This is a genomic window from Bacillus sp. Nf3 (assembly GCF_003028545.1).
Lineage (GTDB): Bacteria > Bacillota > Bacilli > Bacillales > Bacillaceae > Bacillus > Bacillus safensis.
Genome location: NZ_PYUA01000001.1, coordinates 1 through 115,343, shown reverse-complemented (window position 1 = coordinate 115,343; position 115,343 = coordinate 1). Strand labels below are relative to the sequence as shown.

103 protein-coding genes, 3 tRNA genes, 2 pseudogenes, 2 riboswitches and 1 other annotated feature (1 of these 111 running past the window's edge) are annotated in these 115,343 nt (G+C 40.8%); of the genes and pseudogenes, 32 read left to right on the top strand and 76 right to left on the bottom strand.

The features are described 5' to 3' along the window. From C9414_RS00545 to C9414_RS00525, 5 genes are all read right to left on the bottom strand, one after another. Nucleotides 1-1,254 carry the 5' portion of an ABC transporter ATP-binding protein gene (locus C9414_RS00545; protein ID WP_107162837.1) on the bottom strand. It extends 345 nt beyond the left edge of the window, so the window shows 1,254 of its 1,599 coding nt (coding positions 1-1,254); it begins with the start codon at nt 1,252-1,254; its stop codon lies off the left edge, out of view. Next, on the bottom strand, nt 1,229-1,828 hold the full coding sequence (locus C9414_RS00540) for an ECF transporter S component (RefSeq protein ID WP_025093768.1): 600 nt from the start codon (nt 1,826-1,828) through the stop codon (nt 1,229-1,231). The genes C9414_RS00545 and C9414_RS00540 overlap by 26 nt, the downstream gene beginning before the upstream one ends. Beyond that, nucleotides 1,825-2,511, bottom strand: a complete 687-nt coding sequence (gene tenA / locus C9414_RS00535) for a thiaminase II (protein WP_047202913.1) — start codon at nt 2,509-2,511, stop codon at nt 1,825-1,827. The genes C9414_RS00540 and tenA overlap by 4 nt, the downstream gene beginning before the upstream one ends. An 87-nt stretch (nt 2,512-2,598) precedes the next feature. Next, nucleotides 2,599-2,702: riboswitch (TPP riboswitch) on the bottom strand. 55 nt (nt 2,703-2,757) lie between these two features. Further along, the gene (locus tag C9414_RS00530; protein WP_107162836.1) at nt 2,758-3,885 is read right to left on the bottom strand and encodes a hypothetical protein; all 1,128 of its coding nucleotides are present in this window, start codon (nt 3,883-3,885) and stop codon (nt 2,758-2,760) included. Nucleotides 3,886-4,025: 140 nt separating this feature from the next. Then, nucleotides 4,026-4,682 (bottom strand): type 1 glutamine amidotransferase domain-containing protein, encoded by a 657-nt coding sequence (locus C9414_RS00525; protein ID WP_047203550.1) that lies wholly within the window; start codon nt 4,680-4,682, stop codon nt 4,026-4,028. A 258-nt stretch (nt 4,683-4,940) separates the two neighbouring features. On the opposite strand from C9414_RS00525, the gene C9414_RS20080 reads away from it, so the two are divergent. Next, complete coding sequence (locus C9414_RS20080; RefSeq protein ID WP_003214630.1) at nt 4,941-5,105, top strand: hypothetical protein; 165 nt, start codon at nt 4,941-4,943, stop codon at nt 5,103-5,105. Nucleotides 5,106-5,140: 35 nt separating this feature from the next. On the opposite strand, the gene C9414_RS00520 is transcribed toward C9414_RS20080, so the two are convergent. The 11 genes from C9414_RS00520 to C9414_RS00470 all read right to left on the bottom strand — a co-directional run bounded on the left by C9414_RS00520 (nt 5,141) and on the right by C9414_RS00470 (nt 15,456). Further along, entirely contained in the window at nt 5,141-5,512 is a 372-nt protein-coding gene (locus C9414_RS00520; protein ID WP_034281380.1) for a DUF1304 domain-containing protein, read from the bottom strand. Between the two features lie 5 nt (nt 5,513-5,517). Then, entirely contained in the window at nt 5,518-5,772 is a 255-nt protein-coding gene (locus C9414_RS00515; RefSeq protein WP_047203551.1) for an ORF6C domain-containing protein, read from the bottom strand. Nucleotides 5,773-5,977: 205 nt separating this feature from the next. Beyond that, on the bottom strand, nt 5,978-8,359 hold the full coding sequence (locus tag C9414_RS00510; protein ID WP_107162835.1) for an immune inhibitor A domain-containing protein: 2,382 nt from the start codon (nt 8,357-8,359) through the stop codon (nt 5,978-5,980). Nucleotides 8,360-8,548: 189 nt separating this feature from the next. Further along, nucleotides 8,549-8,842 (bottom strand): putative quinol monooxygenase, encoded by a 294-nt coding sequence (locus C9414_RS00505; protein ID WP_039182626.1) that lies wholly within the window; start codon nt 8,840-8,842, stop codon nt 8,549-8,551. Nucleotides 8,843-8,867: 25 nt separating this feature from the next. Continuing rightward, nucleotides 8,868-9,506: a nitroreductase family protein gene (locus C9414_RS00500; RefSeq protein ID WP_039182629.1), complete on the bottom strand. Its 639-nt coding sequence runs from the start codon at nt 9,504-9,506 to the stop codon at nt 8,868-8,870. A gap of 13 nt (nt 9,507-9,519) precedes the next feature. After that, complete coding sequence (locus C9414_RS00495; RefSeq protein WP_080772274.1) at nt 9,520-9,963, bottom strand: MarR family winged helix-turn-helix transcriptional regulator; 444 nt, start codon at nt 9,961-9,963, stop codon at nt 9,520-9,522. 181 nt (nt 9,964-10,144) lie between these two features. Next, complete coding sequence (locus C9414_RS00490; protein WP_039182634.1) at nt 10,145-11,446, bottom strand: pyrimidine-nucleoside phosphorylase; 1,302 nt, start codon at nt 11,444-11,446, stop codon at nt 10,145-10,147. A 25-nt stretch (nt 11,447-11,471) separates the two neighbouring features. Next, the gene (locus tag C9414_RS00485) at nt 11,472-12,653 is read right to left on the bottom strand and encodes a NupC/NupG family nucleoside CNT transporter (RefSeq protein ID WP_034281385.1); all 1,182 of its coding nucleotides are present in this window, start codon (nt 12,651-12,653) and stop codon (nt 11,472-11,474) included. A 166-nt stretch (nt 12,654-12,819) separates the two neighbouring features. After that, nucleotides 12,820-13,491, bottom strand: a complete 672-nt coding sequence (gene deoC / locus C9414_RS00480) for a deoxyribose-phosphate aldolase (protein ID WP_039182640.1) — start codon at nt 13,489-13,491, stop codon at nt 12,820-12,822. An 84-nt stretch (nt 13,492-13,575) separates the two neighbouring features. Further along, a complete protein-coding gene (locus tag C9414_RS00475; RefSeq protein ID WP_107162834.1) occupies nt 13,576-14,520 on the bottom strand; it encodes a DNA-binding transcriptional repressor DeoR in 945 nt (314 codons plus the stop codon). Between the two features lie 60 nt (nt 14,521-14,580). After that, a complete protein-coding gene (locus C9414_RS00470; protein WP_107162833.1) occupies nt 14,581-15,456 on the bottom strand; it encodes an aldose 1-epimerase family protein in 876 nt (291 codons plus the stop codon). A gap of 239 nt (nt 15,457-15,695) precedes the next feature. On the opposite strand from C9414_RS00470, the gene C9414_RS00465 reads away from it, so the two are divergent. Continuing rightward, a complete protein-coding gene (locus C9414_RS00465; protein ID WP_107163153.1) occupies nt 15,696-17,519 on the top strand; it encodes an acyltransferase family protein in 1,824 nt (607 codons plus the stop codon). 148 nt (nt 17,520-17,667) lie between these two features. Here the strand turns inward: C9414_RS00465 and C9414_RS00460 are convergent, their stop codons facing one another. The 3 genes from C9414_RS00460 to C9414_RS00450 all read right to left on the bottom strand — a co-directional run bounded on the left by C9414_RS00460 (nt 17,668) and on the right by C9414_RS00450 (nt 20,805). Then, nucleotides 17,668-18,930: an MFS transporter gene (locus C9414_RS00460; protein WP_107162832.1), complete on the bottom strand. Its 1,263-nt coding sequence runs from the start codon at nt 18,928-18,930 to the stop codon at nt 17,668-17,670. Nucleotides 18,931-19,003: 73 nt separating this feature from the next. Then, nucleotides 19,004-20,101, bottom strand: a complete 1,098-nt coding sequence (locus C9414_RS00455) for a saccharopine dehydrogenase family protein (RefSeq protein ID WP_047203562.1) — start codon at nt 20,099-20,101, stop codon at nt 19,004-19,006. Continuing rightward, complete coding sequence (locus tag C9414_RS00450) at nt 20,098-20,805, bottom strand: class I SAM-dependent methyltransferase (RefSeq protein ID WP_107162831.1); 708 nt, start codon at nt 20,803-20,805, stop codon at nt 20,098-20,100. The genes C9414_RS00455 and C9414_RS00450 overlap by 4 nt, the downstream gene beginning before the upstream one ends. 129 nt (nt 20,806-20,934) lie before the next feature. Between C9414_RS00450 and C9414_RS00445 the strand changes: the two genes are divergently transcribed. Beyond that, entirely contained in the window at nt 20,935-21,942 is a 1,008-nt protein-coding gene (locus C9414_RS00445) for a helix-turn-helix transcriptional regulator (RefSeq protein ID WP_107162830.1), read from the top strand. 37 nt (nt 21,943-21,979) lie between these two features. Here C9414_RS00445 and yidA read toward each other — a convergent pair whose 3' ends face one another. Next, nucleotides 21,980-22,792, bottom strand: a complete 813-nt coding sequence (gene yidA, locus C9414_RS00440; protein ID WP_107162829.1) for a sugar-phosphatase — start codon at nt 22,790-22,792, stop codon at nt 21,980-21,982. Between the two features lie 301 nt (nt 22,793-23,093). Here yidA and C9414_RS00435 point away from each other — a divergent pair, with 301 nt between their 5' ends. Beyond that, nucleotides 23,094-23,453: a MerR family transcriptional regulator gene (locus tag C9414_RS00435; RefSeq protein ID WP_039182663.1), complete on the top strand. Its 360-nt coding sequence runs from the start codon at nt 23,094-23,096 to the stop codon at nt 23,451-23,453. Between the two features lie 129 nt (nt 23,454-23,582). Next, nucleotides 23,583-24,566, top strand: a complete 984-nt coding sequence (locus C9414_RS00430; RefSeq protein WP_047203567.1) for a Gfo/Idh/MocA family protein — start codon at nt 23,583-23,585, stop codon at nt 24,564-24,566. Nucleotides 24,567-24,605: 39 nt separating this feature from the next. Here C9414_RS00430 and C9414_RS00425 read toward each other — a convergent pair whose 3' ends face one another. Continuing rightward, nucleotides 24,606-26,120, bottom strand: a complete 1,515-nt coding sequence (locus C9414_RS00425; protein WP_107162828.1) for a methyl-accepting chemotaxis protein — start codon at nt 26,118-26,120, stop codon at nt 24,606-24,608. A 314-nt stretch (nt 26,121-26,434) separates the two neighbouring features. Between C9414_RS00425 and C9414_RS00420 the strand changes: the two genes are divergently transcribed. Further along, nucleotides 26,435-27,772 (top strand): amino acid permease, encoded by a 1,338-nt coding sequence (locus tag C9414_RS00420; protein WP_107162827.1) that lies wholly within the window; start codon nt 26,435-26,437, stop codon nt 27,770-27,772. 31 nt (nt 27,773-27,803) lie between these two features. Here C9414_RS00420 and C9414_RS00415 read toward each other — a convergent pair whose 3' ends face one another. The 6 genes from C9414_RS00415 to C9414_RS00390 all read right to left on the bottom strand — a co-directional run bounded on the left by C9414_RS00415 (nt 27,804) and on the right by C9414_RS00390 (nt 34,558). Then, nucleotides 27,804-28,892, bottom strand: coding sequence for a DNA alkylation repair protein (locus C9414_RS00415; protein ID WP_181286103.1), 1,089 nt, complete (start codon nt 28,890-28,892; stop codon nt 27,804-27,806). A 110-nt stretch (nt 28,893-29,002) separates the two neighbouring features. Next, nucleotides 29,003-30,331: a GntP family permease gene (locus tag C9414_RS00410; RefSeq protein ID WP_039182672.1), complete on the bottom strand. Its 1,329-nt coding sequence runs from the start codon at nt 30,329-30,331 to the stop codon at nt 29,003-29,005. 24 nt (nt 30,332-30,355) lie between these two features. Then, nucleotides 30,356-31,900 carry a gluconokinase gene (gene gntK / locus C9414_RS00405; protein WP_047203716.1) on the bottom strand — a complete coding sequence of 515 codons (1,545 nt, stop codon included), beginning with the start codon at nt 31,898-31,900 and terminating at the stop codon, nt 30,356-30,358. A gap of 184 nt (nt 31,901-32,084) precedes the next feature. Continuing rightward, the gene (locus C9414_RS00400) at nt 32,085-32,942 is read right to left on the bottom strand and encodes a MurR/RpiR family transcriptional regulator (RefSeq protein WP_107162825.1); all 858 of its coding nucleotides are present in this window, start codon (nt 32,940-32,942) and stop codon (nt 32,085-32,087) included. Between the two features lie 91 nt (nt 32,943-33,033). Next, on the bottom strand, nt 33,034-33,969 hold the full coding sequence (locus C9414_RS00395; protein ID WP_107162824.1) for a nucleoside hydrolase: 936 nt from the start codon (nt 33,967-33,969) through the stop codon (nt 33,034-33,036). A gap of 94 nt (nt 33,970-34,063) precedes the next feature. Continuing rightward, nucleotides 34,064-34,558, bottom strand: coding sequence for a DUF1433 domain-containing protein (locus C9414_RS00390; RefSeq protein WP_107162823.1), 495 nt, complete (start codon nt 34,556-34,558; stop codon nt 34,064-34,066). A gap of 101 nt (nt 34,559-34,659) precedes the next feature. Between C9414_RS00390 and C9414_RS00385 the strand changes: the two genes are divergently transcribed. The 3 genes from C9414_RS00385 to C9414_RS00375 all read left to right on the top strand — a co-directional run bounded on the left by C9414_RS00385 (nt 34,660) and on the right by C9414_RS00375 (nt 38,335). Continuing rightward, nucleotides 34,660-36,153 (top strand): lipase family protein, encoded by a 1,494-nt coding sequence (locus C9414_RS00385; protein ID WP_483295684.1) that lies wholly within the window; start codon nt 34,660-34,662, stop codon nt 36,151-36,153. Between the two features lie 12 nt (nt 36,154-36,165). Further along, nucleotides 36,166-36,576 (top strand): hypothetical protein, encoded by a 411-nt coding sequence (locus C9414_RS00380; protein WP_041087490.1) that lies wholly within the window; start codon nt 36,166-36,168, stop codon nt 36,574-36,576. Nucleotides 36,577-36,658: 82 nt separating this feature from the next. Next, nucleotides 36,659-38,335 (top strand): hypothetical protein, encoded by a 1,677-nt coding sequence (locus tag C9414_RS00375; protein WP_039182688.1) that lies wholly within the window; start codon nt 36,659-36,661, stop codon nt 38,333-38,335. A gap of 15 nt (nt 38,336-38,350) precedes the next feature. On the opposite strand, the gene C9414_RS00370 is transcribed toward C9414_RS00375, so the two are convergent. Then, nucleotides 38,351-39,250 carry a LysR family transcriptional regulator gene (locus C9414_RS00370; protein WP_106025414.1) on the bottom strand — a complete coding sequence of 300 codons (900 nt, stop codon included), beginning with the start codon at nt 39,248-39,250 and terminating at the stop codon, nt 38,351-38,353. 172 nt (nt 39,251-39,422) lie between these two features. Between C9414_RS00370 and C9414_RS00365 the strand changes: the two genes are divergently transcribed. The 7 genes from C9414_RS00365 (at nt 39,423) to C9414_RS00335 (ending at nt 49,008) form a co-directional block, all read left to right on the top strand. Then, complete coding sequence (locus C9414_RS00365) at nt 39,423-40,418, top strand: LacI family DNA-binding transcriptional regulator (RefSeq protein ID WP_107162821.1); 996 nt, start codon at nt 39,423-39,425, stop codon at nt 40,416-40,418. Between the two features lie 172 nt (nt 40,419-40,590). Next, on the top strand, nt 40,591-41,856 hold the full coding sequence (ganS, locus tag C9414_RS00360; protein ID WP_047203724.1) for a galactooligosaccharide ABC transporter substrate-binding protein GanS: 1,266 nt from the start codon (nt 40,591-40,593) through the stop codon (nt 41,854-41,856). A gap of 146 nt (nt 41,857-42,002) precedes the next feature. Next, nucleotides 42,003-43,241, top strand: coding sequence for a carbohydrate ABC transporter permease (locus C9414_RS00355; RefSeq protein WP_047203725.1), 1,239 nt, complete (start codon nt 42,003-42,005; stop codon nt 43,239-43,241). A 1-nt stretch (nt 43,242) separates the two neighbouring features. Then, nucleotides 43,243-44,085, top strand: coding sequence for a sugar ABC transporter permease (locus tag C9414_RS00350; protein ID WP_041087477.1), 843 nt, complete (start codon nt 43,243-43,245; stop codon nt 44,083-44,085). Between the two features lie 11 nt (nt 44,086-44,096). Beyond that, a complete protein-coding gene (locus C9414_RS00345) occupies nt 44,097-45,305 on the top strand; it encodes a glycoside hydrolase family 53 protein (protein ID WP_107162820.1) in 1,209 nt (402 codons plus the stop codon). Between the two features lie 23 nt (nt 45,306-45,328). Then, nucleotides 45,329-47,395, top strand: coding sequence for a beta-galactosidase (locus C9414_RS00340; RefSeq protein ID WP_047203727.1), 2,067 nt, complete (start codon nt 45,329-45,331; stop codon nt 47,393-47,395). 284 nt (nt 47,396-47,679) lie between these two features. Continuing rightward, the gene (locus C9414_RS00335; RefSeq protein ID WP_064498906.1) at nt 47,680-49,008 is read left to right on the top strand and encodes a CitMHS family transporter; all 1,329 of its coding nucleotides are present in this window, start codon (nt 47,680-47,682) and stop codon (nt 49,006-49,008) included. A 41-nt stretch (nt 49,009-49,049) separates the two neighbouring features. Here the strand turns inward: C9414_RS00335 and C9414_RS00330 are convergent, their stop codons facing one another. The 8 genes from C9414_RS00330 to C9414_RS00295 form a co-directional block, all read right to left on the bottom strand. Further along, nucleotides 49,050-49,478 carry a DUF4064 domain-containing protein gene (locus C9414_RS00330; protein WP_107162819.1) on the bottom strand — a complete coding sequence of 143 codons (429 nt, stop codon included), beginning with the start codon at nt 49,476-49,478 and terminating at the stop codon, nt 49,050-49,052. Nucleotides 49,479-49,502: 24 nt separating this feature from the next. After that, complete coding sequence (locus C9414_RS00325; protein ID WP_107162818.1) at nt 49,503-50,453, bottom strand: ABC transporter permease; 951 nt, start codon at nt 50,451-50,453, stop codon at nt 49,503-49,505. Further along, a complete protein-coding gene (locus tag C9414_RS00320; protein ID WP_107162817.1) occupies nt 50,450-51,379 on the bottom strand; it encodes an ABC transporter ATP-binding protein in 930 nt (309 codons plus the stop codon). Before C9414_RS00320 ends, C9414_RS00325 begins: the two co-directional genes overlap by 4 nt. A gap of 239 nt (nt 51,380-51,618) precedes the next feature. Beyond that, complete coding sequence (locus C9414_RS00315; protein WP_107162816.1) at nt 51,619-52,140, bottom strand: tubby C-terminal domain-like protein; 522 nt, start codon at nt 52,138-52,140, stop codon at nt 51,619-51,621. Nucleotides 52,141-52,391: 251 nt separating this feature from the next. Continuing rightward, nucleotides 52,392-52,730, bottom strand: coding sequence for a zinc ribbon domain-containing protein YjdM (locus tag C9414_RS00310; RefSeq protein ID WP_024423969.1), 339 nt, complete (start codon nt 52,728-52,730; stop codon nt 52,392-52,394). 92 nt (nt 52,731-52,822) lie between these two features. After that, nucleotides 52,823-53,962: a glycerate kinase gene (locus C9414_RS00305; RefSeq protein WP_107162815.1), complete on the bottom strand. Its 1,140-nt coding sequence runs from the start codon at nt 53,960-53,962 to the stop codon at nt 52,823-52,825. 30 nt (nt 53,963-53,992) lie between these two features. Continuing rightward, nucleotides 53,993-55,264 carry a GntP family permease gene (locus C9414_RS00300; protein WP_107162814.1) on the bottom strand — a complete coding sequence of 424 codons (1,272 nt, stop codon included), beginning with the start codon at nt 55,262-55,264 and terminating at the stop codon, nt 53,993-53,995. A gap of 118 nt (nt 55,265-55,382) precedes the next feature. Then, entirely contained in the window at nt 55,383-56,495 is a 1,113-nt protein-coding gene (locus tag C9414_RS00295) for a CdaR family transcriptional regulator (protein WP_107162813.1), read from the bottom strand. A 160-nt stretch (nt 56,496-56,655) separates the two neighbouring features. On the opposite strand from C9414_RS00295, the gene C9414_RS00290 reads away from it, so the two are divergent. The 5 genes from C9414_RS00290 (at nt 56,656) to C9414_RS00265 (ending at nt 63,562) form a co-directional block, all read left to right on the top strand. Continuing rightward, nucleotides 56,656-57,306 (top strand): TetR/AcrR family transcriptional regulator, encoded by a 651-nt coding sequence (locus C9414_RS00290; protein ID WP_047203735.1) that lies wholly within the window; start codon nt 56,656-56,658, stop codon nt 57,304-57,306. 69 nt (nt 57,307-57,375) lie between these two features. Continuing rightward, nucleotides 57,376-58,629 (top strand): MFS transporter, encoded by a 1,254-nt coding sequence (locus tag C9414_RS00285; RefSeq protein ID WP_107162812.1) that lies wholly within the window; start codon nt 57,376-57,378, stop codon nt 58,627-58,629. Further along, entirely contained in the window at nt 58,626-60,950 is a 2,325-nt protein-coding gene (locus C9414_RS00280; RefSeq protein ID WP_107162811.1) for an FtsX-like permease family protein, read from the top strand. Before C9414_RS00285 ends, C9414_RS00280 begins: the two co-directional genes overlap by 4 nt. 16 nt (nt 60,951-60,966) lie before the next feature. Continuing rightward, nucleotides 60,967-61,728 carry an ABC transporter ATP-binding protein gene (locus C9414_RS00275; RefSeq protein WP_107162810.1) on the top strand — a complete coding sequence of 254 codons (762 nt, stop codon included), beginning with the start codon at nt 60,967-60,969 and terminating at the stop codon, nt 61,726-61,728. 655 nt (nt 61,729-62,383) lie between these two features. After that, complete coding sequence (locus tag C9414_RS00265) at nt 62,384-63,562, top strand: response regulator aspartate phosphatase (RefSeq protein WP_107162809.1); 1,179 nt, start codon at nt 62,384-62,386, stop codon at nt 63,560-63,562. 94 nt (nt 63,563-63,656) lie between these two features. Here the strand turns inward: C9414_RS00265 and C9414_RS00260 are convergent, their stop codons facing one another. The 5 genes from C9414_RS00260 to C9414_RS00240 all read right to left on the bottom strand — a co-directional run bounded on the left by C9414_RS00260 (nt 63,657) and on the right by C9414_RS00240 (nt 70,263). Beyond that, nucleotides 63,657-64,505: a PRD domain-containing protein gene (locus tag C9414_RS00260; protein WP_047203741.1), complete on the bottom strand. Its 849-nt coding sequence runs from the start codon at nt 64,503-64,505 to the stop codon at nt 63,657-63,659. A 30-nt stretch (nt 64,506-64,535) separates the two neighbouring features. Continuing rightward, nucleotides 64,536-66,002 (bottom strand): glycoside hydrolase family 1 protein, encoded by a 1,467-nt coding sequence (locus tag C9414_RS00255; protein ID WP_107162808.1) that lies wholly within the window; start codon nt 66,000-66,002, stop codon nt 64,536-64,538. Nucleotides 66,003-66,006: 4 nt separating this feature from the next. Continuing rightward, nucleotides 66,007-67,866 (bottom strand): beta-glucoside-specific PTS transporter subunit IIABC, encoded by a 1,860-nt coding sequence (locus tag C9414_RS00250; protein WP_107162807.1) that lies wholly within the window; start codon nt 67,864-67,866, stop codon nt 66,007-66,009. Nucleotides 67,867-68,207: 341 nt separating this feature from the next. Then, nucleotides 68,208-69,161: a hypothetical protein gene (locus C9414_RS00245; protein WP_107162806.1), complete on the bottom strand. Its 954-nt coding sequence runs from the start codon at nt 69,159-69,161 to the stop codon at nt 68,208-68,210. 208 nt (nt 69,162-69,369) lie between these two features. Continuing rightward, nucleotides 69,370-70,263, bottom strand: coding sequence for a hypothetical protein (locus C9414_RS00240; RefSeq protein WP_107162805.1), 894 nt, complete (start codon nt 70,261-70,263; stop codon nt 69,370-69,372). Nucleotides 70,264-70,417: 154 nt separating this feature from the next. Between C9414_RS00240 and C9414_RS00235 the strand changes: the two genes are divergently transcribed. Then, nucleotides 70,418-70,969: a PadR family transcriptional regulator gene (locus tag C9414_RS00235; RefSeq protein WP_047203745.1), complete on the top strand. Its 552-nt coding sequence runs from the start codon at nt 70,418-70,420 to the stop codon at nt 70,967-70,969. 4 nt (nt 70,970-70,973) lie between these two features. Beyond that, nucleotides 70,974-71,456: a DUF4188 domain-containing protein gene (locus C9414_RS00230; RefSeq protein WP_064498931.1), complete on the top strand. Its 483-nt coding sequence runs from the start codon at nt 70,974-70,976 to the stop codon at nt 71,454-71,456. An 11-nt stretch (nt 71,457-71,467) separates the two neighbouring features. Here C9414_RS00230 and C9414_RS00225 read toward each other — a convergent pair whose 3' ends face one another. After that, nucleotides 71,468-72,091 (bottom strand): NUDIX hydrolase, encoded by a 624-nt coding sequence (locus tag C9414_RS00225; RefSeq protein WP_047203752.1) that lies wholly within the window; start codon nt 72,089-72,091, stop codon nt 71,468-71,470. 171 nt (nt 72,092-72,262) lie between these two features. Between C9414_RS00225 and C9414_RS00220 the strand changes: the two genes are divergently transcribed. After that, nucleotides 72,263-72,469 (top strand): helix-turn-helix transcriptional regulator, encoded by a 207-nt coding sequence (locus tag C9414_RS00220; RefSeq protein ID WP_003215336.1) that lies wholly within the window; start codon nt 72,263-72,265, stop codon nt 72,467-72,469. Next, nucleotides 72,466-73,146 (top strand): DUF3169 family protein, encoded by a 681-nt coding sequence (locus tag C9414_RS00215; protein WP_107162804.1) that lies wholly within the window; start codon nt 72,466-72,468, stop codon nt 73,144-73,146. Before C9414_RS00220 ends, C9414_RS00215 begins: the two co-directional genes overlap by 4 nt. 46 nt (nt 73,147-73,192) lie before the next feature. On the opposite strand, the gene C9414_RS00210 is transcribed toward C9414_RS00215, so the two are convergent. Continuing rightward, a complete protein-coding gene (locus C9414_RS00210) occupies nt 73,193-74,539 on the bottom strand; it encodes an amino acid permease (protein ID WP_047203748.1) in 1,347 nt (448 codons plus the stop codon). Between the two features lie 163 nt (nt 74,540-74,702). Then, nucleotides 74,703-74,782, bottom strand: a riboswitch (glycine riboswitch). 264 nt (nt 74,783-75,046) lie between these two features. Here C9414_RS00210 and C9414_RS00205 point away from each other — a divergent pair. The 3 genes from C9414_RS00205 to C9414_RS00190 all read left to right on the top strand — a co-directional run bounded on the left by C9414_RS00205 (nt 75,047) and on the right by C9414_RS00190 (nt 78,613). Further along, complete coding sequence (locus C9414_RS00205; protein ID WP_047203749.1) at nt 75,047-76,063, top strand: LacI family DNA-binding transcriptional regulator; 1,017 nt, start codon at nt 75,047-75,049, stop codon at nt 76,061-76,063. 447 nt (nt 76,064-76,510) lie between these two features. Beyond that, nucleotides 76,511-77,692 carry an MFS transporter gene (locus tag C9414_RS00195; RefSeq protein WP_047203751.1) on the top strand — a complete coding sequence of 394 codons (1,182 nt, stop codon included), beginning with the start codon at nt 76,511-76,513 and terminating at the stop codon, nt 77,690-77,692. Between the two features lie 18 nt (nt 77,693-77,710). Further along, the gene (locus C9414_RS00190; protein WP_024423990.1) at nt 77,711-78,613 is read left to right on the top strand and encodes a shikimate dehydrogenase; all 903 of its coding nucleotides are present in this window, start codon (nt 77,711-77,713) and stop codon (nt 78,611-78,613) included. A 41-nt stretch (nt 78,614-78,654) separates the two neighbouring features. On the opposite strand, the gene C9414_RS00185 is transcribed toward C9414_RS00190, so the two are convergent. The 6 genes and pseudogenes from C9414_RS00185 to C9414_RS00160 form a co-directional block, all read right to left on the bottom strand. Continuing rightward, complete coding sequence (locus C9414_RS00185; RefSeq protein ID WP_064498928.1) at nt 78,655-79,848, bottom strand: MFS transporter; 1,194 nt, start codon at nt 79,846-79,848, stop codon at nt 78,655-78,657. A 340-nt stretch (nt 79,849-80,188) separates the two neighbouring features. Beyond that, nucleotides 80,189-80,803 carry a hypothetical protein gene (locus C9414_RS00180; RefSeq protein ID WP_039182765.1) on the bottom strand — a complete coding sequence of 205 codons (615 nt, stop codon included), beginning with the start codon at nt 80,801-80,803 and terminating at the stop codon, nt 80,189-80,191. A 322-nt stretch (nt 80,804-81,125) separates the two neighbouring features. Next, a pseudogene (locus C9414_RS21265) lies at nt 81,126-81,248 on the bottom strand (YxiF family protein); the annotation flags it as partial. A gap of 151 nt (nt 81,249-81,399) precedes the next feature. Continuing rightward, the gene (locus C9414_RS00170) at nt 81,400-82,638 is read right to left on the bottom strand and encodes a TerD family protein (protein ID WP_107162802.1); all 1,239 of its coding nucleotides are present in this window, start codon (nt 82,636-82,638) and stop codon (nt 81,400-81,402) included. A 374-nt stretch (nt 82,639-83,012) separates the two neighbouring features. Beyond that, the gene (gene bglA / locus C9414_RS00165; RefSeq protein ID WP_107162801.1) at nt 83,013-84,452 is read right to left on the bottom strand and encodes a 6-phospho-beta-glucosidase BglA; all 1,440 of its coding nucleotides are present in this window, start codon (nt 84,450-84,452) and stop codon (nt 83,013-83,015) included. Nucleotides 84,453-84,461: 9 nt separating this feature from the next. Beyond that, the gene (locus tag C9414_RS00160) at nt 84,462-86,360 is read right to left on the bottom strand and encodes a beta-glucoside-specific PTS transporter subunit IIABC (RefSeq protein ID WP_107162800.1); all 1,899 of its coding nucleotides are present in this window, start codon (nt 86,358-86,360) and stop codon (nt 84,462-84,464) included. Between the two features lie 155 nt (nt 86,361-86,515). On the opposite strand from C9414_RS00160, the gene C9414_RS00155 reads away from it, so the two are divergent. Beyond that, nucleotides 86,516-87,226, top strand: a complete 711-nt coding sequence (locus tag C9414_RS00155; protein WP_039182781.1) for a GntR family transcriptional regulator — start codon at nt 86,516-86,518, stop codon at nt 87,224-87,226. A 51-nt stretch (nt 87,227-87,277) separates the two neighbouring features. Here the strand turns inward: C9414_RS00155 and C9414_RS00150 are convergent, their stop codons facing one another. Together C9414_RS00150 and C9414_RS00145 are read right to left on the bottom strand one after the other, a co-directional pair. Then, entirely contained in the window at nt 87,278-88,261 is a 984-nt protein-coding gene (locus tag C9414_RS00150) for a hypothetical protein (RefSeq protein WP_404841328.1), read from the bottom strand. A 129-nt stretch (nt 88,262-88,390) separates the two neighbouring features. Beyond that, on the bottom strand, nt 88,391-90,574 hold the full coding sequence (locus C9414_RS00145; protein WP_107162799.1) for a hypothetical protein: 2,184 nt from the start codon (nt 90,572-90,574) through the stop codon (nt 88,391-88,393). A gap of 242 nt (nt 90,575-90,816) precedes the next feature. Here C9414_RS00145 and C9414_RS00140 point away from each other — a divergent pair, with 242 nt between their 5' ends. Next, nucleotides 90,817-91,713, top strand: coding sequence for a PhzF family phenazine biosynthesis protein (locus C9414_RS00140; RefSeq protein WP_107162798.1), 897 nt, complete (start codon nt 90,817-90,819; stop codon nt 91,711-91,713). Nucleotides 91,714-91,753: 40 nt separating this feature from the next. On the opposite strand, the gene C9414_RS00135 is transcribed toward C9414_RS00140, so the two are convergent. From C9414_RS00135 to C9414_RS00065, 15 genes and pseudogenes are all read right to left on the bottom strand, one after another. After that, complete coding sequence (locus tag C9414_RS00135) at nt 91,754-92,629, bottom strand: LysR family transcriptional regulator (protein WP_241768950.1); 876 nt, start codon at nt 92,627-92,629, stop codon at nt 91,754-91,756. A gap of 8 nt (nt 92,630-92,637) precedes the next feature. After that, a complete protein-coding gene (locus C9414_RS00130) occupies nt 92,638-93,144 on the bottom strand; it encodes an LURP-one-related/scramblase family protein (RefSeq protein ID WP_058838369.1) in 507 nt (168 codons plus the stop codon). Between the two features lie 105 nt (nt 93,145-93,249). After that, entirely contained in the window at nt 93,250-93,591 is a 342-nt protein-coding gene (locus C9414_RS00125; protein WP_107162797.1) for a darcynin family protein, read from the bottom strand. 70 nt (nt 93,592-93,661) lie between these two features. Next, nucleotides 93,662-94,253: pseudogene (locus tag C9414_RS00120) on the bottom strand (Crp/Fnr family transcriptional regulator). 150 nt (nt 94,254-94,403) lie between these two features. Then, entirely contained in the window at nt 94,404-95,252 is an 849-nt protein-coding gene (locus tag C9414_RS00115) for an MBL fold metallo-hydrolase (RefSeq protein ID WP_107162796.1), read from the bottom strand. Between the two features lie 148 nt (nt 95,253-95,400). Continuing rightward, nucleotides 95,401-96,831 carry an Eco57I restriction-modification methylase domain-containing protein gene (locus C9414_RS00110; RefSeq protein ID WP_197412155.1) on the bottom strand — a complete coding sequence of 477 codons (1,431 nt, stop codon included), beginning with the start codon at nt 96,829-96,831 and terminating at the stop codon, nt 95,401-95,403. A gap of 20 nt (nt 96,832-96,851) precedes the next feature. After that, nucleotides 96,852-97,499, bottom strand: a complete 648-nt coding sequence (locus C9414_RS00105; RefSeq protein WP_058838366.1) for an HNH endonuclease — start codon at nt 97,497-97,499, stop codon at nt 96,852-96,854. Continuing rightward, a complete protein-coding gene (locus tag C9414_RS00100) occupies nt 97,483-98,118 on the bottom strand; it encodes a hypothetical protein (RefSeq protein WP_058838365.1) in 636 nt (211 codons plus the stop codon). The genes C9414_RS00105 and C9414_RS00100 overlap by 17 nt, the downstream gene beginning before the upstream one ends. 6 nt (nt 98,119-98,124) lie before the next feature. Further along, nucleotides 98,125-100,251 (bottom strand): ATP-binding protein, encoded by a 2,127-nt coding sequence (locus C9414_RS00095; protein WP_058838364.1) that lies wholly within the window; start codon nt 100,249-100,251, stop codon nt 98,125-98,127. 44 nt (nt 100,252-100,295) lie between these two features. After that, nucleotides 100,296-100,775, bottom strand: a complete 480-nt coding sequence (gene rlmH / locus C9414_RS00090) for a 23S rRNA (pseudouridine(1915)-N(3))-methyltransferase RlmH (protein WP_107162795.1) — start codon at nt 100,773-100,775, stop codon at nt 100,296-100,298. Nucleotides 100,776-100,855: 80 nt separating this feature from the next. Continuing rightward, nucleotides 100,856-101,026 carry a CxxH/CxxC protein gene (locus tag C9414_RS00085; protein WP_008360116.1) on the bottom strand — a complete coding sequence of 57 codons (171 nt, stop codon included), beginning with the start codon at nt 101,024-101,026 and terminating at the stop codon, nt 100,856-100,858. A gap of 161 nt (nt 101,027-101,187) precedes the next feature. Then, the gene (locus C9414_RS00080; RefSeq protein ID WP_107162794.1) at nt 101,188-102,018 is read right to left on the bottom strand and encodes an energy-coupling factor transporter transmembrane component T family protein; all 831 of its coding nucleotides are present in this window, start codon (nt 102,016-102,018) and stop codon (nt 101,188-101,190) included. Further along, nucleotides 102,009-103,724, bottom strand: a complete 1,716-nt coding sequence (locus tag C9414_RS00075) for an ABC transporter ATP-binding protein (RefSeq protein ID WP_107162793.1) — start codon at nt 103,722-103,724, stop codon at nt 102,009-102,011. The genes C9414_RS00080 and C9414_RS00075 overlap by 10 nt, the downstream gene beginning before the upstream one ends. 19 nt (nt 103,725-103,743) lie before the next feature. Continuing rightward, a complete protein-coding gene (locus tag C9414_RS00070; protein WP_024424020.1) occupies nt 103,744-104,301 on the bottom strand; it encodes an ECF-type riboflavin transporter substrate-binding protein in 558 nt (185 codons plus the stop codon). Nucleotides 104,302-104,315: 14 nt separating this feature from the next. Next, entirely contained in the window at nt 104,316-105,176 is an 861-nt protein-coding gene (locus C9414_RS00065; RefSeq protein WP_041089455.1) for an SAM hydrolase/SAM-dependent halogenase family protein, read from the bottom strand. A gap of 111 nt (nt 105,177-105,287) precedes the next feature. Beyond that, nucleotides 105,288-105,558 (bottom strand) — a binding site (T-box leader). A 192-nt stretch (nt 105,559-105,750) separates the two neighbouring features. Between C9414_RS00065 and C9414_RS00060 the strand changes: the two genes are divergently transcribed. Both C9414_RS00060 and C9414_RS00055 read left to right on the top strand, forming a co-directional pair. Beyond that, complete coding sequence (locus tag C9414_RS00060; RefSeq protein ID WP_039182821.1) at nt 105,751-106,440, top strand: ABC transporter permease subunit; 690 nt, start codon at nt 105,751-105,753, stop codon at nt 106,438-106,440. Further along, complete coding sequence (locus tag C9414_RS00055; RefSeq protein WP_107162792.1) at nt 106,441-107,322, top strand: ABC transporter ATP-binding protein; 882 nt, start codon at nt 106,441-106,443, stop codon at nt 107,320-107,322. Nucleotides 107,323-107,361: 39 nt separating this feature from the next. On the opposite strand, the gene C9414_RS00050 is transcribed toward C9414_RS00055, so the two are convergent. The 10 genes from C9414_RS00050 to C9414_RS00005 all read right to left on the bottom strand — a co-directional run bounded on the left by C9414_RS00050 (nt 107,362) and on the right by C9414_RS00005 (nt 115,342). Continuing rightward, nucleotides 107,362-107,826 carry a GNAT family N-acetyltransferase gene (locus C9414_RS00050; protein WP_106025382.1) on the bottom strand — a complete coding sequence of 155 codons (465 nt, stop codon included), beginning with the start codon at nt 107,824-107,826 and terminating at the stop codon, nt 107,362-107,364. Nucleotides 107,827-107,894: 68 nt separating this feature from the next. Further along, a complete protein-coding gene (locus C9414_RS00045) occupies nt 107,895-109,085 on the bottom strand; it encodes a S1C family serine protease (RefSeq protein WP_371412197.1) in 1,191 nt (396 codons plus the stop codon). Nucleotides 109,086-109,163: 78 nt separating this feature from the next. After that, nucleotides 109,164-109,958, bottom strand: coding sequence for an MBL fold metallo-hydrolase (locus C9414_RS00040; RefSeq protein WP_107162791.1), 795 nt, complete (start codon nt 109,956-109,958; stop codon nt 109,164-109,166). Between the two features lie 6 nt (nt 109,959-109,964). Then, nucleotides 109,965-110,828: a two-component system regulatory protein YycI gene (locus tag C9414_RS00035; RefSeq protein WP_047203088.1), complete on the bottom strand. Its 864-nt coding sequence runs from the start codon at nt 110,826-110,828 to the stop codon at nt 109,965-109,967. Further along, complete coding sequence (yycH, locus tag C9414_RS00030) at nt 110,815-112,194, bottom strand: two-component system activity regulator YycH (RefSeq protein ID WP_047203089.1); 1,380 nt, start codon at nt 112,192-112,194, stop codon at nt 110,815-110,817. Before yycH ends, C9414_RS00035 begins: the two co-directional genes overlap by 14 nt. After that, entirely contained in the window at nt 112,184-114,022 is a 1,839-nt protein-coding gene (gene walK / locus C9414_RS00025) for a cell wall metabolism sensor histidine kinase WalK (RefSeq protein ID WP_107162790.1), read from the bottom strand. Before walK ends, yycH begins: the two co-directional genes overlap by 11 nt. A gap of 7 nt (nt 114,023-114,029) precedes the next feature. After that, nucleotides 114,030-114,737 carry a response regulator YycF gene (yycF, locus tag C9414_RS00020; protein WP_024424030.1) on the bottom strand — a complete coding sequence of 236 codons (708 nt, stop codon included), beginning with the start codon at nt 114,735-114,737 and terminating at the stop codon, nt 114,030-114,032. A 347-nt stretch (nt 114,738-115,084) separates the two neighbouring features. Further along, nucleotides 115,085-115,157 (bottom strand) — tRNA-Phe (locus tag C9414_RS00015). Between the two features lie 27 nt (nt 115,158-115,184). Next, nucleotides 115,185-115,261: transfer RNA gene (locus C9414_RS00010), tRNA-Asp, on the bottom strand. A gap of 4 nt (nt 115,262-115,265) precedes the next feature. Beyond that, nucleotides 115,266-115,342: transfer RNA gene (locus tag C9414_RS00005), tRNA-Met, on the bottom strand. Nucleotide 115,343 lies beyond the last annotated feature (1 nt).

Here is a 115,343-nt window from a genome sequence, read left to right as displayed (position 1 = left end):
TTGCCCTAAACTTAAGGTGAAGGGATGTGCTTTTGCATGCTTCTCTAAACCGAACTCTTTCAGCAGCTGGGCCGTTTTTTCTTGTACGACTGATTCTGGCCAGTTGCGCTGTCTGCCGCCAAAAGCAATTTCATCGAATACTGTGTCTTGTATAAATTGAAGCTCCGGATTTTGAAACACAAAGCCTGCTTTTTCATAGAGTAGTCGGTCAGACCATTTTTTAAGGTCTGTTTCTTTTAAGAAAATATGACCTTTTTTAGCTGGCTCTAAGCGGATCAAATGTTTGAGAAACGTACTTTTTCCGCTCCCATTTTCTCCAATAATCGCCACCCAATCTCCTGCTTTGATATCAAGCTGAAGGTTACTCATAATCCTTTTTTTCCCGTAGCTTAATTGAAGATTTTCTGTACGAATCATTGTCTCTCGTTCGATTGACGGCACTTTTTCATGCTGCGCTTTTCTTGCTTCATAGGTTTGCATAAAGGTTTGACTCAGTGGATGAAATGGATCTTGAATAATCGTGGACCATTTCTCGGGAAATAATTTTGGCCGCCAAATTCCTGCCTCTTTCATTTCTTCCTCATATGTCACGAGCACATCTTTTGGAGCTCCATCTGCTAAAATGCTGCCTTGATCATCTAATAAAATTACCCGATCCATCCATTCGATGACTCCGTCAAGCACATGCTCTACAAAAATCATGGTTTGCTGCTGATCGGCTGCAAGCTGCTGCAGCAGTTGAAATATGTCCATTCTACCTGCCGGGTCAAGCTGTGCGGTTGGTTCATCAAAGAATAGAACATCCGGCTGTAATGCTAGTAAACAAGCAAGTGCCAATCGCTGCTTCATGCCGCCAGATAAAGTGTGAATCTCTGTATGCGGATCGACATCCAGTTGGACTTTTTGCATGAGCTGCTGAATGATGTCATCCATCTCTTCACGTGGGACGGAACGATTCTCTAAGCTAAAGGCAATTTCTTCATTGACGCGGTGCATACAAAACTGAGAGTCTGGATCTTGAAACATGACGCCTGTATGTCTTTGTAACACCACTTCGCCCTGCATGTCAGCTTCCACATGCTCTGGAATGATTCCAGCCAGAACCGAAATGAGCGTGGATTTCCCGCTTCCGCTCGGTCCTAAAATAAGCACCTTTTCCCCTTTTTGAATCGTAAGAGAGATTTGATGCAAAACTGGCTTAGGCTGTTCATAAAAACGGACAGTCAGATCATTGCACGCGAGAAATGAATTCATGCTGTTCACCTTTATTTCGTTTTTCTTTCATGATGGCATATTGATTGAGTACACCAGTTTTGGATAGTGCGTCCACCACCACTTTCGCAAGGCATCCGCCAAGTATCATTCCACTAATGATTTGAGTCACAAGCGTCATAAGTAAAACTTGAGGCGTATAATATCCGAAGCCATTTGCCACGAGACTGTACGCCATCGCTCCGATAGCGGCAAAGGCACCAGACAGCATCAGTGTCCACATGCGGTATCGTTTATACCCAAAAAGAGCGAAGGCGATTTCTGCCCCAAGCCCTTGGCATACACCAATCAGCAGAGCTGAAAGTCCGAAGTGGCTGCCTGTCAATAATTCCACAGCCGCGGCAGCTGTTTCCGCAATCAGGGCAGCCCCCGGCTTTTGAATGATATACGCAACGATTGGACTGGCAATGACCCATATTCCAAACATGATATTGCCTCCTGCTGGGCCAACAAGTGCTGTAATCGGTAAGTAAAGTGTGGACCATCCTAAATAGATCACACCGCACGCAACGGATAAAATCACGGCAAGGACGACTTCTTTCATCTTCCATGTCATGATGTATGCACCTCCAGTTGAACTGGCCACTCTTCAACAGTAAAGGCCATTTCCCAAAACTTGTACTCGAGCTGGCAGCTTAAGATAAAATGCTGTTTCATTTTTTCCTTTTCCTTCTCACTTGCTGCTTCTGCCAATTGATCGAGCCGTTTGCAAAGCTCACCTGTGACAGAATCGGTTAACCCTCCATAAAACGTGATCCATTCATAAAACGGATGTGACAGGTCTGGCTGCACATCTGTGAGCATTCGTTTCCCTATTTCCCAATATGTCCAAGGACATGGAAGCAGGACAGCGATGATTTCACCAAGCGTACCTTCCTGTGCGACTTGCAGCATGTGATGAATATAGTGATGAGCACTCGGAGCCAAAGAAGCACCTTGGAGCTCATCATATGCTACTCCTGCCACTCGGCAAAGGTTTTGATGAGGGTGCGTTTCACTATCTAGTACAAACGCAATCTGCTGATGAAAAAACGCAATATCCTCTCTGTCTGTACATTTGCTGAGCGCTGCTGCATAAATTTTAATGAATGCTTGTAAGTATTCTGCATCCTGTTTGACATAATGAATGATCTGTTCCTTTTCCAGCTTTCCTGCTGCCAGGCCTCTAACGAACGGATGCTGATAAATGGCTTCAAATAACGGTTCTGCTTCTTTCCTTAATTGCGTAGAAAATGTCATAAAAAAAGCCTCCTCTTCTTCAGTTGAATAAATGAAAAAGCCACCCCAAATGGAGCGGCCTTCTTATCGATTCAATCATGAATAAGACAAGGTCCAGCTCCACTTCCCTCCGCTAGTACGAACTAGATCAGGTTCAAAGGGTCCAAGATTTTCTCTTGTCTCAGTCATACATGACTCCCCTAGTGGACTTTTGTCATTTAATTATCTTTACTCTACACATGTGGCGATTTGATGTCAACCGCCTTCTTAATTCAACGTTCTGATTGTTGGCAGTTTCTCGATTCCTGCAGCATAGTAGAAATTCAACACACTGAAGAAATCAATTGGCTTTCCTGTTTTTAAATCTACAGCTAAAATATGATCACCGTAATTTGTCATATCATCAATATCTAAGCGTCTTGGTGTTGTCTTCCCAAGTGTATCAACAAAGCTACTATGGTAGTACTGCCCGCTAGCAAACGATGATTCATGATACATAAATAAAGTCTCCACATCTAAGTAGACGAGAATGGCCTCTGAGGAACTTGCGTATGGAGCAGAGTACGACACTGGTGCCGAAATACTTTTCACCTTCACACTGTCAACAGAATGAGTTCTCTGTTCATATTTTCCATCATATGAGAAGTAAAATACACGCTCCCATTTATAATCGGCGGTCTTAGATTGTTTGTTATACACTTTTGTACCATTTGCGAAAACATCCCCATTGGCATACGTAGCGACAAAGTATTGCAATGTTGATGACAGGGATTCAGCACCTGTGAAATTTGGTGGGTTTTTGGCATTTACCTGTAATGTATATGAGTCTCCAAAGTCCCCACCACTGGTAATACCAAACGCATAATCACCCGCTGGTAAATTGCTTAACGCAAGCAGACTGCCTGCCGGTTGAATAAGATCCGTTGGGTAGGCTTGTCCTGTTTCATAATCAACAACAAACAATTGAACGAAATAATCAGGGTTTGAAGAAGTAATCCGGCTGATGAGTGCCTGAGGTGAAGATGTGCTTAAAAACCATAAATCAACTGGGTCTTCCTCTGTTAAGACAGCCGATTGATTTATGGCTAGTCCATCAATGGAGCGAACGGCAGACGTGCGCATTTTGCCATCTTTAGCAGCTTTTCGTTTGATACTGATTCCTTTCTTCTTATTCACTTTAAATGATTTTTTCACTTGCTTCTGTTGGATAGCGGTTCCTTCATCCTGCTTCAAAAACGACTCTTGCACTTGCTGAATCGCTTTTTCTGTCAGGAGTGATTGTTTCCCACTTGATTTTGGTGCTTCTTCTGCTTTTAATGCTGGTGAAAACAAACCTGTTGCGACGAGTAAAACAGACAGTAAAGCTGCAGTGATTTTGACATAAAATGCTCTCACAGGAACATCCCCTTTTCCTCATTTGGGTTTTTTACCCTGTGATAATTTTACCATTATTCCAATCATTGTTTTGGTCTTTTTTGGGACATTTTTATAACAAAAAAACCAGCCGCATCAGTAACGGCTGGTTTTTGATCGTTTTATGCAATAGTTTTAACAAACAAACGTGCTGTTTCTGCACTTGATCCTGGGTTTTGTCCAGTAATGATTTGTCCGTCAACGACAGCAAATGGCGCAAAGGCATCTCCTTTTTCAAACGCTGCCCCCTGCTCACGAAGTTTTGTTTCCAATAAAAATGGAACCTTTGATGTCAGCTGCACGGCTTCCTCTTCTTCGTTGGTGAAGCCTGTGATTTTTTTGCCTTCGATAAATGATTTGCCATTTTCGTCCTTCACATCAACGAATGCTGAAACACCATGACAAACGGCTCCGATCGAACCATTTTTATCTGAAACCGCTAAGATCGCATCCGCTACCAATTGATTAGACGCAAAGTCGATCATAGGGCCGTGTCCCCCAGCAAAGAAAATGCCGTCATAATCAGCTGGATTCACATCTGTAAGCGCCTTTGTGTCTTGAAGTAGTTCATACACATCTTGATATTGCGCTGGGACACCTTCAGGAATTGAATTTTTGTCAATTGGTACAGTGCCACCTTGAATAGAGACAATTTGTACTTCTAGTTCATTTTCTTTAAAAATATGAAATGGCTCTGCTAACTCTTCTAACCATAAGCCTGTTGGATGTCCATTCATTTCTGGGCTGCTTGTCGATACTAATAACACTTTCTTACTCATCTTGATCATCCTTTCGATTTATCCTGTGGTTATTTTATATTTTGCACAATTAAATATCAAGCAATATGACTTTGGGTCAGTTCTTTATGTTATACCCGATTTTCTAAAAAATATGGTATGACTCAAAATCTAATCAATATGTCACATTCTATTGGTAGGGAATTTCATGTAAAATTGTCATTGAGTGATATAATATGAGGAAAGATTGACAGATCTCTCGTGTCACATGAGGGGATTTTTAAAGGAGTGGAAAAAGAGATGAAAACCTATTCGATTGTGATGATCATCATCACGCTCTGTATTATATTGGCCGTCTTTTTGATGAACCTAACAGGGGTCATGTACGGAAAAATCATTTTGGCCGTTGCTGTTGCCCTTTGTCTGACATCCATTATTCGTTTGATGGGACTTCGAAAAAGATAAAAGCCGCCCTTTTCTAGGGGCGGCTTTATTTAAGATTAGATCGCCAGCATCAGTGCAATTAATGCAAGAAGCGCTGGTACTCCTTGTTTGATGATAATTGATTTATTGGATGTTACACCGCCAAATACTGCTGCGATGATCACACAAAGAATGAAAAATAGCTGAATCATATATCCAACGGTATTCGATCCAAGAATGAGTCCCCAAATGAGTCCTGCTGCTAAAAACCCGTTATAAAGCCCCTGATTAGCAAACATCACTTTGACATTTGGATCTTTTTGCAAGTGTTCTGGCAGCTTAAAAGATCTCTTCGCCATCTTTGATTCCATAAAAAACATTTCTAATAACATGATGACAATGTGTTCTAATGCGACAATTCCTACTAAAATCATTGCTAAAATATTCAATTTAGTTAATTCCTTTCTGATAGACGTTCACGAATTTCTATTTTATCCGTGTATAAATCAAAGTCTTGTATTAATTCTAGCGCTTCTGTAAAGCGACTTTGTGGAATGTCTTTCATTTTTCTCACGCCGAATTCCTTTTTAATAAAAGCCATGATGGTATTGATATGAAGCTTACCATGACCATCATACTCCAAATGGCTGCAAAAAGTCTGCATCGTCCCTCGAATCACCTTTAATTGCTTGGCAGTGACATAACTCATTGGTAACGCTCATCCTTTCCTTTGTTTTAACAGCTAAAAGAATCATGGTTGAAAGAAAAACCTTCCAGGCTCTATTATATAATGGTTTCAATCGGATATCAAAATAAAAAAGAACAGACATTCGATTAAAAACCAAATCGTGTCCTTATAATCCTTTTCTCACATATCAAAAAGCCGGATTCAATAGTAGAATCCGGCTTTCTATTTAGTTACTTTTCGAAATTAACACCTTTCCAACAGAACGATCCTTACTTTGTCCAACGACTTTAAAGGATAATCCATAGTTCGGTACATCGCGTCCTGCATCTGGGTTATTTGGATTCACATAGTTCTTTTTATCACTAAATGTACGAGCCGGGCGAATGTAGCGATCTTGCAAAGTTAAGCCCGTTGTTGCTGTATAATCGATATTCAGCTTCGTACTTGGATTCAAAGAGAATGCTGCATCATGTACTTGGAAGCCTGTGGCGGCAATGGAACCGTCACTCCATTTTAATACTTGCTGATCTGCATCTACTACGCCAAGGAAGCCGTTCCCCGGATGCTTTCCAACCCAGTTATCACTGTATGATTGATCGACTAACCACACGACCAAACCGTTATTATAGCTCATCAGACTTGCACCGCGTTTAATATGCTTTAAGCCTTTATCGACATCAGCATAAGAGCGCCACTCTAGTAAATAGTATTGTGCTGCATATTGTTTCCCATTAGATTTTGAGAATCCATTAAAGGTAAAAGTAGATGTATCCTCGGCATCATCTGACCATACGTTTGTTCCATCTGCTTTGACGTTCAGATCATCTACAAATAAACCTGGAAGTGAATAGCCTGCATCGGTTGTGTAACGGAATTGCAGGTCGATTTTCTTCCCTGCATAAGCAGACAGGTCAAAGGATGCATCTACCCAGCCGTCTGATTTTCCATCGATGCCATTGCCTTCGTTTGCACCTGCTTCATTTCGATCATTCGTGATGTTACCCGCGATGGTCTTCCATTGATCAGTCCCTGTTTCACGCACTTCGACATACGCATAATCATAATCTTCTTCAATATCGTACCACGCTTTAAATGTCAGCTCTGCTTTGCTTCCTTTTGATAAATCAATACCTGTTGTCGTCATGGTTGCATTCAAATTGTCACCCGTTCCGCTGAAGTACGAATATTTTCCTTGAGCAGGTGTCGTGACGACAATCTCTTTATCTGGTAAATCGACTCGAACGGCATCATGGTTCGTTCCTTTTGTTGCTGCTTCATCAATTAAGACGGTTTTGCTTTTCTTTAATGTTTTACCATCGATGGTTTGTCCAGAAAGCCAGTTGCCCCCATGCAGATTTTGAAGCATTTCTTTCGCATATGGGCTAAAGCCTGTTGGTTCCGTTCCAGGAACTTTACCTGCCCAGCTTCCGCTTGACATGATCGACCAATAAGAAACGGGCTCTCCGTTGCCTGTGTACTGTGTATCGTACTCGTCAGGAAGACCAAGATCATGTCCAAATTCATGTGTAAACACACCTGCTGCGCCATCTTCAGGCTCAATGGTGTAATCCAATGCGCCTAATTTCCCTCCTTGTCCGACTTCAGATTCAGTATCCGGAATTTCAAATACATCGCCAAGTGACCAGCGGTGTGACCAAATCGCATCAGCGCCAAGTTGTCCGCCGCCTGCTTCTTCACCTACACCCGCGTGAACGACCATCAGATGGTCAATGATGCCGTCTGGCTCGTTATAAACACCGTCGCCATCAATATCATAGCGGTCCCATTGATCATACTCGCCGAGATCAACATTCGGATCTTTGGCTGCTGCTTCGAGTGCTTCTTTTACCAATTCGCGCGGTCTGCCGTCACTGCCTGAATCGTCAGGTACGTTCCCGCCGTAATATGCTGCTTCATGCTTCGCTGTATACCATCCTGCAACTGTTCCACTGACTGTGTAACTGCCGCCGGATTGCTTTTCATAATATTGCTTCATGGATACTTTTCGTTTCCCATCTGGACCGATGTAGCCATTTTTTCCGAAAAGCATATCTTGATAATGCTGTTGATCAAACTTGTCATAATACATATCAGTCTCTTCTTTTTTGATACTATTATGCTTATAATCTTTAAAATCTACTAATAAAACCAATACCTTATCATTGCGGACGTCACCTTTATACTTTTCCTTTTTGACCGGTTTTACTTGATTGCCTTCTTTTCCTTTATGCTTCTTTAACTTTTTCTTTTTGGCAAGTTTGTTATGTACCTCTTGTTTGTATTCTTTGAGGAATTCAGGCTCTTCTGTTAAAGTGCTGGCACTTTGTTTCATTGCCGATTCTTCTTTTTTCTTTAGATAGTTCTTTAATGCTTTTTGGGTTTCTGCCTCATTGGCATTCTTTTTGATCTTTCCTTGTTTTTTCAAGGCTTTGACGAGACGGTCTTCATTTACGACGCTTGAGTCAAATGGAATACCTGAATAGTGACCGCCGTCAGAGGATGTTGATTTTTCTGTGGTGTGGGCAGATAGAGGGGTGCTGAAAGCTGTCAATGTGCCTAAACTTAGCACAGCGGTTAGTGCAATTTTCGTCCATTTCCCTTGTTTCATATTGGTTCCTCCCTATTTTGGTAATAAATAATATCTAATTCTAGCATATTCCAATATAGTTAAGTCGAAAAACATTTTATTTTCAGAAATTTTGTGGAAAATGCACAATACGTGAATGAAATGGGTGAAACCATATGTCGAAAATAAAAGAACCCTAGGCGATAATCGCCTAGGGTGTTTGTTGTTTTTCTATGAAAGCTGCTGGCCTTGAAAGGCAACCACGTCAAGTGGAGCGGCTAAGAATTCTTTTGCCTTCGCTACGAAAGCCTGGAAATGAGCACTTGCATTATGGCTTTGAACCGCAGCGTCATCTTTCCAGACTTCTACCATTAAAAAGGTATTTTCCTTATCTGTATCCTTGAACAGCTTGTAGGAAACATTGCCTTCTTCAGCCTGTGAAGCTTTCATTAATTCGTTGATTTCTTCTAAAAATACGTTTTCTTTTTCTGGATGAATGGTCATCCCTGCATGAATAATAATCATTTGATCGTCTCCTTTTGAAAAGATATTATTTCCACTCAGCAATACGATCAACCGGTAAACGGTAAGATGCATAGCCTTCGTCAGCTGCTTTCCCAATTGATAGCAGCATGACTGGTACATAACGTTCTTTATCCCAGCCAAATGTTTCAGCAATTACTTCTTTATCATATCCGCCAATTGGATTTGTATCATAACCGTGTGCACGTGCAGCAAGCATAAGCTGCATAGACACAATTCCACCGTCAATTAAAATTGTTTCGCGGTTCACTTGCTCTGGAAGAACCTCAAAGTGTGCAGTTAATGCAGCAATTTGTCTTTCTTTCACTTCTTGCGGCATGTAGCCATGCTCTACTGCTTTTGAATAAATTTCTTCTAAGTATTCATCGCTTTTCATATCTGCAAAAACTGCAATGACAGCTGCTGATGTTGACACTTGTGTTTGGTTGAATTTTGCAAGTGGTGCAAGCTTTTCTTTTCCTTCTGGGCTGTCAATCACCATGAAGCGCCAAGGCTGTGCATTCACTGATGATGGTGCAGTTGTTGCTTCTTCTAAAATCTCTGTCATTTCTTCTTTGCTGATTTTCACAGATGGATCATAGTTACGAATAGAGCGGCGCCCTTTCATAATTTCCATAAAATCGTTTGTTTTTAATGTTGTAGCCATGTGTAACACTCCTTTAGGTTGTTTGAATCTTTTCGATGTTTTGTTGTATACGGATGAGCACATCAGTGAGAAGCCTTCGTTCTTCTTCACTTACGTTTTCAAGCATTTCTGAGATAAATCGTTCTTTTTCTATTTTAGAAGCTTCGATTCTTGTTCTGCCTTCGTCTGTTAAGCGAACAAGTGTGACTCGATTATCTTCTGGTTTTCTTCTGCGTGTGACCATTCCTTTTGTTTCTAACTGTTTTAAGTGACGCGTCACAGCTGCACTATCAATATTTACTTTTTTCTGCAAATCTGATTGGCTGATTTCATCGGCTTGGAATAACAGCGATAGCAACTCAAGTCTTGATTGGCTGATGCCCGTGCATGCTTCGAACTTCACGCCCATCATACGGTTCACGCACTGCAAACGATATAATACCTCTGCCTCTTCAGAGCAAAATGCAGTCAATGCCATCCCCTCTTTTCTATTCGGAAATCAATTACTTGATATATCAATCATTGACTCGTCAATTAATATACACCCATTGTTTGATGATTGCAAGAGGTTTGTTTCATAAAGTGAATTTTTTTATTTCAATAGAAAATGACGAGCATAAAAAAAGACAAAAGCGACGAATCACTTTTGTCCTTTTTCTTTATTCAGTAATGACCGTGTGGATCAAAGTTGGTGCATCGGCATGATCAGCGATGCGGATGTTGTCATAAATTTTCTCCATGACATTTGCAACATCTTCTCGATTCGCATGCAGTGTCACAAGTGAATCTCCTTTTTCAACACGATCGCCCACTTTTTTGTTCAGCATGATGCCGACAGATAAGTCGATATCGTCCTCTTTTGTTGCGCGTCCTGCTCCAAGAATCATCGCTGCAACACCGATTTCGTCCGCGACGATTTCAGCTACGACACCTGATTCTTTTGCAGGTACTTCGATTTTGTAAGGTGCTTGCGGCAGTTTTTCAGGCTGATCCACAATTGAGCTGTCTCCACCTTGGTTTTCTAAGAATTCCTTGAATTTCTCAAGTGCTTTGCCGTTTTTCATCACTTCAATCAGCTTTTCTCTTGCTTCATCAAGTGTGTCTGCTTTTTTCGCAAGAACGACCATTTGACTTCCTAATGTGAGCACAAGCTCGTTTAAGTCTTCAGGACCTTCGCCTCGAAGCGTATCAATCGCTTCTTTCACTTCAAGGGAATTTCCAATCGCTAATCCTAGCGGCTGAGACATGTCAGAGATGACCGCCATCGTTTGTCTGCCAACGTTGTTTCCGATGCGCACCATGGCTTTTGCAAGCTTCTCAGAGTCTTCTGGTGTTTTCATGAAAGCACCTGCACCTGTTTTTACATCAAGTACGATTGCATCTGCACCAGCAGCGATTTTCTTACTCATAATGGAGCTTGCAATAAGCGGAATTGAGTTAACCGTTCCTGTCACATCACGAAGAGCATACAATTTTTTATCAGCTGGTGTCAGGTTGCCTGATTGGCCAATGACCGCTACTTTATGACGGTTCACGAGCTCGATGAATTCGTCTTTTGTAATTTCTACGTGGAAGCCTTTGACCGCTTCAAGCTTGTCCACTGTACCGCCTGTATGCCCAAGGCCGCGCCCAGACATTTTCGCAACAGGTACATCAAGTGCCGCAACAAGAGGAGCGAGTACAAGTGTTGTTGTATCGCCTACACCGCCTGTTGAGTGCTTGTCTACTTTAATACCCTCAATGGCAGACAGGTCAATTGTATCTCCTGAGTTCGCCATAGCGAGTGTTAAGTCAGCACGTTCTTGATCCGTCATATCTTGGAAGAAAATCGCCATAGCCAAGGCACTTGCTTGGTAGTCAGGAATTGTTCCATCCGTATAACCTTTGACAAAGAAAGAAATTTCCTCTGAAGATAATTCTTTTCCGTCACGTTTTTTCGCAATGATATCTACCATTCTCATTGTTTTCACCATTCCTTTTTTAAAATTAGAAAATTAAACCGACAACGCCTGCTGTTAAGAAGCTGACTAGAGTTGCGCCGAATAACAGCTTTAATCCAAAGCGTGCAACAACGTTTCCTTGCTTTTCGTTTAAGCCTTTGACTGCTCCAGCAATGATACCGATAGAAGAGAAGTTCGCAAATGATACAAGGAATACAGAAATGATCGCTTCTGTACGAGCAGTGAAATGCAGACCGTCTCCAGATAGTGCGAGCATCGCAACAAATTCATTGGATACCATTTTGGTTGCCATAATGCTTCCTGCTTGTACCGCTTCACTCCAAGGTACACCGACAAGGAACGCAAATGGAGCAAAGACATATCCAAGTACATCTTGGAAAGAAACACCAATGACTGCTGTAAAGATACCGTTAATCATCGCAATTAATGCAACGAATCCAATCAACATTGCAGCAACAACAATTGCTACTTTGAAACCATCCATAATGTATTCGCCAAGCATTTCGAAGAAGGATTGTCTTTCTTCCTCGACGACTTCAAGCATGTCTTCGTCCTTAGACACTTCATATGGATTGATGATCGATGCGATAATAAATCCACCAAATAGGTTCAGCACAAGTGCTGTAACCACGTACTCTGGTTTAATCATTTGCATGTACGCACCAACAATCGACATCGAAACCGTCGACATTGCAGATGCACATAATGTATAAAGACGCTGCTGTGGTAATAATCCAAGTTGTTTCTTAATAGAAATAAAGACTTCTGATTGACCTAAAATCGCAGACGCTACTGCGTTGTAAGATTCTAGTTTCCCCATACCGTTTACTTTACTAAGCAAATATCCGATTCCGCGTACGATAAGCGGAAGAATACGCCAATGCTGCAGGATACCGATTAACGCCGAGATAAAGACGATCGGCAGTAAGACGTTGATGAAGAAAGTTGACGCTTTATCATTCATTAACCCGCCAAATACAAAGTTGATTCCTTCGCCGGCATAGCCTAGAAGCATTTGGAATCCTTTTGCAAAGCCTCCGACTAGGAAGTTTCCAACACCTGTATTGAGCAGAATATAACCTAAAATAAATTGCAGTACAATCATGACAATTACTGGACGGAATTTCACTCGTTTTTTCCCATTACTAGCCAGCCATGCAATAGCGAGAATCACTAGCAAACCGATGATACCAATGACGTATTTCATGTTTTTCCTCCTTGAATGAATTCGTTTACATTAATGCGCTTGTATGGAACAAACCCTATTTCGTAAACAAAACGCGGAAGAAATTCCCAGAAGTGAGATCCTTCCGCATATGACTTTTTCATCATTTATGAGTCATGAATGTTATCCTACCATAGGATCGTATGAATTAATAGTCTTTCGAAGGAGATGATTGATCCCCTTTGATAATGGAAACGCCTGCACTCGCGCCAATACGGGTAGCACCTGCAGCTGTCATTGCCTCAACGTCTTCTTTTGTTCTCACGCCGCCTGATGCTTTCACACCGATGTCAGGTCCTACTGTTTTACGCATTAATGCGATGTCCTCAGCTGTTGCACCGCCTGTACTAAATCCAGTCGATGTTTTCACAAAATCAGCGCCCGCTTTCACTGAAAGCTCACAAGCTTTGACTTTTTCTTCATCAGTAAGTAAACATGTTTCAATGATGACTTTTACTAATGCTTTGCCTTTTGCTGCGTCTACAACTGCACGAATATCTTGTTCAACCACATCATATTCGCCGTCTTTCAATGCGGCAACATTGATGACCATGTCCACTTCTGTTGCACCGTTTTCAATCGCATCCTTTGTTTCGAATGCTTTCACCGCTGTTGTGTTTGCGCCTAACGGGAAACCGATGACTGTACATACATCAACACCTGTTCCTGCTAGTTCTTTCGACGCAAGAGATACCCAAGTTGGGTTCACGCAAACAGATGCAAATTGATGAGTCTTTGCTTCTTCAAGTAACTGCATAATTGCAGCTCTAGATGTATCTGGTTTTAGTGCTGTATGATCAATGAGCTTTGCTATCGTCATGCTTCACACTTCCTTTTAATTATGATACTTTCATCATATATGACGGATGAACAATTGTAAACATGGTTATGAAATTTTGTTCATCTATTTTGTGACATTTAAAAGAGCCCTCGCTGTGTGCTGATCGATGATCAATACATTCGCATATTTTCCTCTTAGTGCACCGTGTATAGAAGCCACCTTTCGATGACCGCCAGCGACAAGAATGGATCGTTCTTTTGTCCTTAAATCATCTAGCTCCACACCAATTGTGCGATTGTTAATGGCTTCACTGCAAATGCGTCCATCTTGATCATAAAAACGCGAGCAAATGTCTCCGACACTGGATGCCTTGAGGAGAGCTTTTTCTTCTTCACGGAAATAACCTAGTCTAAACAAAAGTGCCTCAGCTCTTACCGTTCCAACAGTAAACACAGCGATATTCGCCTGCTTGCCCATTTCAATAATTCGCTGAATGTGTCTGTCCTGCTCCACCATTTCCTTGACAGCAGCACTATCAAAGACAACAGGAAGCGGCAAATAGCGCGGTGCTGTTTGAAAGGCCTCAGCAAACAGCTGAATGGTTTCCGCAGAATATGTATTCACATGAGAATGGCTGATTCCACCCTTGAGCTGGACAACCTCTACACCTTTTACCTGTTTAGGTTGCATCTTTTGTGCAATTTGATACATAGTCGTTCCCCAGCTCACGCCAACGATATCACCGTCTTTCACCGTTTCTTGCAAGTAATCTGCACCAAATCGGCTCAAATAATCGGTGATGGTTGGATAGTCGTCCTTTGGCGAAAACACCACATGTGCTTCGAGAAGGTCATATTTTTCCTTGAGCAATGAAGAAAGCTCGTTTAAATCCTCAAACGGATCCATCACTGTAATCTGGACGTATCCCTTCTCTTTCGCATATTGAAGCAGCCGAGATACGGTCGGTCTCGACAAGTTGAGCTGCTTGGCAATTTCCTGCTGGCTGTAATCAGACAAATAGTAAAGCCTTGCCGCTTCAATACTCAGCTGTTGTTTCTCTCGATCCATTCATACGCCCCCTTTTTTCTTCTATCATAACAAATTGTTCACCTCTACATGCACAATTGTTCATTTGAAGAAAACGGTATAAGTTGCATGAAAGGTCTCATTCATTTCTAACGTTTGAATGCCAAACTTCTCTTTATACTCCCCATTCGTCCCTTCCATATCGGCGATGCCATACCACGGCTCAATACAAACAAAAGGAGCCATCGTTCCTTTTTCTTGATCATAAGGCGACCAAATGCCCACGAACGGAAAACCAGTGAGATCGACCTCAACTCCGTGACCTGCCCTAGAAGTCAAAGACACTCGATTGATATGGCTAAAGATCATCGCATCATGCTGAAAAAGCTCTGGCCGAAGCTGGATCGGCTCAATCTCAATGCCTTTTCCTTTCTCTCTGACAAGTGAATTCCGCAGTTCATATTGCACAGGGAGATGTTCAGTCGAAGGTGTCAATGTGAGTGAATAATCTGCTGCTTGCTCACCTTCAACAAGAGGAACACGAAATGCTGGGTGCCCTCCAATGGAGAAATACATCGTATCTTCTCCATCATGATCAATTTCCCAGGAAATCTTCAGTCCATTTTCCAATAGTTCATAACGAATACGTGCTGTAAATTCATACGGGTATTGCTTCACGTGCCGGCCTCTTGATTCATATTGAAAGGTCACCGTATGCTCCGTTTCTTCATATAAATCAAAATTGACATCACGCAAAAATCCATGCTGCGTGAGCTCGAAGGTTTGATCGCCAATCTTGTATTGATCATTCATTAATCGCCCAACAATCGGAAACAAGACAGGCGACACCCTGCCCCAATAAGCTGGATCACCAGACCACATATAGTGACGCCCGCTTTTCTTGTCAAGCACCTCCCTGACTTCCGCTCCCTTTTCATGAATCTGAACCAATAACTGATCATTTTCGATCGTTCTCATTCAACACATCCCCTTTCCTTCTTCTTTTATTATGACAGGGATTTTGGTTTTGAGTATCAAATTCGGCATCTCTTCACCCACCAATTCTTTTTTCGTATGAAAAAAATTTAAAAAAAGACAGAAATTCGCCAACAAAATGTAATGCTGATTCGTCTAATCTTATATAAAATAAAAGAATCGTTGCTCTTTTGAATGAACAACAAAAAGAAGCGTTTGACATTGATGGGGGATTCATTTTCATGAACAGCAAGGAAAATCGTTTTCGTTATATTTTAGGATTAGATGGACTAAGAGCCGTTGCTGTATTGGCAGTCATTGCTTATCACTTACATATCGGACCCGCAAGCGGCGGGTTTCTTGGCGTTGATTTATTTTTTGTCATTTCTGGTTACTTGATTACAACGATCTTGTTACATAAGCAGGATTTAGGCTATCAAGAGCTTTTGCCATTTTGGATGGGACGGATCAGGAGGCTTCTTCCAGCTGCTTACATCATGATTTTTATAACCGTCAGCTGGTGCGCGATTGCTGGTTCAAACGCATTATTGTCCATTCGTGGCGATGCCATATCGTCCTTTTTTTATGTCAGTAACTGGTGGTATATTTTTCACGAGCTTTCATATTTTGATAGCTTCAATGCCCTATCTCCACTGAAAAACTTGTGGTCTTTGGCAATTGAAGAGCAATTTTATATCATTTGGCCGGTACTGTTGATTGCAGGGCTGAAATGGGTAAAGAACAGGTCTCATCTGCCTATGATCACCTTTGGCCTAGCACTTGTCTCCGCCCTATGGATGGCGATTCTTTATTCACCAGATACCGATCCAAGCAGGGTTTATTATGGAACAGATACTCGTGCATTTGCGCTCCTGATTGGATGCAGTCTGGCATTTGTGTGGCCTATGCAAAGACTATCCAGCAAGAAATTGCTTCCTGTTGGCAGACGTATTTTACATATTGCCGGGTTCGGTTCGTTTGCGATTTTCCTACTTTGTGTTTATGCAGTGGACGATTTCGATGCCTTTCTCTATCAGGGCGGCATGCTTTTATTCTGTCTAAATGCGGCCATCTTAATTGCGTGCGTCTGTCACCCTGCAAGTCTTATCGGGAAATGGCTGTCCTTTCAGCCGCTCGTCTGGCTTGGTAAGCGGTCTTATGGTATTTATCTGTGGCATTATCCCATTATCGTACTGACCACACCGGTCATTGAAATTGGACAGCCTTCCCTCGCGCGTGTCACATTGCAGCTCATCACCATTTTACTAGTTGCTGAGGCTTCCTATCGCTTCATCGAACAGCCCATCCGCCAGCATGGCTTCAGACAATATTTTGCCTCTTGGTCTATTTGGAAAAAAGGAATCAAACAATGGTCTACATCTAATAAGGTGTTCCTTGGAATCACCGCAGCTCTTTTGATCTTATTTATCATTGGTATGTCTAACTCGTCCACTTCCTCCCCACATGTGAAGGAAGTGACGCAAATTAAGACAGCACCGAAAAAAACAGCCGAACCTTCGGAATCAAAAGCGAAGAAAAAGAAAGAAAAGCACGAGAAAAAAGCAGCTGATCAAAAACAATTTCACCAAATTCTTGCCATTGGTGATTCTGTCATGTTAGACATTGCGCCGAATCTTGAAAAAGCATATAAACAGATCACCATCGATGGGAAGGTTGGCAGACAGATGAATGAAGCCATCAGCATCGCCCCTCAATACAAATCATTTAATCAATCTGATGCCGCTGTTATCATTGAACTTGGCACAAATGGTTATTTTACTGAGGATACGCTGAAAGCATTCATTCAAAACTTTTCAAAGGCACATATTTTCCTAGTGAATACGAGGGTACCGAGGTCATGGGAAAATGATGTGAATGCTGTAATTCAGCGAGTGGCCGATCACGATCAAAATGTCACCTTGGTTGATTGGCATTCAGCCGCTAGTGGACAGCCATCCTATTTCCAGCCTGATGGTGTTCACCTTTCAAAAAAAGGTTCTGACACATTGACACAGCTCATCACAGCGAGCATCAAGAAAAAAGGGGATGTGTCGACATCATCATAAAAAGACTAGCATCCAGCTTGTCAATGTGAAGAAATTTGTGCAGATGCTCTACTATGAAGCAAAACGTATTTTTATGGAGGATGAAGAAAAGACATGCTCTCCCATGATGGGGGGCATGTCTTTTTTTGTGATGGAGCACGGAGCTGCATTATGTTTTACTTTTAAAGGACCAAACTATTACAGGTATGAGAAATAAAGATAAAATTCCTCCGCTTAAAGATAATGTAGCATAACTCGTATTCGCAGCTACCATTCCTGAAAGAGCACCGCCAGCAGCACCTGCTAACGCAATAAAAACATCGAGTGTTCCTTGGGTTTTAGCCCGGGTTGATGGTTCTGTAGAATCAACTATTTGAGCAGTACCACTAATTAAACCAAAGTTCCATCCCAATCCAAGTAAAGACAGAGCAATGATTAATAGAATCATTGAATCATTTGGTGCGAATGCTGCTATTAAACCAGCAAGTAACAATGTTATGCCCGACGCTATGCTCATAGTTGTTCGTCCTAATTTATCTACAAGTACACCCGTGATAAGTGAAGGAAGATACATTGCACCTATATGAAAACCAATAACAATTCCCACTTCGGCTAATCCATAACCATGATGCTGCATATGTACCGGTGTCATGGTCATGAGTGCAACCATGACAATTTGAGTTAAGATCATCACCGTGGCACCTACTGTAATCCCTTTTTTATCTATTTTTTTATCAACAGCATCTGGTTGATTTCCAGGCTCATGTTTTGCTTTGTAAGCTGCTATTCTTTGAGCAATAACTAACGGATCAGGACGCAGCAGAATAAAAAGGACAAGACCTGCTACAATAAATGCTGCGGCTGATAAAATAAAGGGACCCGCAAGTGATGGAACACCAATTGATACGGCGAATTTACCCATCATTTCAACTAAATTCGGACCTGCTACAGCCCCAAATGTTGTCATGACCATTGTTATACTAATGGCCGTTGCACGCTGTTTAGAGTTAGCTAAGTCAGTCCCAGCATAACGAGCTTGTAAATTTGTGGCTGTTCCCGCACCGTAAATGAAGAGCGATGCAAATAATAAAATGACACTATTCATCATAGCTGCAATCACAACGCCAATTGCTCCGATCCCTCCAACAACAAAACCTGTCGATAAACCGATGCGTCGTCCATAACGTTGTGAAAGTTTTCCTACAACGAAAGCTGCCCAAGCCGACCCCAAAGTAAATAAAGCCATTGGCACTCCTGCATAGGCTTCCGTTCCAAGCATTTGTTGAGCTAGAAGGGCACCTACCGTAATCCCTGCGGCTAGTCCAGCCCCTCCAAATATTTGCGATAGACTAACAACGAACAATACTCGTTTATATAATTTTTTGGGTGAATCTATATAATTCTTAATTATATCTTGTTCTGTATTTAACACTTGTAAACACCCACTTGAAATTTATTTGCAAAACGTAACCTTTTTATCAAACCCGTCTACCCCCCGTATTCTTTTATGCGGTTAAAAGGCTGGCTTTTAGCGCTAACACACGCTTTTCCTTCGTTTTTTGATCCACCAACGCAAATTCTCCATTCTCATACGCTAATGAAAATAATTGTTCGATATGAAACACACCTGTCTGAAACCGCCTGCTCAATAAATGTAGTGCTGCAGCAGAGGCGACTTGAGCTGTGGCTTGAGACTCATCATGCCCTTTTATTCCAAGCGCTGCTTGATGAATTTTGTTCCTCTCCATTCCTGTCGCCTCCACTTTCACTGCATATTGATCTGTTCCCATTTGAGCCGATTGAATCATGGAAATGGCTCTTCCCTTGATTTTCGGAACAGTGAGAAGTGACGTCATTCCAAGACTCCTTGTGAAGGCAAATGCCCGCGTTGCCACGCGAGAATCAAAACAAAGCCTTGTCGTCACAGAAGGCACGCTGAGTGTCAAAGGCAATGTCTGCTGATCAGAGAAGGGGAACTGATAGGCTTTCCTCTTTCCAAGTTTCACCCCAAAATCTATACGCTTTCCTCCAGTAAAGCTTTTGACTCTTTTACGTTGATGATGCTCAGTAAGCACATAGTCAGTATGGACATTGTCAAGCGTCCATTCAATGGCGGCTTTTCCATGCTGATCACCCAATCCAAGCATAATCCCTATATCTATTTGATTGACCGATGAGAGCATAGATGATGCTTTTGCTGCCAATAAATTCGTAAGGCCAGGCGCAAGCCCAACACTGAGTAAAGCCGTTGCACCGATGTACTGCTGATCCAGCTTTGCCACCTGTTCCATGTACGCCCCTTTCGCAGAGATATCTATATAATCAATACCTGACCGCAGAACTGTTTCAGCAAATGACGGGTCTTCTTGATCAAGGCACATGATCACCAGCTTTGTTTGATCCACCCAGTCCGAAAATAACGGCTCACTGACATCAAGTTGATAGGGAAGTACCTTCCCTTTTGTCTGGCGTGAAAATTTCTCTGCCTTCTCATAGCTTCTGCCTGCTGCAACAATTTGACCGGGATACACTTCACTTAGCTGAAGACATATTTGCTGTCCAACATGTCCATAGCCGCCTATCACCATCACCTGTGTTCTCATTTCTCATCCGCCTCTCTACGATTCCGCTTGCAAACAAGCCCTTTGATTATTCCTGCCTGAAAATAAGGTCTGATGTCTTCAAATCCTGCTTTGATTAAATGCTCTTTTATTTCTTCCTCGGGAACAGGGTGTGTCGTGTGTCCCAGCCTGTTTTTAAAGGACGTAAACACCTCTTTTTCTAGGCCTTGCCGCTGCATGAAAAGGGAAAGCATGTGAAGCTCCTGTTGAAATGCATGGGTCTTCATCTCGCCTTGTATAAATGCCAACATAAACGGTGCTTCTGGTTGAAGCCTGCGGGCAACCTCGTTTAAAAAGAGCTGGCGATTTTCTATAAAATGAATGACAAGCAAGCTCACTGCTGCATCGTAAACAGGTTCAGCTGAAACCGTATCTAATGAGGCCTCATGCCATGTGACACGCGCCTCCATTTCTAGCTGTGCAACTCGTTGTTTCGCCATGTCCAGCATAGAAGGTGACGGATCGACCCCCGTGATGAGCCAGTTGTCTTTTCTTTGTAACATGTTGATGATCTCTTCGCCCCCACCTGCTCCGACAGTTAGAATACGAGAGCCCGCTTTCTTTATTTCAGTTTCTAATACATCTACTGTTAACTCATGCAAAAGGTGATAGCCGGGTACTTTATGCGAAATCGTCGCTGCATATGACTCAGCAACAGGATCGTGCCAATGCTGGTTTTCTTTCATGTCCTTCTCCTCCAGTTCCTTTCCGCTTTCCATCGTTTCCTGTACACTAACGATATGACATCTTTATTGTAAAAAGAGACACCAGAAAACACGATCCCTAAAAGTGGGGATTTTTGAGGAGGAGATCATGTGACCAATCCAGCCACTCATTTTCAGCAGCTGAGACAACACATTCGGGACGAACTTGCTGCCGTCCTTGATTTTGATGCCGCCTGTATCACGACCATTGATCCAGCCACTCTCCTCTCGACAGGTTCCTTCACAGATGAACCGATTGAAGAAATTCATGACCAGCTGTTTCAAAATGAGTTTTTAAAAAGGGACGTACATCAGCATGAGTTTCTAGCCAAAGGCCCAGTTCATGCTGCGAGCCTAGTCCAAAGCGGAGAATACCTTAGCAGTGAGCGCTACCAAAACATTTTGTTACCTAAAGGATGGTCTGATGAATTGCGGGCAGCTCTTGTGATTCAAGGGGAATGCTGGGGGATGGCCAGCCTCTATCGTCTAAAGGACAAGGAACCTTTTCAAGAAAATGATATCCAAGCGGTCATCGAACAAACGCCCAGACTCGCAGCCAAGCTAAGAGATGAACTTTTCAAGAAAAGAGATACTGAAGAAGACGCGGCGGCGGAGCAACAAGGCTTCCTTATTCTTTCGCACGACTACAAGCTTCTTTATGGAAATGAGACAGGTCTTCATTGGCTTCAGACGTTTCAAGCCTTTGAACAAATCCATGACAGGGCGATCATGCCACGCCCGTTTAGAGCATTAGGGGCAAAACTTTTATACGGCGGTATTGAGCAAACAACGGCAAGCATGACGAGATTGCCTACGGGGTTGTTTCTCTCTCTTCAAGCCTTTCGATTAGCGCAGGCTGACAGGCAGGAGGAGGCTGTCATGATTCGCATCAAGAGAGCTCAAACCCATGATATCCTTCCTTATGCGGCGAAAACGTACAGACTGACAGAAAGAGAGATGAACGTCCTCGACTGCTTATTAAAGGGCCAGTCGACAAAGGAAATTGCGAGCACGTTATTTATTTCACCCCATACCGTTCATGATCATGTGAAAGCGATGCTGCAAAAGACGAATTTAAGCAGCAGACGTATGCTTGTTTACTTTTTCTCCAATATATAAAAAAGCGGCTACCGCACTGGTAGACCGCTCTCTCTTTTTATTTTCCTAAAACCAGCTCATGCAGCACATGTGCTACTCCGGCTTCATTATTAGATTTTGTTACAACATCTGCAACAGCTTTGACATCATCAATGGCATTTCCCATAGCGACGCCGCAGCCCGCAAACTCTAGCATTGATACGTCGTTCCCGTTGTCACCAATGGCCATGACTTCTTCACGAGGAATACCCAGCTCCTTCGCTAGAAGCTTCACAGCATTTCCCTTACTCACATCAGGATGCAGGATTTCAAGGAAGAAATCTGTACTTTTCACCATCATATACTTTTCCTTCACTTCAGACGGGATGGCTTGTATCGTTTTTTCCAACCGTTCTGGCTGATCAATATACATCATCTTCGGAAGTCTCATCGATGAATCTGCCTCTTCAACAGGCATATATTTCAGCGGCAGCTTTGTTAAATAGGCTTCATGCACTGTGTATTCACTAATATCGCGATTCGGTGTGTACAAATTGGCTGAATCGAAATAATGCATCGGTGTATCCAGCTGACGGCTCAATTCATATAAAGAAGTTAAGTCATCATAGGATAATGTCAGCTCTGACACCACTTCATTTGTATGGCTGTTTTGAACAAGTGCTCCATTATAGGCGATCACATAATCTCCCTCTTGATCAAGCTGAAGATCTGCTAAATAGCGATTTACCCCGCCAATTGGCCGGCCTGTACATAAAACAATTTTAATTCCTTCTGCCTTTGCCTGTTGAATGGCTTCAAACACTTCATCCGGCACCATATGTTGATCATTTAATAACGTACCATCCATATCAATTGCGACTAATTTATACATTCACTGGTCCCCTTTTCTCAGCAAAAACGTGCTGTCACTATTTTGAGCCACCATTCCCATGATGACAGGTTATTTCATTACTATTTACCTATTTTAGCCTATCGTTTTTTCTTCACGCTGTCTACTTGTTCACATATGTAACAAATATCACATGAGTCTACTCTATTATAACGTATTCTATTCATCGTGCTGATCCCCCATTTACAACAAGTAAAATAGAACAATTGTTTACCACTATAGAATGTTTTGAAACTAGCAAATCTAATTGTATGATGGATAGCAAAGAAAGGAGGTGCAGGGAATGATTACGTTTACGAGAGGTAAATTGTCAAAAATGTCTGGAGTACATATTGAAACCATTCGTTTTTACGAAAATGAAGGAGTGCTCCCAGAGCCCAAAAGAGCGCATAACGGCTATCGTCTATATGATAAAAAATATGTACTCATGCTATCATTTATCACCGAAGCGAGAAAGCTAGATTTTTCCCTTAAAGAAATTCGTGAAATTATCAAATCACTTTTCGAAAAACAGTCAAAAACAGAAGCTGAACAGCTGCTCGAGCAAAAAGTCGAAGATATTCAACACTCTATTCAAGAGTTAAAAAAAAGGAAGGCAGCTATTCAATTGTTAACAAAGCAAACATTAGCAAACATCAGCTGATTGTAAGGGTTGCCAAAGGGGTGCCGGTCTTGGTCACTGGCACACCTTCGCTCAGGTATCTCATTACACGTCCAACGAAAACATCGGTTATACTAGAGACAGCTTAAACGAGTGGAAGGGGTTTTGGAAATGAACATCGCAACCATTGGAACAGGTATCATTGTGGAAGGCTTCCTGCAAGCGATTGACCAGCTCGAAGGTGCTTCTTGTCGCGCTGTCTATTCAAGAAAGGAAGAAACGGCAAAGAAGCTCGCAGACCAATTTGGGGTGCAGACAACTTATACGGATCTAACCGCTATGCTAGAAGATCCTCACGTAGAAGCCGTTTATATCGCGTCACCGAATCGTTTACATAGCGAGCATGCGACAGCTGCATTGAAACACGGAAAACATGTGATATGCGAAAAGCCTTTCACCTCAAATGTTAAAGAGCTGGAAGCCTTAATCGCTCTCGCAAAGGAAAAGCAGCTTCTCCTATTTGAAGCCATTACGACTGTTCATATGCCAAACTATCATTTAATCAAAAAGCATCTTCATCAATTAGGCAAAATCAAACTGGTTCAATGCAACTATAGTCAATATTCAAGCAAATATAATCAGCTGCTAGTCGGAGAAACGCCAAATGTCTTTAACCCTGCGTTCTCTGGAGGAGCGCTGATGGATATTAATATCTATAATGTCCATTTCATCATGAACCTCTTTGGATCACCAGAGCAGGTCCGATATCAGGCAAACCGCCATCCAAACGGTATTGACACATCTGGTGTTTTGACGTTCACTTACAATGATTTTATTGCGACAAGTGTGGGCAGTAAGGATACAAGCAGCATGAACTTTGCATTGATTCAAGGAGAAAAAGGCTTCATTCATGTGAAAAATGGGGCGAATGGATGTGAGGAAGTACTGCTGCATGTTGATGACAGAGTCGTCTCACTCAATGCACAAACGAATCCAAACCGTCTGTTTTATGAGGCTGAAGCTTTCCAGCATATTATTGAGACAGAAAATCACGAACAGTGCTATGCATGGCTTGATGAAAGTCTCTCCGTGATGAAAGTCCTTGACGCTGCAAGAAAAGATGCAGGTATTGTTTTCCCAGCAGATCAATTTTAATGAAAAAACCGCCTTCGACGAGAGGGCGGTTTTTGACGATTAAATACTCTTTGAAAATGCCACAAGACGCTGAGACATGTGATTCACTTCATCGACTGCAGCATTCACTTGCTCTGTTAAAGCAGCCTGAGTTTGCGTAAGAGCTGTCATATTCGAGATATTATCAAGAATTTCATCAATTTGTGTTTTCATATCCGTTAAACTAGATTCGATATTTTCCGTTGCATTGGCACTATGCAGCGCCAGCTTTCGTACTTCATCTGCAACGACAGAGAATCCGCGGCCCTGTTCACCAGCTCTAGCTGCTTCAATCGCAGCATTTAGACCCAGCAGGTTCGTTTGGTTCGCCACTTCTTTGATTAAGTCAGAAATATTTTTCGTCTCATCTGCACTATTTTTTGCTAAGTGGGCGGCAGACGTTGACTGCTCTTGAGCGACAGCCAGCTCCTGTGCTTGATTTGTCACAGAGCTGATGCCCGAAACCATCTCGCTAATAGAACTTGAAAGCTGTTCTACTTGTGACGCCATTTCATTCGCTGTTTCCTCTTTGTTTCTTTCTAACGTGATGTCACGAATGGTTCCTGCGACACGAAGAGCAACACCTTTTTCATCACGAATGGTTTCACCACCAGCATGATACCAGCGGTACTCACCATTTTTATTTTGTAATCTGAAGTTATCATCAAGTGGTGTACGTCCAGAGTGATCATTTACATGACCTAAAAAGGTTTTAACAGCATTTTCTTGATCCTCAGGATGCAGACGGTCGATCCAGCTGCTCAGAACATTCGGGAAATCTTTTTCATCCGTAAAACCAAGCGTATTTCTGAACTGTGGAGACCACCAGATTTCGGTATTGGGATGGTCTGGATCGCCGTCTTCTAAGACCATGTCCCAAGGAGCTTCAACAAGCGCTCTACTAATCAAGTCAAATCTTGTCACCAAGGCTTGCAGCTCTTCTTCTTTCAATTTCTGATCATGAATATCAAAAAGAGCTCCCGCCACACGAAGAGGGACACCATTTCGATCACGAACAGTCGTTCCAGTTGCTTTGACCCAGCGATAATCTCCGTTTTTCAACTTTATGCGATATTCGATATCATATGGCGTACGCCCAGAATGATCCAATAAATGCGAAGAGAATGCATTTAGAGTATATTCTTGTTCATCCGGATGAATTCGAGATGCCCAGCTATCTAAAACATTCGGAAAATCGTGCTCATTTTGAAAGCCGAGCATTTTGCGGAAATCATCCGTCCATGTGAATTCGTTTTTTGGATTAACTGGATCTCCAGCGATAACGACCATATCCCATAAGCCAACTTGAATGGCTTTTGTCACTAAATCCATCCGCATTTGAATATTTTCATTTGCTTCTTGCATCTTTTGCAAAGCTTCATTAATTTGCGCTACCGCTTCTATCGTTTGGCTTGAAGAGAATGCAGCAGTGTCTAGTCTTGCTGAAAGGTCTCCTTTTTCGATTCTTTCTATTAATTGGCTGCTTTCACTCAGAAGGATTCCAGCCGATGAATCATTTCCTTTTCTCTTAAACATCTTTCATAACTCCTTTCAACTCTAACGTTTTTGAAATATTTTACAGTTATAAACAATTCTTTATTAGGACTTTAGTAATACAAATGATATATCGACAAAAACTGAAAATTGTTTATGTCATAAATAAGGCAAATCTTCATTTATTTGAAGTTTCATTTTTAGAATATGGATGAAATAAGGCAATTATGGATATAAATATATGTTTTGATAGAATCAACCGCTGTTTTTGTCTGAAAAATCTCTTTTTTTATATTGACACTGACGTCTTGAAAAAAGAAAATGGAACATAAGCATTTTTAAAAAAGGAGAACGTCATGAGCGTGAATCAGGAGCAACAAGAATTAAAAAAGCTTTTATCACCGCGTCACATTCGCATGATTGCGATGGGCGGGGTCATTGGTACAGGAATCTTTAAAGGTAGTGCCGATACAATTGGTTTAGCAGGTCCTGGGGTGATCTTTTCCTATGTATTTGCCGGATTGCTGCTCCTCATTGTGATGGCAGCATTAGCCGAAATGGCCATTGTGTACCCGGGAAATAATCTACGCGACCTTATACAAATTGCGCTTGGTCAACGTTTTTCATTTGTCGTCGGCTGGGTTTACTGTTTTATGTGGCTCACTGTATGTGTCATTGAGATTATTGCAGCTGGCAGTCTGCTTCAATACTGGCTGCCGAACGTACCGCTATGGTCACTATGTTTACTTTGCTCACTCTTAGTCATCGGAATTAACTTAAATAATGTAAAATACTTTGGTGAAATTGAATTTTGGTTCGCTGGAATGAAGATTTTCGTTATTATTGTCTTTATTATTCTCGGTGCAGCATTATTATTTGGGATCATTCCAAACGAACAAAGCACACCAGCGCTTACCAACTATCAAAACTTCGTCCCGAACGGATGGGGAGCGATCTTTGCATCACTTTTAGTGGTTATTTTCTCTTATGGAGGCTCTGAATTGATCGGGCTGACCATTACTGAAACAAAGGATGCGGAGAAGGTCTTGCCTGGAGTAGTCAAAAGTATGATGTGGCGGATTATCTTATTTTACACATTGCCGATTTTGATCATCTGCGGACTCATTCCTTGGAATCAAATTGACCCAAATAACAGTCCTTTTGTCCAAGTCTTCTCTGCTGCTGGTATGCAAGGCGCCTCTCACTTCATTAATTTCGTCTTGATTACAGCCGTTCTATCTGCGGCCAATTCTGGAATTTATGGAACGACGAGAATGATTCATTCTCTTTCTAAATCAGATGGCGGTCCGAAAAAGCTGGCACAGGTCAACAAAAGAGGCGTACCCATTTTGAGTTTATGGGTCACCGTTCTATTTCTTCTCATTGGAACATTCTTTGCTTACTTATATCCGGACCAAATTTTCAGCTATATGCTGGCTATTCCTGGTTTTGCGGTTTCACTCATTTGGATCAGCATTTGTATGGCACATCTAAAGCTGCGGCCAAAATATCCACAGGAGCCGTATTTCAAAGTGTGGCTGTTTCCGTATTTGACTTTATTTGCAGGTCTTGTACTCAGCTTGAGCTTTGTTTTGTTCCTATTCAGACAAGAAAACCTGCCTAGCTCCATTATCAGCATCGGCTTCTTAGTCGCTGCCATCATCGCTTCATTCTTAATGAAAAAGAAGGCTTAAACGCCAAAACCCGCCGAAATGGCGGGTTTTTTCATGAGCTGCTATCTTCAGTTACCTCAAAATCAACCGATGCTTTTGGGATGCCATTGATAATAATCGTTAAAGTATGGGTTCCCTCATAGTGCTTTCTCGTCGTCATATTTTGAAAGGACTGTGACCTGACGAATTCTCTATGTAACGCTGAACTTGTTTCAAACTCTGTGATTTTAAATACCTTTTGATTGCGGGTACCCCGAGCTTTGACATAGTCTATGGCATACTCTACACGCAGCTTTAGTGGCTTAGCAGCCTGAAGTGTAAATTGAAAGGTCATTTTCTCTCCAATATGAATGGGATTTTGCTCTACCTTCAAATCCGTTACTTGAACAGATGGATCGTCCCCATAACCAAACAAAGCCATGATATCTGGATCGCCTTTTTTTAGTAAGGTACGGGATGCATGTTTGATGATCCAGTTCGTATGTTCATTCGTACCATACCAGCTTTTAGCCGTCTTCTTCATCAGATCAGGCTGAATCGCAGAAATGTCATTTAAGTGGTTTGCTACACTTTTTTGCACATACCGCGCTGGGTCCGACTTCAAGTTTTCTAATATAGGCAACGTAACCGAAGGATTCTTTTTAAGTGCAGGAACAGTTAATCCCCATGGCAAACGTGGTCTGCATCCTTCACTAGCAAGCCGCCGGATATGCTCATTTTGATTCTGTGACCACACGAGCATTTGCGCGAGCATTTTGTCTTGATCCTGAATCAGAAAAGGCCGAACGGCAAATTCAGAAGTGGAAAAAGGTGTAAAGAATTCGAGCACCTTGATAGAGATATCCCAATGTGCTAGACCGTACGTCTCGACGTAGTCTGGAAATACAAGCGCACTAAGTCCTGAAAAATGCGGGGCTGTCTGACGCAGCACCTCAATTGCCTGCTCATAATCCTTAGGTAGACAGGCATGCATTGATTCAGTGACTCTTCTCATTCTGCCTTTTAACTCCAGCTGCTGCCAATCCTTTTGAAACACAAGCCGTTGGAATTCCTCAGCATCAAATCCAGTCGACGCTTGTGCAAGTTTCTCGGCTAATTCTGCAATAAATAATTCATGATAAACGTGTTTTAATGGTTCGATCTTGTCCGCCTCCCACTTCTCAATATCTTCATTTTACCCCAATCTGAAAAAGGTGGTATGGCTAAAAGCAAAAACAGCCCAATTCCGAAGAATCAGGCTGTTGCGTTTCGCTATATAAACATATTAATGATCATAATAAATGCAATAGCACTAACAGAAATAATTGTCTCCATAGCCGTCCATGTCAAAAACGTTTCTTTAATGGTCATACCAAAATACTCTTTAATCAGCCAAAAACCAGAATCATTGACGTGAGACAAAATCAACGAACCCGCCCCTGTAGCTAACACTAGAAGCTCTCTGCTCACATCCGGCATAGATGCAGCAATCGGTGCGACAATACCAGCTGCGGTCATCATGGAGACCGTAGCAGATCCTGTTGCCACACGAATAACCGCAGCAATCAGCCAGCTAAGCAAAATTGGCGAGATCGGCGAGTGTTTGGCTAAATCTGCAATATAATCACCGACACCTGAATCGATAAGCACATTATTGAAAGCCCCGCCTGCTCCAATGACAAGCAGAATGGAAGCGATCGGACCTAAGCACTCATTACTAAAGGAAAGCACCCGGTCACGGCTCATCCCTTGCACAAAGCCAAGACTGAAGAAAGAATACACGGTTGCAATCAGCAGTGCTGTAATTGGATCTCCAATGTACTTGAATATCTGAAACCATAAACTGTCCTCTGGTAAAATAATATCTGCCAGTGTGGCAAGAAGCATTAGAATCACTGGCACCAAAATCGTAAACATCGTATTTGCAAAGCCGGGAAGTTTTCGATCTTCATTGCGTTCAGTAAATTGCTTTCTCAGCAGCTCCGGAACTGGTTTATGAATCCGTTTTCCAATCCACTTTCCATACAGCGGCCCAGCAATAATAGCTGTCGGTAAACCGACAATAATGGAAAAGAAAATGGTTTTCCCCACGTTGGCATGATAGATGCCGACAGCCGCCATGGCAGCTGGATGAGGCGGCACAAGACCATGAACGACAGACAAGCCAGCAATGAGCGAAATCCCAATTGTCACGAGCGAGATGCCCGTTTCAATCGCAATCGTAAACAATAAAGGAATGAGAAGAACGAATCCGACCTGGAAAAAGACAGGTATCCCCACAATAAAGGCAACAAACATCATTGCCCAATGCACATTTTTTGTCCCAAACCGGCCGATTAATGTGTGAGCGATCCGCTCAGCTCCACCTGATTCAGCCATCATTTTCCCAAGCATGGTGCCAAGCGCTAGAACTATGGCCAATAATGATAACGTATTGCCTAACCCCGTTTTAATGGATTGAATGATTTCCTGCAGGTCCATCCCTGTGGCAAAGCCGACTAACATAGAAGTAATAATTAAACTCACAAACGGATTCAACTTAGCAACTGTTATGAGGATGAGTAAAAGGACAATTGCTGCAATCACGATGAATAAAAGCATGCTCTCCCACCTTTTCCCTGATGTTTAATGATTTTGTTTTAATTGCAGCGCACTGATGACATCAAATTCATCCTTCAGTTTGTCATAGAGGCGCTCATATAAGTAAAACAATTCTATGTATGTTTCATTGTTCTCCATATTTGGTTCATGACGGGCAGAGATTCGAATCCAATCTTGAACCTCTTCTATCTCTTTCATATAACCTAAACTATGAAGTGCGAGGACAGCCGCCCCAAGTGCTGATGCCTCGTAGCTTTCTGGAACAAGTACTTCCCTGCCCATCGTATCCGCTAAAATTTGCCGCCACAGCGGAGATCGCGCAAAACCGCCCGATGCCCTGACATCCTTTGCTGAACCGGTTAAATCCCTTAAGGCAACACCGATTGAGAAAACACTCATAATGACGCCTTCTAACACAGCTCTTATAAAATGCTCCCGCTTATGCTGAAGACCGATCCCAAAGAAAGTACCTCTCGCATTTGGATTCCAATAAGGTGCACGCTCACCCGTTAAAAATGGCAGAAACAGCAGCCCCTCTGAGCCGGCTGGAACTTTTTTCGCAATATCAATCATCAGATCGTAAGGATCCACTCCAAGGCGCTTTGCTACCTCCACCTCCGAGGATCCAAATTCATCCTTCAGCCATCTCAGCATGATTCCGCCATTATTCGTCGGTCCTCCAACCACCCAATGCTTATCAGTCAGCGCATAGCAGAACGTTCTTGATTGTTCATCTGTGATTGGTTTGTCCACGACCGTACGGACTGCACCGCTTGTCCCAATCGTGACAGCCACCTCACCTTTTCCAATCGCTCCCACACCTAAATTCGCTAGAACCCCATCATTCGCACCAACCACAAAGGGTGTATCTTCCGCAATACCCATTCGCAGGGCGATCTCTGGCTGAAGACCTCTCAGCTGATGCGTCGTCGGAACAAGTTCAGACAATTGATTGGCTTTAATTCCAGTAATACGAAGCGCCTCTTCATCCCATTGAAGCGTTTCCAATCGGAACAGCCCTGTTGCTGAAGCAATTGAATAATCGACCACATACTGGCCAAAGAAATGATAAAGAATATATTCTTTGATGGAAATAAATTTCGCTGCCTTCTTGAAGACATCAGGTGCCATTTCCTTGAACCACCTTATTTTTGAAAGCGGTGACATTGGATGGATCGGTGTACCGGTTCTTTTATACACTTGGAAGCCATCCATGTCCGAAATGATTCGCTTCGCTTGTTCTGCACTTCTGTTATCTGCCCAAATGATACTGTTCGTTAACGCCTTGCCATCCTTATCCATCACAATCAAGGAATGCATCGCTGTACTAATTCCGATGCCTATGAGACGTTTTGCATCAAATGCTGCTTTCGTCAACACACCTCTTACACTTGCAATGACAGCTTCTAATATATGTTCAGGGTCCTGTTCAACCCATGCTGGTTGGGGCTGAATGAGATCATAAGGAACCGAATGCTTTGCTATCACTTTCCCCTGTGGTCCAAACAGAACCGCCTTTGTACTTGTTGTTCCAATATCCAAACCAATTACCGCCTGGTTTCCCTTCATCTGTATCACGCCCAATCATTGATTTGAAATCATATTTATTGTTTTCATATACCTGTTAAATCCCATTATAGGAATAATTTTTTCGACATTCAACGACTGAAAAGAAAATTTTTTTCACTTAAAAGCTCACAATCGTTACCACAACGGCATTTTTCATTAATAGAAAAATTTATTTTTGAAACCATTACACCCTTTTTTGTGAAATGGTTTCTCTCATTTGTTTTAAATTCGATAAAGTTTCCTGCTGCCTTAAGTGAGCAAGTGCAAAGTATAGTACGTCAATGACAGTGAGCTGAGCAAGTCTTGCAGACATCGCCTCTGTTCGAAAGGCCGTTTCCTGCGTCGATGTATACAACGTGACATCAGCAAGCTGGCTCAACGGAGAGCGCTGATAGCTTGTAATACCGATGGTTTTCGCGCCTTTTTCCTTTGCTGTTTTCATCGCATCGAGTAAATCTTTATTCCGTCCAGAATGAGATATACCGATCACTGTACTGTACTGGTCGAGAAGACCGGCAGACATCGCTTGAAAATGAGAATCGGTGTGAACAATACAGTTGATGCCTGTCCTCATAAATTTATGAAAAGCGTCTGTTGCAATGAGGCCAGACCCGCCACTCCCATAAAACTCTAAGCGCTTTGCTTCATGAATGATTTGTATGGCTTTTTCTACATCTTCTGGATTCAACAATTGAAAGCTATCCTTTAATGCGGATATATTCGCCTGAAAAACCTTTTGCATAAAAACGGCCGTATCATCATCAAGACTCATTTCTTCGTCTACATAATCAGGCTTTGTTTGATCTATTTCCTGGGCAATTGCAATCTTCAAATCTTGAAAGCCCTCAAATCCAAGCCTTTTACAAAGACGAAAAATCGTTGCCTCTGAGCTCGCTGTCTTTTTGGCAAGCTCGACAATAGATAAATGAATAATGTCGCCAGGTTCACTCGTAATATGTTCTGCTATTCCTTTCAGCTTTGGCGGCAACCCTCTGCTTGCTGCTCGTATTTTTTCAATACTACTTAAACTGACAGAAGCCAATTGACTTCACTCCTTCCTTTTCATGTGAGCGCATACATTTCCTCATGTTCCCATCTTATAAAAAAGAAGCCTGTTTGCACAGACTTCTTTTTTATGAATTCATCGTTTTGATCAATAAATCAAAAAAAGCTTCAGCATCTACATCCATACACACTTGGACATTGCGCTCTTTCTCCCATTGGTGCTGAAAATCACAGATCATTTGACCGTCACAAAACTCACTCTTCGTCTCCACTTCTACATGAAATGTTTGTGTGCTTACAAGCTGCTTGTTAATGGCAAGACTTACAGCAAGCGGATCATGCATGGCACACGCCCACACACCATTACGCTCAAAATAGCGCTGGCGGTAAATGCTTGTACTCTCTCTGATGTAAGCTGCCAACGTTTCATTTTGAATGGCATCGATTCTCTCATCTGTTAACAAGACCTGTCTCGTGACATCCAGCCCTACTTGAGTCAATGAAGGGAACCCAGCCTCCAGCACCAATTTTGCCGCTTCTGGATCTGCATATGTATTAAATTCCGCAACCGGTGTGACATTCCCCTGTCCCTGCACGACTCCCCCCATAAAAATGACCTCTTTCACATGATGAATCAGCTCAGGGCATTTTTTTACCGCAAGGGCTAAATTCGTTAAGGGCCCTGTCAACACAAGCGTGACCTGCTTCGAATACTGCAGCACTTGTTCAATGATAAAATCAGGCGCAAAACCAGCATCTGCGGTCTTCTCAGGCCGGGCGTCCTTTAAAGCGCCGCCAATTCCATCCTCACCGTGTACCCGATGTTCATAATGAGGTGCTCTTAAAAGAGGGGTTGCTGAACCTTTGATGACAGGAATGTAATCTGCCTCAACCAGCTCAAGCACTTTACACGTATTCAAAGTAGCGGTATCGACAGACACATTCCCGCACACCGTTGTCATCCCCAACATATCAAACTGCTTACTTTTCACTGCCAGCAAAATCCCAATCGCATCATCGATTCCAGTATCTACATCCAAGATCAATTTCTTTGTATTTGCCATGGGTGAAATCTCTCCCTTGTTTGTAAGTGTTGTTAGGTGAATGATAGCATATGCCTGCTTCAACTATTTAGGGAATATTAGCAGGTTGATCTTATTACTCTTTTTCTCCAATGTCCTTTAGATACTGTTCACGTTCCTTTTTAGAGAGACTATTCAAAAAATCTTCTTTCACTTGCGGATCAAAATCATCCCAGTTCTCAAAGCGATCTGATAAATCAGGGGAATGACTCATCGAACCTATTTCATTAGATTTGTATATTAATGATGCAGAAAAATGGTATTTATCAGGCTCATTATTTATATATCCATCAACTGTGACATAACCCATAGGGCTTATAGATACATTTTTTTTAAATGTGATGGTTTTGATAAAATTGTGAATATCTTCTTCGTGTAAACGTTCTTCAATTTTTGGTTTCATCTTTTCTGCGAATTCTTCGGCCTTTTCTTGATCGCTTTTCTCTTGCACGGTACTCTTACCTCCTGAATCACTTGATTTTTTTTCCTTAACTTGTTGTAGTATAAGTGCCCCTACCAAAATAATAACGATAGTAAACAAAATAAATACAATTTTCAACGTGTTTTTCATTAAAAAATATCCACCTTTAAATATTTTAATTGATAGATTCGCTCTTCTTATAGATATTTATTATATTTTAACTTATAATATTTAAGATAAATATTACAGGAGTGACAATTTTGTCTAAAAACAAATCCCACTTTCAGCTTAACGATAAAGACTATAATTTTATTTCGAATGCATCTTATAAAATAGATAATTACAAGAAGTCTAGTGACATAGTTATAAGCCAAGGTAGGAAAATGTATGTGGTTGATTATAAAGAAACAAAAAAAGGTCTAAATGCACTAACCCTTGTCTCAAGAGAGGATTATCGTATTTCTAACAAAGGCAAAGACCTCACCAAAATCAAAAACGCCGTCATCGCCTACCGTGGCTCAGAACCGATTGGTGCAGGCCAATATAAAGATACCATTAAAAAACATGGAAAAAAAGAGTCAGATGATCTTCTTTCTACCATTTTGACGAAGCTGCCTCCTTTTAGTCGGTCGAAGGGTTCACAGGAAGTGACGACTAAGTTGACAACAGGCACAACCGCCTATACAAATGAAATTGTTCAAGATTGGATGGTTTCGGATACAAAGTATCTGATTAAAAATATCCCATTTGAGCATGGTGCAGAGAATCAAATGGTTCAAGCGGATCGGTATGCGAAAGAAATCCATAAGAAAATGCCGAATGCGAAGATGTATGTGACAGGGCATTCGCTTGGCGGGTCAAATGCTTCCTATGTTCTTGTCAAAAATGATTTTATTCAAGGCGGGGTCACATTTGAGAATCCGAATATTTACCCAAATCTATCGGATGGTCTACAGGCTAAAGCATTAAAAGGCGATTACCGCAGTAGATTAACAGAATATATCAATCTTAATGACGGGCTTTCTCTTTTAAATCGGCATACGACAGAAATCGGTCGAGTGAAAGTGATGTATGATGCCGCTCTCCCTGAAGGCGTCGATTACTCCGAGGACTCCTCAAAAGCCGTCCAATTCATAAAAGACCTCCTCAATCGGGCAATGAGTGTGAATCCTTCACTGGATGCGAATTTATTTCTTGAAGCCCTCGCTGGCAGCCATGGATTAGATCGTTATACCTTTTCGCCAGATGGCTCCGTTCAAACCATTGATGATATGTTGAGAAAAAATCCTTCTCTTACCACGGCCATGTTACATCAGTTGGGTCAATCTAATGTTGATCCGCATAGTGTAGTGGCGATTTTAATTAAGTCCCACGTTCTCATGAACACAGGGCGTAAATTCTCGACATATGCCGATCACCATATGCAGCAAATCATTCGCAAAATTGAGAAACTCGATGACAAAGTAGATCAATCGGTAGAACGAGTTCGTTCGAGATACAAACAAATTGTCGGTTTCGGTTCGTATGATCAGCTGACGGCATCAGATGTAGATGCCGTGATTCGCCACTTAAAAACAGAGGGTCTTGAAAATGAGTTCTATTCGGTCAAAAAGTATGATACAGCGATTGATAGCGCTATGAATATGAAAAGGTGGATGGACTCAATATCAGATGATATGAGCGATTTTGGAAAACAATACCACGATGCAGATAAAGCCCTGGCGAAGAACATGGGTATTTCTTAAGGAGTACGATAAATGGAATTTTCAAAGAAACAGCCAACAGATGCAGATCGTTTTTTGCAAAGAATGACAGATACGCATACATCAAGCTCCATCTTCTCAAAAGCAAACTTTGACACGGAAGACATGACACCAGCAGAGCTGGCAGCTTTGAAAGCAAAGATCAAAGAAGAACAGAAAACAGCACTTATCAGAGCCATCCGGCATCAGCTTCAAAATGAATTTGCAGATGACCGTCAAGAAGCGGAAAAAATTTTAGATCTAATCGATGAACTTCAGATCAAAGTGTATACACATCAAAATCGCATCCAAACACATATGTCAGGTCAAGCCATTGACGCCTTAATAGAAAAAATTGAACAAAGACTCAAGTTTTACGAACTGAAAGAAGATGTTCGTTCCGCCATCAACTCGATTGGCATTTAGATGAACCTTCCATCCGATGAATCTTTTCCCTGCCTCACTCGTATATACTAAAAGAGTGATTGATTTGAAAGGAGATCTGTTTGTGGGATATATTCTGTTATTTTCGGTTGTGATCGGTCTTGTCCTGACCCTTTTGCTCACACCAATTAGGTTGATTATAAGAAAGAAAGGAACAGAACAGCAGGTGCCGTTCATGTGGATTGCAGGCCTTGCTTTACTGTTTATGATCGGTATTTTTGTTTTCTATTACATCACCAATTTAGATCGGAACCCTTCCTCCCTATGGCTGATTGGTCTTGTTGTGACAGCAGCAGGCGCCTTTTTGTCAGTTGGATTGGAGCGTAAAATCAAAGGCGTGCTGTTCCTTATTCTATTACTGCTCGGTGTTTACATGGCGACAGCTTTTCTATTCAATGCGAATGAGAAATTCGATGTCTCCAAAATGGAGCAAAAAGTAGAAATCAAAGCGTTTGAAGAGACAGAAACACCTGCAAGTGTACCGCCTCAATTTGCCCGCAATAAAATGAAGAAATCGTTCGGACAGGTTCCAAATACAAGCTACTATGAGCTTGGAAGCTTGCAAATTCAGAAGGTCAATGGTGAGTATGTTTACATCGCTCCGGTGGAATTCTCGGACTTCTTTAAATGGATTCGTGCAGGCAGCACGCCGGGTTACTTTACATTAAGTGCGACCGACTCATCTGCTAATCCAAAGTTCGTGAAGACGGAGATGGTTTATACGCCTTCCTCCTATTTCAACAAAGAAATTGAGCGGCATATCCGTCTCCAGTACCCAGATTTGATTTTCTACGGCGATACACAGCTGGAAATCAATGATGACGGCAAGCCTTATTACATTCAAACGTATGGCGATTTCATCTCTGCACGAAACGGCTTTAAAGCTTCCGGTGTGGTCGTTGTTGATGCCAAAACGGGTGCCACGAAGAAATATGCTCTAGATCAAGTACCTGCCTTTATCGATGGTGCTGTTTCACCAGAGGCGGTCAGTCTGCAAAACAGTTATTTCGGAAACTATATTCACGGGTTCTGGAACAGTATGTTTGGGAAATCAGATGTAAAGCTGCCTTCCGATGAAGGAACGGAAGCAAATGTGAGCCCAGTGTTTGATTCAAAAGGAGATATGTATTACTTCACAGATTTCACAAGTCCGAAAGAGGGCGTTGATTCCATGCTCGGATATGCCCTGACAAATGCCCGGACAGGAAAAGCAACTTATTATACCGGAAATCTTGAAGAATCCTATATGGATTCTCAGGGCGCTCTGCAAATTATTGAGAAACGATTCATCGAGAAGAAATGGAAAGGGCGCATGCCGATTCTCTATAATTTCTATGGTGAAGCCAGCTGGCTCACACCGGTTCTCGATTCAAATGGATTCCTGCAAAACTACTTTATCGTTTCTGCAGCCAATCCAGAAATCGCTGCGTACGCGTCTACACCAAACGAAGCACTGAGAGCCTATAAAACAGCTCTGCAAAAAGGCGGCGGTACCGTTAACAGTTCCTCTAAGCAAGAAAAGAAAGAAGCAGCAGGGAAGGTCAAACGAGTCTACAAAGAAAAGACCGGTGATTATACAACCGTCACCTTCCTGCTAGACGATGGAAAAAGCTACACTATGTCATCTGAAAAAGAACCTCTCGTCATTTATTTAAAAGAAGGCGATCAGGTCACCATGAAATATACAGATACAGGTGAGATCTTCCTTCCAGTCGATGAAATCAAAATCAAAGGGTTATAAAAAAAGAAGCTTCTCCTATTTTGGAGAAGCTTCTTTTTTCTCTTTCCTTAACAATTCAACGAGCAATTCCTTATTTTTATTTCCCCCGGTCATCGGTGACTCAACATAGGAGAATTTTCGTTTGAAATCCATGCCTCTCACAGAAATAACAGCCAATTCACCGCCAATGCTGCCTCGCTGGAGGACATATTTAGATAAAACAGAAAGACCCATTCCGTGGATTACAGCTTCTTTAATGGCTTGATTGCTGCTAAAGGTCACAAAGGTTCGTGCTTTCAGTCCATTTGATTTCAGGACATGCTGTAAATATTCTCCTGTCCCTGATCCCTCTTCTCTCGTGATCCATGTTTCGTTTTGTAATTGATCAATGGTGACATCTTTCTTCTTGGCAAAAGGATGATCTAATGGCGCCACAATATACAGCTCGTCCTCTAGAAAAGTTTCTACAGAAAGCTCTTTGTCATTGGTTTGTCCTTCGATCAAACCGATATCGACATGGAATAAACGGACGTGTCCGGCGATCGCCTCTGTATTATCAATGACCACCTCAATATCAACATGCGGATAGAGCTGATGAAACTCCGCCAATATTTGCGGCAGCACATACTCACCAATTGTGAAGCTCGCCCCGATGGTCAGCTTTCCTCTTGCCAAATGATGATGCTCATAAATGTCCTGCTTCGCCTGTTCATAGAGACGAATGATTTGTTTTGATCGATGGTACAGCATATCCCCAGTTGGTGTAACGGTTAATTGCTTTGGCGAACGATTCAGCAGTACGGTCTGGAATTCCTGCTCCAAGTTCTTAATATGAAGACTGACACTCGGCTGAGAAATCCGCAGCTTTTGGGCTGCTTTTGTAAAGTTCTTCTCCTCCACCACTGTCACAAAAGTCTTCAGTGCATCGTAATACATCGGTCCCTCTCCTATCAGAAATCTTAATCCAACACCTTACATATATATATCTTACTAATTCCTTTCCAGCACGTAAAGAACCGCCTAAACGAAAATAATTTAATAAAAATATTTACTAATTTTTTTAAAGACTCTATACTAAGAGGAGATATTTTCTATAGGAGGTGCTGATTTGGCAGCTAAAATAAAGGACATTGCAGAAAAAGCAGGTTTATCCATTGCAACGGTATCTCGCGTACTGAACCAAGATCCCAACCTATCTGTCACCGATCAAACACGTGAAAAAGTATATGCCGCCGCAGAAGCTTTGTCCTACCAAAAGAAGACATTCAAACATTCATTAAAAAAAATTGCCTTTCTCTATTGGATGACCGAAAAGGAAGAGCTTGAAGATATTTATTTTAAATCCATTCGACTAGGCATTGAGGAACTGACCAACACTCGGAGTTTAAATGTTACCGCTTACAACCCGTCTGATGGCCTTCATTCCATTGATCCTGCTACAGAAGGGATCATCGCCATCGGCCGATTTAAAACGTCAGAGCTTGACCAATTATATGCTGTAACTCCGCACATTGTCTTTATTGATACGACACCAGATGAAGATCGTTTTGATTCTGTAAAGCCGAACCTGAAACGAATTGTTCAAAAGATCATCGATTCTTTTATTGAAAAAGAACACTCATCCATTGGATTCATTGGCGGCACAGATCTTGATCTCAATACGAATGTGCACATTCCAGATATTCGTGAAACGACTTTCCGTGAATACATGCTTGCCCGCCATATACTTAATGAGCGATTGGTCTATATCGGCCACCATTTCTCAGTCGATGAAGGCTATTCGCTCATGATGAAGGCGATTGATGAGCTTGGTGATGATCTGCCCACCGCTTTTTGTGTCGCTAGTGACCCTCTTGCCATCGGCTGCTTACAAGCATTAAATGAGCGCGGATTTTCTCTGCCGAATCGCGTCAGCGTTTTTAGTATCAACGATATTCATGTATCTCAATATGTGTCGCCGCCGCTCACCACGTATCATATCCAAACGTCATTACTTTGTGAGACAGCGATCGATTTACTTTTAGAAAGACTTGTGGACGGCAGAACATTGCCTAAAACTGTGCTAATTGCCTCAGAACCTGTCTTTCGGAAAAGCACCATATAATCAACTGGAAGCCCCTCCTAATGTGGAGGGCTTCTTTTCTCTCTATATGAGTAAAAAAATTTACTTAATAAATTTAATAAAATATGTTTACTTTTTTTACTTAAGTTGATATTCTCACATTAAGAAAGCGTTTTCTTATCATCTGTGAAAAAAGAACGAGAGGGGATTACCAATGAAAAAGGGAAAATGGGCGACATTATCAGCAGTCGTTGGTACTGCTGTGCTTCTGCTTTCAGCATGCGGACCAGGAGATGACAATTCAAGCGGGAGTCAGCCAGCATCTACAGGTACAAAGACCTTGCTAGTATGGGAGGATGTCAAAAAGTCTGATGGGATTCAAGACGCTGTAAAAGAATTCGAAAAACAAAACGATGTGAAAATCAAAGTGGTCGAAAAAGCGTATGCTGACCAAATCGAAGCTCTCCGCCTTGATGGAGCAGCCGGGACAGGCCCAGACGTCATCACAATGCCTCACGATCAAATTGGATCAGCTGTTACTGAGGGGCTGTTACAGGAAATCAAGCCTGATCAAAAAGTAATCGATTCCTTTACAGACGAATCCATTCAATCACAAACGGTAGACGGCAAGCTGTATGGCCTTCCGAAATCCGTTGAAACGACTGTGCTTTTCTATAACAAAGACCTTGTCAAAAAGGCACCAACTACACTTGATGGCTGGTATGACCTTTCGAAAAAGCTGACAAAAGACGGGAAATACGGTTTTGTTGCAAAATGGGATGAAATTTACTATGCACAAAGTGTGTTAGGCGGATCAGGGGGATATATTTTCAAACAGAAAAGCGATGGCTCCTATGATGTGAAGGATATTGGCCTGAACAACGATGGCGCCATCGAAGGAGGAGCATACATTCAAAAATTCTTCAGCGAAGGACTTTTCCCGAAAGGCATCATTGGTGAACAAGGAATCAATGTCCTCAACTCCTTATTCACAGAGAAAAAGGCGGCAGCTGTCATTTCTGGTCCATGGTCATTTGGTCCATATAAAGAAGCTGGAATTGACTATGGCGTAACAGAGCTGCCAACACTCCCGAACGGAAAGCATATGAGCTCATTCCTAGGTGTAAAGAGCTACAACGTCTCCTCTTATTCTAAAAATAAAGACCTTGCTGAGAAATTTGTTGAGTTTATCACGAATGAAAAAAATTCGAAGAAGCGATTCGAAGTAACAGAGGAAATTCCACCAGTGAAAAAGCTGATGAAGGATCCAATTATTACTGAAAACGCAAATGCAGATGCTGTTTCAAAACAAACGAAATATGCCACGCTGACACCGAATACCCCTGAAATGGCAGAGGTGTGGAAGCCGATTGACAGCGCATTAGGTCTCATTGCAACCGGACGAACAGATGTGAAAAAGGCATTTGATGATGCGGTCAATCAAATCGACTCTCAAATTAAAGCAAATCACTCTAAATAATCATCAAACCCGGGTAGCCTTTAAGTCTATCAAGCTGCCCGTATTTGATCTAATTTCATATGAAGTAGGTGTTAGACGTGACGGGTAACCTTGAACTAGACCGCACACACATAGTGGAATCAAAAATACACCGGAGACGGGCGCTAATGTTCTCCCTTATACCCGGGATGGGGCAGATATACAATAAACAGTACGGCAAAGGGGCCCTTTTTTTCCTATTCGGCGTCTCTTTTATCATCGTATTTTATGATTTATTCAATATTGGCTTCTGGGGGCTGTTCACACTAGGTACGATGCTGCCTCGTGACAACTCTGTTTTTCTTTTGGCAAAAGGGATTATTGCGCTGTTAACAGCTGGTTTTGGTATCGGCTTTTACGTACTCATGATGCGTGATGCTTTTATAAACGGAAAGAAACGTGATCAAGGGGTTCCGCTCCATTCCATCCGAGCTCAATATCATCAGCTTATCGACCAAGGCTTTCCTTACTTAATGAGCACTCCTGCTTTCTTTTTACTTCTATTCTCTGTTGTCTTTCCTATTATGTTCAGCTTTGCGCTGGCTTTTACGAACTACGATCTATACCACTCGCCTCCTGCCAATCTGATTGATTGGGTAGGGATCAAGAACTTTCAAAATATCTTTTCAATTGATATTTGGAGAGACACTTTCATTGATGTACTTGGCTGGACCGTCGTATGGACGTTGGCTGCGTCGACCCTTCAATGTGCCATTGGCATCTTTCTAGCGGTTCTGCTCAACCAGAAGGATTTAAAGGGAAAACGGTTTTTTAGAACGATTTTGATTCTTCCTTGGGCTGTTCCAGGTTTTGTGACCATTTTGGTGTTTGCCGGACTGTTCAACGATACATTTGGAGCCATTAACAACACACTTTTTGCATCGATTGGGATTGATCCAAAACCATGGCTAACAGATCCATTTTGGAGCAAAATCGCACTCATTGCGATGCAAACTTGGCTTGGATTCCCTTTTGTTTTCATTATGACAACCGGTGTTTTGCAGGCGATTCCAGAAGATCTATACGAAGCTGCGACCATTGATGGGGCAAACTTCTTTCAGAAATTCCGGTCCATCACGTTACCGCTTGTCCTTTATTCCATTGCGCCTATATTAATCACGCAATATACGTTTAACTTTAACAACTTTAATATCATCTACTTATTTAATGGCGGAGGACCGCCTGTTGCTGGCTCAACTGCTGGGGGAACGGACATCTTGGTTTCTTGGATTTACAAACTCACGATGCAGTCATCTCAATATGCACTTGCTGCCGCAGTCACGATCTTACTTTCAATCTTTGTCATCGCCATTGCACTCTGGCAGTTTAAGAGAACGAATTCATTCAAAGAGGAGGACATGATGTGATATGGGATCAAAACAAAACAAGCTCATTCGCCTGAGCATCACTTATTTTATCCTTTTCATTGCCTCCATTTGTATTCTATATCCACTGCTTTGGACGATTGGTGCTTCTTTTAACCCTGGGAACAGCCTGATGAGTACCAGTATGTTTCCGAAGAATCCAACGTTCAGCCATTTCACCGAGCTGTTCTTCGGTCAGGGGGCACTTTATGCAAAATGGTATTGGAACTCAATGAAGATCAGTATTGCCACTATGGTTTTAACGCTGATTCTTGTTAGTTTTACAGGCTATGCCTTTTCCAGATTCCGCTTCAAAGGACGGAAAAATGGGCTGATGCTCTTTTTGCTGCTGCAAATGATTCCTCAATTTTCAGCGCTGATTGCGATTTTTGTTCTTGCTCAAATGCTTGGACTCATTAATAGCCACCTTGCCCTGATTTTGATTTATGCAGGTGGACAAATTCCGATGAATACGTATTTAATGAAAGGCTATCTTGATGCGATTCCGAAGGATCTCGATGAATCAGCCAGAATGGATGGCGCAGGGCATTTCCGGATTTTCATTCAAATTATTATGCCGCTCGCTAAGCCCATCTTAGCCGTTGTCGCGATCAACTCATTTACAGGTCCACTGGGTGATTTCATCATTTCCAGTGTCATTGTCCGCTCACCTGAAATGTATACGCTCCCAATCGGTCTGTACAATCTTGTGTCAGATAAAATGGGTGCCAGCTACACGACCTTTGCAGCCGGGGCTTTACTCATTGCAATTCCAGTCGCTTTATTGTTCCTTGTTTTACAAAAACAATTTGTGTCCGGTCTCACACAAGGCGGGACAAAAGGATAAGGGGAGATTTGATGAAAAAATGGTTGCTTGTCACTGTTGCCTTTTTCTTTCTGATAGGGTTAGGTGTTTTGCCTGAAGCTAAGGCAGATGCGATTTCTGTTCAGCCGATCAATGGACTGCAAGGTGATTTCATCAAGGGAGCCGATATCTCGATGCTTGCAGAAGTGGAGAAAAGCGGCGGCAAATACTACAACCAGAACGGACAGCAGGTTGATCCGCTCAAGCTATTAAAGGATAAAGGCGTCAACTATGTGCGTATCAGACTGTGGAACCATCCATATGACAATCAAGGCCGTGCCTATAACGGCGGGACAAATGATCTCAATACAGCCATCGCTTTATCGAAACGTGCAAAAGCACAAAATATGAAAGTGCTTCTTGATTTTCACTACAGTGATTTCTGGACGGATCCGGGTAAACAATTCAAACCGAAAGCGTGGGCGTCCCTCTCACAAAGTGATTTAGAAAAAGCAGTCGGCACTTACACAGGCGATGTGCTCAAAGCGATGAGAGCGCAAAATGCCTTGCCGAACATGGTTCAGGTCGGGAATGAGTTGAACTCAGGTATGCTGTGGCCAAACGGAAAAAGCTGGGGTGAAGGCGGTGGTGAATTTGATCGGCTCGCTGCTTTGCTAAAAGCTGGCTCAAATGCCGTCCGCTCTGTCGATTCAAACATCAAAATCATGCTTCACCTTGCACATGGCGGAGACAATGGTGCATCCCGCTGGTGGTTTGATGAAATCACAAAACGAGGCGTCTCATTCGATACAATCGGTTTATCTTATTACCCATATTGGGACGGCGGCTTTAGCGGTCTGACCTCCAATATGAATGATATTAGCGCCCGCTATAACAAAGACGTCATCGTGGTAGAAACTGCTTACGGCTTTACGACAGCAAACGGTGACAACCTAGATAACTCATTTAATCAAGACTCTGTCAACACAGCCGGCTATCCAGCCTCACCTCAAGGCCAGGCATCTTTTATACGAGATCTATCCGAAAAGATTTCAAAAGTAAACAACAACCGCGGAAAAGGATTCTTTTATTGGGAGCCGCTTTGGATTCCAGCAAAAGGTGCTCCGTGGTCTAGTCAATACGGGCTCGCTTATATTCAAACCACCGGTACTGTCGGAAATGCGTGGGAAAATCAAGCGATGTTTGATTTCAACGGAAAAGCACTGCCTTCTCTTGATGTATTTAAACAAATGACACCGTAACTAAAAGGATAGGACGTGACAAAATGGGAAAGCGTTACCCACTCGTTCACCCAAATGTGAAAGGCTTTTTGCATGGTGGCGATTACAATCCAGATCAATGGCTCCATATGCCAGAGATCATTGACGAAGATTTTCGATTAATGAAGCTTGCACACTGTCAAACATTCTCCATCAACATATTCGCATGGAGTAAGCTAGAGCCAAAAGAAGGTCAATATGACTTTGCTTGGCTGGATGACATTATGGACCGCTTGGCAGCGCAGGGGGCACACGCCATTCTCGCTACGCCAAGCGGGGCAAGACCTGCTTGGCTGTCGCAAACATATCCAGAAGTATTGCGCGTCGAAGCGAATCGTCAGCGTAACTTACATGGACTGCGCCATAATCATTGCTTCACCTCTCCGGTTTATCGAGAGAAAACGAATACACTCAACCGGCTGCTTGCGGAACGCTACAAGAATCATCCAGCACTGATCATGTGGCACATTTCAAATGAGTACGGCGGCGAGTGTCATTGCGATCTTTGCCAGGAAGCATTTCGAGACTATTTGAAAAACAAATACAATCATGATCTTGAGGCTTTGAATCAAGCATGGTGGACGGGATTTTGGAGCCACACGTATAGTGATTGGTCACAAATCGAGTCACCCGCACCACACGGGGAGCACATGATTCACGGCATGAACCTGGATTGGAAACGCTTTGTCACAGCGCAAACGATTAATTTTTATCAAAATGAAATTGAACCGCTGCGGGAATTGACGCCTCATATCCCAGTAACCACGAACTTTATGGGTGACTATCCGCATATGCGTCCATTCCTTGGGCTGGATTATCATCAATTTGCTAAAGAGGTCGATGTGATCTCATGGGATAGCTATCCTGCTTGGCATAGCGGTAGAGAAACAACTGCCGAATTAGCATCAAATGTCGCCTTTGTACATGATTTGTATCGTTCCTTAAAGGACGGACAGCCGTTTCTCGTCATGGAGAGTACGCCGAGCCTTGTGAACTGGCATGAAGTGAACAAGGTCAAACATAAAGGCATGGCACACCTTTCTGCCATGCAGGCCATTGCCCACGGATCAGACTCCGTGCTTTATTTCCAGTGGCGGCAAGGCCGAGGCGCGTCTGAGAAATTCCACGGTGCCGTTGTCGATCATTCTGGCCATGAACATACGCGCGTGTTTCAAGAGGTAGCTGATCTAGGAAAACAACTGGAGCAGCTGCAGCCAATTGCGGGCACATCCGTTCAGCCAGAGGTTGCCATCATTTACGATTGGGAAAACCACTGGGCCATTGATGATGCGCAAGGCTTAAATAATACAAACAAACGCTATGTAGAGGCTTGTCAAACTCACTATCGAAGCTTTTGGAAAAAAGGTATCCCTGTTGACATTGTCGGAATGGAAAAGGATTTCTCATCCTATCGTGTGCTCATTGGGCCAATGCTCTACATGATCAAACCAGGCGTTGCAGAAAAAATTGAAGCCTTTGTCAAAGCGGGCGGCATTTTTATTGCGACTTACTGGAGCGGCATGGTCGATGAAAATGATCTCTGTTTCCTCGGAGGTTTCCCTGGTCCTCTCCGCCATGTACTTGGCATTTGGGCAGAGGAAATCAACACTTTAATGCCAGATGAACATGTGTTAATGACGACAGGGAATGGACGCACCTATCATGTCGAACAATATTGCGAATCCATACATCCTGAAACGGCCTCTGTGCTAGGGCATTTTGAGAATGGCTGCTACGAAGGACAGCCAGCCCTGACTGTCCGTTCATTAGAAAAAGGGAAGGCATACTATATGGCCTCAGAAAATGAACAGGCTTTTTATGATGAGTTTTACGAAGATCTTATCGCAGGTATTGGCATACAGCCCGTCCTATCCAGTGCAATTCCAGAAGGAGTCAGCGTACAAAAACGAACAGACGGTACGCAGGACTATGTGTTTTTGATGAATTTTTCAGAAGAGCAGCAGAACATGTCACTAGATTCAGAGGCAAGCTATGAGAATATACTGACTGGCCAGCAAGTGCCTGAGCAGCTTCAACTTGATCCTTACGAGTACGTCATCTTGAAAAAATAATTGAAAGAAGCGTCCATTTATTGGGCGCTTTTTGATTTAAATAAGTATATATACCCATATTTATTACTGTGAATTCATTAGTTATTTTTTATCTAAATTTTTTTGCAATAATTGATGCCGCATTACGACTGGTCTCTCCATCCTTTTTTACCATTGTATAGGTATGAAAGCGGTTGCTTCATACTCGTAAATTTGATAATCTTTTTTTTCAATGCACCTGTGGGAGTGCATTGAATGAAAAGAATAGATAAATGTAAACGGTTTATTTGCAGGGGGAGGGGCTTATGTTAACGTTTGTTGGTTTGATGATTATTTTAACGATTGTTGTGCTGCTGATTTGGGGGAAAGCAAGTCCAATTGTCGCCATGGTCATGGTGCCTTTAATAGGGGCACTCATCGCGGGATTTGGGATCAATGACATTCAAACCTTCTTTGAGGAAGGGATTATCAAAGTATTGCCGGTGGCGACCATGTTTATCTTCGCCATTTTATTTTTTGGCATTTTGCAAGATACAGGGTTCTTTGAACCTGTAATTAAAGCTTTAATCAAGCTGACAAAAGGAAATGTTGTCACAGTTGCAATGGGAACTGCTTTGATTGGGGTTATCGCACACTTAGACGGAGCAGGGGCTACGACCTTTTTATTAACTGTACCTGCACTGCTTCCGCTTTATAAAAAATTACATATGAGTCCTTATTTACTGCTGTTATTAATCGGGACGAGTGCCGGATTAACCAATATGATTCCATGGGCCGGACCGACTGGACGGGCAGCAAGTGTCCTGAATATGGATCCCTCTGAACTCTGGGTGCCACTCATTCCAATTCAGCTCATTGGCGTTGTGCTCGTATTAGGGATGGCATTCATTTTAGGAAAAAGGGAAGAAAAACGAATTCGGGTGAAAATTGCTGCAAATGAAATAGCTGCGGTTCAACTAGAAGGTGCAGATTGGGATCGTGCCATTCAGTCTATTAGTGAAACGGGAGACGCCTCTTTAAAGCGTTATCATCTCATCTGGGTCAACCTCATCCTATTTGTATCTGTTGTCGTGCTTCTTGTGTTGAACGTGATTCCTGCTAGTTTTATGTTTATGATTGGCCTGTCACTGGCACTATTGATTAACTTTCCGAATGTGAATCTGCAAATGGAAAGGATCAAGGCACACGCACCTAGTGCGCTGATGATGGCGGCTGTCATTTTCTCCGCAGGGTCATTTTTAGGAATTCTTGAAGGCACAGGAATGCTGAAAGCCATTGCTGTGGACAGTATTCACATTTTACCAGCCTTCTTGCTGCCATTTTTACATATCATTGTTGGGCTGCTTGGGGTGCCGCTGGATATGCTGACAAGTACAGATGCTTATTATTACGCCCTTCTGCCAATTGTTGAATCCATTACATCTGAAGTTGGCGTACCAGGCACTTCTGCGGCATATGCCATGATGATTGGGAACATCATCGGAACCTTTGTCAGCCCGCTTGCTCCCGCTGTTTGGCTCGCTGTAGGTCTTGCAGGGGTTGATATGGGGAAACACATCCGCTACTCCTTCTTTTGGATGTGGGGATTCAGTATTATTCTTCTGTTCGTGGCGATGCTGATTGGCATCATTTAAAAAGAAAGACATGCGCGGATATGCGCATGTCTTTTCTATCATTATGAAGGATATTCACTTGTGTGAATGTCTGTATTCGGCTTTCTAATAAGAGACATTAATCCAATGATAAACAATAGAACCATTGGAGCGAATGCAAGGCCAACTGTTCCAATTAAAAGAGTCACAGCAGAAACCAAGAAAAGAATACCTGATAGCACGGCACGGCGGTCAGTTTTCAAGAAAATCACGCCGACAATCGACAGCACAGCCGCAATTGCGGAAACGACCATGAACTGAGTACCAAATGCCTGAACCGAAGCCTGAAGCGTTTCGATCGGCAATGTTTCCCCTTCCTCTTTTAACACTTCATTGATTTCATCATAAAAAGATGGACCCACAGAAAGGATTAATGCCCCAAACCCAACACCAATGGCATTGAGGACAATACTAATAATCCCCATAATTTTTTCACCTTTACGTTTAATCATGTGTAAACCTCCTAAAAAGTTAAATTAACCTGTTTTCACTTCACGCTTTTGGAAGACAATTAAGGCAATGGCTAAGAAAATAGCCCAATAGATGACTAGGACGATTAATGAGAATCCTAGAGACATACCTTCGATAAGAGTAACCTGTTCCATAAAGTATTGGGATGGATCGTTTGCAAATAACAGATATTTTGACCAATCAAAGAAGAGCATTAAAATACCTGTGACTGATCCACCCACAATATACGCTAACACACTAATGGCAATGGAGATAGCTTCACTTCTAAATACTGTAGAAATGGCGAACGAAAGGGTTCCCAAAACGACAAACATTGCACAATGAGCAAGATAATAATAGACCATATGGGCAAACTGCGAACGTTCAATCACTTCACCATTTTGATAAACCAAATTCACATAATCAGTGTTAAGTCCAAAGAAAATAGCACCCAAAATGAATGACAAGATAAATAGCACCACAACAAGTAAAAGAGCATACAGCTGCACCGTAATATATTTAGATATTAGGATCTTTAGCCTTGATGGTGGACGAATCAATAATAATTTAATTGTACCATGCTTGTATTCAGCCGACACAATGGTGGAAGCGATAATGATCACAAACACACCTACAAGCTGAAGTAAACTGGCGTTTGTTTTCACATAGTCCCATACACTATCGCTAAACTGATCAGCCGGCGGCAAGTTATGCTTGATTCGATAATCATTAATAGCGATCTCTTTTTCAAGGTTTCTTTTAAAGAAACCATTCTCTGTCTCTTTGAGCTCCCTCTTGTTTTCCTTATTCATCATTTCTAGCTGGGTTTTCCAATCACCTGAAGCTTGATCTTTGTCATTTGTTTTCACTACAAAGATCAACGTGGCAACCATACCTAATACAAGAAGCCCAACCATAATCCAAGTACCAACACGATAACTGATCTTCATCCACTCGTTTTGAATGAGGCGAATCATACGTCTGCCTCCTTTTTACCTGTTAAGCTTAAGAACTTATCTTCTAAGGTTTGTTTTTCGATTTTGATTTCGTACAAATGAATAGACGCGCTGCTCAAATGACGAATTAATTCTGGCATTTTTTGTTCTGGCATAGAGAAGAATAAATACTGCTCCTCTTCTCTTACAGTGACGCCTTCCTCAAATGCACCAATGAGCTTCTGTGCTTCTTCAAGCTCCCCGGTTGCTACCTTCATTCGATAATTAACCAAATCATCCTGCTTCGTCTCAGCACGCTGATCCTCAATGGCAACTAACTTTCCTGTTTGAATAATTGCAAAGCGATCACACATCAATTCCATCTCTGACATGAGGTGACTTGAAACAATAACAGCCAGCCCTTCTTCCTTCGCAAGCCTTCTCAAGTAATCTCGTATCATTCGAATCCCCTCAGGATCAAGTCCATTGGTTGGCTCATCTAAGATTAGCAGTTTCGGTCTATGTATGAGTGCCTGCGCAATACCCAATCGCTGTTTCATTCCTAATGAAAATGTACGCACACGTTTATGTTTGACATGCTGTAAGCTGACTAACTCTAACAGCTCATCAATTCGCGCTTCATCCACTTTCCCATTCATTCTGGCAAAATGAACAAGATTTTGTCTTGCGGTTAAGTGATTATACATTTCTGGGTTTTCAATAATGGCACCGACATCTTGGATGGCATGCTGATAGGAGGTTTGAATACTATGACCATTAATCAGAATGTCACCAGATGTAATGGGAGAAAGACCGACCATCATACGAATGGTTGTTGTTTTCCCTGCACCATTTGGTCCTAAGAAGCCAAAGACTTCGCCCGCTTCGACAGAAAAACTCAAGTCTTGAACAATCTTTTTCCCGCGAATATGTCTAGATACATTATGCAGTTCTAAAACGTTCGTCACGTTACCTCTCCTTCTTTGTCTAAGTATCATCTATCATTCTATTTCTTGATAAACACCATGATCCGTCAAAAATAGAAGAATACTTCCATATGGTACAGCAATGCCCAAAAGTTGTGAAGGGGATTAGCCAAAATTTAGCGAATCATCTGCCTTTTTTAAGGTTGGGTTAAGGTAATGATTTAAAATACTGTTTATAGAATGTGGGATTCAACATGATGATGCACTTATGGGATCCCCGCTTACTCTCTTAACATAAATATATAATAGAGGCATGCAATAAGATGTAAAGATAAGTCACCCTGCTTTTTTTCAATACTAACTGTTGCAGGAGGTATTATTTTATCGTATGTAATTTCAGCTATCGTCTGCTCTGAGTTTTCTAATCTAACACGTCTATTGGAAAAATCTTTCTTTAGATAGTATATAGTATCATTTATTATTAATTTCATCATTGGATTTATTTTAATTTTAGTTCTATCTTCTAATAATAACCTTCCTTTATCTTTACATTCTATCACCCAATTTGAACGTAACATTGATTGGAGAGATTTATTTTCAATAGCCTTTACAATCATATTAGAATTCGAATCCATTACTTCAACATTCACATAAAACTCATCAAATATGTGATCAATCAACTTTTCAACTTTGTTTGTATAAAATCTTTTTATAAATCCAATGGTGATTTCTTCTTTATTACTAATTGGTATACATTTGGTCGTTTTTTTGATCACAGGCTTCTTAAAATATCCAAACTCCATTTTTATCTCCCATTTATTTTTAGACTCAATTAATTTATGAAATGATAAGCTTAAATTATTCCAATAATATATACGGATATTCCTTTGAATAGTTCCTCATCATTTTAAAAACTGTATAAAAATATAAAACACCTAATTTATTAAGGGATATGTTTCCTTTAACAATTTAGGTGTTTTTTGTACAACTGCAACATTCTTATACTTATTTCTTGCTCAGATTTAGCAAGTTCTAATAGTATAACTTTTCTTGTTTATATCTTCTTCACAAACTCTGATTTTAATTTCATTGCGCCGAAGCTAGGAATTTTACAATCAATGTTATGATCGCCTTCCACTAAACGAATGCCTTTGACCTTCGTTCCTATTTTCAAAACGGATGAAGAACCTTTTACTTTTAGGTCTTTAATGACAGAGACCGTGTCCCCATCACTTAACAGGTTCCCATTCGCATCTTTGACAACAAGCTGTTCCTCTGCCGCTTGTTCTTGTTCAAGTGACCATTCATGCGCACACTCAGGACAAACCAGCAGACTGCCGTCCTCGTATGTATAAGGTGAGCTGCACGAAGGACAATTCGGTAGATTAGACATTTTTGTTTCCTCCAACTTTCTACATCATTTATATCGATTTTACCACATTTCTATAGAAGGAATGTGATAGAAAAGGAAACATTTTTCATCGTTTACTTTTTTATTCCAAATTCTAACACAGCTGCGATATTCCGAGCTGTTCTCTCTACATGAAGATTCGCATCGTGTATCGCCTCAGAAAGAGAGGTAATACCTGGAACAATACTAAAAAGTGCATCAATTCCATGATCATGTACGACTGCACTGTCTTTTGAAAGAGAGCCTGCGATGGCAATCACGGGCAGATTATACTGCTTCGCTGCTTTGGCTACGCCGATTGGCGTTTTTCCATAAATGGTCTGCCGATCAATTCGGCCTTCTCCCGTAATGACAAGGTCTGCCTCCTTGATGATGTCATCAAAATGAACAGCTTTCAGCACAATATCGATTCCTCTTTGCAAATCTGCTTTTAAAAAGCCTAATAAACTCGCACCAAGTCCTCCTGCTGCTCCTGCCCCTGCTGCATCTTCAAAGGATACATTGAACTGCTTTTCAGCTACTCGTGCAAAATGAGCTAGGTTCTTGTCTAACACTTGAACCATTTCTTCATCTGCTCCCTTTTGAGGACCGAAAACAGCAGACGCTCCTCTCTCACCTGTTAAAGGATTATCCACATCACAAGCCGCCTCCAGCCGGACGGATCGCAGTCTTGGATCGAGTCCAGATAAATCAATTGAAGCTAATTGATGAAGTGCCCCGCCACCTGACGTCAGTGCATGTCCTGCTTTATCAAGGAAAGCTGCACCTAATCCTTGCATCATCCCAACACCGCCATCATTTGTTGCACTTCCGCCAAGCCCAATGATCACATGCTTCGCTCCTTTATCCAGCGCTGCAAGTATTAATTCACCAGTTCCTCTCGATGTCGTCCATAACGGATTACGTTTTTCTCGCGGAACAAGGTGTAATCCAGAGGCTGCAGCCATCTCTATGACAGCAGTCTGACTGTCTCCTAACATGCCAAAAAAAGCATCCACAGGCTCACCAAGCGGACCCGTGACCACTTGATGAACAATGTGCCCGCCCGTCGCATCAACCAATGATTGAACAGTCCCCTCTCCGCCATCTGCCATTGGCAGTTTGATATACTCTGCGTTTGGCAAAACAGAACGAAATCCTCGTTCAATGGCACATGCTGTCTCATAAGCAGACAAACTTTCTTTAAATGAATCTGGTGCGATCACAATTTTCATCCTATCAGCCCCTCATTTCTTATCATGTCCTCAGCCAAACAGCTGGAAAACGCCAAAAATAATGGTCGATACAACGGTTAACGTCAAACCGATTAACGATTCAAAAGGCATGAGCTTTAAACGCTCTTTAATATCCATTTGAACACTTCCTGCTGTTGCATGGAAAAAGCTCCCGTGCGGCATATGGTCAAGCACTGTTGCGCCAGCATGAATCATGGCTGCCCCTGAAAGAGCAGACACACCAAGCCCAATCAGTGTTCCGCTAAACACACCACTCGCTACCGCAGTGCCTGCTGTTGTCGAAGCAGTAGCGGCTGACATAAATATCCCTGAAGTTGGTGCAAGTAAATATGGAGGTAAACCCGATGCATCAAGTGCCTGAATAAACACATCTTTTAAGGAAGAATTCGATACGATTCCTGCTAATGTACCTGTCCCTAATAACATAATCGCAACACCTGACATTTTATGAAGCCCTGACATCGCATAATCATTGAGACATTTCCCTTTTTTCATGAAAAGAGCGCCTACAATCCCTCCAATTGGTAAGGCGATCATTGGATCTATATTGATTTGAAAAAGCGGCCTTAAAGCCAACAATAAAATGGTAACCAGTGGACCAGCCAGTGCTTGAAAAAAAGCAGGTATTTGAACTTTACTTTGTCCGGTTTCCTCCTCAAGAACAGGTGTCCCTTTGTTTGCAAGCTTTTTAGCTAATACATATGTAACCGCCAGCCCGAACACAGCCGGAATGACACCTGCAGCCATCATTGAAGTCAGAGGTACACCAAAAGCATCTGAAGCGGCAATGGCATTCGGATTCGGTGACATGATATTTCCTGCCTTCCCGCCTCCAATCATAGCAAGGAGAATTCCCGTTTTTGAGAGCTTTGCGCGTTTGGCAATGGCTAGTGCGATGGGCGCTACCGTAATAACCGCAACATCTACAAACACGCCCACTGTTGTTAAAATCATCGTTGCAAGTGCGAGTGCTAATAGTGCCCTCGCCTCACCAAGCCTTCTCACGATGGCCTCAGCGATCGATAACGCTGCACCCGACTCAATGAGAACACCAGCCAGTACACCTGCCGCCATAATTCTAAGGACAGCTGGAATCATGTCCTTAGCACCTTCCATCATGACGTTGACGGTCTGAACAATATCTACACCGCCAACCAAGCCACCTATAAATGCACCTGCCAGCATGCCATAAGCAGGTGATACTTTTTTTAGAATGAGAACAATCGCGATCACAAGCGCCGCCATGGCTCCCAAAGTACTTACCGTTACATCTCCACTCATCCTCAATCCCCCTAAAAAGATCTTTCTCCAATTGTAAGCGTTTACTCAAAGGGATTGTGTTGTGAATCTGGATGAACTTTTTTCATTTATCACTCTACTCAATTGTGCATTTGCACAATCAAGATAGTTGATTCATTAGCTGCGCCATATAAAGCTCGATTAACTGTTTTACATGACGAGGGTCTTTTCCAGTCAATTCTTGAATTTTGTCTAAACGATAACGCAATGTATTCCGATGAATAAATAAACGATCAACAATGCTCTGCAAATCACCGCCCTCTTCAATGTAAACCCTTAATGTATGGGCGAGCTCTGCTTCTTGTGTCAGCGGCTTGTAAAAGTCAGTCCATCTACTTTTCTTTTCAGCAATTCCCGCAATCATAAATAAGCTTTCCAGCTGATAAGACTCAAAGAAATACATGCTTTCTTCCGGATCAAGAGCCTTCCCTAATTTCAGAGCTTCTCTCGCATGCTGAAAAGAAATTGGCAGCTGGCTGATGTCGTCAGAGACAGTCCCTATCCCCACTAGCACCTTGCCTCCTATTGCTCTTTGCATTGTTCTTTGCAGATGACCTGCCACCTGCTTTAATTGATGTTCAGGTATGGAATGACTTAAAAGAATCAATTCATGACAAAAGGTCATACCAAGTAAATCATCCGCCTTCTTATCATATTGAATCGCATGCATCAATTTATGCACAGCATCCTCTGAGGATGGAACTGGCTGAAAAACAATAGCCCTTCGGCGCTTGTCTAAATCCATTCCCAGCCAAGCAGCTCGATTTTTCAGCTGATGATCCCCAACATCAGAATATGAAATCAACTGATTGACAATTTCACTTTCTATTCGATGACGCCATTGAACCCGTTCGAGCAGAAAAGATTGCTCTAACACCAGTTCAGCTGCCATTTTCACCAGCTCGGCATGATGCCGAATGTCCTCTGGCTCACCAGTAATCCCAATCACACCAACTACTTGTTCATGAAAGCAAATGGGCAGGTTGATCCCCGGTCTCACTCCTTCTAAGCGCAAGGAGGTCTCCTGGTCAATTTCCACACTGTTCCCGCTTGTCAGCACAAGTCGTGCACCATCATGTTTCTGGCCAATCCTGTTTCGTTCACCAGAACCAATAATGACACCATCTGCATTCATCACATTGATGTTTTTATGTAAAATATGCATCGTACGTTCAACCATTTCTTGAGCCAATTCACTGGTTAAAAATTGCATGAGTCATCTCTCCTGAAGGTGTTTTCATTCAATGTATCATAGTGTCTTTGAACAATAAATGCAAAGTGTTTAAAAACCAGCCATTGACAAAGACACCCTAAAAAGTGTTTAATCAAATCAAAGACCGACCGACAGTCTAGTTAAAAGAAAGGATGGCTTTATGAGAACCGTTAAACATCCTGAGGAACGTAAAAATGACATATTAAACGCAGCAGAAGCGCTTTTTTCAACCAAAGGCTATCAGAAAACAACGATTATTGACATATTAAAAGCCGTTGGCATTGCAAAAGGCACCTTTTATTACTACTTTGCATCCAAAGAAGAAGTAATGGATGCCATTATTGACAGGATCATCAAGGAAGATATCATTGTGGCAAAGCGTATAGCAGCTGAGCCAGACCTTCCAGTCGTTGACAAACTATTTCGTATCATCATGGCGCAATCACCTCAGCAAGGAAGCCATAAACAGGGGATGATCGATCAGTTCCATCAGCCTTCTAATGCAGAAATGCATCAAAAAAGCTTAATCAAAGCCATTAAAGAACTATCACCAGTATTGGCAGATGTCATTCAGCAAGGTGTAGAGGAAGGGACATTCAAAACGAAGTATCCGCAAGAGACGGTTGAATTCCTTCTTGCTTCTGCACAGGTCATATTTGATGATGGCCTGTTTCAATGGACAGCCGAAGAAAGTATACAACGCGCTTTAGCTTTTATTGATATACTTGAATCCTCATTGCATGCAGAAAAGGGTAGCTTTTCCTTCTTGCTGAAGCGATTATCTGGTGAGCAGGATGAAAATAATCAGTGATTGGTCACTTCAATACCAATCCTGCATACATTATAGACTGACGGTCGGTCTAAAAGGAGAGTGATATTTATGAATGTATTATTCAAAAGAGATTCATCTCACTTTATCTACCTCGTTCTCGGACAGATTATTTCCGTTTTCGGATCTTCTCTCATTCGATTTGTTCTATCTTTACATGTGCTTGATATGACACAACGAGTTGATTTATTTGCCTTACTTTTCGCTTTATCCAATATCCCGTTCCTTCTCTCCCCATTAGCTGGTGCAATCGCTGACCGGTTTAACAGAAGGAACTTGATGATTTTATTTGACGTCCTCGCCGGCATCATGATTCTGGCTTTTTATTTCTGGTTACTATCTGGAAATGATTCACTCTACATGATCGGAGCTGTTATGATACTTCTTGGTGTGATGAGTACGTTTTATGCACCTACTGTGATGTCCAGCATTCCACAGCTAGTGAAAGAAGATCAATTAGAACAAGCGAACGGCATCGTCAATGGCGTTCAGGCACTTTCAGGTGTTCTCGCACCTGTTATCGGTGGTGTTCTATACGGAATGATTGGAAGTCAATTCATTATAGGTGCCAGTGCCATCGTATTTTTCCTATCTGCGTGCATGCTCTTACGTTTAAAAATACCCTTCTCCTCTAGTCCGCTGACAGATTCTATGGGCAAAGTGCTCATAAAAGATATGAAACAAGGATTTTCTTATATCGGCAGCCAGCCGTTTCTAAAAAGAACCATGCTGCTTGCTGCAATGTTAAATTTCATCCTTACACCATTTTTTATCGTAGGTGGCCCAATCATTTTAAGGGTCACAATGAAAACCAGTGACATCATGTATGGAGTAGGAATGGGCTTGATTGAGTTCGCTGTCATCGCAGGTGCTCTGCTAGTTGGACTTGTAGCGAAGCATTGGCGCATTCCTACTTTATATCGCTGGATGCTTGTCATCGCCATCATCCTGCTGCCTGTGGCGTTCTCAACATCGACTATGGCTCTACAATTTGGCACTTATCCAGCTTATTTTCTCTTTTTAGCAGGATGTCTTCCAATTGCTATGCTACTTACAATGATCTCGGTCGTTGTGATATCACATATTCAAAAGAAAACACCAAATCACCAATTAGGAAAAGTGATGGCCAATTTAACAATGGTTTCTCAATGTGCAGTTCCGCTTGGTCAAATGATGTATGGGTTCTTGTTTAATACGTTTTCAGCCAACATGTATGTGACTGTGTTAATCGTCAGTGTTTTCATGTTTGCCCTAGCCTACCTAACAAAAAATATGCTTCAACATGAAGGGGAATCAGCCTCATGAGATTCGCCTTTATAAAGAAAGACTTAACCCGCCACCGTCTTATTTCAATTGGTTTAACTATTTGCATCATGATGACTTCATTTCTCGCAGCAAGTGCAGCTCAAATGACAGTACAGCTGAATGGCTCCATTTCTGACCTGCTCCATTCTGCTAAAGCGCCAGACTTTGTCCAAATGCATGACGGCGACCTAAATGAAAAAGACATTGAAGCATTTTCAAGGAAGCAGTCCATGGTAAAAGCTCATCAAATCGTCCCAATGATACCAATTGAACATGCAAACATCAGGTTCGGACATGAGCCTGCCAAAGCAGGTGTGATGGATCATTTATTTGTGAAGCAAAATCGCAATTTTGATTTTCTTTTAAATCAACAAAACGAAAAGCTCACGGTCAATAAAGGTGAAGTAGCTGTCCCAATTTATTTTCAACAAAAGTATCATCTCAACATAGGTGAAACGTTACTGATTGAGAAAGGAGCTAATCAATTCACCTTTCGCATCAAAGCGTTCTTGCGAGATGCACAAATGAACCCCAGTCTAGTCAGTTCAAAAAGATTTCTTCTTCATAACGAGGATTGGGACGCAATAAATCAAGTGTTTCAACAAAAAGAGTACTTAATTGAATTTTTACTGCATGATGCCGCGCAGACAGATGCTTTTCAAGCAATCTATCAATCATCACAGCTACCACAACAAGGCCCAGCTGTCACACTGCCTTTGCTGCGTATGCTGAATGCATTGACAGATGGAATGGTCATTGCCATTCTCCTGCTTGTTTGCATACTGCTCATAAGTATAGCCCTTCTCTCACTCCATCTTGCTATGACGGCTTCTATAGAAGAAGATGAACGTGAAATTGGCATACTGAAGTTAATTGGGATTCCTTTAACAAAAATTAAGCAATTATACGTTGGAAAATATGCCGTGCTTGCTTGTGCAGGATGTATAGCAGGCTATGTGTTAACACTTATATTTGATGATATGTTTACGGCCAATATTCAGCAATACATGGGGAATCAGCCTTCTTTTACTCATTTGTTAATCCCGCTTTTTGTTTCTATTGTGACGGCAATGATCGTCATCTCTTGCAGCTATGCTGTCCTAAGAAAGTTTGGTCAAATATCAGCTGCCCAAGCCCTTCAAGGTGGTATCCATTCATCGAATCATAAGAAAAAAATACCTATGAACCTCAAGAAAAGCAGGTTCATACCGATCCATATATGGCTTGGTTTAAAAGACCTGATATCACGAAAGAAGTTGTACACAACGATTACTTGTATTATTGCACTTTGTACATTTTTAATGCTGATGCCTATTCAGCTATGGCATACTTTACAATCACCGGACTTCATCACATACCTTGGCTCTGGTAAAAGTGACCTTCGAATTGATATACGCCAAGGAAATCAACTAACGAAAAATACAAACGAGATTGAATCAATGATTCGTGAAGATCGGAGCATTCAAACAGCAGCCATCTATGAGACTGCTTCTCTTCAGGCGAAATCAAAGGAGAATTCATTAGAAACGCTCTATTTAGAAACAGGTGAGCTCTCAGCATTTCCCCTCACCTATTTACAAGGGCGGCAACCTTTTAAGAATGATGAAATTGCCTTATCCGTGTTAAATGCAGATTCACTTCAGAAAAAGATTGGAGAAAGAATCACTCTCGTAACTAACGGGCATGAAACCCAAAGAACGGTGACAGGTATTTATCAGGACGTCACCAATGGAGGCAAAACAGCAAAAGCAATATCACAGCCATTTCCTCAATCACCTCTTTGGAAAACCATTCAAATCCAACTAAAACCAGGAGTAAATATTGCAGAGAAAAAGGCGATATTTGAAAAAAAGGCATCTCCTGCAAAAGTGACAGATATGAAAGAATACGTTCATCAAACGATCGGCAGCACAGCAGCTATCGTAAAAGTCGTTGCATTTTTTGCTGCATTAGCTGCTTTTGGAACCGCCAGCTTAATGCTATTCATGTTTCTGCACATGTTAAAGGCGAAAGATTCAAGCCGGAACAACATGTTAAGGACAATTGGATTTTCTATAATAGATATAACAGCACAATATATAACAAGTTTTATCGTTGTTCTCTCTTTTGGCGCTTTTATTGGAACAATCGCGGTCAATACAATTGGTCCTGCTTTGATGAGTATAGGTGGAGCATCATTAGGGGTGTCGAGCCTCCAGTGGCTGTCACCGCAATGGGTGTCGGTTGTGTATCCACTCATACTATTTATTGTCAATTTAGCTTTGATCGCCTGGTTATTGAAGACGTTTTTTTCTAGTCAAACGACAAGGCATACACTTTAATAAGGAGTTGTTTCACATGGAACACTTGATTGAAACGAAGCGATTGTCATTGCATATCAATTCATTAAAAGGACAGAAACAAACGATTCTTAAGGATATACATTTATCGATAAAGCGTGGGGAATTCGTGACCATTATGGGACCTTCTGGATGTGGAAAAACATCCTTACTTTATCAGCTTAGCGGCATAGAAACAGCTTCAACAGGAGAGATCAAATATAAAGGCCGATCACTATCAGAAATGACAGAAAAACAGTTAAGTGCTCTGCGCTTAACTGAGATGGGATTTGTCTTTCAGCACAGCCACTTATTAAAAAATCTTAACCTATTTGACAACATCATTGCAGCAGCTTATTTAGCAAAGAAAAAGCCAAGACAAGAAGTCAATGAACGAGCTCAATATTTAATGAAAAAACTTGAAATTGATCATTTGGCAAATAGATATTTGACAGAAGTATCGGGAGGACAGCTTCAAAGAGCCGCTATCTGCCGAGCGCTCATGAATGAACCAGACATACTTTTCGCTGATGAACCAACAGGTGCTCTTAATTCCAGTACAACAAAGGAAGTAATGAATGTTTTTTCAAGAATCCACTCTGAAGGAGCAACACTGCTACTTGTCACACATGACCCCAAGGTGGCTCTTCGTTCTGAAAGAATCATGTTTATGAATGACGGAGAAATGGCAGACAGTTTACAATTAGGAAGATATGACCATTCAACTGTCGAGAACCGAGAAATGAGATTAAATCAATGGCTGCAAAATTTAGGTTTTTAATTTAAGTCAAACAGGCAGGAAACTGCCTGTTCTACTTTTTCTGGCACTCAAACGAGTAATCCATAGACAAACTATTTGTTTCTAAGATAATTTTGCCGCCAGCTTGTTGACAAGATTCTGTCAGCAGCTCAATTTCTTTGCTATAAAAGTATCTCTTTGACATATATAGAGTCACTAAAACAAGTAACAGAGTCGTGATAATGACTGTGATTTGTCTGTTTAAGCTTTGAAATCTTTTTTTCATTTCAACATCCTTTCTAAAGGGTCGGAGTTTTTGTTTTATACTTACTTTTGTCGTCATCTATCAATTTCTATTCTCATGATCTAGCAACATCATACCTGATTTTCCTTCCTAGATCGACCTTCCATTTTCCCTTTGAAATAACTAAAATTTCTTTATATCAAATATATGAGCGATATTTTCGTACATTATCTTAAAACCCGTTGTATATAACCCTTTTTTAGATTTCCAAAAAGAGATTTTATTCATTTGTGTTAACAAGCAATTACCCTTACAATGTCGTACATCGCATGACCTTAGGTCCTTTTTATTACCTCTTGTCAATCACCTCACCGAAACGATTATATTTTACCAAAAATTGTGATATCGTTTTTTATGAAACAGGTGAAAGGATCTTAAAGAGGTGAAATTTCCATGGCTATCATTTCTGCTGAACAGGTGGGGAATCGTTTAAATGATTGGAGAATTGCAATTCGCAAGCATGATGTACACAGTGCAAAAGCAATGTATACAGAATTAAAGGAATTACTTCAAAAAATGGAAGAGAATCAGGAGGTCTTGACCTATTACTCATTGCTAGAAGGCAAGTATAAGCTCATGTTATATGAACGAAGAGGTACGAAACTGAAGGAACAGCTAGAGCCAGATTGCCCCTCTAAAACAAACGACTTAATTGAATACTATTTTTACCTATACAAAGCCCTTTACGCGTCATATAAAAGAGACTATGCATCAGCCATTGGACTGTTTAAAATTGCCGAGAAAAAACTACAACACATTCCTGATGAAATAGAAGTAGCAGAATTCCATACGAAAATCGCCAACTTATATATGCTGCTTCGTCAAAGCCTAATTTCTCTGCACTACATTCAGAATGCTATTGATATTTTCAAAAGCCATGAAGGATATGAAAGAAGACTAGCTGCAGCCTTTGTCATCGCCGCTGCTAATTATATGGACATTTGCGACTTTATAAGGGCAGAAAATCACTACAAAAAAGCATTACACATCGCAGACAGTCTAAACGATCATTTTCTAACATCACAGCTTTATCATAATATCAGCATTTTGTATGCCGAAGCTGGCGAATCAAAAAAATGTATCGATGCCCTAGAAAAAGCTCTTAGTGACGAAGACTATCTCTCATCGTGTTACTTCCATCACTCCATGTACATGTTAATGAAAGAGCTGCTCTCTATCGATGAAAGGACACAAGCTCTCTATTACTTCGAATTGGTTAACCAAAAACATCAATCAGAGAAATGCCCCATCTATACAGCAAAAATGAATTTGCTTTACCATCTATATTTCACTGAAGATATGGCTCAAAAAGCTCAAGCCTGTTTTGATGAAATCAGCATTCTTAAAAAATTAAAAGATGCTGAAGGAGTCTGTGAATTAAGTGCATTAGCAGCAAAACACTTTGAAGAGCTGGGAGCAATTCATCAAGCCTATCTCTTTCTAAAGGAAGCTGATCGCATGAAACATCCTATCATTGACTGGGGGAATTCTAATGAAAAAAATGAGTTTATTGATTATCACTTTGACCATCGTTGTTTTAGGACAAACAGGGACTTTCAATTCATTAAATGATGAAAATGGTACAACAGAACGACCTATCGGAACTTAATATAAACATTTGCCAAACAAAGAACCACTCGCCTCATCAAGGCAAGTGGTTCCCCATTTATTTTAGTTGCTGATAAGAAATGAGGCGGTGTATATGTACCGCAAGATAAGTAAGCTCATCATTAGGAATGATGATGCTATGCACCTGTTTAATATAATCTTTGATCTTAAAAGCAACATCCATCGCTTGAGGATATAAATGTGCAATTTGTTCAAATAACTCATTTTCTTGATCTGATAATAATTTATCAGCATAAAATCTTTCTACAAAGAATTTCACATGTGTAATGAACCGGCTGTAATGAATATTCTCTTGATCCATTTTCATATTCAACGTATAGCGAACAAGATTGACAATACTTCCGATCATCTTGGCGTATTTCATACCATCTTTCGACTCGGACTCTTCACCTAATGCATTAATCAAGTGAAAGGCGATATTGGCAGCTTCTTCTTTTGGTAATTGTATGCCCAATGTGTCATTGACTAACTCAAGTGCGTAGTTCCCTACTTCAAATTCTTCTGTATAGTAATTTTTGATTTCCCAATACACACGATTCGTAATATTAATATTCTTTTTATGACGTTCCACTGCAAAATTCAAATGATCCATTAAGGTAAAATAAACACCTGAATTTAAAGTTGAACTTAAACGTTTTTCTGCATATTGGACAATTTGCTGAGTTAAATCGATAAACTCCTGAGGCATTGAATCTAACAATTGAAGAAATTCTTTTGCTCTCATGTTATCGACTGACATAAAGACTTGGTCCGCTTTTTTTTCTTCTATCATTTGACCTGGTTTCTGGCCATAGCCAATTCCTCGGCCGAACAAAACCATCTCCTGTTGGTTCTGATCTTCAGCCAGGACCACGCTCGAGTTTAAAACTTTTTTGATTTTAAACATCGTCATCACCTGTTTTCATGATTGTGGTGTTCAATCAAGCGATTCACCATTTGTCTCAATGACTTTTTTGTACCAATAAAATGAATCTTTTCGAGATCGTTTTAATGTCCCGTTCCCGTCATCATCTTGATCTACGTGAATGAAGCCGTACCGTTTTGACATTTGTGATGTACCTGCACTAATAATATCAATCGAGCCCCAGCTCGTATATCCAAAGAGATCGACGCCTTCTTCAATGGCTTCTCTCATTTGACGGAAATGCTCTTTGAAATAGTTAATACGATAGTCGTCATGGATTGAGCCATCACTTTCAACTACATCCTTTGCACCCATGCCGTTCTCGACAATGATAAGAGGTTTTTGATAGCGATCATACAATTCGATCAAAGAAATTTTCAGACCAACCGGATCAATTTGCCAACCCCATTCAGTTGATGGAAGATAAGGGTTTTTGACTCCACGAATGGTATTCCCTTCTGTCTCTTCTAATCCTTCTTGGGCTGATTCCGTTAAAGACATATAGTAGCTAAATGAGATAAAATCTACTGTGTTTTCTTTTAAAATGGTAAGATCATCTGCTTCCATTTGAATATGAATATCTTTTCTCTCAAGCATACGCTTGATCAGTGGCGGATACTCGCCAAACACCTGAACATCTGCATAGAAATAGTTTTCTAAGTTTTGTTTCAAAGCTTGTTCTACATCATTCGGATGGCACGTATGCGGATACGTTGTCAATTTTGTCAGCATACATCCTACCTGGCTGCCTGGAATGATACGATGGCAATCTGCTGTTACGAGAGCAGATGCGACAAATTGATGATGAAGTGCTTGGTACACCGTCTCTTCTACTTTTCCTTCTGAGCAGCGATCAGGAATAATTCCCGCTGTAATGAAAGAGTGTCGGTGAATACTATCAATTTCATTAAAGGTAAGCCAATATTTCACATCATCTTTATAACGTTCGAAACAAACATTGGCGAATTTCACAAAGAGGTCGATTACTTTTCTTTCAACCCAGCCATTATATTTCACACTAAGGGCTAAAGGCATTTCATAATGAGAGAGAGTCACGATCGGTTCTATGTTGTGTTTTTTCATTTCTGCAAAGACACGATCATAAAATTGCAGCCCTTTTTCATTCGGTTCAGCTTCTTCTCCAGTAGGGAAGATACGACTCCATGCAATAGAAATTCGAAGTGTTTGAAATCCCATTTCAGCAAAGAGAGCCAAATCCTCTTTATAGTGATGATAGAAATCGACACCTCTGCGTTTTGGGTATTTTTTATCGTCTGGATCTTTCATCGCACGATCTATATTTTCAGTGGTAACTGCAAGATGACCTTCATAATCTTCTACACTCAAGTTGGAACGGTACATTGCAATATCTGCAACAGACGGTCCCTTTCCATCTATATTCCAGGCGCCTTCTGCCTGGTTAGCAGCAATGGCTCCGCCCCATAAAAATCCTTTTGGAAAACCTTTGATTTTTGTCATATGATTAGCCTCCTAATTGTGTAACAACCATCAATGTATCTTGACGATTGACCTCTTGTAATGGCTGTACCTTAATATCATATTGATCTGTATTTGTGACTACAGCAAGTGTTACTGGATCATATCCTGCTTCCATGATTTTTTCTAGATCAAATTCAATCAATAAATCACCCGCTTGAACACGATCTCCAGCCTGTACTTTTGGATGGAAATACTGCCCTTCCAACTGAACGGTGTCAATGCCGATGTGGAATAATACTTCAACTCCATGGTCCGTTTTCATACCAAGTGCATGGTTTGTTTCGAACAGCAAGGTTACCTCTCCATCTACAGGTGCATAAAGTGCTCCTTTTGAAGGTACAATGGCAATTCCTTCTCCCATGACCTTTGAAGAGAAAATATCATCTTTCACTTCGGATAGAGAGATCATTTGGCCAATCACAGGGCTCTTGAATGTTTCGCCTGCTCCAATTTTTTCAGCAAACCCAGCTTGATCCTTTGTCTTTTCTTCTACTGTTCGATCTTTACCTAATACAAAAGCAGCGATAAAGGCGACAATAAACGAAATGACCGCTCCAATGATAGCAAACATCAAATTTCGCGGGAGCTCATCTGATATAAACATCGACATGCTTGCTAAACCAGGACCAACAAGCACATAGGCTTGTATACCAACTAATCCAATGAAAATTCCACCAACAAACGAACCAATCATAACACTTCCAAGGACTCGCTTATTTTGCAATGTCACACCATACAGCGCTGGCTCTGTGATGCCAAAAAAGGCTGATATCCCTGCCGAAATGGCTGTTGATCTAAGTACCTTGTCTTTTGTTCGAAGTGCCACAGCGAAACACGCTCCACTTTCCGCAATATTATGCGCAAGTGATGCCGGTAAGTAAAGTGCTTCTTTCCCAAGGGTTCCCATCGTTGTGACTGCATAAGGAACCATTGCTTTATGCATGCCTGATGCCACCATGAAGGGGAGGACCGCTGCTAAAATGGCGACAGCTACCCAGCCTACAGTATTAAACATCGAAAGAATAATAGATGAAAAACCTTGCCCCGCTGTAAAACCAATCGGTCCTAACAGAAGTAGCGTAACTGGTACAGTAATGACCAATGACATCATCGGAACGAAGAAAATCCGAATTGGTTTTGGTGAAAACCGTGTAAAGAATTTTTCCATTTGCGCGTAAAGCAATACAGAAAGGATTGCCGGAAACACTTGATACGCATAAGCTATATTTTTCACATCGAATGACAGTAATTGTGCACCTTCTGTAAGCATCGCCGTCATGTTCGGCAGAAGAAGCGCACCGACTGCTGATAGTGCGACCAGTGGGTTTACTTTTAGTTTATTCGCCGTCGTTACAGCAACTAGTAAAGGCAGAAAGTAAAGTGGTGCGTCACCTACCATGTTCAGTATTTGATAGGTTTGTCCCTTTGCATCCATCCAGCCTAATAAAGAGAAAAGGAGAAGAAATGACTTTAAAATTCCTCCGCCTGCGATAGCTGGTACAAGCGGCTGGAAGACACCGACAATGAAATCTAACAGAACTGTGCCTTCTTTTCTTTTTTCTTTTGGCTGATTGGATGGCACGTCTTGGCTTGATGAGCTGCTGCCTATTAAACTTGTTACCTTTTGATACACTTCAATGACGTCATTCCCAATGACTACTTGGCATTGTCCTGTCATTCTAACAGCTATGACACCCGGTGTTTTTTCCAGTGCTGGTACATCTGCTTTTTTCTGATCAATTAGTGTGAAACGAAGTCTTGTTGAACAATGTTCAAGGTGCGCAATGTTTTCTTTGCCGCCTACATGCTGTAAAACGTCTTTGGCAACTTGTGTGTAATTCATTTTTTCTCCCCCTTTTCTCATACACGAGACCTATATTTCGGCAATAAAAAAAGGACCTAAAACGACAAATAAAAGAAAAATTCATCGTTTTTAGATCCTGCCTGCATGACCAGTCACATGTCTAATTTATTCATATTGGATTTGTTTTTAGTATATATGCATTATATGAAAGCGTCAACATTTATTTTTCTAAAAATTATTAGGGTCTATATACCTAAAATACTTTTCTCTATTCACTTATAGGAAACCTTCTACTCTTTTGTTCCTTCTAGCATCAATCAACAATATTTTTCTCCACAAAAAACCAGATAAGTTGATTCACTCATCTGGTTTAAATTCATCTATTTTTTCTTTTCTTCTGCCCTCTTTTTAAATGCTTTGGCTTGTTTTTCATACTCCTTTTTCGTGACAGCTTTTAACTCTACTGAATCGCCTGTCATGATATATGGTTTAGGGAGTTTTTTATATTCCTTCCTCGTGAAAGCTTTTAACTCTACTGTACCGTCTGTCTTTTTAATTGGCAGCTTTACTGATTTTGCATCTCGATCAGTCGAACCTATAATGACACCATCTTCAATTATAGGATCATAGCTCATTTCGAAAAATCCTGCCCCATCAGTAAAGCCCCCGACCTCTATTTTCATTTCTTTATAGGGCTTACAACCTTCTTCAGAAACAGTTGTTATTAAAAAGGAGCCGTCCCATCCATTCTCAACATGCATGCTTTCCACTTGTAAAAATAGTTGTTTATCCTCTGCCGTATATAGAAAACCATATACTTTCGCCACTTTATCCCTGAAGTGTCTCATATTTTCATAAAATCTAGTTTCTGATGAATCAACTAGATTTTGATGTCGATTTTGAATCTTTTTTTGATACGTATCTAGCTTTTTTTGATTGATTGCTTTATAAATCGTGCTTTGCTTCTCGCCTTGTTTTTTCACAGAAAGGTTTTTCCCCGAAAAATGAACTTCGTATATGATCGTTTCTTTTCCTTTTTTCATTTGAAATTCATACCCATTTTCTTTTGAATGGCCGGTTATGACATATTGTTTTTTATATAATTGAGGGTCCCACCAAATTTCTTCTATATATCTTTCATTCAAATGACCTGTTACTTTGCCTTTATTCTCAGATATCTCGAACCAGTTCAGTCTATCCTTAGTTTTATACGCAAATGCATAGGAATGATTCAATGAATTTTTTTGTGCGATTGCTTGATATGCTGTCCAGCCGCCTCCACCCAAGATGAGTACGGCTAGGATAGACACGACCCAGATTTTCAATTTGCTCATACGTACCTCCTCTAATATTTAATTTGAGAAATCAACATCAACAATATTTTACCATATATTCAACTAAATTCTTATTCACTTAAAAATAGATTCTAGAAAATTTAGATAAGTATTTATTAATAATATATTACATCTATGCAAATAATATCCTTTTTTCATGGAGAATTCGGATATGTTATTAACCCTTATTCACCTGGTCCAATACGATCTATTTTTTCGTTTTTTCAGCCTGCTTTTTGAATGCTTCCGTTTGCTCTTGATATTCCTCTTTCGTGACAGCTTTAAATTCTATTGTACCGCCTGCCATTTTAAAGGGAAATCTAATTGATGTTGCGTCTCGGTCAGTTTCCCCTAAAATAAAACCCTTTTCAATTGCAGGATAAGTACTCAAATCAAACATTATCCCATCTGAAACACCGCCGGCTGTATGTTTCGTTTCTTTATAAGGTGCTCCACCATCTCCTGGGACCGTTCTCATTAGAAAAGAACCTGCCCATTCAGACTGCATATACATTCGTTTTACTTTTAGAAATAGCTGGTACGAACCATCTTCCGCCGTATACAGATAACCATAAGCGCCTGTTACTTTCTTAATGAAGTTTCTTACATAATCATGAAATCTATTTTCAGTGTCCTCCATCAGTTCTTCATATCGGTCATGAATGTCCTTTTGAACAGCTCGTAGTTTTGTTTGATCAACTGCTTTGTATGTGATGCTTTGTTTTTCACCTTGTTTTTTCACAGAAAGATCTTTTTCAGCAGGGTGAACTTCATATGTGACCGTCTCTTTCCCTTGCTTTGCTTGGAATTTGTAACCGTTTTCAATTGTTTTACCGGTTAATTTATATTTGTTGATAAATAGATTAGGATCAAAATGCCTTTTTGGGTTTTCCTCCAAAATGGTTTCATTCAGATGACCTGTTACTTTCCCTTTTTTCTCCGTTACTTTGAACCAGTTCACATGATTCTTTGTCTTATATGCAAAGGCGTAAGATTGATTCAATACACTCTTTTTTGCATTTGCTTGATAAGCTATCCAGCTGACAGCACCCATGATTAATACTGCTAGAATTGCCACGATCCAGATTTTCAATCTATTCATACATACCTCCACTGACAGAATTTAATTTTTTCTATCAATATATGAGTGAGTCACCTCCTTTATCGAACTTATTTTTCAACAACCCCTTGTATCTGCCACTCCACATCATTTATTATATATCTAAATGATATATCTTTTAGATAGGTGTGCTGATATGAAAAAATACAATGATACGACGTATGCGATTTTAGGTATTTTAACGACAGATTGTAAGTCAGGGTACGAAGTGAAGCAATTAATTGATAGGAGCTTGCATCATTTTTGGAAAATCAGTTATGGACAAATTTATCCAGCTTTAAAGTTAATAGTCGAGGAAGGCCTTGCGGAGGTTTCACCTGCTGCTAGCTCTGGTCGTTCAGACAAGCGGGAATATCATTTGACTGAAAAAGGACTGGACACGTTAAGAGAATGGCTGGCGCAGCCGCTCGATCAGTTACCAACAGAACGTAATGAGGTGTTATTAAAGTTATTCTTCGGTCAATATCTTTCGTTTGAGAAGAAACTAGCGCTTTTACAGGATTATGAGAGGCAGCTCCGTATTCGTTATGAGACATATGTTGCGATTGAACAAAACATTCAAGAGCTTTATCCAGATGAAGCGGATGCGAAGTATTGGCTGTTTACTTTAGATTATGGGAAAAGAGTGGCTCAAGCTGGAATTGATTGGTGCGTGGAGACATTCCATTCGATGAAGAAGGAAGGGTAAATAAATGAAAAAAGACATACGTGCTGGCAGATTTACAACGGACAATTCTGATTCGATTGTGGTGTTCATCATCGGAATGAGGATCAACAAACGCTGGGCCATTCATCAATGGATGCCTGTGTTCATGGCGATGCCTGGCATGATCAAGGAGCTGTATACCCATCAAGAGGAGCTAGGGTTTCTTGGGACAGAAAATTACTTTGGATTACGCACGACAGCGATGATTCAATATTGGAAATCAACAGATGACCTCCTTGCCTATGCCAAGATGGAGAAGCATTTGGCTGCTTGGAAAAGATTTAACCAAATGGCACGAAATAATGATGCGGTGGGCATTTATCATGAAACATACCAAATTCAAGCCGGCTCGTATGAATCCGTCTACGTGAACATGCCTTCCTACGGACTGAGCCAAGCGAGAGCGCCAATTCCAATTGGTAAAGGAAAACAAACAGCGAAGGAACGGCTGAAAACAACAAATTCCTAGAGAGCGATTCTCTAGGAATTTTTTTTTGCAACGGATACAAAATGTTTTAATATGCGGGCTGTTAATCCCCATATGGTGTAGTTTTCGTAATCATAAAACCATTCCTCGATTGAACGGCTCCCCCAGCTGTATTTTTCACCATTCATGATTTTTTCATAAGGGAAGTCCTCTCCTGGTGTTGGCTGAACGGATACATGATGTAGGTACGGCTCATATTGGCTGAGCCATGATAGAGGCACGGTAAAGGTCTCTTCTACTTCTTCTTGATTATAGGAGTGTTTCACTTTTTGCTCATCAATGATACCGACATATGGGTATACGACAAAGGATGGAGAAGCGATATAAGGACTGAGCTGTCCAAGGATTTCGACCGATTCTGGCGGGATACCCAGCTCTTCATGCGTTTCTCGCAGTGCAGCTTCCTGTGCTGTTTCGCTGCCGTCGAGCTTGCCCCCAGGAAAGCTAATATCCCCCGGCTGTTTTCTCATAGTCAGCGATCGTACCTCAAATAATATATGCCATTCTCCATTTACTTGTACTAAAGGGATAAGGACTGCTGCTTTGAACGCTGTCTCTTCTCCAATGAACAACGGTTGTGATTGATGTAAGTCATTTTTTAATTGATCAATGAACACGGCCATCACCTGTTTTCTGTTTCTCTTTCCTTTAGCGTATCATGGTTCACCTTTTCAATAAAGATGATCTTTCTGACAATTATTTTTATCATTTTGACAACTTTACTTGTCAAAATGAATATAATACTTTACAATCAAGGAAAGATTTCAATCAAAACTTGAGGTGACAGAATGAAAAATCGGTTAAAAGAGCTTCGTGCGCGTGATGGTTTAAACCAAACTGAGCTGGCAAAGCGTGCAAAGGTCTCTCGTCAAACCATCAGCTTAATGGAACGAGATGAATTAATGCCGTCTCTCTTGCTCGCTGTTAAGCTTTCACGAATTTTTCAGGAACCCATTGAACGTATTTTTCTATTCGAGGAGGATGAACTATCATGAAAACTTTATACAAAATGCTCTTAGGTGCTCTCCTTGGCTTTCTCGGTGCTTACTGTCTACTGGCAGCCGAATTTGAGATGACACTTCTTGATATTGCATTTGAAGCGACTCTTGTCATCAGTGGATTGACAATTTTATTGATTATTTATTGTTTTTCAGGGATTTCACGTATGAAAAAAAGAGTGTCTCTTTCGGTCTCTGGAGATGAGGAAGATGAACTGGAGGCTAAGCAATATCGGACCTTTACTGATTCGACATTAGCCAATACGGTGAGTACGATTTTGTCCATTATTGCCATCGGTATAACCATCGTCACCGAGCAGCCCCTCTGGTTGATTCTGGTCAATGCTGCTTTATTTATCATCACCATTATCAGTTCTTATGCAGCGATATCCGTTCTTAAACTTGTCTATCCTAATCGCAATCTGCCAAGTCCGTCCGACAAAGATTATAGTAAAAAGCTGCTCGCCATATCAGACGAAGGGGAAAAGCATGTCATGCTTGGCGGACTGTTTCACACGTATCAAATGATGAATATCCTATTGACCAGTGCCATGTTTATTTTGATTGTGTATTCCCTTGGAGCCAATCACTCTCAACTCTTCTCGATCTTGGTCATTGGGGTTGTTTTGATCATTTTGAATGCAAATTATGTGTTGAGGATTAGAAATCGTTAAATAATAAAAAGCACAGCTCTGTCAAAAGGCTGTGCTTTTCCGTCCGTTACGATGCACGGCGTTTCTTTCGTGCATAAATCAAAAATAAGAAACCAAACCATACCGGTGTCAATAGCAGCGCAGGACGTGTTGCATCTGCGAAGAGCATGATTACGAGAATGGCAGCAAAGAGCGCAAGAACGCAAATATTCACAAAAGGTGTGAACGGTGCTTTAAAGGTAGATGCTGCATGCAGTTCAGGCCGAGTTTTTTTATATTTCAAATGACAAATTAAAATAATACTCCATACCCAAATGAAACAAATGGCACTGATCGTGGTAACAATCCCAAAGGCTTGTTCGGGAATCAGCTTGCTTAAAAGTGCACCGACCGATACTACAATCGTTGAAACGAATAGTGCATTACTCGGGACAGCGTGCTTGTTCAAACGTCCAAAGGAAGCTGGCCCCTGCTTTTGATGACTGAGATTATACAGAATACGGCTTGTCGAGAACATGCCGCTATTACAAGCTGATGCCGCAGACGTCAATACAACAAAATTGATAAGCCCCGCTGCTACTGGTATCCCAATGAGCCCAAAGGTTTTCACAAAAGGACTTTCTGATGCACTGAGCTCAGTCCATGGGTTGATACATAGTAAAACAAAGATCGCACCCACATAGAAAAATAGAATTCTTAATGGAATCTTATTAATCGCAGAGGGAATGTTTTTTTGCGGATTGGCTGTTTCTGCTGCGGATACACCAACCAGTTCAACTCCCACATACGCAAAAATCACCATCTGGAATGACAACAAGAAGCCTGTGACACCATTTGGGAATAACCCGCCATGAGACCATAAATTCGTTACTGTCACCGGTCCGGCATCGGTTTGAAAACCAATGATTAAAAGAACAATTCCAACACCGATCAGTAATAGAATCGTAATCACTTTAATGAGCGCAAACCAAAATTCCATTTCTCCGAAAAGCTTCACCGTTAATAGATTCAATCCTAGTAAAATCAACAAACAAATGATCGCAGGAATCCATTGCGGAATGTCAAACCAATACTGCACATACACCCCGACCGCAATGACATCCGCCATCGCTGTCATAATCCAGCAAAACCAATATGTCCACCCTGTCACAAAAGATGCCCACGGGCCGAGATAGTCCTCTGCAATATCGGTTAATGACTGATAGCCCGCCTTCGATAAAAGCAATTCTCCAAGTGCCCTCATGACAAAAAAGATGGCCATTCCGACAATTAAATAAGCAAAAATGATTGATGGACCTGCCAATTGAATGGCTTTTCCAGATCCTAAAAACAACCCTGTTCCAATGGTTCCGCCAATGGCAATCAATTGCACATGACGGTTTGATAAATCTCGTTTTAATTCTTGTTGTGCCAATGCTAACACCCTCCTACGACACGATCTTATACTGAAATAATGAACTCTTTAAAAAGTCCATAAAAAAAGAGATTGGATGCGCTCCAATCTCACGGTCATAAAAGAATAGCAAAATAGAGAAAAGTAATACACGGCATCATCCATGCATCACAAATACAATATTTCGTACTCTTCTGTCCTTTTGCCTGAGATTGTGAACCCTTCGGCGCCGCACATACATGCGGTCTCTCCAGAAGCTGCTCCTGCTATAGTGTGACCCACAGCAATCATAGCCTTCGTTATTTAATTAAAATGTTGCTATTTCTGAATAATTTTATATTTTACGCCTCAATCAGAATGCTGTCAATGGTAATCTTTTATGATTTACGGTGGCACTCATATGTCTTCACTTCATCAATCCCCCCTGATTCATGTATAATAAATCAAAAGATGTTCGGCTCGTCTGATGGAGAAATCCCTCTTGATCATGAACAAAGTTAGGCAATCCATTGAAGTTGGTGAAGACAAATGAAAAAAATGAACAAACAGCGTGTCACATTACAGGAAGTCGCCCAGCATGCCGGTGTCTCGACTTCAACGGCATCACTCGTTGTTCGAAATAATCCTAGAATTTCTGAAGCCACTCGAAACAAAGTGCTTCAATCCATGGAAGACTTAGGGTACGTATATGACCGCGTAGCTGCCAACATGCGGTCAAAAAGCTCAAATATCGTTGGTGTGATTGTCACAGATATTTCTAACACCTTTATTTCGGAATTTTTAATCGGCGTGCAAACCACGCTTGAATCACTAGGCTATACTGTTTTACTTGGTACAACCTTTGACAGTGTCGATAAACAGGAGCGGCTCATTTCCACTATGGTAGAGCACCGAGTTGGCGGAATCATTTTAAACCTAGCTTCGAAAAGCTCGGCTCGGACAGCCAAACAGTTAAATCAAATTCGCACCCCAAAAGTACTTGCAAATCGTGAATTATCAGATGTGCAATGTGACTATGTCGGCGTTGATTATGAACAAGGCACTTGGATGGCCATTCATCATCTTCTTCAGAAGGGGCATCGACGTATCGCCTTCTTAGGCGGCATCAAGACTTCATCGACCTGGATTGAGCGAATGAAGGGTTTCAAAAGAGCTCACGACGATGAAAACCTGACGATTGATGATTCCCTTATTATTGATATCGTACCTACTCGTGAAGGCGGGAAAGAAGCACTTGCTCAAGTCATGGATCAACCCGAGCCTCCTACTGCTATTTTTTGTTTTAGTGACTTAGTTGCATTTGGAGTCATGCAAGAACTATCAGCACGCAGTATCAAGCCTGGTGAAGATATTGATGTGGTTGGATTCGATAATGTTCCTGAAGCGGAGATGTACCATCCGCCGCTCACCACTGTTTCCTCCTTCCCCCGATCCATCGGGGTAAAAGCAGCGAACCTTTTATATCATAAAATGAACGAACAGGATGAAGAGCTGCAGCGATTGATTTTAAAGCCTCAACTTCATATTAGAGAAACCTCTACCTGATCATGGAAAGGAGAATTGTGGACAGCAATTCTCTTTTTTTTATTGATCAAGTCAACTATTTCTTTGTTTCAATTTTCTTTTTTTAAATCACAAAGTCATAAACTTGACACATTTAAAATGCAGGAGTATATTTATCTCGTTGCTTCTTTTAGTATATCGTTATACCTATTTCGTCATATCATTATTTCTATCAAAAAACAGTTAAAAGTGGTTTTTTATGATTCTGATCAAATCATGAAGTTTCACTTCCTAATCAAGGCTGTTATTATTTTTTACATTTTAGTAGAACGATGTACCTGATTGAAGAACAGATGAATATTCATTATTTTTTCATCAATCACATAAGGGGTGTTGTGATGGGCTTCATATTCTTCATTTTTAAGGAAACAATAACAAAGGGTATTCAAAGAATTTGACCTTAGGGGTTTCAAATATAGGAGTGGGAACATGAAAAATCCTTATATTAAATCGTCACTTGGCATGTATTTAAATTACTTCATGCTTGGCATGATCAATATTATTGTAGCTTCCAACATGGACAGCTTATCTGAACGCTACCATGTAGATATTCCGAAAATCAGCTTGCTTGTATCGGCGATCGGAATTGGTAAACTCATTGCTCTCTTTTTCTCAGGTCGGTTAGCCGATAGCTGGGGACGTAAGCCTGTCATTATTACAGGAAATTTTCTTTACTTATTATTCTTAATCGGTATTCCAACGACAACGAGTTATACACTGGCATTTATCTTTGCGATTTCAGCAGGTATTGCCAACTCACTGCTTGATTCAGGAACTTATCCTGCTTTGACAGAGTCATTTCCGAAAAAAGCAAGTTCGGCTTCTGTTTTAGTGAAAGCGTCTGTATCCATTGGGGCGACTATTCTTCCATTTATCTTGGCGTTCCTAGTGGCACATGACATCTTCTGGGGCTGGGCGTTCTTTGGACTAGGGCTTCTTTATTTACTTGTAGGGATTTACTTAATCTTTATGCCATTCCCGAACCATAAGCAAGTTTCTTCACAAGACGCTCTTCCAGTACAGGACCAGCTGAAGGAAGAACCAAAAATGCTTGGCGAAGGTTTAGCTGTTGTACTTATGGGATTCACGTCGACTGCATTGTTTGTGGTATGGCAGACATGGCTTCCACAGCTCGGGTTAAAATTAATCGGACTTGGTACAGAACAAGCTACACAGCTTCTATCTTATTTTAGTATTGGAGCACTTGTATCTGTTCTCTTGCTATCAATCGTCTTAGATAAATTTATTTCACCGATTATGGTGGCCATTATTTATCCTATTGGTGCGTTCCTTGCGATGCTTTCATTATTCCAAATCGAAACGTACAGCATTGTCATTGTCAGCACGTTTTTCTTAGGATTATTTACAGCAGGGATCTTCCAGCTGGCGATGAGTATTATGATGAAATTATTCCCGACAAACAAAGCAACGGCTTCATCCTATGTGAACATTGCGGCAAGCTCAGCGTTTATTCTCGTGCCGCTCATTACAAGTGGGTTGGTCAGCACGTACGATATTAAAATGACGTTATTCTTCGATATGATCATTGCGGTTATTAGCGTATTACTAGCGGTCTTTGTTCTTGGACGCATGAAAAAATTATTTAGATAACTAAAGGAGATGTCAATCATGACAAACATACATGAACGAAATATTGATGGAAAAACAAAATTAGTCGGTCTTCTTGCTACACCAATCGGACACAGCCTTTCACCACGTATGCATAACCTTGGCTATACACTAACAGGTATCAACTATGCTTACCTTGCATTTGAAGTAGGGAATGATGAACTAGAAGCAGCCGTAAACGGTATGAAAGCAATGGGTGCAGCTGGATTTAACGTCTCTATGCCAAACAAAATGAAAGTACTAGATTACTTAGACGAACTAGATGATTCTGCAAGATATACACGTGCAAGTAACACTGTAGTAAACAAAGATGGTAAGCTCATCGGCTACAACACAGATGGTCTTGGATATGTGAGAAACTTGATTGAGCATGGCGTTGAATTAGCCGGCAAAAAAGTCACACTCGTTGGCTCTGGCGGCGCGGCAACTCCGATTGCGATTCAGCTTGCACAGTCCGGCATTCGTGAAATTAGTATATTTGCTCGTAATGACCAATACTTTGTTCAAGCAGAAGAAAATGTAAATTACATCAACAACGAAATGAAATCTTTCGGTGTCAAAGCAAACATTTTCCCACTTGAAGACAAAGACGCGTTCCGCCGTGAAGTAGCAGAAAGTGCGATCCTGGCAAACGGGACAAGCCTTGGCATGAAACCACTAGATCAACTCAGCATTATCGATGATACACTTGATGTACTTCGTGAAGATTTGATCGTGACAGATGTCGTATACAACCCGCAAAAAACAAAGCTTCTTGCACAAGCACAGGAAGCTGGCGCCAAAACGATTAACGGTCTTGGAATGATGTTATGGCAAGGTGCACTTGCTTACAAACTCTTTACTGGTGAAGATATGCCAGTTGATCAAGTAAAACAAATTCTTTTTGAAAATGACCGTTTCTAAAACAAAAGAAAGACGACTTCCTAAGCGGAGGTCGTCTTTTTTTAATCATGTACCATAACTTGACGGTAGCGATACAGGATATACAGTGCGCCGATAATGGCTGCAACAGCCACCACTGCATCGAACATAAAGATTTGTAAAATGGACGCGTGACTCTGAATTAACCCTGTTACGACCGGGATGACGATAGCCGACACGCCGCCCGCTGTGGAGATAATCCCTGTCATCGTCCCTTTGTTTTTCCAGAAGAATTCAGCCATCACAGTTAACGTCAGCTGAAAAACTCCTGCTGTTGAAAACCCTAATACAAAAGCATTGACGGTTCCTATGACTGGCGATTTCACGACCAAGAGTACACAAATAGAAACAAGTGTAATGATTGGATAGATCAGCAGTACAGTGACCGGACGGACAAAACGGCGCAAAAGAAATGCGAGCATCACAACAGACAGCAGCCCGCCCATGCTATAGTAACTGAGCAGTTTCACAGCACTGCCCGAAGCCATCCCCAAGATAGCCTCACCGTACGTAGGAAGCCAAATTTGCGGCAGCGCATACAGCCCATTTGACGTAAAGCTGATCAAAATGAGTGCGATCCCTTCCCTCCAAAATGTAGGCTCTGTCGAGAAGCGCGGAAGTCCGTCATGCTCCGTTACCTGGACTTGCTCCACCTTGCGATGATTCGGAAATGGCAAGGTCCACAGCATCAAGACATTCACAAGATAGATCAGAGCAGGAACAAAAAATGAAATTCCATAAAACAAATCATGCTCTGCTAAAAGGAAAATCGCCAGTGGCAAAATGGTTGCCCCAATGGAGATAAAGGCCTTCACCATCACATTCGCAGATCCCGAATTTTGCGGAAAAGTCTCCATTAACGCAGGATACGTTCCTGCATCCATTGCCGAATTCGCGACCCCTGCCAAAATCGCAAACGCAAACGCGATTTGATAATTCGGAGACAATGGGATTCCGATGAGGAACACCGCCATCAGCACACCAGAAACCAAAATGACCGGCTTTCGCCCAAAACGATCTGACAGTACGCCTGATAAACCATACGTGAGCACCCTGCCAATGCCAAGCGCCGAAATCATATAACTAATTCCCGCACTATTGGTATCTAATTGTTTGATTAAAAATGGCATATTTGAAGCCAAAATAATATTGACCATACCTAATAAAAAGTAATTAATATACAGACTAGAAGCCGTTCTCACATACGGATTCCTCATCCTGACACACCCCTCAACACCATCGCAATGAAGTGACAAATAATGGTTACGCTTACAAGATCTCATATGTGAGGAAGAACAGCTTTGCAGCCTTCACGTTCATACATCTCATCATGTCATGCAGCTCACAGCTTACACGCCCTTCATGTATCAAGCATTTCTTCAATTTTTCACTGCTCTTATTTTATACGAATGAGAAAGGTAAAGATAGTAAATTGCTTAAATTTGAGGGGAATTGATACAAAAAAGGAGTGGCAGACGGCCACTCCTTTTTCAAAAACTTTGACGGATGACTTTTCTTAATCCAAGTAAAAGCTTTTTAAGTATTCGATAGCAAACCTTAATTTTCGATTTTCTCAATACTTACGCTTGGAATTGTAATATTACCATCTGTCGTGGATTCATATGTAATGACACCCTCAGAAGTACCCATAAAAGTAATTACGTCTCCTTCTAAAACTCGTGATTTGACGAGATCAGCTTGATAAGCACCATAAACAATATCATTGTAATATTCATCTACTGCTACTCTTATTTCTGTCGTACCGTCACCTTCCATGACTTGGACAACTTCACCTTTAAATTTCACTTTTTTCCCTTTATATTTTTCAGGTGTTCTAGCCAATTGTTCGTAAGTGATGCCAGTATCGTAACCCTTTTTCTCTTGTTCCTCAGCTTTTTTCTTCGCTAGTTCTTCTTTCTTTTTCTCTTCTTCTTTCTTAGCTTTAGCTTCTTCTTCTTTTTTCTTTTCTATTTTCTCCATTTTTTCTTTTGCATCAGCCTCAGCTAATTTTGCATATGGAGCTAATTCATCTACTTTTTTCTGTAGAGTTTCGTTTTCTTTCTTTAGTTTTTCACTTGCTTTTGATGGTGATGAGCCAGACATTGCCGATCCGATAAACATTGCAACAATGGCTACCACAATATACTTCCAACTTTTCTTTAAAAACTTCATTTTAAACTTCCTTCCCTCATAACGATATAGTGTTTCATCACAAAATCTATTTCCTGAAACGCACATTTTTGGATGATAATATCTATATCGGCTGACAGAAGAAATTTTTAACAAAAATTAGATCTTTATACTCAATTAATTCCTTTTTAAACCGTTCACTATGACTTTAGTCATTATTTAAGCGGGTGAATAACATACTCATATAGTATTATATTTTGATCAAAATTAATTAAATAAGCTTATTATTTTCGTTATCATAGATCTTTCCACATCAAGCTATGCTCCAAATGAATCGCGTCTCTTATTACATATTTTTTAATTCTTATACACCCAAAATACTTAGCTCATAATAATATTCCGTTCGCTCTATGCATAATCCAAAATGAAAACTCTCTGCGACTAAAATAAAATCACCATATCCATTTGCAAATTTGATCTGTTCAAGAAAAATGATCTAAAAATGAATTTTTGGAATTTTCATATAGCTTAATTCGTTCATTAAGTGCTTTCTTCTGATTCTTCTTTTTAGGATTTCTATACTCTTTTTATATTAAAAACCTTATGTTTTCTAATTGCAAGCTAGCCATACATTCGTTTTATTTATAATCATTGATTGGTCCTTTATCCATCAAAACATCAATTTCATTAGAAGACTTCATTTTTAATTTAGGTCTGCGCTCGGAATTTGGTTTGCTGTAAAGCTCTAGCGGACGTATGATCACACCATCATTTGTATTTTGAAGCATACCCGGCACACAAGAATAAATCCGATCATTATCATTCGCATGTTTGGCATGAATTGTCACAGATGTTCCTTGGTGATTATCGATACTCATAGATACCCTATATCTATAAAAAGAACCTGTTCCGTTTGATTGAGCAGAATAAACAACCGGAACGATAGCAAGGATATCGTCATTTAACCGTAATTTAATGACTTCTGTTTTCATCGATTCACGGTCTCTACCGACATCTCCCATATGCTCTACAGCTCCGTTACCGTAACTTTTGAGAGCAGGAACACCTTTTGCGCCAAACATGGCCACATCTATTTGTTTTCCTGACTTCGTATAGACCAATGCATAAATATCATAATCAGTTCCAGACTCCCAGGATACTGTAGCTGTAATCTCAGGCGTTTTTTCAATGATGATCGGTTTATGACCTTTGTCTAGACTAATTTTACCTTGAACTTTCTCTAAGCTAATTGGTGCAGCGACGTTCTCTTTAGCAGCTGTCTTCATTGGAGGAGCAGGCTCATCAATTAATTTTTCAGAAGTCATTTGAGGAGGTGTAGAAACATCCTGTTCATCAGGTTCAACCTCTACCCCAAAAAGCTGACATAACCCTTCTAATCCAGAATCGAAGCCACGCCAGATGGATCGTGCTTTCGTTTCACCATTTCTGATATATAGCTCTACTACGACAATACCCTTTTCATTTGTAAACCTTACTGGTGTAAGGTATAGTACCTCATCTCCTGTTTGAATTTCTGCTTGCAGATTCTTCACTTGAGAAAAACCAATTCCTTGATCCTCTGTTAGTGTAATCGCCACCTTTGTGATTCCAGCAGGCACTTTGCTCATATCAAAATTCAATTGATGCCTTTTCAACTGACCTGATATCTCTGCTGGTAAAAGTGTCGCGACACCCGTGGCACTCTCCGGCTGATTGTAAAAAATAATGCCATTATCTCCTTGAACTAGATCTGAATCTGTTAAGAGAAACGCTGTTAAAGAAATATCAATTGCAGATGATACTTCATAACTGATGGATACTTGTCCCTTTGGAGAGTTTAGTACGGTATTGGCACCCATTTGCAGAGTTTGATTCATTTCAACAACTCCTATTCTTTATCTACCATTTATCTCTTTTATAGATCAATTATACCAAATTGTATAATAGAACCTATGAATATCTTTATCTCATTTCAATCTCTGCATTGATATGAGACAATGCCAATGAAAAACAAACTACTCTCGAAAGGAGAATCATTGTGTATAAAAAAATCATTCCTGCTGTTATGGTGATATTCGGCTTTTGGATTCTTCTTCAAATTTCCTTGAACATTAAGATCTTTCACAATCTAATGAACTATTTTGTCGCTATTACTCTCTTTTTTCTTTGTATTCAGGCATTAATAAAACATAAACAATGAAAAACCCGAACAAGCATATACCACGCTCGTCCGGGCTTCTATTTTCCTTTATTACACTTCTTCACCGTTCGTTGCGATGACGTTTTGATACCAAGTAAACGAATCTTTTTTAAGGCGCTTCATTGAGCCGTTTCCTTCGTTGTCGCGGTCAACGTAGATCATGCCGTAGCGCTTTTTCATTTCACCTGTTGTGAATGATACGATATCAATGATGCCCCAAGGTGTGTAGCCAATCAGGTCGACACCGTCGTATTCAATGGCTTTTTTCAGTGCTTCGATATGTGAAGCGAGATATTGAATTCTTTCTGGATCGTGAATAGAACCGTCTTCTTCCACTTGATCTATCGCACCAAATCCATTCTCTACGATGAATAGCGGGATTTGATAGCGATCGTAAAAACGATTCAATGTATACCTTAAGCCCGTCGGGTCAATGGACCAGCCCCAGTCACTTGATTTGATATAAGGGTTATCTACACCATGCGGCAGGGCTCCGTTGACAATGTCTCCGTTGTGATCAGACACCGTATCACTTTTAACCGTTGTCGACATGTAGTAACTAAAGCCTAGATAATCCACTTTTCCTTTTCTTAAGCTTTCTTCATCGCCTTCTTCAAATGGAATGTGATAGCCTTCGCGTTCGAATTCTTTTAATGCATAGCTCGGATAGTAGCCTCGCACCTGTACATCTGGGAAGAAATAGCGCTGTCTCATATATTCCTCTGCCAGCATAACATCCTCAGGGTTTGAGGAATATGGATAGATTGGCACGTGTGACACCATCGCTCCAATTTGGAAAGCAGGATTAATTTCTTTTCCTTTGGCTACTGCCCATGCACTTGCAAGTAATTCATGATGTCCTGCTTGATACATGACTTCTTTGGCATTTTCGCCTTCTTTGACTGACACCCCTGAATTTGTCCAAAGGAATAGTGGGTTGTTGACATCCATTTTGTTATTGATTTCATTAAATGTCATCCAGTATGTGACCTTGTCTTTGTATCGATTGAAGCATACTTCTGCGAATTTCGCGAAATACTCAGCGACTTTTCGGCTGCGGAACCCGCCGTACTCTCTTGCTAAATGGAGCGGCATTTCAAAGTGAGACAGCGTAATCACAGGCTCGATGCCATGCTTGAGCAGTTCATCAAATACATCATCATAGAATTGTAAACCTGCTTCATTCGGTTCTTCTTCATCTCCCTTAGGGAAAATCCGGCTCCAGCCAATCGATGTACGTAAACATTTTAAACCCATTTCGGCAAACATTGTGATATCTTCCTTATAACGATGGTAGAAATCGATCGCTTCATGGTTCGGATAAAATTTATCTTCTTCTATCGTTTCAGTTATTTGTCTCGGTACTCCGTGAGCACCTGCTGTCATCACATCTACAACACTTGGGCCTTTTCCTGCTTCATTCCATCCACCTTCAAATTGATGTGCAGCTAATGCTCCGCCCCATAGAAAATCTTTTGGTAATGTCATTATTCATTCCTCCTATTTCACAATTGTGATCATGACGTCTGTTGGCTGACATGTCGATTGTTCTTCTACAATCACATCTTCGTACGCTTGTGTATTGGTGATGATGACTGGTGTGATTGTTTTTAATCCTTTGCTTTCAATGGCTTCTTGATCAAATGTCATCAACAAGTCACCCTTCTTCACCTTGCTGCCTTCTTTGATATGCAGAGTAAATGCTGAGCCATCTAGGGAAACCGTATCAATTCCAACATGAACTAGTAACTCCACCCCGAATTCTGAACGCAGTCCAATCGCATGCTTTGTTGGCGCAAGCATGACGACACTGCCGTCAAACGGTGCATACAGCTTGTTGTCTGTCGGTTCAATCGCAAACCCTTTGCCCATCGCCCCCGAGCTAAATACGGCATCCGGCACTTCAGATAACGAGATCACTTTCCCTGCAAGCGGTGCAGGAATGGTTTCTTCATTGTTCATCGAAGCATTCATTTTTTCTCCAACTTGCTCTTTATCAGACGTTGCACCGGCTGTCTGTTCCACTGTATCTTCCCCATAACCAAACATTTGAATAAGCACAACTGGTAAGATCAGCGCAATTGCGACACCAATCAATATGCCGATGATCGATGTTGGATAATCTGAACTAATTCCGTTTACAATCGTCAGTGGACCAGGCAACCCTGCATACGCAAAGTAATAAGGCGTAAAGAAGCTGGCAGCAATGGCACCGACCGCTCCAGATATACATCCGAAAATAAATGGTTTTTTGAAACGCAGGGTAACCCCATAAATCGCAGGCTCAGTAATTCCAAAGAGACCCGTGATTCCCGCTGAAACCCCGACTTTTCGTGTTTCGCGGTTTCTTGCTTTTAAAATAACCCCTAACACTGCGCCGACCTGAGCGATAACAGCGATGGTTTGATATGCCTGGAAGGAGTCACGTCCATATTGTTCAAAGTTGGCGAGCACCATTGGCGTGATGCCCCAGTGAACACCGAAAATGACAAGCACTTGCCAGAATCCCCCGATAATGGCACCTGCTAAAGCTGGGACATTTTCTGCTAAGACATTGTATCCGTTTGCAATCCCATTTGCACCTGCTGTCGAAAGAGGACCAATTAATAGAATCGTTAACGGAACCATGACAACCATACAGATAAATGGCACAAATAACGGTTTGACCACTTCGTGAATGCGTTTGTTTAAAAATCTCTCTACATATGAAAGGATCCATACCAAGAATAGCGGCGGCAAAACAGATGACGTATAAACTGTTTCAGATAACGCTATGCCTAAAAAGGTAACGCCTTCCCCTGATGCCACGCGTCCAGCAATCTCCGTCCAAGCTGGACTGACAAGCGCTGCTGTACACGCTACGGCGATATACATATTCGTTTTAAAATGCTTGGCTGCTGTGATGGCGATAAAGATAGGCAAGAACGTAAACGGCGCCCATGAAATAAAGCTAAAGACTTCATACGTTCCCGTTTTCGAGAAGCTTGGAAATAATAAATTAATGAGGATAAGTGCACCTTGTAAAATACCTGCTGCTGCCAAAATATACACAAATGGCGCAAACACAGCAGACATGGTCGCGATGACACGGTTCAGCACCGTTCCCTTGTTTTCATTTGGCTGATCATCATCAGACGGCTGCAGCTGAACAAGGCTGGAAAAATTCTCGTATACCTCACCAACATGCTGACCGATAACGACCTGAAATTGACCGCCATTTTCCACCACGGTAATGACGCCAGGCATCGCATTGACTGCTTCCTTTGCCTTTGGATTCGAACGTTTCAAGACCAAACGCAGCCGCGTGGCGCATCTTGCAGCACTCACCACATTTTCTTCTCCGCCAACTGCCTCTAAGATGTCTTCTGCAAGCTTTTGATAATCCCTCACTTTTGACATATAAAACCCCCCTTTATCACTACTAGTATATGTATATTATAATTATACCGGTACAATTTATCAATACATATATAATTTTAAATAGCATATCAAAGGAAATTTGGTATGTGCTATAATACAAAGACAATAAATCGTGAAAACAAAGAGGAATAGCCATGTTAAAGTATCAACAAATTGCGAGCGATATTGAAAAATATATTGTCACCCATGAGATGCAGCAAGGGGATAAGCTCCCTGTACTCGAAACACTCATGAGCCAATTTGCTGTGAGCAAAAGTACCATTATCAAATCGTTAGAATTACTCGAAAAAAAAGGAATTATCTATCAAGTGAGGGGCAGCGGCATCTTTGTTCGAAGACACCGGCGCAAGGGCTACATCAGCCTTTTATCCAACCAAGGGTTTAAAAAAGATTTAGAGGAATTTCAACTGACATCAGAGGTTTTAATGCTAGACACCATCAAGCCGTCCGAAGAAGCTGCACTTAATTTGAACATTGAACAAGATGAAGATGTTTTTTACCTTAAACGCATTCGTTACATCAACGGACAAACCTTATGTTTAGAAGAATCCTATTACCGAAAAACGATCATTCCTTATCTCAACACAGAAATTGCCGCCGATTCTGTTTTTAAATTCGTCAGTGAAGGTTTGGGGCTCAAAGTCGGTTTTTCCGATATGTACTTACAAGTAGGCAAATTGAATGAAACCGAAGCGACGCACCTCGGCCTCAAACAAGACGATCCCGCCCTCCGCGTCGAGACCGTCTTTCACCTCACAAACGGCCAGCCCTTCGACTTTTCGAAAATCACATATAACTACACACAATCCCAATTTTTTATTCAAGCCAATAATTATTATGGGTGATGGACGGAAAAAGCCCCTCAATAAGCTGAGGGGCTTTTTGAAAATATCCTATCACTTGTAATAGTTATAATCATTGAACGTCGCGATCATATCTTCTTGTGTGCCTTTCTTCCCGCGATTTGTATTAAAATATAACGTTCCGTCATCAAAATCAACAGCTTCTATTTCAAAAAGAGTAAATGCACTGCTCGTAATTCGAAATGAAAGGTCTTTTCTAGTAAACAACTCTTTTGAAAAATCTTTTGCAGGTGTTTCCTTTTGCTCTTTCAGCATTTGATTGATATTTAATGGATATGTGAGAATGACACTCACATTAGAAGCCCCGCCATTGGAGTCTGGCTTAGATAATGGTACATATAATGTTCCTTGATAGAAAGAAATGCCTTGAAGAATGTACTTAGAAACATCCACCACTGATTGATTTACAATCGCTTTCGTATAATTTAATGTAAACGTTGCCTCATATTCAAATTGTCCTTTTTGGTCATTAAAATTCCCAATAAAAAAGCGATTGCCAGACCTGACAATAAACTTGTCCGCTCCAACAGAATATGTGATGCCGCTAATTGATAAATTCGCCCCTTGGTACTGAAGGACATAGGATTTAGCCACTTTGTACGTATTTTTCTTCGTGTTCACACTTAACTTCACTATCTTTTTTACATACTTTGCACCATCGGCCATAGGCGCTACATATAAGCTAACTTGCTCATCACCTTTTTGAGCTTTCACAGCTAAGTCATTAGCATGTCCTAAGTCATTACTAGTACTGTTAGTATCAGAGTTTTTAAGGAGCTTAACAGTTCTATTGCTTGACGAGCCGTTCATTTTAATGGCGTACAATTGCGTCAAGTGATTTGACGTATTTATTTTTGCAGCATAAATCATATTATTATTACGATCTACAGCCATCCCTTGCATAGAAGTGTAGAACCCAGAACCTGACATTGCAGAATACGTTGTATATGTGTTGAAGTATCCGGATTGTGCCTGAACAGTCGCGGACCACATACTGCAGCACAAGATGACAGCCATTAGGATAAAATACTGTAATTTTTTCAATATAAACACTCTCCTATCATTGGATTTATATCGTTTGGCTATTAAAAATAAAATCGTCACCATAGAAATGAATGACGATTTTTTTAAAATGATCATTAAGCTCTACTTTTCAGCTTTAAACGCCTTTACAGTTTTACTACTTTCCGACATGCCTTTCCCAGTGACGGTGAAGTAGAGTTTTCCTCCCTTAGTGCCTAGTTGTTTGAAAGTGACTTTTACAACTTTGCCTTTAGTAGCTGTTGACTTCCCAATAAGCTTTCCCGAAGAATGATAAATTTTGACAACATCTTGATTCGTGAGTTTACTGACCGTAACCACGTCTTTTTTCTTTTTGTTGTTCACAATGTTGATTTGGTTGCTTTTTAACGAAGCAGACGGCTCACCTTTAAAAGAAATGGCTTGCTTTCCGCTTTCCAGCATCTTATCGCTATTGCGTGTGATATACACTTTACCGCTCTTAGTTCCTATTTGTTTGACGTACAATTTGATGGATGCACTGTTAGCTGGTTTTGATGTGGCTAGTAATTTCCCGCTTGTTGAGTAGACTTTAATTACATCTTTTTTCTTCAATTTACTCACTGTAATGATGTCATTTTTATTTTTAAGATTATTGATTTTGACTTGGCTGGCTTTTAAAGCATCTGACTTTTCACCCTGATAACGAATTGGTACTCGATTTCCCTCTTTTAAACCAGGCTCTTTTATACTGATATAAAGCGTTCCACTTGTTTGGCCCAATTGCTTCAAGGAAATCGTCAGGTTCGAGCTAGATGCAGCCTGTTGGGCAATCGCTTTTCCACCAGAAGATTGTTTAAAAACTTTGATGACTGATTGCTTTTTGATTCCTTTTATCGTCACCGTATCATTTTTCCCTTTATTGTTCGTCACCTTCACTTGGGATGATGCAAGTGGAGATGTGACGACTTTTTTGACGGTGAAGGCTGGCAAGGCGACCTTTCTCTTTCCACTCTGCAACGTGATTGTTACTTTAGATCCTTGTTGTAATTTTCCCGTTTTCAATTTAAAATCTTTGCCCGGCGTAATGTTGAATGGTCCAAATTTCTTTTTCGTTGTGCTAGCGCTGAGTTTCGACATTGCTTTTATTGTGTTATTCGCTGAATCAGATTGCACCTCTACAATAGCTTGATCGCCGAACGTACTCATGCCATTAATGGTCTCACTTGAATCATCGATTTCTTCCACAAAAACTTTCTGTACATCTTCCTGAGATTGATCCGTTTCACTCGGATTATCAGCCATGAACGACTTGACTGTAATGAAGTCACCACCGATTAACTTTGAAACAGGAACATCATAGACGCCATTAGAGTCTGTCTGACCTTCCCCAATGACTCTTCCCTCTCCATCTAAAATATTGATCATACTTTCAGGAGTTGCAGTTCCGCCCACTGAAGTTGAAAGCTGAGTAAATGGATCAATAGTCGGAGCGGTTGATCTCAGTTGGAAAGTGGTCTCATACAAAGCATTATCATAAGAAGGTTCCAACACTTGAAATTTACTTTGATTTAATGACTTTATTGTGTTTTTGTCTAAATTCAACTCAAAGTTGCCATCACCATCTGCAGTCATCGATTGAATGATGTCACTTGATTTTTGATTTTTAAAGACGATCTTTGCATAAGGAATTCCCGTTTGGCCTTTCACTGATTTAGACCATTTTGTCGTAGGAATAAGTGAGATTTTCTTAGGATTCACAATTTTTTTGTAAACGTCGATATTGCTACCAGTCGTCATTTTCACTGTTAGGAATGTCCCTGCACTTAGGGCAGGCAGCTTCAAATGAATGGCATCATTGAATGTGCCTGAGGCAATTACTTTGCCATCTTTCATGACCTCTACTTTTGTGTTCTTCACAGTTTTCCCAGTTAACTCCTGAGAAGTATCATATATCGGATCTAATGAGCTAAAAGATTCCTTGAAAACATACACTTTGTTTGAAGAAAGCATTGTCCCATTTTGGTCATACGTATCTAACTCCGCCGTTTGACCTGAACTAATGTTCCAAGAAAACAACTTAAAGTTTCCGTTACTATCTGCTTTTGCGTAGTGCATATATTTAGATTTCCAGTTACTCGGAACACCCCAATCTACGAATGCAACGATTGCGTTTGGCGCTGTTTTACCTGTCAGATAATTATCACCATATTGATAACGATCAACCGTTGTTTTCGTTCCACCCTCTGTGGCACTCACACTTTCTTGTATATGAAAACTCAACATCATCACACATAGAATAGAAGCTACTAATTTCAGGACCATTTTCATAAATATATCCTCACTTTTCCTATTAATGTTTTTATATACAAATATTATACATTTCATCTAGTATAGATACAAGAGTTGATAACATGACTAAAGACTTATCAAAATACCAATTTAATAGGTACAGTGAACCCTCCTCTCTTACATGAATATCTCCGATTTAAAACATCAAAAAGATTCATTTTACGAATACATCAAACAAACTTATGATTAACGTAACAAGAATGTATAGGAGGGTTCGTCAGATGAGAGACATTAGAGTGTATCATGTTGATGCTTTTACAACTGAGAAATTTGGAGGAAATGCCGCTGGGGTGGTGTTGGATGGTGAGTTTTTATCAGAAGATGACATGCAGAGCATCGCCAAGGAGTTGAATTTACCGGAATCCGTCTTCTTGCTGCCTGCCCATGATAAGGAAGCCGATTATCGGGTCAAATACTTCACGCCAACGGAAGAGGTCAATTTTTGCGGGCATGCGACTGTTGGATTGACTTGGCTTCTGGCGACTGAGCTAGGGCTGGCTAAAGAGAGATCAGGGGTTGTGTTAGAAACAAAGATCGGCAAGGTTCCTGTCGTATGGCACGAAGAAAATGGCAAGGTCGTTGATGTGGAAATGACGCAGGTGACACCGAAGACACGAGATTTTGTCATCGATTTAGAAGAGCTTAGTGATATGCTTGGTGTGAGCAGTGACCGCATTGATTCATCCTTTCCTATCAAATTAGCAAACACCGGTAACTGGCATCTTCTTGTTCCGATGAAGCACCAACAGGACATTGATCAAGCGGCACCAAACTTAGCGGCTTTAGCTAGAATGAATAAAGAGCATGGCATCTCGACAACCCACCTTTATACGTTCCACACCTCAAAAGAATGCGATCTTTATACGAGAGATTTTGCACCTGGGATTGGTATATCGGAAGATCCTGTGACGGGGGCAGCAAACGGGGCATTGGCTGGATATCTTTATTTGGAGGGCATCATTTCTCAGCAAGAAATCACTCACCTGAACATTGCCCAAGGCGATGCCATCGGCAGGCCTGGCTTGCTTCGTATCACAGTCATTCCAAATGAATCAAAGCCGGTGATCAAAGTGGCAGGCGCAGCTGTCATCACGATCCGAGGCGTGTTGACTTTATAAAACACCAGCTTGAATGGGAGACCTCCTGTTCAAGCTGATTCTATTTAAAATGACTTTTGACCGTTTCAATCCATCTTTTCGCCGATGGGGAAGCTGCCTTGAACGATTTGAACGCCAGGTTGACCTCACGATAGACGTTCGTCTCCAGTGGAATGACTTTCGTATGAGGTATGTGCGGCGGCAAAACTAATTTTGGAATGATCGTGACTCCCAATCCTTCTTGAACCATAGAAATGAGCGTATTGTTGTCTTCAATTTCAAACAAAACATGAGGCTTCACGCCGCCTCTTTCTTTTAACAGCTTCTTGACGAGTATGTCGCAACCCGCTTTCGGCATGATAAAGGCTTCATCATGTAACGAGTCAACTTCGATCACTTTCTTCGTATGAAAGCGATGATTCTCTTGTATGAGCACCACCAATTCATCCTGAAAAAGTGGAACAGTCTCGAATTCCCTCGATGACTGCGTTAAAAAACCAACATCAACCGTGCCTGAAGCGATCCATTCCTCGATCTCCTCATAACCGCCTTCATATAACTCCAGCTTGATATGCGGATAGCTTTGCGTAAAACGATGAATAAGGCGTGGAAGGACATTTGAAGAAAAACTAGGGAATGTCCCAATCTTGATACTCCCCACTTCCATCCCTTGAATTAGCGCCGCCTCCTGCTCAAGCAATGCCGCATGATGCATGATTTGCCGGATATGCGGTATCACCCGCTCACCTGCGTCTGTCAACGACAGCCCGTTTCGATTCCGTCGAAGCAGCACAATCCCGAGTTCCGACTCAAGCTTCGCAATATTATGACTCACCCCAGACTGCGTCAGCCCAAGCTTCTCCCCAGCTTTTGTAAAACTGCCGCATTCGACAACTGTTAGAAATACTTTGTATTGGAATGTGATCAGTGTGCTCACCTCACTTATTAATTCGTCGTTGCCGACGACGAAGACCTAGACGCTGCTTCATCAGCTTTCACACAATCAATCGCAACAACGAGCGCAATCATCACAGGCTCCATTTCTTCTTTCAAAATATCAACCTTATAGCTGTCACCCCAAGTAAACCATTCCTTCTTCACCTGACCGATCACTTCGCCGCTTTGCAGCACTTGGAAATTCATATCCCACCAGTTACCTTGTACTTCAATCCCAGCAGCATCAATTGAATATTTTGCTTTAAAAAACGTAAACTCTTTTTTAATCGTCAATACCTCTTGACCATCAACTTCTACTAAAAACTTCGGTAAAAAGGTAAACATTTTCTTCGTAATCACAGCGATTTCATCTCGTTCTGTATTCAAAATGGTAAACGTCTTCGGCATCTTCATAAAGCTGCCTTCGACCACATACACATCGTTCTCCTGTTGATCCTTTACCGTAAACCTGCCGCTCAGGCTAAATACTTTCTGCTTCATGTAAAGCTGTTTCATATGTACCTCCGATTTAGTTCAAAAATTTATCCGTTCTTACATTACCTCTGATTATACCAAAAAATAGAATGTACAAAAAACCACCTGATAGCAGGTGGTTTTCGATTACTGGTCCATTTTCAGAGATTCTTTTTCATATGTTTGAAAAACATTTTCCATTCCCATGATGACTTCTTTAATTTTGACATAACCACTTGTGTAAGGAATAGAATCTCTAATCTCTTCCCACATAAAATGATAGAACTTCAGGTCATCCGTTTCACATATCACAAAATCTGTGTAATCCTTACCTGGAAGAGCTTCAGCATCAAAAAAGCGCACCGTCACATGTTCCTCATATTTCTGCATCAACTCTTGCAGCGAAGCCGCATGGGTTCTGCGCTCCTCTCGTGGTAAAGCAAGCCAAGATGGGTAGAACTCTAATAAAACAACCATCATATATTTCATCATCATACCCCCGATTCTTCTATGATGTGATGATTGTACGTCAGATCTAGAGATTGTGCATTAACATAGGTTAATCTTCAGCAGGATGGAGCAGCCTGCTCAGCGAAACCGGAGAAATGCCAATATATGAGGCAATATGATATTGAGCGATACGTTGATGTAACCCGGGATATTTTAATAAAAACGCCTGATATCGCTCAATTGCTGGCAAATAAAGCAGTTCCCTCTCACGCTCTTCCTTTCTCGTATACAGCCTCTCTACACTAACCCGAACAAACCGCTCCCACATATGACTTCTATCCATCAACATTTGAAGCAGATCATATGGAATTTCAATCACAATAGAATCCTCCATCGCTTCAATCGAATAAGGAGAAGGCCGCCCGTTAATCATACTTGCATAAGAAGTAGCAAAATCATCTTCCAACGTAAAAGCTACATTGTACTCCCTTCCATCCGGTAACAAATAGAAGAGACGGAAGAGCCCCGTTATGCAGAAATAAGCATGCTTCACTGGATCGCCAGCCCTTGATCATGCATGTACCCGCTTTTAATTGTTTAATCGTTGTTCCATCTTTGAAGGCTTGCCAATGATTTTGTTCGATTGGATACTTGGATATTTTGGTTTTGAAAGTGTCGTATGGGTCAGTTATTTTGTCCATCTGTTTTTTTACCTCCTAATAAGGAAAACTCAAGCCTACTTGGGGATTGTTTTTATTATCAATGCTAAAAATAAGTCTGTCACAATACGTGATGCAAAAAAAGTCTCGTTTGAGGGAAATCACTCAAATGAGACTTTTTTTAGTTATGATTTAATACCCATTTACAAAGTAAGCAATGGTTTCTAATTCATCTTCTTTCAGTTCTCTGTTCACGTAATGTTGATATTCTTTCGTGATTTTCTGCTTATCTCCACCACATTGATCAGTGAATTTCGCTATCATCCGAAGTTTGTCTGTTTCCTGACGAAACTCCTCTTTTGTCCACGGTCTTTGGTGTGAAGGAATATACGTATCGGCATCAAAAGCTTCTAACTCATCTAAAAGACGCAATATTTCTTTCACCGTATAATGTACTTTCTCGGCATACATTTTCGGATAAATGCAATCACCAAGAAATAGGATTTTCTCTTCTTTCACATACACGATCACGGAATCAGCCGCATGATCGCCTCCAACATGCTGCACGACACAAGTAACCCCGCCAAGATCAATCTCCATCCGACGATCAAACGTCACATCCGGTAAAACCACCTGAATATCTCGATGATCCTGATATTCTTCCTTAATGGCCTTCGCGCAAAACTCAATCTCTGTTCCTTCCCTCACCCGCTCATCGATCGCCTCATCAGACCACGAAAACGGAACAAGCTTCTCCATTTCCTTTCTAGTTTTTGCAGAAGCAATCGAAACCGTATCAGGCAGCGCTGGCAAACCAAAAATATGATCCCAATGCCAATGCGTGAGGACAACGAGATCGGGCTTGGCGTTCTCGTGTTTTAAGGTTTCTTTGATAAAGTATTTGGCATGATCTTCCGAGTTACCAGCATCGATCATTAAGGTTTTGTTATTGCCTTCGACCATGCCTAGGATGGGGCGGTCGGTGAGTGATACTGGTGTGATGTAGGAGAAGGTTTGGCCTATTTTTTTAATTGTGTGCATGGTGTTCCTGCTTTCTGTATATTTATATCAATTATAAAATTTTATTTTAGAAATAAGTCTTCATAAAATAAGAGGACACAATGCATTATTATATTAAATAGAGTAACTAACAATAAAACGGTTGATAAAAGACATCTTAATTTAATATTTATTTAATAGGATAATTAGAAATATCGTTAACAGAAAAACGAAGGGATTTCCCATTTGCATTAATTCCCCTAATTAATAAATACGAAAAAAATTCTTCAGATTTTAATAGTTTTTCCGCCTCATCCAAGTTTTTTTCTCCAGTTGGAATTATATAAAACCCAGAGTAAGGTATTGTATTTTCATCTAATCTATACGTTCTTACTTCATTAGTGATTACAGATGAAATAAGAAGCTTTTCACGATTCATAAATGAAAGTGCTTGGCTTCTTCCAAATTCAAACCATTTAGCTGAATTATCAGATCTTCTATTATTTAATTTCTCTATATTACTATACAGATACTTATATGCTTCAGGATATTTAAGCCTAAATTCAATCTCACTATACTTCATTAAATTGTTATTTTCATAAAAGTAAGGAAATAGAATATATTCTTCTCTCGCTATTGAATAGCTTCTTGGACTTGCAGCTAACCGAAGAACTTCTTTTTCTATCTTAGAACCATCTTTCATTTCTACATATAAATCATTTTCATTTATTATATCATTCTTACGAATTACAAATATGTCATTTAATAGAGTAGCTACACTATTAGAAACTTTATAATAATCCCCAAATTTTTTACTGCTTTGTGCATTTTCCAAGAAATTTGTGGAGAAAAACCATTTCTTTTTGAGATCACCTTTATTTATCTTTAGTGTTTCAGAATTATCTATATCCTTATAAACTAATGTATTTGTTTTTATTTGCTTATTTATAAGTATAATAGCAGGCGAAGTTAATATATTATTACCGAATATTAAACTTTCCTTAAAATCATATATTTTCTCAATGAAATTAATCATAATTTTTCTAAGTTCTTCACCAAAAACATTTTTGAAAATACTGTTAGGTATTATAAAAGATAGTTTTCCAATTTCGCTAAGTTCTGAAATGCTTTTTTCAATAAAAGCATAACAATAATCAAATTTCCCTTTGGAACAAGAGAAAAAAGTCTCTTTAAGGAAACACCTATTTTCAATACTGAGCTCTTGATACGTAATATATGGTGGGTTACCAACAATATAATCCATTTTGTGTCTATGTCTATGTTTCAAATAATCTTCGTTTTTAATATTCCAATTAACGTTGTGAATTCCTTTCTTATTTGCTAGTTCATTTAATCTATTAATACATATTTCTATAACTCTTTTATCTATTTCAAAACCTATTATATATTTTTCTAAATCTCTTTTTATTCTAGCATCTGAATAATTAAGACTTCGAGCAGAATTAATATATCTATTTGTTATTTCTAATAAAACATTTCCTTCCCCACACGAGTTTTCCAGTATATATTTCCCTATAATTTTTTTCCCTTTATAACCTATAATATCTAACATATTATTGACGTATATCTTAGGAGTAAATACTTGAGATTTATTATGCACTATTATCACCATTTAAATAATCAATAACTTTCTCTTCGTTTTTTCTCAATATTTGAAATAAGATTTAATATAGGATAACTTACTCTCTCTATATCTCCATAAATTTCACAGAAATCTTTCATTTCCATTAATAAAAAATCTAGTCTTCTTAACTGATTATTTAATTTAAGTTTATTATAAAATGTACTGATTGTTTTATTATTTTTATATTCATCTGAAATTACAATTGTATAATCTTCTTTTCGATGAAAAACACTAGGTAAATTGTTGTTATCTGGATTCAAAATTTCAACGTATTTCTCGTCAAAAAAATCTTCTTTACTTCTATTACATAGCCTACAACTGTTAACTAAATTATATATTCCATTAATAAATTCCTTTCTAAGAGATGCATTATAATTCGTTCTAGATCTAGGAATGAAATGATCCACTTCGAATTCAGAGGAGTTTATAATTTGAGTACTGACCCCACAATATGCACATCTGTTATGATATAATTTTCTGAAGTTAATATTATATTTTTCTCCTCTTTTATTTACATAGCCGTAAACATTCCAAGCCTTAGGAAACTCGTTTTTGAATTCTTTTAAAAATTTGTCTTTTTCATAAATAAATTCAAGTTTATTAAGAGAAGTCAGTCTATAATCTACTTTAATTTTTGTTTTCATAATTCTCTTTTACCTCATTAAAAAGTAGTATAAGCTTATCTAAATCCTCTTTCTCAAATAAAGCTTTATCTTGTATACCTTTTATAGTAGTTTGAATTGTACTTATTAATACTTGATCTATTTCTTTGTCTTCTTCGATTTTGCCTAACACTGCAAACTCTTCAATAGTACTTTTTATGTTCATTTCTAACAACGGACCTAATTCCTTAGCATAAAAATCTTCGGACTCTTCCTCACTATTGTATGAACCTATAGATTGAAATTTCTTAATAGTTAATGATCTTTTATCAGTATCGTTTTGACTAATTACAATTGTTTTTATAAAAGGCAAAACTTGTCTAAGAATTATTTTAAATTCTTCTCCTGTAAATTTACCCAAAGTTGAGTTTTGATTCTCAAACAGCCACGAATCAATAATAATAATGTTCGATTTAGTAACTGTAGTATTTTTGAGCAATGATTTATAATTATCTACCTCACTAAAAGTGTAATCCGAATGAGCTAAATTATACCCATTATCGTTCTCCTTCGAATAAGATTCACAGTATTTATCTAAATATCTACTTAACATACTATCAGGTGTATCATCTATATAACATATATTAATAGTTTTAGTCATAATGTATTATCCTTTCAAATTAAAATTAATTTTAAAACCATCATCACCATCTATATCAATAACTTCTCCTTCATACATATGTACAGTATTATTTATTATCCACATTCCCAATCCGTGTCCGTCAGCCCTAGAAGTTTCATGAACGTCTAAAATTCTTCTAGCATCTTCTTTATATTTAGGATGTAAACCAATTCCATTATCTTTGTATTCAACAATAATTTTTTCTCTTTCAATTTTAAAGACTATATTAATTTTAAGTTTACCCTCTAATTCATTATGCTGAATACTATTCAAGATCAGATTGTCTAGAATAACCTCAATTACATCCTCTGAAAATTTAAATTCCCTTTCATGATTATAAATTAAATCAAATTTAATTAAAACCCAGTCATATTGTTTATTCCATACTTTCACAGTGTTACTTATCGTCTCTTCAATATCCTCTACTTTGGATTTAAATTTTCTTTTTTCTATTTTATTTAGAATTATATCTAGAAATACTAATAATTTATGATTAATCTTATTTAAATTATTAAGTGTTAATGGGACATTTTTGTAAGATACTTTTGTATACTCATCTGATAGTAACTCTTCCCAAAATCCATATTCTTTTAGTGCGTCAACAATATCCCTGTATCCTGAACTTAAATTATTTCTATTGTTATGTAATTCATGAGCAATAGCACTTGCTCTTAACCCTTGGGTAGCAAGAACATTTAATATCCTAACATCATATTTATATTTTTGTTCACTTTCTTTGAAAACTTTAGATTTTTCATTTGCTTCCTTCTGAAACCCTTTAATTTCACTTGCCAAAGAGGTCACTTTTTCTTCCGACATTTCCTTTACACTTAACGGTTTATTAAGAAACTCCTTCAGAACCTCATTTTTAGCCGTCCTCTTTTCATCACCTCTATATTGTACTATTTTTCTAATGATGCTCTGTCGTTGCTTCTCAAATCTACCCAGACCAAAATGTATAATCTTGCAGAATATATCATAATAATCATCTTCTTCTATTCCTTGTCTATTAGCTAGATCTTTCAAATTCTTATTATTTATTTTATCAATTTGAACAAATCCAGATATCTGATTTAGCCTAACTCTCCAACTTCCTGTTAAATGGCTAGCAGCTGCTGGCGATTTCCTAGCTCTTGAAGAAATAGATAACCAATCTTTTTTTCCCTCTAGAGATGATATACTGAAATCATTTCTATATAAAGCGATATCCACATCTATTAATTCGAGTCCGTTATACTTATACATATAATGTTTAGCCATATCTTTTTGTTGTTTTGACAAGCCAAAATAAAACTCAGCACTAAAATCTCCTAAATAAGTCAGCAAATTTTCTAAATCTTCATTAGAATCGAATATATTTACTTCATATTGCATATTAAATGTCTCTTGATATACCTTAATTTTGTTAATATCTATAATACTTGCAATTTCATCTGTAAATTCGTCAGATTCAATTAGTACTACTAATTTCATTTCATCACTTTTATAATCTAGAGTGATTTTACTTGAACAGTTAACACCTAACTTAATGTTTTTGAAAATTGGTGTTATTTGTATTGGATTTTCCTGTTTATAATGAATAATAACTTTCATTTCCTCATTTTTGTAGGCTCTCATAAGAAAATTTTCTAGCTTCTTTATATCATTGGGACGCCACGTATCTCTAAGATCTGTTATCTCTATATTTGTCCCTTGTAATAAATCATCTTGTATCTTTTTAAAACTTGAAAACTCCCAATTTGTCTCCCACAGTATTGGGTCATTATTTTCTTTCTTCGAAAGAATTTTGACACTATTCCCAAGTCGTGCTGTTGCAAATCTACCTACACCCTTAGAGCCTGTCAGAACTCGATTACTTTTATTATCAATATACCCTTTACTACTTTTTCCGACATGCATCCAATCCTTTTTAATATTTTCATAATTCATTCCTATTCCATCGTCAAATATTCTAATAGAGTCATTGTCGATATATATATTACAGAATTTTGCCCCTGCATCATAACAGTTCTTTATTAATTCATAGATTGCAGAGTCCTTTGTCGTGAAGTTTTGCCTACCTAATAATTCCGCGATTTCACTATCTTCAATCGTAAATTTTCCGCTTTCCATATTATCACTATCACTCCATTATATATTAATAAATATCAACCTTTTCACTTATGGTACGGCTCCCCCCGCACAATCCGAAACGCCCGATAAATCTGCTCCACCAACACCAATCTCATCAACTGATGCGGGAACGTCATTTTCGAAAACGACAGCTTCTCATCCGCGCGCTGCATGACAGCATCGCTTAACCCAAGCGACCCACCTATGACAAAACATACCTTACTTTTTCCGTATGTTGCTAGCTTATCTATTGTATCGGCTAATTCTTCGGAAGTTTTCATTTTTCCTTCGATGGCGAGGGCGATGACGTGGGCGTCTGGATTGATTTTGCTTAGGATGCGTTCGCCTTCTTTGTCTTTGATGATTTTCATGTCTTGATCGCTGAGATTCTCGGGCGCTTTTTCGTCCGCGAGCTCAATGATCTCGATTTTTGCGTAAGCCTGTAATCGTTTTGTGTATTCGGCTATGCCTTGCTTTAAATATTTCTCTTTTAATTTTCCTACTGTGATAATTGATATATTCACAGGTCATCCCCACCTTAAGAACAAGTTATTCATATAAGTTATCAACAATTGTGGATAAAATTTGTGTATTTTGTGTCCGATCATTCGTTCCCCACTATATATATTGCAGGTTCATCGCACAATTCACAGGTTGTGGATAAACTGTGTGTATGTTCGATTTTTCTGAATTCTGGCGGCGTTTCGTGATCATCTATGTACATGTCTAATACGGTTTCTATGTGTTCTGCACAAGCATAAAGTGATTTGTTCATAAGTTTCTAATTCCTCCAATATGTTGTTTCGTTATTCACAAGTGTTTCGCTCATTGTTCAATATAACCGATTTATTCACATGTTAATAGTCTTTTACCATTTTCCACACCTTTTATCCACAAACCAAACAAAAAAGCCTCCACTCCTGTGAAGGCTTCCTTCTATAGAAACGGATTATAAAATCTCGTTCCTCTAACAAATGTAATCACTAACGAAACAATCAGTACCACACCAACAAATATGAACGCCACATAATCTGCTTTTTGAAAGTCTTTCGCCGTAAACCATGTACGCTTTTTATGTTTACCAAACCCCCGCAGCTCCATTGCATTGCTGATCGTCTCTATCCGCTCTAGACTGGAAAAAATCAGCGGCATGACAATCGACAGCGCATTTTTAATCCGTTTTCCCAGCTTTTCATTCTTCGATAAATCAATGCCTCTTGCTTGCTGAGAAATCGCGATCGTGCGAAAATCCCGCTGAATATCTGGAATATAACGAAGAGCAATCGCTACAGCATACGAAATCCGGTAGCTGACCCCAATTCGGCTGAGAGATGAGGCGAATTCACTTGGATTTGTTGTCACAATAAATAAAAGCGCTGCTGGCATCACGGTCACATATTTTAGCGTAATGTTCAATTGATAGAAAAGCTGTTCAAGTGTGACATTGTACCAGCCTGCAATATGAAACAGCTCGTGCTTCGCTCCGTAGATGGCGACACCTTGCTGGGGTGCAAAGATGTAAATGGCGATGTTATTGATCAATAGGAAAATCGCCAGGACGATCACCACGAAGGAAATATCACGAAATCGTACGTTTGATAGCTGAAAGAATACGATACTGGCGGCTAACATAAACACTAAAACGCCTGTATCATACGTGAGCATCGCTGCGGATGACCAGAGGATAAAGCAAATGAGTTTGGTTGCACCTGTCAGCCGGTGAATCGGCGACGGGCGGTCGATATAGGACAGCATGTCTACAGCCATGTCATTCGTTCCTTTCTGTCAACCTCAATGAAGCGATCCACGAGTTCATTTGGATTCGGCCAATCAGCTTTCAGCGCCAGTTCATACAGCGATGTTTCCTTTAAGCTCGCCTTTTGGACAAGCAGCTGATCTGTCAGCACTTTGGCTGGTGTATCATCTGCGATTTTTTCTCCATCTGAAATGACAATGGTTCTTGTTGTGTATTCAAGCATTAAGTGCATATCATGGGTGATCATGAAAATCGTGACACCCTGCTGATTTAATTGCTCTAAAAACGTCATCATCTCTGTGTAATGTTTAAAGTCCTGTCCTGCGGTTGGTTCATCTAGGATGAGGATTTCTGGCTCTAATACAAGAATTGACGCGATCGTGACGCGTTTTTTCTGTCCAAAGCTAAGGGCTGAGATCGGCCACTTCCGAAATGGGTACAGCCCACACACTTTCAGGACCCGCTCCACCCGTTCCTTGATCTCGTTTTCCTTTACGCCTCTTAAAACGAGACCGAGTGCGACTTCATCAAAGATCATTTGTTTTGAAATCATTTGATTGGGGTTTTGCATGACGACGCCGATTCGTTCGGAGCGCTGTTTGATCGTATCTCCTGTGATGTCATCACCATTTAAAAGAATTGAGCCTTTCGTTGGCTTTTCAAACGCACAGAGCACCTTAGATAATGTCGTCTTGCCTGCACCATTGGCTCCTGCGATGCTAATCATTTCTCCTTTTTTGACGGTAAAAGAGATGTTGCTCAGCGTGTTTGGTCTTGTTGGATAATCAAAACTCAGCTCGCGCACTTCTAGTAAATCCTGTGCTGCAATCTGCTCTACTGACGGCTCAGACGCTTCCATCCACTGCTCGATTTTCTCTTTTGCCTCATCGTCTAAGGTGAGACGCTGTAAATCAGCGATCTGATCTCCCGGTGCAACCGGGATGCCTGCATATTTCATCGCCTTTACATATAAAGGCTCACGTAAATACGCCGCTTCTAGAACATTTGAGGCGAGCAATTCATCTGGTGTCATATCCGCTACAATCGTTCCTTCATTGACAACGATGATGCGGTCCACATGACGGAAGAGGACGTCTTCTAATCGGTGCTCAACCATCACAATGGTTTTTTTCGTTTGTTTTTGCAGCCGGTCAATGAGGTCGATGACTTCTTTACCTGTTGCGGGATCAAGGCTTGCAAGTGGTTCATCAAACAGCAAAATGTCGACATCGTTGACCAGTACGCCCGCAATGGCGACACGTTGTTTTTGTCCACCTGACAGCTCATGCACGGACGATGCCAGCTTGCCGTCTACCTCTGTTAATCTTGACGCTTTCTCGACACGTGTTTTCATTTCTTCGCGTATGACTTGATCATTTTCAAGCGTAAACGCAATGTCTTCTCCAACGGTGAGCCCAATAAATTGTCCATCAGGGTCCTGAAGCACCGTTCCGACAAGCTGAGAGAGGGAGAAAATGTTCTCTTTCTCTGCATTTTTCCCGCCGATGTGAAGACTTCCTTCCATAGAACCTTTATAAGACGCAGGAACTAGCCCATTGATACAATGGGCTAGTGTGCTTTTTCCCGATCCAGACGGGCCTGCGATGAGAACTTTTTCTCCTTCATAGATGGTCAGGTTGATATCCTTTAATGTTGGTTCTGCCTGACTGCGATACTTGAATCCGAAATGTTCGAATTGAATCATCGGTTTCTTCATTTATGTGTTCCACCTTGCTTCATGATGTTTCTTTCGATAGGCTGCCGCTTTTGCTTCTCGTTTTTGCATAGGCTGCAATGATGATGGTTCCTAGTACACCAACTGTGATGATGTTCGAAATTCCTGCCACAATGCCTTGAACAAATACTTTGTTCGCAGGTTCTGCATAGATCACAATGTCGAGCACAGGAGCAATGATAAACCAGCCTAATGCTTGTGCGCCTGCTTGTACGGCGTTGAAAAGCGTGATTTTCTTCCACCCAAAGTCTCCCTCTTCTACTTTTAAACGGTTAGAAATAAAGCCGATCAATAAACCAACCACACCCGAAACAATAATCCAGCTCCACCAAGGGCCAAATGTGGTCGCATCTTTAATGAGATGGCCAATAAAACCAATCAGTGCGCCTGCAACAGGACCAAATAGCACGGCCATTAATGCAAGGAATGCGTATGAGGTTTCAATTTGTGTATTCGGAATTCCAGTTGGAATGGAGACAAATCGTCCTAAAATCACAAAGACGGCTGCGCCAATTCCAATAGCAACGACAGTTTTCGTTGAAAGTTGTTTTCCTGCCATGATGTATCCTCCTCTTATTCGTATATAATGCGCGGAGCTTTGCGAATCGAAAGGCGCCAGCCTGTGCCTGTACCGATGTTATAAGCCTTTGCAAATGACCCTTGATTGATCGCCACGCCTAAATGGTCGAGTGAATTGACATATACGAGTGGTTCGCCTACCTTTAAGTCGGCAAAAGATCGTCCATAGGTCATGATATTTTTATACACATTTTTCGGCCCGTTGGCAATGGTAACTTCTATTGCATCCCCATAATTAATTGAAAGCTGTTCAAATAGCGTGTGATGAATGTTTGTCCACAGGTTTCCGAATCTCACATCTAAAATATCAATCGTCCCTGTGATCACATCTTCTTCCGCATAAGCCTGTACGACTGGAAGATGGATAATATCATCAATATTCGCCTTTGGCCCAACCTCTTCAAAAGAAATGACACCTGATGCAATTCTTGCACCTGTATAAGCGTAAATATCTCTCCCATGGAATGTATGTGATTTTCCCGACTTTGGCAGCCGGTTAATGGTTTCATCTAAATAACGGGCTTCCACAATGCCAATATCCTGCGCGACGTGCGTGAGTGTCCCGTTATCTGGGGTAATAATATAGTGTGAGCTTGTCGTTTTGACAACAAGACTTTTTCTCTCTGACCCAACACCCGGGTCAACGACGGAAACGAATACCGTCTCTTCCGGCCAGTATGTGACGGTTTGAAGCAGACGATACGAAGCTTCCCAAATGTCATACTGCGGAATATTGTGTGTTAAATCAAAAATGCGGATCCTGCTGCTGACCGTATTTGCCACTCCGTACATTGCACTGACAGCTCCATCATCAATGCCGAAATCTGATTGTAAAACCAATGCATGTTCACTCATGTCAATCTCCCTTTCATTTGAAAAAATGGATGTGGTGTTTCACGTGGAACATTTGAACAATTGTATGAAAAAAAGTGGACAATAAAAAATACCCCATCCTTATCTTTGAATCATAAGGACGAGGTATTTGTCTCGTGGTACCACCTTTATTTACTGTTTGCTCGCGCTAAACAGCCTCTACAAGTACAAAGCTCCAATCTGGCTCATATACTGTGGTTTTGATAACGAGTACCAACTCTCGTCGTCACCTACTAATATCATAGATATGTTCAGCACGAGGCTCAGAGACCATTTTTCGAATCATTATTTTTGCTTCTTTTCAGCTGCCGAAGCTCTCTGTGGAAAAATTGATGATTGTACTTTCTCTCGTCATTGCCTGTATAATTATCTTGAATTAAAGCTATCATACATGATGTTTTTTCATAAATCAAGATATTTTTCTGAACATTTTTAAAAATGAGTCAACTGGTGCTGGAAGAGTCTTCTTTTTATGAAATTTAAACAAATGTTAAAGAGCAAGATATGGTCTCTTTCTTTTCTAAGGGTATAATAAAGGTGAAGGGAGGTACAGCATGTGTGGACCATTTGTATGAATGAGTTTAAGCAGCTCTTCAAAAGCACAAAATCTATTTTAACAATTGTTATTATTTTCATTTTATCTACTTTTGTTTCAAGTCTTCCGTTTATCGCTGCTCATCAGGAACAATGGGAGCTGGCAAAGGATCCTTATTCTATTGGGAATGAACTGGTGATTTCTTTATTTGGTTTCTTCCTTATTTTTTTGTTGTCTCATGATATTTTGAGCCGCGAGATTCATTTGAAAACCATTCGTTTTCTCGTCAGTAAAACAACCCGTTTGAACATCATCATCGGGAAATATCTTGGACTGATGCTGTTTTGGCTTAGCTGTATTATGACGACATATGTCCTGAATATGGTGATTTCACACCGTTTTCTGTTCTCTGATGCGTTAAAAATCTTAACCTTTATCAGTGTCGGTATCTCATGTGCTTTATTTTTATCCATGCTCTTTCCAACACCGCAAAAATCAATGTTTGTCGGCATGTTGTTTTCCTTTCTTTTCCCAATCGTCAGTATGATTTCTGTTCTTTCTTCAGAACGAATGATTCATTGGTTCCAATATATGACGCCTTATTATTATGCGCGCTGGAGTGAACCGCTGACCTACGTCCTAATGAACACGGCATTGACCGTTATCTTACTCATTGGAACTGCACTGCTGTTTCAAAGGAGGGATGTGTAGATGCTTCATACAAAAGGGCTCACAAAAAAATATCGTACAAAAGTCGCAATAGATGATATTAATCTTGATGTCAATCAAGGCGATATCTTCGGACTCATTGGACCAAAGGGATCTGGTAAGACGACGTTTTTCAATATTATTACCGGAATCTCCCGCCCTACCTCTGGTACGTTTACAGTGATGAATAAGCCTTCGCTAAAAAAAGTGAGGCAGCATATAGGTGTTCTGCCTGAATATACGGATCTATATGAAGGTCTTACGGCTCTTGAGCATATTGCCTATTTATCAAAAATCACCGGAACACGCCAGAAAACGAGTGATTATGAAGAACTGCTAGAATTTGTCGGCTTACATCATGATCATCAGGAGAAGGTCGGTGCCTTCACACCTGGTATGAAAAAGCGGCTTGGAATGGCGCAGGCCATTGCCCATCAGCCGGAATTTATTTTACTCGACGAGCCTTTTGCCGATATTGATGCAGATTCGATCTTGCACATCCAGCGGGTCATTGAAGCATTAAAGGATGAAGGAAAAACCGTCTTTTTAACAGCTGACCGCCCAAGGTTCACCAATAGTATTTGTACCAAAACTGCATTCATTTCTGAAGGAAAATTAGTGTCCCCACATACTCATCCTCAAGAGAAAACCATCACATCCTCAAACATACGTGCAACCTTCAAGCATGCATGGATTGATGATGAGGTGAAACCTGTTCTCACGCAGTACCTACAAACTGTCGGAACAGATCTTGTGATCAGTGATGACGAGACCTCATTGTTAATTCGTTCAGAAGCTCAAGTTCCAGCGATCATTCGCGCTTTCGTGAAGTGTAAAGTCGATTTATACAGAGTCACGGCTCAGGATGCCATGATGTCCCCATAAAAAAGTACCGTACGCTTTCTGCACGGTACTTCTTCTTTTTTATAAAGATTTACTCATATAGATCCCAGTTTCTGCAAATCCCGTTTTTTCGTACAGCGAACGGGCGATTTGATTGTGAGCAAAGACATGGAGCGAGAGTTTTTGCACACCTAATGACTTTGCCTCCTTTTCTAATGCAGCAATAGCCTGCTTTGCAAAGCCTTTTCCTCGATAAGCTTCAAACAAAATAAAGTTATAAATAAATCCTTCGTGCTGCGGGTGATTCGGGTCATAGCAAAGCCAAACCCAGCCAATCGCTTCATCTCCGTTTAAGAAATTCCATAGCTCATGATGCTCTGTCTGAAGTCCTTCTGGAAGAAGCCTGTCAAATTGTTCTTCTGCGTTCGCAAGTGATTCTTCCTTTTCCCATGTTCCTGCGAGTACCTTTTCTTCCGCGTACCGCTGAATGGCCTTCTTTATCAATACATCGTAATCGGTTTGTGACATCCGTTGTAGTGTAACCAATCGTACAACCCCCTTTTCTTCATCATATGTCAGTCATGCCAAAAAAACCAGTCCCTTACTGGAACTGGTTAGCTGCCATATCGGTCGGTTTGAGAAAGTTTAATCTCTGCTGATTTTTTCTTCCCGCTTCGGTAAAATTGCACTCTTACCTTATCGCCGACCTTCTTTTGATATAAGTATTTACGAAGATCTACGATATTCTGTACACTTTTGCCATCAAAGGAGGTCACGACATCCAGCTCTTTTAGTCCCGCTTTTCCTGCTGGAGATAAAGGCTCAACACTCATGACAACAACCCCAGATGTGACCTTGGATGGCAGTTTCAATGTTTCCTGCCAGTGGTAACTCGCAATATCCGCTAATGATTTCATGCCGACGCCAAGATACGGACGCTTCACCTCTCCATAGCGCTCTAAATCCTCTATGACAGGGATCACCAAATTCGCTGGAATAGATAGCCCGATTCCTTCTACCTCTGATTCAGCAATCTTCATTGAGTTAATGCCGATCACCTTTCCATCCATATTGATCAAGGCACCACCGCTGTTTCCAGGATTGATGGCGGCGTCTGTTTGCAGTACTTCTGCATTCCAATCCGTTTGTCCGTCTCCATTTGAGTCGACAGGGATCGCTCGCTCCGTGCCAGAAATGACCCCTTGTGTGACAGAGCCTGCGAATTCAAGCCCTAATGGATTTCCAATGGCGATGACTGGCTCACCCGGCTTCACATGATCTGAGTTACCGAAGGCTGCCGTTTTCTTGATTTTATCACTTTTGACAGTGAGAACTGCTAAATCCATGAGCTGATCACTGCCGACAAGATTGGCACCAATTCTTGTCCCATCATGGAGGCTCACTTCAAGCTGGTTGGCACCTTTGATGACGTGATGGTTTGTCACAATATAAAACGTGTCACCCTTTTTTTTATAAATCACACCTGACCCGCTACCTGCTTCTCCGCCTTCCTCCCAAAAGCTCGACTTTTGGATATTAATGACGCCGACCACCGTATCTGACATATTAGACACCACTTTCGTGACAGCATCATTGACGTTCACATTCACAGTTTTTAAAGGGCCCTGAGATGTTTGTCCATCACCGTTCTGCTGCCATCCAAAGGGACTGCCGCTCTGTCCAGATACATAGGGGAAAAAGAATCCCATTAAAAAAGCTCCTACCAATACACCGATCAAACCAGAAAGAAAATATCCTTTTCTGCTTCGTCTCGGCTTCCACTCTACATCGCGATAATCCACTATGTTTCCTTCCTTTCAGTGAATAGATGATGTATATAGTGTTGGTAAGAAGCTCTTATCTTAATCATACGATTGTAAAAATCATACGGCGCAAAGCGGGGTTGCTTTTTTCGGGTCCGTATCAAATAAATCAAAGCCGTCCCCAACAACAAAGCCCTTCATTTCAAGCGTCTGCTGGACCGCCATACGGGCTAAATCCTTCATGTTGTTGTCTTGACTCAAGTGAGCCAAATAAATGCGTGAGGTGGCATCTCCAATGACATCTGTCATCGCCAGAGCAGCATCTTCATTTGATACATGTCCGACATCGCTCAGAATTCTGCGCTTAATGCTCCATGGGTATCGGCCCATTTGCAACATCCCGACATCATGATTGCTCTCAAACACAAACGTATTGGCTGACTTAATAATGCCTTTCATGCGGTCACTCACATAGCCTGTATCCGTCATGAGCGCAAGTTTGCGCCCTCCATAATGGAATACGTAAAACATGGGCTCTGCCGCATCGTGTGAGACGCCAAATGACTCGACATCAAGACCGCCAAAGGATTGAACGGTCTCCATATCAAAATGGAATTTCTGCTCTGTATCAATTTTTCCGATATGAGACTCCATTGCCTTCCATGTTTTCGCATTTGCATAGACAGGAAGCTTGTACTTTCTTGCCATGACACCAAGCCCTTTAATATGATCGGAGTGCTCGTGTGTCACAAAAATGCCGTCCAAGTCTTCAGGCTTGCGGTCGATTTGGCCAAGTAGCTCGACCATCTGTTTGCCGCTTAAACCAGCATCGACCAAAAAGGCATGATCGTCTGTTTCTAAATAAAAAGCGTTCCCCGTACTTCCGCTCGCTAGTACACTGAACTGCAAGCTCATGTTCTCTCACTCCATTGAAGATTTGTCATCTTTCTCTATATGATCAAGTGTTGAGCCATCGATGGCATTGATCAAATATTCTTCCTCTGTCTTTTTCTTTGAACCTGCTGATACGCCTTCAAGCTCCACACGCCATACAGGAACCATGACTTGCGTGCTTGCCCCCGGGTATTGCGTATAGTAACCAAGCTCTACCTTTTTCACGGTCGTGTTTTGGCTTAGCATATTTTGCGTATATAAGTCCTTCACGGTTTCAAGTGCTGGGACAAGGGTTTCTTTTCTCACTTCATTAATCGACGTCACCATTGACTGCTGATAAGAGACAACTTCGTTTTGATCGTTAAGATCTAAGGTGATTTTCCCGATGGTTTCGGTGTCATCAAGGCCTTCTTGGAAGATGTATTTCCCTTTATACGTTTGGAAAAAGACGATTTCCCCTGTCTCTTCATCTATATTCCACAGCTTATAATTCTTCCCATCCAGCAAACGCTGGTTTACAAGGTTCGTCGCCGCTGTTTTGATATCCTTTTTCGGCAAGGCAACTGGCTTATTGAAGGTCATTTCAAGCAGCGTGACAGGATCATCTTTGTCTGTTTTCGGGAATGTGCTTTTCGCCTTTTGATCAGCTAATCCGTCGACATCCTTTTTTGTATATTGCTTCTTTTCAGCTGTAATGCGGTATCCAATCTTCGCTTCATCTGATAGATTGCCATATTTGATCCCGTCTGCCTTCATTTCTTCCAGCGTATCCGTTTTTTCGATAATCGCAAAATGATCGGTTGACCGTTTTTCAAAGTATTGAAAACCTAGAAAGATATCGAGAACGAGAAAGGCTAGGATAAAGATCGTTTTGGTCTTATTCCACTCCATGATTCTCGCTCCCCTCTGTCAAAAGATCATTCGATAGAATCACGGTTTTGCCGTTATACTTCATACACCATACAGGCTCCAGCCAGACAAACATCCCTTGATCTTGATCTGATGCATTTGAAGCAGCTTGATATGCCGGGAAAATCTGTTCAATTTTCTCCAAGTCATCATATTTCGTCTGCTTGATGATCAAGTCCTTCAGCTCTGTCCCGTTCATCAGCTTGACCTGTTCACTTTGACTCGCTTTATTGCCAAGAATATAATTTGGACGCTTGTAATTCAAAATGTCATCATTCGCCCATTGGACTTCAAGGGAGGTCATCCCAAATGGATGCTTTGTACTGTTCACAATCGGCAGACCGTCCATAAACATATTGAAGGACAGCTGCTGGTTGCTGTTGATGCCAAAGTATTGGTAGTCATCAGTAAAGCTTCCCGTATCATTGAAATATTTCACGCTTCGCTTGATCAAATCCCCCGTTTGGAAAACAGTGCTGGAATTGATATTGCGATGCTGATATTGAATGCGATGGTCTTTTTGATTGGCTTCAAGGCGGCTTGTGCCATCTGTGTACACCGTCCGGTTTAAATTAGATTCCTCACCGACAAGGCTCGGGTCCGTAAACAAAGCGTCTTTGAACTTGTTTGTCTTAATCGTTTCGATAAAGAACATTTTCGCTTCAAGCTGCTTTTGCTTTCTCGGAAGAAGGAAATCTCGTTTAGAATTCGTAGAGAATGTATAAAGATCATAGCGCGGCATCTCGTTTTGAGCGGCAGCGATACTGTCCATTAGATTACGGTAGTTGGCGGACTCAATTGTCAGCTCAAGCACCGTTTCCTTGCTGTATGAGACCAAGTACACTTTCTTATTGGCCTTATCCTGCTGAGCGAACGGCACGATCATCCGATCAAACGAGTTGTATTCAATGGACTTGTTCGGCCATTTAAAAAGCGCTTGGAAAATATCAATCGGAATCGGATCATTGAATACAAGATCCAATGTCTTTCCTTGCCCTTCGCGTCCATAGAAGAAATTCTTAAATTTCTGCTCGGAATATTGATCTGACACATCATTAATCTCTTTGACATCCCAAAGGCTCACATCATTCCAAAAGTTTTGAAAGAGTTCCTTTTGATCCACTTTAAAATGCTCTCCATTTGAATGGATAAACATCTCGCGCGGCTTCACGACATCAATGAGACTTCTAGGCTCGTCACTTGAAATCTTCTTCGTTTCCACGACTTTTGTTCCTGTATCTGCCTGATCCTGCATGACGGGCTGAAACATCCAGATATTCCACGTAAATACTAGACTGATCGCAATTAGGATTGTCAATATTATGGTTTTAAAGGTCTCACGCTTCATCCCAATCATCCTCTTGTTCTTCATTGTACGGAAGGGTAAAGGTCACCGTTGTCCCTTTTCCTTCAATGCTGTCAGCCCAAATATCTCCGCCATGAGCTTGAACCATTTCTTTTGCAATCGCAAGACCAAGGCCGGTTCCGCCAAGCTTTCTTGTTCTTGCTTTATCTACCCGATAAAAACGTTCAAAGATTTTATCCATATCCTTCTTCGGAATACCGATTCCTTGATCTTTGACGCTAAATAACACAAGGCCTTTCTCTTCATCCAGATCAACGGTAAACGTGATGTGTCCACCCTCTGGCGAGTATTTCATGGCATTGGAAATAATATTATCGAGCACCTGTGTAATTTTATCTTGATCGATTTCCACATATACTTCACGCTGCGGCAGGTTGCGGATAAAATCGACATGCTGCTCCTTCGTCATTTCAAAACGATCAATGACGAGCGAGATAAACCTGATAAAGTTCGTCCACTCACGGTTGAATTGATAATCTTTGCTGTCGAACTTAGACAGCTGCAGCAGGTCATTGACAAGCCGGATCATGCGCTCAGTTTCATTTTGCGTGACACTGAGGAATCTTGGCGCAAGCTCCTTATCACCAATCGCACCTTCAGCCAGCGCCTCAAGGTAGCTTCGCATCGTCGTCAGCGGTGTGCGCAGCTCATGCGATACGTTCGCGACGAATTCACGACGTTCCGCATCAATTTTCTCCTGCTCTGTGACATCATAAATGACCGCAATTAAGCCATCAATTTTCCCATGCTCTTTCTGAATAACGGAGAAATTAACACGCAATACAGATAGCTGGTCTTCGCGTTCAATTTCGATCAGCATGGAATCTTGATTTTCGACTAAATCTTCAAATGTATGAGTTTCCTCTAAGCCAAGTAAAGACGTAATCGGCATCTCTAGTGCTGTTTCACGTGAAACATTTAACAGCTCTAATGCGGGGCTGTTTAATAGAATAATTGCACCGTTTTGATTCGTTGCGATGACGCCGTCCGTCATATAGGCAATAACAGAAGAAAGCTTTTTCCGCTCACCCTCCGTCATCAGCTGAGCTTCCTCCAGCTCTCTCGTCAGATGGTTAAAGGTTGTCGCAAGCTGGCCAATCTCGTCATGCCCATACTTCCGGACCTTCCTGGAGAAGTTCCCTTTGGCAAGCTCAATCGCTTGCTTTCTCATATCTGAAATAGGATGAGTGATCGTTCTGAAGATGAAGATACCAAGTAGAGCAGTCGTCCCGAGTGCAATCAGTGTACCAGTTGCCAAAATGGTGTTAATGGTTCGCATTTGGTTAAACACACTTTCCATTGAAGACACAACATAAATTACACCAACGGTCTCTTGGTTCTCATTTTTTACGGCTGTCGCAGAAATACGCACCCTTTTATTTGATTCAGGGTCATAGAATTTCTTCTCATAGTCTTTGCCAACCGCGAAAATACGGCTAATGATTTGATCAGTGATTTTCTTGCCGGCAATCTCTTGGCTGCCGTTATTGACAGAGGCAATGACCTCTCTGCTTTCGTCAATATAGCTGACTTCAGAGATTTCATTAGACTCATCTTTGTTGTTAAAATCGTTCAATATCTTTTGAGCATCCTCTTTTAATTCTGCCTTGCTTTTCGATGAATCTTGTTCTAGGTAATACGATAACGAGTAGATTCGCTGATTCAAGGAATTATCATATGAATTAATTAAGGACTGCTCTAGCTGCTTCACAAAGTACACGCCAATGATCTGCATGGCGACAATGATCAGCAGCACGTAAATCAAGGTCAATTTGAAGTGAATCGAGCGAAAAAAACCTACTTTACTCATAAGAATCTTAGTCCTGCTCTGGGTTTCTTAAATAGTAGCCGACGCCTCGTCTTGTCACGATCCAGCTCGGGTGACTAGGGTTGTCTTCAATCTTTTCACGAAGACGGCGGACTGTGACGTCTACTGTACGGACATCTCCGAAGTAATCATAGCCCCATACGGTTTGCAGTAAGTGCTCACGTGTCATGACTTGTCCGATATGTTTCGCTAAGTAATGAAGCAGTTCGAACTCACGGTGCGTCAATTCAATCGTTTCCTCACGCTTAGACACCACATACGCATCTGGATAAATGACGAGTGATCCAACCTCAATATCATTTGATTCAGATTCTTCCTCCGTCTGTGGAGCAGCGGTTTGTCTTCTCAAATTCGCTTTCACGCGGGCAAGCAGCTCACGCGTACTGAAAGGCTTTGTCACATAATCATCTGCGCCAAGCTCAAGGCCGATGACTTTATCAATTTCAGAGTCTTTTGCTGTCAGCATGATAATCGGCATGTCGTATTTCTTTCTCACTTCACGGCATACTTCAACACCATCTTTATTCGGCAGCATAATGTCGAGCAGAATAATGTCCGGCTTAATTTCTTCTACCATTTCAAGGGCTTCGTTTCCATCATATGCACAATGAACCTCATAGCCCTCTTTCCTTAAATTAAATTCCAATATATCAGCAATCGGTTTTTCATCATCTACGACAAGAATCTTTTTTTCCATTGTGATTTCCTCCTGCATTTTTAGCATCTATGTCATTCCATTTTGCATGTATCATTACGCCTTTTCCGTTTACGAAAAAAAGGCTCACTGTCTATTATAACGTTTTACGAGGCAAAGATAAAAATAATAACGGCTTTCTTTTCTAGTAAACGTTGGATAGAAAGACGCCAGTCAAAAAAATTGAAGACTTTTTCCTTTTTTATTGAAACTTTTCCAATCATCAGCCGTCTATATAGATGTAACGTCTTCTTCTTATGGAGCCGGGCCCTACCTAGGTCCGGCTTCTCCCTTTTTATGCCTTCTTTTCATAATAAAAACGCACCTGCGATTGCAGATGCGTTTGGAAGTGGCTCGGGACGGAATCGAACCGCCGACACACGGATTTTCAGTCCGTTGCTCTACCAACTGAGCTACCGAGCCATCATCAAAAAGATGAATATGTATAAATGGCGGTCCGGACGGGACTCGAACCCGCGACCTCCTGCGTGACAGGCAGGCATTCTAACCAACTGAACTACCGGACCATTTTGGTTGCGGGGGCAGGATTTGAACCTGCGACCTTCGGGTTATGAGCCCGACGAGCTACCGAACTGCTCCACCCCGCGA

Bases quoted from the DNA above. Each gene is read 5' to 3' on its own strand.
- C9414_RS00275 (WP_107162810.1), top strand. From the start codon at position 60,967: ATGGAACACTTGATTGAAACGAAGCGATTGTCATTGCATATCAATTCA.
- C9414_RS00495 (WP_080772274.1), bottom strand. From the start codon at position 9,963: ATGGCATTGACTGCATTTTGCTCTGAAGAGGCAGAGGTATTATATCGT.
- C9414_RS00145 (WP_107162799.1), bottom strand. From the start codon at position 90,574: ATGAAAATGGTCCTGAAATTAGTAGCTTCTATTCTATGTGTGATGATG.
- gntK (WP_047203716.1), bottom strand. From the start codon at position 31,900: ATGAAGGGAAACCAGGCGGTAATTGGTTTGGATATTGGAACAACAAGT.
- C9414_RS00470 (WP_107162833.1), bottom strand. From the start codon at position 15,456: ATGAGAACGATCGAAAATGATCAGTTATTGGTTCAGATTCATGAAAAG.
- C9414_RS00245 (WP_107162806.1), bottom strand. From the start codon at position 69,161: ATGAGCAAATTGAAAATCTGGGTCGTGTCTATCCTAGCCGTACTCATC.
- C9414_RS00325 (WP_107162818.1), bottom strand. From the start codon at position 50,453: ATGATTCGCCTCATTCAAAACGAGTGGATGAAGATCAGTTATCGTGTT.
- C9414_RS00115 (WP_107162796.1), bottom strand. From the start codon at position 95,252: ATGCACACAATTAAAAAAATAGGCCAAACCTTCTCCTACATCACACCA.
- tenA (WP_047202913.1), bottom strand. From the start codon at position 2,511: ATGACATTTTCTACGCAATTAAGGAAAGAAGCAGAACCGTTATTTGAA.
- C9414_RS00190 (WP_024423990.1), top strand. From the start codon at position 77,711: ATGACAAACATACATGAACGAAATATTGATGGAAAAACAAAATTAGTC.
- C9414_RS00230 (WP_064498931.1), top strand. From the start codon at position 70,974: ATGAAAAAAGACATACGTGCTGGCAGATTTACAACGGACAATTCTGAT.
- C9414_RS00335 (WP_064498906.1), top strand. From the start codon at position 47,680: ATGTTAACGTTTGTTGGTTTGATGATTATTTTAACGATTGTTGTGCTG.
- yycH (WP_047203089.1), bottom strand. From the start codon at position 112,194: ATGAAGCGTGAGACCTTTAAAACCATAATATTGACAATCCTAATTGCG.
- C9414_RS00265 (WP_107162809.1), top strand. From the start codon at position 62,384: ATGGCTATCATTTCTGCTGAACAGGTGGGGAATCGTTTAAATGATTGG.
- C9414_RS00525 (WP_047203550.1), bottom strand. From the start codon at position 4,682: ATGAGTAAGAAAGTGTTATTAGTATCGACAAGCAGCCCAGAAATGAAT.
- C9414_RS00430 (WP_047203567.1), top strand. From the start codon at position 23,583: ATGAACATCGCAACCATTGGAACAGGTATCATTGTGGAAGGCTTCCTG.
- C9414_RS00160 (WP_107162800.1), bottom strand. From the start codon at position 86,360: ATGTCAAAAGTGAGGGATTATCAAAAGCTTGCAGAAGACATCTTAGAG.
- C9414_RS00355 (WP_047203725.1), top strand. From the start codon at position 42,003: ATGTTCTCCCTTATACCCGGGATGGGGCAGATATACAATAAACAGTAC.
- C9414_RS00540 (WP_025093768.1), bottom strand. From the start codon at position 1,828: ATGACATGGAAGATGAAAGAAGTCGTCCTTGCCGTGATTTTATCCGTT.
- C9414_RS00170 (WP_107162802.1), bottom strand. From the start codon at position 82,638: ATGAATCAAACTCTGCAAATGGGTGCCAATACCGTACTAAACTCTCCA.
- C9414_RS00255 (WP_107162808.1), bottom strand. From the start codon at position 66,002: ATGACAAAAATCAAAGGTTTTCCAAAAGGATTTTTATGGGGCGGAGCC.
- C9414_RS00340 (WP_047203727.1), top strand. From the start codon at position 45,329: ATGGGAAAGCGTTACCCACTCGTTCACCCAAATGTGAAAGGCTTTTTG.
- C9414_RS00390 (WP_107162823.1), bottom strand. From the start codon at position 34,558: ATGAAAAACACGTTGAAAATTGTATTTATTTTGTTTACTATCGTTATT.
- C9414_RS00065 (WP_041089455.1), bottom strand. From the start codon at position 105,176: ATGAGTGAACATGCATTGGTTTTACAATCAGATTTCGGCATTGATGAT.
- C9414_RS00350 (WP_041087477.1), top strand. From the start codon at position 43,243: ATGGGATCAAAACAAAACAAGCTCATTCGCCTGAGCATCACTTATTTT.
- yycF (WP_024424030.1), bottom strand. From the start codon at position 114,737: ATGGAAAAAAAGATTCTTGTCGTAGATGATGAAAAACCGATTGCTGAT.
- C9414_RS00345 (WP_107162820.1), top strand. From the start codon at position 44,097: ATGAAAAAATGGTTGCTTGTCACTGTTGCCTTTTTCTTTCTGATAGGG.
- C9414_RS00140 (WP_107162798.1), top strand. From the start codon at position 90,817: ATGAGAGACATTAGAGTGTATCATGTTGATGCTTTTACAACTGAGAAA.
- C9414_RS00240 (WP_107162805.1), bottom strand. From the start codon at position 70,263: ATGAATAGATTGAAAATCTGGATCGTGGCAATTCTAGCAGTATTAATC.
- C9414_RS00215 (WP_107162804.1), top strand. From the start codon at position 72,466: ATGAAAACTTTATACAAAATGCTCTTAGGTGCTCTCCTTGGCTTTCTC.
- C9414_RS00310 (WP_024423969.1), bottom strand. From the start codon at position 52,730: ATGTCTAATCTACCGAATTGTCCTTCGTGCAGCTCACCTTATACATAC.
- C9414_RS00075 (WP_107162793.1), bottom strand. From the start codon at position 103,724: ATGAAGAAACCGATGATTCAATTCGAACATTTCGGATTCAAGTATCGC.
- C9414_RS00485 (WP_034281385.1), bottom strand. From the start codon at position 12,653: ATGAAATACGTCATTGGTATCATCGGTTTGCTAGTGATTCTCGCTATT.
- C9414_RS00260 (WP_047203741.1), bottom strand. From the start codon at position 64,505: ATGTTTAAAATCAAAAAAGTTTTAAACTCGAGCGTGGTCCTGGCTGAA.
- C9414_RS00055 (WP_107162792.1), top strand. From the start codon at position 106,441: ATGCTTCATACAAAAGGGCTCACAAAAAAATATCGTACAAAAGTCGCA.
- C9414_RS00330 (WP_107162819.1), bottom strand. From the start codon at position 49,478: ATGATTAAACGTAAAGGTGAAAAAATTATGGGGATTATTAGTATTGTC.
- C9414_RS00370 (WP_106025414.1), bottom strand. From the start codon at position 39,250: ATGTATTACGATGCACTGAAGACTTTTGTGACAGTGGTGGAGGAGAAG.
- C9414_RS00125 (WP_107162797.1), bottom strand. From the start codon at position 93,591: ATGAAATATATGATGGTTGTTTTATTAGAGTTCTACCCATCTTGGCTT.
- C9414_RS00465 (WP_107163153.1), top strand. From the start codon at position 15,696: ATGAACAGCAAGGAAAATCGTTTTCGTTATATTTTAGGATTAGATGGA.
- C9414_RS00315 (WP_107162816.1), bottom strand. From the start codon at position 52,140: ATGGAGTTTGGATATTTTAAGAAGCCTGTGATCAAAAAAACGACCAAA.
- C9414_RS00085 (WP_008360116.1), bottom strand. From the start codon at position 101,026: ATGAACAAATCACTTTATGCTTGTGCAGAACACATAGAAACCGTATTA.
- C9414_RS00180 (WP_039182765.1), bottom strand. From the start codon at position 80,803: ATGAAGTTTTTAAAGAAAAGTTGGAAGTATATTGTGGTAGCCATTGTT.
- C9414_RS00235 (WP_047203745.1), top strand. From the start codon at position 70,418: ATGAAAAAATACAATGATACGACGTATGCGATTTTAGGTATTTTAACG.
- C9414_RS00130 (WP_058838369.1), bottom strand. From the start codon at position 93,144: ATGAAACAGCTTTACATGAAGCAGAAAGTATTTAGCCTGAGCGGCAGG.
- C9414_RS00305 (WP_107162815.1), bottom strand. From the start codon at position 53,962: ATGAAAATTGTGATCGCACCAGATTCATTTAAAGAAAGTTTGTCTGCT.
- C9414_RS00380 (WP_041087490.1), top strand. From the start codon at position 36,166: ATGGAATTTTCAAAGAAACAGCCAACAGATGCAGATCGTTTTTTGCAA.
- C9414_RS00435 (WP_039182663.1), top strand. From the start codon at position 23,094: ATGATTACGTTTACGAGAGGTAAATTGTCAAAAATGTCTGGAGTACAT.
- C9414_RS00100 (WP_058838365.1), bottom strand. From the start codon at position 98,118: ATGACTAAAACTATTAATATATGTTATATAGATGATACACCTGATAGT.
- C9414_RS00490 (WP_039182634.1), bottom strand. From the start codon at position 11,446: ATGAGAATGGTAGATATCATTGCGAAAAAACGTGACGGAAAAGAATTA.
- ganS (WP_047203724.1), top strand. From the start codon at position 40,591: ATGAAAAAGGGAAAATGGGCGACATTATCAGCAGTCGTTGGTACTGCT.
- C9414_RS00420 (WP_107162827.1), top strand. From the start codon at position 26,435: ATGAGCGTGAATCAGGAGCAACAAGAATTAAAAAAGCTTTTATCACCG.
- C9414_RS00510 (WP_107162835.1), bottom strand. From the start codon at position 8,359: ATGAAACAAGGGAAATGGACGAAAATTGCACTAACCGCTGTGCTAAGT.
- walK (WP_107162790.1), bottom strand. From the start codon at position 114,022: ATGAGTAAAGTAGGTTTTTTTCGCTCGATTCACTTCAAATTGACCTTG.
- C9414_RS00515 (WP_047203551.1), bottom strand. From the start codon at position 5,772: ATGAGTTATGTCACTGCCAAGCAATTAAAGGTGATTCGAGGGACGATG.
- C9414_RS00220 (WP_003215336.1), top strand. From the start codon at position 72,263: ATGAAAAATCGGTTAAAAGAGCTTCGTGCGCGTGATGGTTTAAACCAA.
- C9414_RS00285 (WP_107162812.1), top strand. From the start codon at position 57,376: ATGAATGTATTATTCAAAAGAGATTCATCTCACTTTATCTACCTCGTT.
- C9414_RS00280 (WP_107162811.1), top strand. From the start codon at position 58,626: ATGAGATTCGCCTTTATAAAGAAAGACTTAACCCGCCACCGTCTTATT.
- C9414_RS00455 (WP_047203562.1), bottom strand. From the start codon at position 20,101: ATGAGAACACAGGTGATGGTGATAGGCGGCTATGGACATGTTGGACAG.
- C9414_RS00295 (WP_107162813.1), bottom strand. From the start codon at position 56,495: ATGCAATTTTTAACCAGTGAATTGGCTCAAGAAATGGTTGAACGTACG.
- deoC (WP_039182640.1), bottom strand. From the start codon at position 13,491: ATGACGATAGCAAAGCTCATTGATCATACAGCACTAAAACCAGATACA.
- C9414_RS00150 (WP_404841328.1), bottom strand. From the start codon at position 88,261: ATGGCTGTCATCTTGTGCTGCAGTATGTGGTCCGCGACTGTTCAGGCA.
- C9414_RS00185 (WP_064498928.1), bottom strand. From the start codon at position 79,848: ATGAGGAATCCGTATGTGAGAACGGCTTCTAGTCTGTATATTAATTAC.
- C9414_RS00205 (WP_047203749.1), top strand. From the start codon at position 75,047: ATGAAAAAAATGAACAAACAGCGTGTCACATTACAGGAAGTCGCCCAG.
- C9414_RS20080 (WP_003214630.1), top strand. From the start codon at position 4,941: ATGAAAACCTATTCGATTGTGATGATCATCATCACGCTCTGTATTATA.
- C9414_RS00395 (WP_107162824.1), bottom strand. From the start codon at position 33,969: ATGGCAAATACAAAGAAATTGATCTTGGATGTAGATACTGGAATCGAT.
- C9414_RS00035 (WP_047203088.1), bottom strand. From the start codon at position 110,828: ATGGAGTGGAATAAGACCAAAACGATCTTTATCCTAGCCTTTCTCGTT.
- C9414_RS00290 (WP_047203735.1), top strand. From the start codon at position 56,656: ATGAGAACCGTTAAACATCCTGAGGAACGTAAAAATGACATATTAAAC.
- C9414_RS00300 (WP_107162814.1), bottom strand. From the start codon at position 55,264: ATGAGTGGAGATGTAACGGTAAGTACTTTGGGAGCCATGGCGGCGCTT.
- C9414_RS00095 (WP_058838364.1), bottom strand. From the start codon at position 100,251: ATGGAAAGCGGAAAATTTACGATTGAAGATAGTGAAATCGCGGAATTA.
- C9414_RS00080 (WP_107162794.1), bottom strand. From the start codon at position 102,018: ATGGCTGTAGACATGCTGTCCTATATCGACCGCCCGTCGCCGATTCAC.
- C9414_RS00070 (WP_024424020.1), bottom strand. From the start codon at position 104,301: ATGGCAGGAAAACAACTTTCAACGAAAACTGTCGTTGCTATTGGAATT.
- C9414_RS00105 (WP_058838366.1), bottom strand. From the start codon at position 97,499: ATGAAAACAAAAATTAAAGTAGATTATAGACTGACTTCTCTTAATAAA.
- C9414_RS00475 (WP_107162834.1), bottom strand. From the start codon at position 14,520: ATGGATCGAGAGAAACAACAGCTGAGTATTGAAGCGGCAAGGCTTTAC.
- C9414_RS00155 (WP_039182781.1), top strand. From the start codon at position 86,516: ATGTTAAAGTATCAACAAATTGCGAGCGATATTGAAAAATATATTGTC.
- C9414_RS00410 (WP_039182672.1), bottom strand. From the start codon at position 30,331: ATGCTTTTATTCATCGTGATTGCAGCAATTGTCCTTTTACTCATCCTC.
- C9414_RS00505 (WP_039182626.1), bottom strand. From the start codon at position 8,842: ATGATTATTATTCATGCAGGGATGACCATTCATCCAGAAAAAGAAAAC.
- C9414_RS00450 (WP_107162831.1), bottom strand. From the start codon at position 20,805: ATGAAAGAAAACCAGCATTGGCACGATCCTGTTGCTGAGTCATATGCA.
- C9414_RS00500 (WP_039182629.1), bottom strand. From the start codon at position 9,506: ATGGCTACAACATTAAAAACAAACGATTTTATGGAAATTATGAAAGGG.
- C9414_RS00250 (WP_107162807.1), bottom strand. From the start codon at position 67,866: ATGAATTACACACAAGTTGCCAAAGACGTTTTACAGCATGTAGGCGGC.
- C9414_RS00425 (WP_107162828.1), bottom strand. From the start codon at position 26,120: ATGTTTAAGAGAAAAGGAAATGATTCATCGGCTGGAATCCTTCTGAGT.
- C9414_RS00195 (WP_047203751.1), top strand. From the start codon at position 76,511: ATGAAAAATCCTTATATTAAATCGTCACTTGGCATGTATTTAAATTAC.
- yidA (WP_107162829.1), bottom strand. From the start codon at position 22,792: ATGTATAAATTAGTCGCAATTGATATGGATGGTACGTTATTAAATGAT.
- C9414_RS00040 (WP_107162791.1), bottom strand. From the start codon at position 109,958: ATGAGCTTGCAGTTCAGTGTACTAGCGAGCGGAAGTACGGGGAACGCT.